117 protein-coding genes and 1 tRNA gene (2 of these 118 running past the window's edge) are annotated in these 111,705 nt (G+C 70.9%); 37 read left to right on the top strand and 81 right to left on the bottom strand.

The window, feature by feature from the left end:
• Positions 1-116, top strand: the 3' end of a protein-coding gene (locus EUA06_RS03355) for a COX15/CtaA family protein (protein WP_129473559.1). The gene continues 814 nt to the left of window position 1, outside the view; only the last 116 of its 930 coding nucleotides appear in the window; the start codon falls outside the window, past its left edge; its stop codon occupies positions 114-116.
• A 14-nt stretch (positions 117-130) separates the two neighbouring features.
• Here the strand turns inward: EUA06_RS03355 and EUA06_RS03350 are convergent, their stop codons facing one another.
• The 3 genes from EUA06_RS03350 to EUA06_RS03340 form a co-directional block, all read right to left on the bottom strand.
• The gene (locus tag EUA06_RS03350) at positions 131-616 is read right to left on the bottom strand and encodes a class F sortase (protein WP_129473558.1); all 486 of its coding nucleotides are present in this window, start codon (positions 614-616) and stop codon (positions 131-133) included.
• Positions 616-1,599, bottom strand: a complete 984-nt coding sequence (locus EUA06_RS03345) for a hypothetical protein (RefSeq protein ID WP_129473557.1) — start codon at positions 1,597-1,599, stop codon at positions 616-618. Before EUA06_RS03345 ends, EUA06_RS03350 begins: the two co-directional genes overlap by 1 nt.
• 145 nt (positions 1,600-1,744) lie before the next feature.
• Entirely contained in the window at positions 1,745-2,758 is a 1,014-nt protein-coding gene (locus EUA06_RS03340) for a heme o synthase (protein ID WP_129473556.1), read from the bottom strand.
• A 141-nt stretch (positions 2,759-2,899) separates the two neighbouring features.
• Here EUA06_RS03340 and tkt point away from each other — a divergent pair, with 141 nt between their 5' ends.
• The 7 genes from tkt to EUA06_RS03310 all read left to right on the top strand — a co-directional run bounded on the left by tkt (position 2,900) and on the right by EUA06_RS03310 (position 12,119).
• Positions 2,900-5,029 carry a transketolase gene (tkt, locus tag EUA06_RS03335; protein ID WP_129473555.1) on the top strand — a complete coding sequence of 710 codons (2,130 nt, stop codon included), beginning with the start codon at positions 2,900-2,902 and terminating at the stop codon, positions 5,027-5,029.
• A 28-nt stretch (positions 5,030-5,057) separates the two neighbouring features.
• A complete protein-coding gene (gene tal / locus EUA06_RS03330) occupies positions 5,058-6,173 on the top strand; it encodes a transaldolase (RefSeq protein WP_129473554.1) in 1,116 nt (371 codons plus the stop codon).
• On the top strand, positions 6,170-7,822 hold the full coding sequence (gene pgi, locus EUA06_RS03325) for a glucose-6-phosphate isomerase (protein WP_129473553.1): 1,653 nt from the start codon (positions 6,170-6,172) through the stop codon (positions 7,820-7,822). Before tal ends, pgi begins: the two co-directional genes overlap by 4 nt.
• A complete protein-coding gene (zwf, locus tag EUA06_RS03320; protein WP_129473552.1) occupies positions 7,822-9,345 on the top strand; it encodes a glucose-6-phosphate dehydrogenase in 1,524 nt (507 codons plus the stop codon). Before pgi ends, zwf begins: the two co-directional genes overlap by 1 nt.
• Positions 9,345-10,256 carry a glucose-6-phosphate dehydrogenase assembly protein OpcA gene (locus tag EUA06_RS22880; RefSeq protein WP_242497937.1) on the top strand — a complete coding sequence of 304 codons (912 nt, stop codon included), beginning with the start codon at positions 9,345-9,347 and terminating at the stop codon, positions 10,254-10,256. Before zwf ends, EUA06_RS22880 begins: the two co-directional genes overlap by 1 nt.
• On the top strand, positions 10,253-10,984 hold the full coding sequence (gene pgl / locus EUA06_RS03315; protein ID WP_242497936.1) for a 6-phosphogluconolactonase: 732 nt from the start codon (positions 10,253-10,255) through the stop codon (positions 10,982-10,984). Before EUA06_RS22880 ends, pgl begins: the two co-directional genes overlap by 4 nt.
• A 169-nt stretch (positions 10,985-11,153) precedes the next feature.
• Positions 11,154-12,119 (top strand): hypothetical protein, encoded by a 966-nt coding sequence (locus EUA06_RS03310; protein ID WP_129473550.1) that lies wholly within the window; start codon positions 11,154-11,156, stop codon positions 12,117-12,119.
• Between the two features lie 81 nt (positions 12,120-12,200).
• On the opposite strand, the gene EUA06_RS03305 is transcribed toward EUA06_RS03310, so the two are convergent.
• The 13 genes from EUA06_RS03305 to uvrA form a co-directional block, all read right to left on the bottom strand.
• Positions 12,201-12,560, bottom strand: coding sequence for an RNA polymerase-binding protein RbpA (locus tag EUA06_RS03305; protein WP_129424898.1), 360 nt, complete (start codon positions 12,558-12,560; stop codon positions 12,201-12,203).
• Between the two features lie 28 nt (positions 12,561-12,588).
• A complete protein-coding gene (gene secG, locus EUA06_RS03300; RefSeq protein ID WP_129473549.1) occupies positions 12,589-12,825 on the bottom strand; it encodes a preprotein translocase subunit SecG in 237 nt (78 codons plus the stop codon).
• Between the two features lie 43 nt (positions 12,826-12,868).
• The gene (gene tpiA / locus EUA06_RS03295; RefSeq protein ID WP_129473763.1) at positions 12,869-13,654 is read right to left on the bottom strand and encodes a triose-phosphate isomerase; all 786 of its coding nucleotides are present in this window, start codon (positions 13,652-13,654) and stop codon (positions 12,869-12,871) included.
• Between the two features lie 38 nt (positions 13,655-13,692).
• A complete protein-coding gene (locus tag EUA06_RS03290; RefSeq protein WP_129473548.1) occupies positions 13,693-14,895 on the bottom strand; it encodes a phosphoglycerate kinase in 1,203 nt (400 codons plus the stop codon).
• Between the two features lies 1 nt (position 14,896).
• The gene (gene gap / locus EUA06_RS03285) at positions 14,897-15,892 is read right to left on the bottom strand and encodes a type I glyceraldehyde-3-phosphate dehydrogenase (RefSeq protein WP_129473547.1); all 996 of its coding nucleotides are present in this window, start codon (positions 15,890-15,892) and stop codon (positions 14,897-14,899) included.
• 191 nt (positions 15,893-16,083) lie between these two features.
• Positions 16,084-17,070: a DNA-binding protein WhiA gene (whiA, locus tag EUA06_RS03280; protein WP_129473546.1), complete on the bottom strand. Its 987-nt coding sequence runs from the start codon at positions 17,068-17,070 to the stop codon at positions 16,084-16,086.
• A 54-nt stretch (positions 17,071-17,124) separates the two neighbouring features.
• Complete coding sequence (locus EUA06_RS03275; RefSeq protein ID WP_129473545.1) at positions 17,125-18,093, bottom strand: gluconeogenesis factor YvcK family protein; 969 nt, start codon at positions 18,091-18,093, stop codon at positions 17,125-17,127.
• Position 18,094: 1 nt separating this feature from the next.
• Entirely contained in the window at positions 18,095-18,964 is an 870-nt protein-coding gene (rapZ, locus tag EUA06_RS03270) for an RNase adapter RapZ (RefSeq protein WP_129473544.1), read from the bottom strand.
• A gap of 4 nt (positions 18,965-18,968) precedes the next feature.
• Positions 18,969-20,945, bottom strand: a complete 1,977-nt coding sequence (gene uvrC / locus EUA06_RS03265; RefSeq protein WP_129473543.1) for an excinuclease ABC subunit UvrC — start codon at positions 20,943-20,945, stop codon at positions 18,969-18,971.
• Positions 20,946-21,005: 60 nt separating this feature from the next.
• On the bottom strand, positions 21,006-22,505 hold the full coding sequence (locus tag EUA06_RS03260) for a hypothetical protein (protein ID WP_129473542.1): 1,500 nt from the start codon (positions 22,503-22,505) through the stop codon (positions 21,006-21,008).
• Entirely contained in the window at positions 22,424-23,221 is a 798-nt protein-coding gene (locus EUA06_RS03255; protein ID WP_129473541.1) for a hypothetical protein, read from the bottom strand. Before EUA06_RS03255 ends, EUA06_RS03260 begins: the two co-directional genes overlap by 82 nt.
• A gap of 102 nt (positions 23,222-23,323) precedes the next feature.
• Entirely contained in the window at positions 23,324-23,791 is a 468-nt protein-coding gene (locus EUA06_RS03250; protein WP_129473540.1) for a Rieske (2Fe-2S) protein, read from the bottom strand.
• A gap of 41 nt (positions 23,792-23,832) precedes the next feature.
• Complete coding sequence (gene uvrA / locus EUA06_RS03245; protein WP_129473539.1) at positions 23,833-26,871, bottom strand: excinuclease ABC subunit UvrA; 3,039 nt, start codon at positions 26,869-26,871, stop codon at positions 23,833-23,835.
• Between the two features lie 160 nt (positions 26,872-27,031).
• On the opposite strand from uvrA, the gene EUA06_RS03240 reads away from it, so the two are divergent.
• Genes EUA06_RS03240 through trxA form a run of 3 tightly spaced genes read left to right on the top strand, consistent with a single transcriptional unit; the run spans position 27,032 to position 29,139 of the window.
• Positions 27,032-27,724, top strand: a complete 693-nt coding sequence (locus EUA06_RS03240) for a maleylpyruvate isomerase family mycothiol-dependent enzyme (RefSeq protein ID WP_165354236.1) — start codon at positions 27,032-27,034, stop codon at positions 27,722-27,724.
• Entirely contained in the window at positions 27,718-28,407 is a 690-nt protein-coding gene (locus tag EUA06_RS03235) for an MBL fold metallo-hydrolase (RefSeq protein ID WP_129473537.1), read from the top strand. Before EUA06_RS03240 ends, EUA06_RS03235 begins: the two co-directional genes overlap by 7 nt.
• Before the next feature lie 51 nt (positions 28,408-28,458).
• Complete coding sequence (gene trxA / locus EUA06_RS23280) at positions 28,459-29,139, top strand: thioredoxin (protein ID WP_129473536.1); 681 nt, start codon at positions 28,459-28,461, stop codon at positions 29,137-29,139.
• Between the two features lie 14 nt (positions 29,140-29,153).
• On the opposite strand, the gene EUA06_RS03225 is transcribed toward trxA, so the two are convergent.
• On the bottom strand, positions 29,154-29,735 hold the full coding sequence (locus tag EUA06_RS03225; protein ID WP_129473535.1) for a cytochrome b/b6 domain-containing protein: 582 nt from the start codon (positions 29,733-29,735) through the stop codon (positions 29,154-29,156).
• A gap of 63 nt (positions 29,736-29,798) precedes the next feature.
• Here EUA06_RS03225 and EUA06_RS03220 point away from each other — a divergent pair, with 63 nt between their 5' ends.
• Entirely contained in the window at positions 29,799-30,440 is a 642-nt protein-coding gene (locus EUA06_RS03220) for a sulfotransferase family 2 domain-containing protein (protein ID WP_129473534.1), read from the top strand.
• Between the two features lie 22 nt (positions 30,441-30,462).
• Here EUA06_RS03220 and EUA06_RS03215 read toward each other — a convergent pair whose 3' ends face one another.
• Positions 30,463-31,122, bottom strand: coding sequence for a hypothetical protein (locus EUA06_RS03215; RefSeq protein WP_129473533.1), 660 nt, complete (start codon positions 31,120-31,122; stop codon positions 30,463-30,465).
• A 38-nt stretch (positions 31,123-31,160) separates the two neighbouring features.
• Here EUA06_RS03215 and EUA06_RS03210 point away from each other — a divergent pair, with 38 nt between their 5' ends.
• Positions 31,161-31,802 (top strand): sulfotransferase family 2 domain-containing protein, encoded by a 642-nt coding sequence (locus tag EUA06_RS03210; RefSeq protein ID WP_129473532.1) that lies wholly within the window; start codon positions 31,161-31,163, stop codon positions 31,800-31,802.
• Positions 31,803-31,886: 84 nt separating this feature from the next.
• On the opposite strand, the gene EUA06_RS03205 is transcribed toward EUA06_RS03210, so the two are convergent.
• Positions 31,887-32,846 carry a zinc metalloprotease gene (locus tag EUA06_RS03205; protein WP_129473531.1) on the bottom strand — a complete coding sequence of 320 codons (960 nt, stop codon included), beginning with the start codon at positions 32,844-32,846 and terminating at the stop codon, positions 31,887-31,889.
• A gap of 139 nt (positions 32,847-32,985) precedes the next feature.
• On the opposite strand from EUA06_RS03205, the gene EUA06_RS03200 reads away from it, so the two are divergent.
• Positions 32,986-33,729 carry a dienelactone hydrolase family protein gene (locus EUA06_RS03200; RefSeq protein ID WP_242497935.1) on the top strand — a complete coding sequence of 248 codons (744 nt, stop codon included), beginning with the start codon at positions 32,986-32,988 and terminating at the stop codon, positions 33,727-33,729.
• A gap of 133 nt (positions 33,730-33,862) precedes the next feature.
• Positions 33,863-34,336: a nucleotidyltransferase domain-containing protein gene (locus EUA06_RS03195; protein ID WP_207208173.1), complete on the top strand. Its 474-nt coding sequence runs from the start codon at positions 33,863-33,865 to the stop codon at positions 34,334-34,336.
• A gap of 64 nt (positions 34,337-34,400) precedes the next feature.
• Here the strand turns inward: EUA06_RS03195 and EUA06_RS03190 are convergent, their stop codons facing one another.
• On the bottom strand, positions 34,401-35,291 hold the full coding sequence (locus EUA06_RS03190) for an aminoglycoside phosphotransferase family protein (protein WP_207208172.1): 891 nt from the start codon (positions 35,289-35,291) through the stop codon (positions 34,401-34,403).
• Positions 35,292-35,329: 38 nt separating this feature from the next.
• Between EUA06_RS03190 and EUA06_RS03185 the strand changes: the two genes are divergently transcribed.
• Positions 35,330-36,613: an alpha/beta hydrolase gene (locus EUA06_RS03185; RefSeq protein WP_207208171.1), complete on the top strand. Its 1,284-nt coding sequence runs from the start codon at positions 35,330-35,332 to the stop codon at positions 36,611-36,613.
• A 4-nt stretch (positions 36,614-36,617) separates the two neighbouring features.
• Here the strand turns inward: EUA06_RS03185 and EUA06_RS03180 are convergent, their stop codons facing one another.
• A complete protein-coding gene (locus tag EUA06_RS03180) occupies positions 36,618-36,890 on the bottom strand; it encodes a hypothetical protein (protein WP_129473527.1) in 273 nt (90 codons plus the stop codon).
• 36 nt (positions 36,891-36,926) lie between these two features.
• Between EUA06_RS03180 and EUA06_RS03175 the strand changes: the two genes are divergently transcribed.
• Entirely contained in the window at positions 36,927-37,574 is a 648-nt protein-coding gene (locus tag EUA06_RS03175) for a class I SAM-dependent methyltransferase (protein WP_129473761.1), read from the top strand.
• On the opposite strand, the gene EUA06_RS03170 is transcribed toward EUA06_RS03175, so the two are convergent.
• From EUA06_RS03170 to EUA06_RS03160, 3 genes are read right to left on the bottom strand one after another with little or no spacing between them, the layout of a single operon-like run.
• On the bottom strand, positions 37,533-38,627 hold the full coding sequence (locus tag EUA06_RS03170; RefSeq protein ID WP_129473526.1) for a glucosidase family protein: 1,095 nt from the start codon (positions 38,625-38,627) through the stop codon (positions 37,533-37,535). The genes EUA06_RS03175 and EUA06_RS03170 overlap by 42 nt on opposite strands.
• Positions 38,624-39,373, bottom strand: coding sequence for a class I SAM-dependent methyltransferase (locus EUA06_RS03165; RefSeq protein WP_129473525.1), 750 nt, complete (start codon positions 39,371-39,373; stop codon positions 38,624-38,626). The genes EUA06_RS03170 and EUA06_RS03165 overlap by 4 nt, the downstream gene beginning before the upstream one ends.
• Positions 39,360-40,625, bottom strand: a complete 1,266-nt coding sequence (locus EUA06_RS03160) for a glycosyltransferase family 4 protein (RefSeq protein ID WP_242497934.1) — start codon at positions 40,623-40,625, stop codon at positions 39,360-39,362. Before EUA06_RS03160 ends, EUA06_RS03165 begins: the two co-directional genes overlap by 14 nt.
• Before the next feature lie 66 nt (positions 40,626-40,691).
• On the opposite strand from EUA06_RS03160, the gene EUA06_RS22290 reads away from it, so the two are divergent.
• Entirely contained in the window at positions 40,692-40,841 is a 150-nt protein-coding gene (locus tag EUA06_RS22290; protein ID WP_165354235.1) for a hypothetical protein, read from the top strand.
• 7 nt (positions 40,842-40,848) lie between these two features.
• On the opposite strand, the gene EUA06_RS03155 is transcribed toward EUA06_RS22290, so the two are convergent.
• From EUA06_RS03155 to EUA06_RS03145, 3 genes are read right to left on the bottom strand one after another with little or no spacing between them, the layout of a single operon-like run.
• Positions 40,849-41,820, bottom strand: a complete 972-nt coding sequence (locus EUA06_RS03155) for an NAD(P)/FAD-dependent oxidoreductase (protein ID WP_129473524.1) — start codon at positions 41,818-41,820, stop codon at positions 40,849-40,851.
• A 30-nt stretch (positions 41,821-41,850) separates the two neighbouring features.
• Positions 41,851-42,366: a hypothetical protein gene (locus tag EUA06_RS03150; protein WP_129473523.1), complete on the bottom strand. Its 516-nt coding sequence runs from the start codon at positions 42,364-42,366 to the stop codon at positions 41,851-41,853.
• A 4-nt stretch (positions 42,367-42,370) separates the two neighbouring features.
• On the bottom strand, positions 42,371-42,865 hold the full coding sequence (locus EUA06_RS03145; RefSeq protein WP_129473522.1) for a hypothetical protein: 495 nt from the start codon (positions 42,863-42,865) through the stop codon (positions 42,371-42,373).
• 64 nt (positions 42,866-42,929) lie between these two features.
• Here EUA06_RS03145 and EUA06_RS03140 point away from each other — a divergent pair, with 64 nt between their 5' ends.
• Positions 42,930-43,589: a potassium channel family protein gene (locus EUA06_RS03140; protein WP_242497933.1), complete on the top strand. Its 660-nt coding sequence runs from the start codon at positions 42,930-42,932 to the stop codon at positions 43,587-43,589.
• Between the two features lie 4 nt (positions 43,590-43,593).
• On the opposite strand, the gene EUA06_RS03135 is transcribed toward EUA06_RS03140, so the two are convergent.
• Both EUA06_RS03135 and EUA06_RS03130 read right to left on the bottom strand, forming a co-directional pair.
• Complete coding sequence (locus tag EUA06_RS03135) at positions 43,594-43,959, bottom strand: MmcQ/YjbR family DNA-binding protein (RefSeq protein ID WP_242497932.1); 366 nt, start codon at positions 43,957-43,959, stop codon at positions 43,594-43,596.
• 15 nt (positions 43,960-43,974) lie between these two features.
• Positions 43,975-44,538 carry a hemerythrin domain-containing protein gene (locus tag EUA06_RS03130; protein WP_129473521.1) on the bottom strand — a complete coding sequence of 188 codons (564 nt, stop codon included), beginning with the start codon at positions 44,536-44,538 and terminating at the stop codon, positions 43,975-43,977.
• 78 nt (positions 44,539-44,616) lie between these two features.
• Here EUA06_RS03130 and EUA06_RS03125 point away from each other — a divergent pair, with 78 nt between their 5' ends.
• On the top strand, positions 44,617-45,132 hold the full coding sequence (locus EUA06_RS03125) for a DUF1707 SHOCT-like domain-containing protein (protein WP_129473520.1): 516 nt from the start codon (positions 44,617-44,619) through the stop codon (positions 45,130-45,132).
• Here the strand turns inward: EUA06_RS03125 and uvrB are convergent, their stop codons facing one another.
• Complete coding sequence (gene uvrB / locus EUA06_RS03120) at positions 45,133-47,262, bottom strand: excinuclease ABC subunit UvrB (protein WP_129473519.1); 2,130 nt, start codon at positions 47,260-47,262, stop codon at positions 45,133-45,135.
• Positions 47,263-47,346: 84 nt separating this feature from the next.
• Here uvrB and EUA06_RS03115 point away from each other — a divergent pair, with 84 nt between their 5' ends.
• Together EUA06_RS03115 and EUA06_RS03110 are read left to right on the top strand one after the other, a co-directional pair.
• Positions 47,347-48,150 (top strand): META domain-containing protein, encoded by an 804-nt coding sequence (locus tag EUA06_RS03115; RefSeq protein ID WP_129473518.1) that lies wholly within the window; start codon positions 47,347-47,349, stop codon positions 48,148-48,150.
• A 19-nt stretch (positions 48,151-48,169) separates the two neighbouring features.
• Positions 48,170-48,991 (top strand): aminoglycoside phosphotransferase, encoded by an 822-nt coding sequence (locus tag EUA06_RS03110; RefSeq protein ID WP_129473517.1) that lies wholly within the window; start codon positions 48,170-48,172, stop codon positions 48,989-48,991.
• Here EUA06_RS03110 and EUA06_RS03105 read toward each other — a convergent pair whose 3' ends face one another.
• A complete protein-coding gene (locus EUA06_RS03105) occupies positions 48,992-49,576 on the bottom strand; it encodes a dihydrofolate reductase family protein (protein ID WP_129473516.1) in 585 nt (194 codons plus the stop codon).
• A 63-nt stretch (positions 49,577-49,639) separates the two neighbouring features.
• Here EUA06_RS03105 and EUA06_RS03100 point away from each other — a divergent pair, with 63 nt between their 5' ends.
• Positions 49,640-50,884, top strand: coding sequence for a phospholipase D-like domain-containing protein (locus tag EUA06_RS03100; protein WP_242497931.1), 1,245 nt, complete (start codon positions 49,640-49,642; stop codon positions 50,882-50,884).
• 14 nt (positions 50,885-50,898) lie between these two features.
• On the opposite strand, the gene EUA06_RS03095 is transcribed toward EUA06_RS03100, so the two are convergent.
• Positions 50,899-51,834 carry a DNA-3-methyladenine glycosylase family protein gene (locus EUA06_RS03095; RefSeq protein ID WP_129473514.1) on the bottom strand — a complete coding sequence of 312 codons (936 nt, stop codon included), beginning with the start codon at positions 51,832-51,834 and terminating at the stop codon, positions 50,899-50,901.
• Positions 51,835-51,874: 40 nt separating this feature from the next.
• Here EUA06_RS03095 and EUA06_RS03090 point away from each other — a divergent pair, with 40 nt between their 5' ends.
• Together EUA06_RS03090 and pepN are read left to right on the top strand one after the other, a co-directional pair.
• Positions 51,875-52,741, top strand: a complete 867-nt coding sequence (locus tag EUA06_RS03090) for a tryptophan 2,3-dioxygenase (protein ID WP_129473513.1) — start codon at positions 51,875-51,877, stop codon at positions 52,739-52,741.
• 84 nt (positions 52,742-52,825) lie between these two features.
• The gene (pepN, locus tag EUA06_RS03085; RefSeq protein WP_129473512.1) at positions 52,826-55,258 is read left to right on the top strand and encodes an aminopeptidase N; all 2,433 of its coding nucleotides are present in this window, start codon (positions 52,826-52,828) and stop codon (positions 55,256-55,258) included.
• 4 nt (positions 55,259-55,262) lie between these two features.
• On the opposite strand, the gene EUA06_RS03080 is transcribed toward pepN, so the two are convergent.
• Positions 55,263-55,336, bottom strand: a tRNA-Gly gene (locus tag EUA06_RS03080).
• Positions 55,337-55,419: 83 nt separating this feature from the next.
• Here EUA06_RS03080 and EUA06_RS03075 point away from each other — a divergent pair.
• Both EUA06_RS03075 and EUA06_RS03070 read left to right on the top strand, forming a co-directional pair.
• Complete coding sequence (locus EUA06_RS03075; protein ID WP_207208170.1) at positions 55,420-55,884, top strand: tRNA (cytidine(34)-2'-O)-methyltransferase; 465 nt, start codon at positions 55,420-55,422, stop codon at positions 55,882-55,884.
• Between the two features lie 44 nt (positions 55,885-55,928).
• Positions 55,929-56,663, top strand: coding sequence for a DinB family protein (locus EUA06_RS03070; protein WP_129473511.1), 735 nt, complete (start codon positions 55,929-55,931; stop codon positions 56,661-56,663).
• Between the two features lie 39 nt (positions 56,664-56,702).
• Here the strand turns inward: EUA06_RS03070 and EUA06_RS03065 are convergent, their stop codons facing one another.
• The 3 genes from EUA06_RS03065 to EUA06_RS22865 are packed head-to-tail and all read right to left on the bottom strand — an operon-like array spanning position 56,703 to position 59,152.
• Positions 56,703-57,467, bottom strand: a complete 765-nt coding sequence (locus EUA06_RS03065; protein WP_242497930.1) for an inositol monophosphatase family protein — start codon at positions 57,465-57,467, stop codon at positions 56,703-56,705.
• A 25-nt stretch (positions 57,468-57,492) separates the two neighbouring features.
• A complete protein-coding gene (locus EUA06_RS03060) occupies positions 57,493-58,311 on the bottom strand; it encodes a hypothetical protein (protein WP_129473510.1) in 819 nt (272 codons plus the stop codon).
• Between the two features lie 31 nt (positions 58,312-58,342).
• Positions 58,343-59,152, bottom strand: coding sequence for a resuscitation-promoting factor (locus EUA06_RS22865; protein WP_242497929.1), 810 nt, complete (start codon positions 59,150-59,152; stop codon positions 58,343-58,345).
• Between the two features lie 283 nt (positions 59,153-59,435).
• Between EUA06_RS22865 and EUA06_RS03050 the strand changes: the two genes are divergently transcribed.
• Together EUA06_RS03050 and EUA06_RS03045 are read left to right on the top strand one after the other, a co-directional pair.
• Positions 59,436-59,654, top strand: coding sequence for a hypothetical protein (locus EUA06_RS03050; protein ID WP_129473509.1), 219 nt, complete (start codon positions 59,436-59,438; stop codon positions 59,652-59,654).
• A gap of 145 nt (positions 59,655-59,799) precedes the next feature.
• Positions 59,800-60,639 carry an SCO6745 family protein gene (locus tag EUA06_RS03045; RefSeq protein ID WP_242497928.1) on the top strand — a complete coding sequence of 280 codons (840 nt, stop codon included), beginning with the start codon at positions 59,800-59,802 and terminating at the stop codon, positions 60,637-60,639.
• A 7-nt stretch (positions 60,640-60,646) separates the two neighbouring features.
• On the opposite strand, the gene EUA06_RS03040 is transcribed toward EUA06_RS03045, so the two are convergent.
• Both EUA06_RS03040 and EUA06_RS03035 read right to left on the bottom strand, forming a co-directional pair.
• Positions 60,647-62,377 carry a DEAD/DEAH box helicase gene (locus EUA06_RS03040; RefSeq protein ID WP_129473508.1) on the bottom strand — a complete coding sequence of 577 codons (1,731 nt, stop codon included), beginning with the start codon at positions 62,375-62,377 and terminating at the stop codon, positions 60,647-60,649.
• Positions 62,378-62,482: 105 nt separating this feature from the next.
• Positions 62,483-62,896, bottom strand: coding sequence for a hypothetical protein (locus EUA06_RS03035; protein WP_129473507.1), 414 nt, complete (start codon positions 62,894-62,896; stop codon positions 62,483-62,485).
• 61 nt (positions 62,897-62,957) lie between these two features.
• On the opposite strand from EUA06_RS03035, the gene EUA06_RS03030 reads away from it, so the two are divergent.
• Entirely contained in the window at positions 62,958-63,497 is a 540-nt protein-coding gene (locus EUA06_RS03030; RefSeq protein ID WP_129473506.1) for a TetR/AcrR family transcriptional regulator, read from the top strand.
• Between the two features lie 147 nt (positions 63,498-63,644).
• Here the strand turns inward: EUA06_RS03030 and EUA06_RS03025 are convergent, their stop codons facing one another.
• The 5 genes from EUA06_RS03025 to EUA06_RS03005 all read right to left on the bottom strand — a co-directional run bounded on the left by EUA06_RS03025 (position 63,645) and on the right by EUA06_RS03005 (position 68,366).
• Positions 63,645-64,679 (bottom strand): DnaB-like helicase C-terminal domain-containing protein, encoded by a 1,035-nt coding sequence (locus EUA06_RS03025; RefSeq protein WP_165354234.1) that lies wholly within the window; start codon positions 64,677-64,679, stop codon positions 63,645-63,647.
• Between the two features lie 175 nt (positions 64,680-64,854).
• Positions 64,855-66,123, bottom strand: a complete 1,269-nt coding sequence (locus EUA06_RS03020) for an HNH endonuclease signature motif containing protein (RefSeq protein ID WP_165354233.1) — start codon at positions 66,121-66,123, stop codon at positions 64,855-64,857.
• Positions 66,124-66,277: 154 nt separating this feature from the next.
• Complete coding sequence (locus tag EUA06_RS03015) at positions 66,278-66,769, bottom strand: SRPBCC family protein (RefSeq protein WP_129473503.1); 492 nt, start codon at positions 66,767-66,769, stop codon at positions 66,278-66,280.
• Complete coding sequence (locus EUA06_RS03010; protein ID WP_129473502.1) at positions 66,766-67,521, bottom strand: mycothiol-dependent nitroreductase Rv2466c family protein; 756 nt, start codon at positions 67,519-67,521, stop codon at positions 66,766-66,768. The genes EUA06_RS03015 and EUA06_RS03010 overlap by 4 nt, the downstream gene beginning before the upstream one ends.
• A complete protein-coding gene (locus EUA06_RS03005; protein WP_129473501.1) occupies positions 67,518-68,366 on the bottom strand; it encodes an SCO6745 family protein in 849 nt (282 codons plus the stop codon). The genes EUA06_RS03010 and EUA06_RS03005 overlap by 4 nt, the downstream gene beginning before the upstream one ends.
• 115 nt (positions 68,367-68,481) lie before the next feature.
• Here EUA06_RS03005 and EUA06_RS03000 point away from each other — a divergent pair, with 115 nt between their 5' ends.
• The gene (locus EUA06_RS03000; protein WP_129473500.1) at positions 68,482-69,432 is read left to right on the top strand and encodes a class II glutamine amidotransferase; all 951 of its coding nucleotides are present in this window, start codon (positions 68,482-68,484) and stop codon (positions 69,430-69,432) included.
• Here the strand turns inward: EUA06_RS03000 and EUA06_RS02995 are convergent.
• Positions 69,429-70,007 (bottom strand): TetR/AcrR family transcriptional regulator, encoded by a 579-nt coding sequence (locus EUA06_RS02995; RefSeq protein WP_129473499.1) that lies wholly within the window; start codon positions 70,005-70,007, stop codon positions 69,429-69,431. The genes EUA06_RS03000 and EUA06_RS02995 overlap by 4 nt on opposite strands.
• A gap of 65 nt (positions 70,008-70,072) precedes the next feature.
• Here EUA06_RS02995 and EUA06_RS02990 point away from each other — a divergent pair, with 65 nt between their 5' ends.
• Positions 70,073-71,119 (top strand): MFS transporter, encoded by a 1,047-nt coding sequence (locus tag EUA06_RS02990; protein WP_129473498.1) that lies wholly within the window; start codon positions 70,073-70,075, stop codon positions 71,117-71,119.
• 12 nt (positions 71,120-71,131) lie between these two features.
• On the opposite strand, the gene EUA06_RS02985 is transcribed toward EUA06_RS02990, so the two are convergent.
• Complete coding sequence (locus EUA06_RS02985) at positions 71,132-71,740, bottom strand: type 2 periplasmic-binding domain-containing protein (RefSeq protein WP_129473497.1); 609 nt, start codon at positions 71,738-71,740, stop codon at positions 71,132-71,134.
• Positions 71,737-72,351, bottom strand: coding sequence for an FMN-binding negative transcriptional regulator (locus EUA06_RS02980; RefSeq protein ID WP_165354232.1), 615 nt, complete (start codon positions 72,349-72,351; stop codon positions 71,737-71,739). Before EUA06_RS02980 ends, EUA06_RS02985 begins: the two co-directional genes overlap by 4 nt.
• A 58-nt stretch (positions 72,352-72,409) precedes the next feature.
• Between EUA06_RS02980 and EUA06_RS02975 the strand changes: the two genes are divergently transcribed.
• Entirely contained in the window at positions 72,410-73,945 is a 1,536-nt protein-coding gene (locus tag EUA06_RS02975; RefSeq protein WP_129473496.1) for an ATP-dependent DNA ligase, read from the top strand.
• Between the two features lie 140 nt (positions 73,946-74,085).
• On the opposite strand, the gene EUA06_RS02970 is transcribed toward EUA06_RS02975, so the two are convergent.
• Entirely contained in the window at positions 74,086-74,922 is an 837-nt protein-coding gene (locus EUA06_RS02970) for a S1 family peptidase (protein WP_165354231.1), read from the bottom strand.
• A gap of 64 nt (positions 74,923-74,986) precedes the next feature.
• Between EUA06_RS02970 and EUA06_RS02965 the strand changes: the two genes are divergently transcribed.
• A complete protein-coding gene (locus EUA06_RS02965; RefSeq protein WP_129473494.1) occupies positions 74,987-75,685 on the top strand; it encodes a TetR/AcrR family transcriptional regulator in 699 nt (232 codons plus the stop codon).
• A 3-nt stretch (positions 75,686-75,688) separates the two neighbouring features.
• Here EUA06_RS02965 and EUA06_RS02960 read toward each other — a convergent pair whose 3' ends face one another.
• The 4 genes from EUA06_RS02960 to EUA06_RS02945 form a co-directional block, all read right to left on the bottom strand.
• Positions 75,689-76,501 carry a DUF1206 domain-containing protein gene (locus tag EUA06_RS02960; RefSeq protein WP_129473493.1) on the bottom strand — a complete coding sequence of 271 codons (813 nt, stop codon included), beginning with the start codon at positions 76,499-76,501 and terminating at the stop codon, positions 75,689-75,691.
• A 65-nt stretch (positions 76,502-76,566) separates the two neighbouring features.
• A complete protein-coding gene (gene nusB / locus EUA06_RS02955; RefSeq protein ID WP_129473492.1) occupies positions 76,567-76,989 on the bottom strand; it encodes a transcription antitermination factor NusB in 423 nt (140 codons plus the stop codon).
• A 9-nt stretch (positions 76,990-76,998) separates the two neighbouring features.
• A complete protein-coding gene (gene efp, locus EUA06_RS02950) occupies positions 76,999-77,562 on the bottom strand; it encodes an elongation factor P (protein WP_129473491.1) in 564 nt (187 codons plus the stop codon).
• A gap of 75 nt (positions 77,563-77,637) precedes the next feature.
• A complete protein-coding gene (locus EUA06_RS02945; protein WP_165354230.1) occupies positions 77,638-78,453 on the bottom strand; it encodes an aminoglycoside phosphotransferase family protein in 816 nt (271 codons plus the stop codon).
• Between the two features lie 18 nt (positions 78,454-78,471).
• On the opposite strand from EUA06_RS02945, the gene EUA06_RS02940 reads away from it, so the two are divergent.
• Positions 78,472-79,122, top strand: a complete 651-nt coding sequence (locus tag EUA06_RS02940; protein ID WP_129473489.1) for an NAD(P)H-binding protein — start codon at positions 78,472-78,474, stop codon at positions 79,120-79,122.
• A gap of 3 nt (positions 79,123-79,125) precedes the next feature.
• Here the strand turns inward: EUA06_RS02940 and EUA06_RS02935 are convergent, their stop codons facing one another.
• Positions 79,126-79,473 carry a hypothetical protein gene (locus EUA06_RS02935; protein WP_129473488.1) on the bottom strand — a complete coding sequence of 116 codons (348 nt, stop codon included), beginning with the start codon at positions 79,471-79,473 and terminating at the stop codon, positions 79,126-79,128.
• A gap of 328 nt (positions 79,474-79,801) precedes the next feature.
• On the opposite strand from EUA06_RS02935, the gene EUA06_RS02930 reads away from it, so the two are divergent.
• On the top strand, positions 79,802-80,455 hold the full coding sequence (locus tag EUA06_RS02930) for a hypothetical protein (RefSeq protein ID WP_129473487.1): 654 nt from the start codon (positions 79,802-79,804) through the stop codon (positions 80,453-80,455).
• Here the strand turns inward: EUA06_RS02930 and EUA06_RS02925 are convergent.
• From EUA06_RS02925 to EUA06_RS02805, 25 genes are all read right to left on the bottom strand, one after another.
• Positions 80,452-81,291 carry a PhzF family phenazine biosynthesis protein gene (locus EUA06_RS02925; protein WP_129473486.1) on the bottom strand — a complete coding sequence of 280 codons (840 nt, stop codon included), beginning with the start codon at positions 81,289-81,291 and terminating at the stop codon, positions 80,452-80,454. The two genes, EUA06_RS02930 and EUA06_RS02925, sit on opposite strands and share 4 nt — an antisense overlap.
• Before the next feature lie 12 nt (positions 81,292-81,303).
• Entirely contained in the window at positions 81,304-81,582 is a 279-nt protein-coding gene (locus EUA06_RS02920; RefSeq protein ID WP_129473485.1) for a hypothetical protein, read from the bottom strand.
• Between the two features lie 77 nt (positions 81,583-81,659).
• A complete protein-coding gene (locus EUA06_RS02915; protein WP_129473484.1) occupies positions 81,660-82,085 on the bottom strand; it encodes a type II 3-dehydroquinate dehydratase in 426 nt (141 codons plus the stop codon).
• Positions 82,082-82,873 carry a ribonuclease FAU-1 family protein gene (locus EUA06_RS02910; RefSeq protein ID WP_129473483.1) on the bottom strand — a complete coding sequence of 264 codons (792 nt, stop codon included), beginning with the start codon at positions 82,871-82,873 and terminating at the stop codon, positions 82,082-82,084. The genes EUA06_RS02915 and EUA06_RS02910 overlap by 4 nt, the downstream gene beginning before the upstream one ends.
• On the bottom strand, positions 82,870-83,970 hold the full coding sequence (aroB, locus tag EUA06_RS02905) for a 3-dehydroquinate synthase (protein WP_129473482.1): 1,101 nt from the start codon (positions 83,968-83,970) through the stop codon (positions 82,870-82,872). The genes EUA06_RS02910 and aroB overlap by 4 nt, the downstream gene beginning before the upstream one ends.
• Positions 83,963-84,466, bottom strand: coding sequence for a shikimate kinase (locus tag EUA06_RS02900; protein ID WP_207208169.1), 504 nt, complete (start codon positions 84,464-84,466; stop codon positions 83,963-83,965). Before EUA06_RS02900 ends, aroB begins: the two co-directional genes overlap by 8 nt.
• Positions 84,466-85,644 carry a chorismate synthase gene (aroC, locus tag EUA06_RS02895; protein WP_129473481.1) on the bottom strand — a complete coding sequence of 393 codons (1,179 nt, stop codon included), beginning with the start codon at positions 85,642-85,644 and terminating at the stop codon, positions 84,466-84,468. The genes EUA06_RS02900 and aroC overlap by 1 nt, the downstream gene beginning before the upstream one ends.
• A gap of 12 nt (positions 85,645-85,656) precedes the next feature.
• Positions 85,657-86,421: a prepilin peptidase gene (locus EUA06_RS02890; RefSeq protein ID WP_129473480.1), complete on the bottom strand. Its 765-nt coding sequence runs from the start codon at positions 86,419-86,421 to the stop codon at positions 85,657-85,659.
• 8 nt (positions 86,422-86,429) lie between these two features.
• On the bottom strand, positions 86,430-87,272 hold the full coding sequence (locus tag EUA06_RS02885; RefSeq protein WP_129473479.1) for a shikimate dehydrogenase: 843 nt from the start codon (positions 87,270-87,272) through the stop codon (positions 86,430-86,432).
• Positions 87,272-88,414, bottom strand: a complete 1,143-nt coding sequence (gene mltG / locus EUA06_RS02880; RefSeq protein WP_129473478.1) for an endolytic transglycosylase MltG — start codon at positions 88,412-88,414, stop codon at positions 87,272-87,274. Before mltG ends, EUA06_RS02885 begins: the two co-directional genes overlap by 1 nt.
• A complete protein-coding gene (gene ruvX / locus EUA06_RS02875) occupies positions 88,407-88,868 on the bottom strand; it encodes a Holliday junction resolvase RuvX (RefSeq protein WP_129473477.1) in 462 nt (153 codons plus the stop codon). Before ruvX ends, mltG begins: the two co-directional genes overlap by 8 nt.
• 2 nt (positions 88,869-88,870) lie before the next feature.
• A complete protein-coding gene (gene alaS, locus EUA06_RS02870; RefSeq protein WP_129473476.1) occupies positions 88,871-91,567 on the bottom strand; it encodes an alanine--tRNA ligase in 2,697 nt (898 codons plus the stop codon).
• Positions 91,567-91,824 carry a DUF6167 family protein gene (locus EUA06_RS02865; protein ID WP_129473475.1) on the bottom strand — a complete coding sequence of 86 codons (258 nt, stop codon included), beginning with the start codon at positions 91,822-91,824 and terminating at the stop codon, positions 91,567-91,569. The genes alaS and EUA06_RS02865 overlap by 1 nt, the downstream gene beginning before the upstream one ends.
• Complete coding sequence (locus tag EUA06_RS02860; protein ID WP_129473474.1) at positions 91,824-92,327, bottom strand: hypothetical protein; 504 nt, start codon at positions 92,325-92,327, stop codon at positions 91,824-91,826. Before EUA06_RS02860 ends, EUA06_RS02865 begins: the two co-directional genes overlap by 1 nt.
• An 18-nt stretch (positions 92,328-92,345) precedes the next feature.
• Entirely contained in the window at positions 92,346-94,016 is a 1,671-nt protein-coding gene (locus EUA06_RS02855) for an alpha-amylase family protein (RefSeq protein ID WP_129473473.1), read from the bottom strand.
• Positions 94,017-94,048: 32 nt separating this feature from the next.
• On the bottom strand, positions 94,049-95,005 hold the full coding sequence (locus EUA06_RS02850) for a TIGR03885 family FMN-dependent LLM class oxidoreductase (protein ID WP_129473472.1): 957 nt from the start codon (positions 95,003-95,005) through the stop codon (positions 94,049-94,051).
• A 20-nt stretch (positions 95,006-95,025) separates the two neighbouring features.
• Positions 95,026-96,420, bottom strand: coding sequence for a replication-associated recombination protein A (locus tag EUA06_RS02845; protein ID WP_422879738.1), 1,395 nt, complete (start codon positions 96,418-96,420; stop codon positions 95,026-95,028).
• 35 nt (positions 96,421-96,455) lie between these two features.
• Complete coding sequence (locus EUA06_RS02840; protein WP_129473750.1) at positions 96,456-97,610, bottom strand: ABC transporter ATP-binding protein; 1,155 nt, start codon at positions 97,608-97,610, stop codon at positions 96,456-96,458.
• Positions 97,611-97,795: 185 nt separating this feature from the next.
• Entirely contained in the window at positions 97,796-98,884 is a 1,089-nt protein-coding gene (locus EUA06_RS02835; RefSeq protein WP_129473471.1) for an ABC transporter ATP-binding protein, read from the bottom strand.
• 11 nt (positions 98,885-98,895) lie between these two features.
• Positions 98,896-99,906, bottom strand: coding sequence for an ABC transporter permease (locus EUA06_RS02830; protein ID WP_129473470.1), 1,011 nt, complete (start codon positions 99,904-99,906; stop codon positions 98,896-98,898).
• Positions 99,907-100,078: 172 nt separating this feature from the next.
• On the bottom strand, positions 100,079-101,851 hold the full coding sequence (locus tag EUA06_RS02825) for an ABC transporter substrate-binding protein (RefSeq protein WP_129473469.1): 1,773 nt from the start codon (positions 101,849-101,851) through the stop codon (positions 100,079-100,081).
• 80 nt (positions 101,852-101,931) lie between these two features.
• Complete coding sequence (locus EUA06_RS02820; RefSeq protein ID WP_129473468.1) at positions 101,932-102,966, bottom strand: ABC transporter permease; 1,035 nt, start codon at positions 102,964-102,966, stop codon at positions 101,932-101,934.
• Positions 102,967-103,192: 226 nt separating this feature from the next.
• Positions 103,193-104,995 carry an aspartate--tRNA ligase gene (aspS, locus tag EUA06_RS02815; protein ID WP_129473467.1) on the bottom strand — a complete coding sequence of 601 codons (1,803 nt, stop codon included), beginning with the start codon at positions 104,993-104,995 and terminating at the stop codon, positions 103,193-103,195.
• Positions 104,992-106,344, bottom strand: coding sequence for a histidine--tRNA ligase (gene hisS, locus EUA06_RS02810; protein ID WP_129473466.1), 1,353 nt, complete (start codon positions 106,342-106,344; stop codon positions 104,992-104,994). The genes aspS and hisS overlap by 4 nt, the downstream gene beginning before the upstream one ends.
• Positions 106,341-107,033: an MBL fold metallo-hydrolase gene (locus EUA06_RS02805; RefSeq protein ID WP_129473465.1), complete on the bottom strand. Its 693-nt coding sequence runs from the start codon at positions 107,031-107,033 to the stop codon at positions 106,341-106,343. The genes hisS and EUA06_RS02805 overlap by 4 nt, the downstream gene beginning before the upstream one ends.
• A gap of 115 nt (positions 107,034-107,148) precedes the next feature.
• Between EUA06_RS02805 and EUA06_RS02800 the strand changes: the two genes are divergently transcribed.
• The gene (locus tag EUA06_RS02800; protein ID WP_129473464.1) at positions 107,149-108,399 is read left to right on the top strand and encodes a DUF349 domain-containing protein; all 1,251 of its coding nucleotides are present in this window, start codon (positions 107,149-107,151) and stop codon (positions 108,397-108,399) included.
• On the opposite strand, the gene EUA06_RS02795 is transcribed toward EUA06_RS02800, so the two are convergent.
• The 4 genes in view from EUA06_RS02795 to ruvB are tightly spaced (at most 54 nt apart) and all read right to left on the bottom strand, a layout consistent with a single transcriptional unit that may run on beyond the window.
• On the bottom strand, positions 108,400-110,682 hold the full coding sequence (locus tag EUA06_RS02795; RefSeq protein WP_422879737.1) for a RelA/SpoT family protein: 2,283 nt from the start codon (positions 110,680-110,682) through the stop codon (positions 108,400-108,402). It abuts the gene before it with no gap.
• A 29-nt stretch (positions 110,683-110,711) separates the two neighbouring features.
• Positions 110,712-111,260: an adenine phosphoribosyltransferase gene (locus EUA06_RS02790; RefSeq protein ID WP_129473463.1), complete on the bottom strand. Its 549-nt coding sequence runs from the start codon at positions 111,258-111,260 to the stop codon at positions 110,712-110,714.
• Positions 111,253-111,549 carry a preprotein translocase subunit YajC gene (gene yajC, locus EUA06_RS02785; RefSeq protein ID WP_129473462.1) on the bottom strand — a complete coding sequence of 99 codons (297 nt, stop codon included), beginning with the start codon at positions 111,547-111,549 and terminating at the stop codon, positions 111,253-111,255. Before yajC ends, EUA06_RS02790 begins: the two co-directional genes overlap by 8 nt.
• Before the next feature lie 54 nt (positions 111,550-111,603).
• On the bottom strand, positions 111,604-111,705 hold the end of the coding sequence (gene ruvB, locus EUA06_RS02780; protein WP_129473461.1) for a Holliday junction branch migration DNA helicase RuvB. Its footprint extends 993 nt past the window's final position; 102 of the gene's 1,095 nt are visible here — the last part of the coding sequence; its start codon lies off the right edge, out of view; the stop codon is at positions 111,604-111,606.

The raw sequence follows: 111,705 nt of genomic DNA, 5'->3' as shown, positions 1-111,705 counted from the left end.
CGCTGCTCGCGGCCGGACTGGCCCGCATCGCGCTGGCCGTCCTGCCCCACCGCGCGGGCCACGAGGCCCGCGCGGACGGGCAGGAGCAGCCCAGCGCCGCGACCGTGCTGCCCTGACCGGCAGGCCCGGACTAGCGGTGCTCGACCTTGCGGGCGAACACCACGGTGCGCTTGGAGTAGTCGTCGGCCTTGCACCCGACGAGCACGATCCGCGGCGGACCCGACACGGAGTAGAGCGAGCCCATCCTCCGCTTCGCCGACCAGAACTCGCGCCGGGTCACCTCGAACGCACAGCCGGCGACCTTGATCCGGTCCCCCGGCCGCAGCTGCGCCCACCGGTCGGCCACGCCGTTGCCGGCCCGCCAGGCGTGGCCGGCGTACACCGTGCTGCCGCTCGGGTCGCAGGGCGGGTCGCCCTTCGACCAGGTGTAGACGGCGCCGTTGAGGCGCGAGCCGACGGCCAGGGTGTTCCTGCGCGACGGCACCGCGATGACCGCGGCGTCGGTGCCGGTGCGGGCGATCGTGAGCCGGTCAGGGGCGGCGGCGGACGCCGCACCCTGACCGGCTGACAGGAACACCGACGCGCCCAGCGTGATCGCAGCGACGGTGCGTCGCATCACGACCCGGTGTTCGGTGCGACCTCGGGAGCCTTCGCGCACGCCTTGCGGGTGAACGACAGCTTCCAGACGGACTTGCCGCGCAGCTGGTAAGTCGCGTCGGCGGCACTCGCGCGGACGGTGACCGTGCGGGTGCGTGCCTTGAGCCAGACCCCCTGGCGCAGGACCTTGCCCTTGGCGGTGTAGACGACGCCCGACTTCTTGTTCACCTTGAACAGGTCGCCCTGGCGACCGCACTTGTCGAGGCGACGCGCGCCGGCCTTCACGACGAGCACCTGCGCGGGCAGGACCTCGGGCGGAACGACCACGGGCGGCGTGACCACCGGCGGGGTCACGACCGGTGGGGTGACGGGCGGCGTCGGGCAGGCGACGTTGCTGTCCACGGGCTTCGGGTAGCTGACGCTCTTCTGACCGTTGGGGAACGTGTAGCCCGAGCTGGCGGTGACCGTCAGGCTGCCGTCGGGGTTGAGCTTCGAGGTCCACGGGCCTGCGGGCACGTCGCCGAAGCGGGCGTTGCCCGGGCCGCAGTCGTCGACCACGGGCACGGTCGGCGCCGTCACGACGTTGCAGCCGTCGCTGAACTCGGCGACCTCGACCACGTCGGAGTTGGTCGAGTAGATGTTCTGGCCGTCACGGACCCACTTGCCCGTCACCGTCAGGTTGATCGCGGCCGTCGGCTTCGTGGTCACCGTCTCGGTGACGGTCTTCGTCTGGGAGCCGGTCAGCACGGTGCCGACCGGGAGGACGGACGTCCGGTTGGACGCGGTGATCGTCTCGGAGATGGTCTCGCTGTTGATCACCTTCCAGGTGACGGTCCAGCCGCCACCCTGCTTGCACGTCACCGTGCCGGTGACCGTGTTGTGGTGGGCGCTCGCGGCACCCGCCACGCCGACGACGGCGAAGCCCAGCGCGAGGACGAGTGTCACGATCCGCGACACCGCCCGACTCCCCTTGGTCCTGCGTCCTGCTCGTCCTGCAGACATGCACGTACTCCCCAGTTGTCGGGGACAGGCCTGATGCCCGCCCCACCCGACGATTGAACGAGATCCGGGCGACCGGAACACGGGGCAACGACTCAAGAAGATGTCTAGGGACTTCTCAGACCCGAGACAACGTGTCAAGGGTTTGTCAGCGTCCCAGCAGGGGATCCAGCGCGACCGCCACGAACAGCAGGGAGAGGTAGAGGTTCGAGGCATGGAAGAGGCGCATCGGGTTGATCTCCGAGAGCGCCTCCGACGTCTTCGTGCGCAGCCACATCCGGTGCGCCTCGACGAGGAACACGGCACCGAGCACCGCCGCCGCGACCGGGTAGACGAGGCTGGTGCCGGCGACCGGCCAGAGCACCAGCGAGGTCGCCACCATCACCCAGCTGTAGAGGACGATCTGTCGGCCGACCTCGGGGGCGGGCTTGACCACCGGGAGCATCGGGACGTCGACGTTGCGGTAGTCCTCGCGGTAGCGCAGCGCCAGCGCCCACGTGTGGGGCGGCGTCCAGAAGAACACGACGAGGAACAGCACGACCGGGGTCCACGCGAGCTCGCCGGTGACGGCCGTCCAGCCGATCAGCGCCGGGAAGCAGCCGGCCAGGCCGCCCCAGACGATGTTCTGGGTCGTGCGGCGCTTGAGCAGCATCGTGTAGACGAGGACGTAGAACGCGTTGGCCAGCACCGACAGTGCCGCCGACAGCCAGTTCACCCACAGCGCCAGCACGACGGTCGAGAGCACCGCCAGGACCGTGGCGAAGACGAGGGCCGAGACCGGCGAGACGATGTGGCGCGGCAGCGCCCGGCGCCGCGTACGACGCATCTGCTCGTCGATGTCGCGGTCGTAGACGCAGTTGTACGCCGACGCAGAGCCGGCCGACAGCGCGCCACCCACGACCGTGGCGGCGACGAGCGCCAGCGACGGGATGCCGCGCTCGGCGAAGAACATCACCGGGACGGTCGTCAGCAGGAGGAGCTCGATGACCCGCGGCTTCGTCAGGCCGACGTAGGCCCCGACGACGTCGCGCCAGGTCTTGGACTCGGGGCCGGTGGCGTCCGTGCCGTCAGTCGCCGACGGCCGCGCTGACGCATCGGCGTGCGGACCGGCTTGGGACACGGACGGGACCTCGTGGGACGAGTGCGGATGAGACGTGGACATCGGGGAACCGAAGGGTTTCAACGCCTGTCGAGCCGGCGTCCAGGGGCACCCTCGGGTGGGGTCGAGTCTACTCGGGCACGGCGCTAGGCTCGCAGTCGAGGGGCCTGTGCTCCCCGTTGCACTCCATCGAGAGGAACTGTGTTGACCAAGAAGTCCGCCCTCCCCGCCACCCTCGAGTGGGACGACACCGACGCACGGGGGGTCGACACGGCCCGGGTCCTGGCGATGGACGCGGTCCAGAAGGTCGGCAACGGTCACCCCGGGACGGCCATGAGCCTGGCCCCCGCGGCGTACCTGCTCTTCCAGAAGGTCATGCGCCACAACCCGGCCGACCCCGAGTGGCTCGCCCGCGACCGCTTCGTGCTGTCGTGCGGACACAGCTCGATCACCCTCTACACCCAGCTCTTCCTCGGCGGCTTCGGCCTCGAGCTCGACGACCTCAAGGCGCTCCGCACCTGGGGCTCGAAGACGCCCGGCCACCCCGAGCTCGGCCACACCGCCGGCGTCGAGGTGACCACGGGTCCGCTCGGCCAGGGCGTCGGCAACGCCGTCGGCATGGCCCTCTCGGGTCGCCGCGTCCACGGCCTGCTCGACCCCGACGCCGCCCCCGGCGAGAGCCTCTTCGACCACCAGGTCTACGTCCTCGCGTCCGACGGCGACCTCGAGGAGGGCGTCAGCTCCGAGGCCTCGTCCATCGCCGGCACCCAGCAGCTCGGCAACCTCACCATGATCTACGACCGCAACCGGATCTCGATCGAGGGCGACACCGACATCGCGTTCACCGAGGACGTCGCCGCGCGCTACGAGGCCTACGGCTGGCACGTGCAGACCGTCGACTGGACCAACGGCGGCAAGGAGTACGTCGAGGACGTCCCCGCGCTCTACGCCGCGATCCGCAAGGCCCACACCGTCGGCGACCAGCCGTCGCTGATCGTCCTCGACACCGTCATCGCCTGGCCCGCCCCCAACGCCCAGGGCACCGAGGCCGCGCACGGCAGCGCGCTCGGTGCCGACGAGGTCGCGGCGACCAAGGAGATCCTGGGCTTCGACCCCGGCCAGACCTTCGAGATCCCGACGGGCGTCCTCGAGCGCACGCGCGATCTCCGCGAGCGCGGCGCCGCGTGGGCTGCCGAGTGGGATGAGCAGTTCGACGCCTGGTCGTCCAAGCACAAGAAGTCGGCCGAGCTCCTGCACCGCCTCGAGCGGCGTGAGATGCCCACCGACCTCGCGGACGCGCTGCCGTCCTTCGACGCCGACGAGAAGGGCGTCGCCACCAGGTCCGCGTCGGGCAAGGTCATCAACGCCCTCGCCCCGGTGCTGCCGGAGCTCTGGGGCGGTTCGGCCGACCTGGCCGGCTCCAACAACACGACGATCACCAGCGCACCGTCGGTGGGTCCCGTGGTCGCCGAGGTCGGCGAGTGGAGCACCGACCCGCACGCCGGTCGCGTCCTGCACTTCGGCATCCGCGAGCACGGGATGGGCGCGATCATGAACGGCATCGCGGCCGACCGCCTCACCCGCGTCTTCGGCGGGACCTTCCTCACCTTCTCCGACTACATGCGCGGTTCCGTGCGGGTGGCGGCGCTCAGCAAGTTGCCGGTCACCTACGTGTGGACCCACGACTCCATCGGCCTCGGCGAGGACGGCCCGACCCACCAGCCGATCGAGCACCTCGCCGCGCTGCGCGCGATGCCCGGCCTCGACGTCGTACGCCCCGCGGACGCCAACGAGACCGTCGCCGCGTGGCAGACGATCCTCGGCCACACCGACCGGCCGGCCGCCCTCGCGCTGACCCGGCAGAACGTGCCGGTCTTCCCGCGAGGCACGGACGCCAAGACCGGACAGGACTGGGGCTCCACCGAGGGCGTGGCCCGCGGCGCCTACGTCCTCATCGACTCCGAGAAGGCCACGCCCGACGTGATCCTCATCGGCACCGGCTCCGAGGTCCAGCTCGCCGTCGAGGCGCGCACCCTCCTCGCCGCCGACGACATCGACGCCCGCGTCGTGTCCTTGCCCTGCCTCGAGTGGTTCGAGGACCAGGACGAGGCCTACCGCGACATGGTGCTCCCGCCCACCGTCAAGGCCCGCGTCTCCGTCGAGGCCGGCGTCAAGCAGGGGTGGCGCGAGCTCGTCGGCGACAACGGTCGCATCGTCTCGATCGACCACTACGGCGCGTCGGCCGACTACGCCCGGATCTACACCGAGTTCGGCATCACCGCCCAGGCAGTCGCCGACGCCGCGCGCGACAGCGTCGCCGTCGTCACTGCCTGACCCAATACACCCCTACGGGAGGAACACCATGAACGACCGCCTCAAGTCCCTGGCCGACGCCGGAGTGTCCATCTGGCTCGACGACCTGTCCCGCGAACGACTGGAGACGGGCAATCTCGCCGACCTGGTCGAGAACAGCCACGTGGTCGGGGTGACGTCCAACCCGGCGATCTTCCAGGCAGCGCTGGCCGACGGCGAGCGCTACGACCCGCAGGTCCGCGAGCTCGCGGCCGCCGGTGCCGACGTCGACAAGGCGACGCAGACCATCACCACCGACGACGTGCGCGAGGCCTGCAAGGTCATGCGTCCCGTCTTCGACGCCACCGACGGCGTGGACGGTCGCGTCTCGATCGAGGTCTCCCCCGGCTTCGCCCACGACACCGAGGAGACGGTCGCCGAGGCCGCCGAGCTCTGGAAGATCGTCGACCAGCCCAACCTGCTGATCAAGATCCCCGGGACGAAGGAGGGCTGGCCCGCGATCACCGAGACCATCGCCGCCGGCATCTCGGTCAACGTGACGCTGATCTTCGGCCTCGAGCAGTACCGGAACGTGATGGAGGCCTACGTCTCCGGGCTCGAGAAGGCCAAGGCCAACGGGCACGCGCTGGCCGACATCCACTCCGTCGCCTCGTTCTTCGTCTCCCGCGTCGACTCCGAGATCGACAAGCGGCTCGAGGCGACGACCGAGGGCCCCGGCACCGACCCGGAGCTGAAGGGCAAGGCCGGGGTGGCCAACGCGCGACTGGCCTTCCAGATGTTCGAGGAGTTCTTCAGCGGCCCCCGCTGGGAGGCGCTGGAGGCCGAGGGGGCACGCAAGCAGCGCCCGCTGTGGGCCTCGACCGGCGTCAAGAACCCCGACTACGACGACACGATGTACGTCGTCGACCTCGTCGTCGAGGACACCGTCAACACCATGCCGGAGAAGACCCTCGATGCCGTCGCCGACCACGGCGAGGTGCGCGGCGACCGGGTCCGCCCGTTCTACGACGACGCCCACGCGCACATGCACGCACTGGCCGAGGCGGGCATCGACTACGACGACGTGATCGAGGTCCTGATCAAGGAGGGCGTCGACAAGTTCGTCGTCGCCTGGGACGAGCTGCAGACCACGCTCGGCGCCTCGCTCGAGGCCGCACGGTCGTGACGTCCGGGGCGGTGGACCCCAGCACGACTGCAGCCTGGGCCGAGCTGGCCCGGCTCGCGGAGTCGTACTCCCCCGACCTTCGCGGTCAGCTCGCCGACGCCGGCTTCGTGGCGGACCGGACGCTCGCCGCGGCCGACCTCCACGTCGACCTGTCAAAGAACCTCGCGGGCCCCGAGGTGGAGGCCGCCCTGCTCGCCCTTGCCGACGAGGTCTCGCTGGTGTCACGTCGCGACGCGATGTTCGCCGGCGACCACATCAACGTCACCGAGGACCGGGCCGTGCTCCACACCGCGCTCCGGCTTCCCGCTTCGGCGTCGCTCACGGTCGACGGACAGGACGTCGTGGCGGACGTGCACGACGTGCTGGGGAGGGCCTACGCCTTCGCCGAGCGGGTCCGGTCCGGTGAGTGGACCGGTGTGACCGGTCGCCGCATCGAGACGGTCGTCAACATCGGCATCGGCGGGTCCGACCTCGGACCGGTCATGGCCTACGAGGCACTCGAGCCCTACCGGCAGGACGGGCTCGCCTGCCGCTTCATCAGCAACATCGACCCGACCGACGCCGGTCAGGAGCTGAAGGGGCTCGACCCCGAGACGACGCTGTTCATCGTGTCCAGCAAGACCTTCGGCACGCTCGAGACGCTGACCAACGCCCGACTGTGCAAGGCGTGGCTGCTCGACAACCTGCCGTCGGACGCCGACTCCGGTGCCGCCGTGGCCCAGCACTTCGTGGCCGTCTCGACCGCGCTCGACAAGGTCGCCGACTTCGGCATCGACACCGACAACGCCTTCGGCTTCTGGGACTGGGTCGGCGGCCGCTACTCGATGGACTCGGCCATCGGCCTGTCGCTGGTGATCGCCGTCGGGCCCGACCACTTCGCCGACCTGCTCGCCGGGTTCCACGCGATGGACGAGCACTTCCGCACCGCACCCGCCGAGGCCAACGTGCCGCTGCGGATGGGGCTGCTCAACGTCTGGTACACGAACTTCCTCGGCGCCCACACCCACGCCGTCCTCCCCTACGCGCAGCTGCTGCACCGTTTCCCGGCCTACCTCCAGCAGCTCACGATGGAGTCCAACGGCAAGGGCGTGCGGTGGGACGGCGAGGCCGTCGGCTATGACACCGGCGAGGTCTTCTGGGGCGAGCCGGGCACCAACGGCCAGCACGCGTTCTACCAGCTCATCCATCAGGGCACCCGGCTCGTGCCGGCGGACTTCATCGCCTTCGCGCGACCGGCGTACGAGCTGAGGGACGGGGACGCGGACGTCCACGAGCTGTTCCTGGCGAACTTCTTCGCGCAGACCAAGGCCCTCGCCTTCGGCAAGACCGCCGACGAGGTGCGGGCCGAGGGTGTCGCCGAGGAGCTGGTGTCGGCGCGCACCTTCCCGGGCAACCGGCCGACCACGTCGATCATGGCGCCGGCGCTCACGCCGTCCGTGCTGGGCCAGCTGATCGCGCTCTACGAGCACATCACCTTCGTCGAGGGCGCCGTCTGGGGCATCGACAGCTTCGACCAGTGGGGCGTCGAGCTCGGCAAGCAGCTGGCCCAGGAGCTGCGGCCAGCGGTCTCCGGCGACACCGACGTGCTCGCACAGCAGGACGCCTCCACCCAGTCACTGATCCGCTACTACCAGGAGCACCGCGGCTGATGACGTACACGAACCCCCTCCGGGATCCCCAGGACCGCCGGCTCCCGCGCATCGCCGGCCCGTGCGGGATGGTGCTGTTCGGCGTGACGGGCGACCTGTCGCGCAAGAAGGTCATGCCGGCGATCTACGACCTCGCCAACCGTGGCCTGCTGCCGCCCGGCTTCAGCCTCGTCGGCTTTGCCCGACGCGACTGGGAGGACCAGGACTTCGCGCAGATCGTGCACGACGCGGTCAAGGAGCACGCGCGTACGCCGTTCCGCGAGGAGGTGTGGAAGCAGCTGTCCGAGGGCTTCCGCTTCGTCCCCGGCAACTTCGACGACGACCACGCCTTCGAGCAGCTCCGCCGCACCGTCGAGGAGCTGGACGAGCTGCGCGGCACCGGCGGAAACATGGCGTTCTACCTGGCGATCCCGCCGGGCTTCTTCGGCGACGTGGTCGGTCAGCTCAAGGAGCACGGCCTCGCCGAGCAGGGCCCCGACCAGTGGCGACGCGTCGTGGTGGAGAAGCCGTTCGGCCACGACCTCGAGTCAGCACGCGAGCTCAACGAGACCCTCGCCGACGTCTTTCCATCCGGGTCGATCTTCCGCATCGACCACTACCTCGGCAAGGAGACGGTGCAGAACATCCTGGCGATGCGGTTCGCCAACAACATGTTCGAGCCGATTTGGAACTCCAACTACGTCGACCACGTGCAGATCACGATGGCCGAGGACATCGGCATCGGCGGCCGCGCCGGCTACTACGACGGCATCGGCGCCGCGCGCGACGTCATCCAGAACCACCTGCTCCAGCTGATGGCGCTCGTCGCGATGGAGGAGCCCGTCGCCTTCGACGCCGAGAGCCTGCGCATCGAGAAGCAGAAGGTGCTGCGATCCGCTCAGCTGCCGCCGCGGCTCGACACGACGACCGCGCGTGGGCAGTACGCCCCGGGCTGGGCCGGCGGCGAGAAGGTCATCGGGTTCACCGAGGAGGAGGGCATCAAGAAGACGTCCGCCACCGAGACCTTCGCTGCGATCACCGTCCACGTCGACACCCGACGCTGGGCGGGCGTTCCCTTCTACCTGCGCACCGGCAAGCGGCTCGGCCGCCGCGTCACCGAGGTGGCCGTCGTGTTCAAGCGGGCGCCGCACCTGCCGTTCACGCAGACCGCGACCGAGGACCTCACCAAGAACGCGCTCGTCATCCGCGTGCAGCCCGACGAGGGCATGACGATGCGGTTCGGGGCCAAGGTGCCCGGCACCGCGATGGAGATCCGCGACGTCAACATGGACTTCGCCTACGGCGGCTCGTTCACCGAGGCCAGCGCGGAGGCGTACGAACGCCTCATCCTCGACGTGCTGCTCGGCGACCCGCCTCTCTTCCCGCGCCACGAGGAGGTCGAGCTCTCGTGGAAGCTGCTCGACCCGGTGATCGCCCACTGGGCGAAGAAGGGGCGGCCCGAGCCCTACGAGTCGGGCACCTGGGGACCCGAGTCCGCCGACAAGATGCTCGCCCGCGACGGACGCGTCTGGAGGAGGCCCTGATGATCGAGCTCACCGACACCAACTCGTCGAAGATCGCCGCGGAGTTCGTGCAGGCCCGCACCCGCGCCGGCAGCCCGGCCATGGGCATGGTGATGACACTGATCATCGTCGCGCCCGAGGAGGACGCCGCCGAGGCGATGACCGCGGCCAAGCGGGCCTCGCGCGAGCACCCGTCGCGCGTGCTCGGCGTGATCCTGGGCGATGCGCGAGGCTCGGGCCACGTCAACGCCCAGGTCGGCAGCGGCGACGGGTGGGGCGGCGAGACCGCGCTGATCCGGCTCAAGGGCGAGGTGGTCAAGCACGCCGAGTCCGTCGTGCTGCCGCTGCTGCTCCCCGACTCCCCCGTCGCCATCTGGTGGCCGACGGCCGCGCCGGCGGACCCGGCGGCAGACCCGCTCGGCGCCCTCGCCCAGCGGCGGATCACCGACTCCGCGTCGGTGTCGCGCGGCAAGTCGACGGCGATGCTGACGCAGGCCCAGGTGTACGCCCCGGGCAACACCGACCTCAGCTGGACCCGCCTCACGCCCTGGCGCGCGCTCCTCGCGGCCGCGCTCGACCAGCACCCGTTGAAGGTCACCGGAGCCAAGGTGACGGCCGAACGGGTCAGCCCGAGTGCCGACCTGCTGGCCGCATGGCTGTGCGACCGGCTCAAGGTCGACGTGGCTCGCGGGAACTCCGAGGGACCGGGCATCACCGAGGTCAGCATGGACACCAAGGAGGGGCCGATCCGCATCTCGCGGGCCGACGGCCGCCTCGCCACCTTCACCTCGCCCCACCGGCCCGATCGGCCGGTCGCCCTCAAGCGACGCGAGGTCCCGGCCCTGCTCGCCGAGGAGCTGCGCCGGCTCGACGAGGACGACATCTACGCCGCGACGGCCGCGCGGCTGGTGAAGCTCAGGAGCGGCAAGTGACCACACCCGACGTACGCCGCCACGACGACGCCGACGTCCTCGTCGGCGACGTCGCCTCCGCCCTCCTCGACCGCCTCGAGACCGCGCAGGCGCGCGGCGAGGTGCCGCAGATCGGGCTCACCGGTGGATCCATCGCCGAGCAGCTCCACCGCGAGCTGGCCCGCCGGGCCGCCGACTCGTCCGTCGACTGGTCGCGGGTCGTCTTCTGGTGGGGCGACGAGCGGTTCGTGCCGCGCGACTCGCCCGACCGCAACGCCCTCCAGGCCCGCGAGGCGCTGCTGGACCACGTCGGCGTCGACGAGGCCAACGTCCACGAGGTGCCCGCGAGCGACGAGGTCGCGACCGCCGAGGAGTCCGCCGAGGCCTACAGCGCCAAGATGCGCTCCGAGGGCGCCGGCTTCTTCGAGGTGCTGATGCTCGGCATCGGCCCCGACGGGCACTGCGCCTCCCTCTTCCCCGGCCACCCGGCCCTCGACGCCCGCGACGCGATCGCCGTCGCTGTCCACGACTCCCCCAAGCCCCCGCCCGACCGCGTCACCCTGACCTTCGAGGCGATGGACCGCTGCCGCGCCGTCTGGTTCATCGCCAGCGGCGACGGCAAGGCCGACGCCGTCGCCCGCGCCCTCGCTCCCGAGGGAACGATCGCGGAGACCCCCGCCCGCGGTGTCAGCGGCGACGAGACCGTCTGGTGGCTCGACGACGCCGCCGCGTCGAGGTTGCCGAGCTGACGCTTGTGCGCACGCGCGGGGTGGCGAGCTGACGCTTGTGCGCACGCGCAGGGTGCCGAGCTGACGCTTGTGCGCACGCGCAGGGTGGCGAGCTGACGCTTGTGCGCGGCCTGTCCACAGGCGCACGTCGCCGGGTTCGCGCAATCCGATCGACGGGAACAGACCGGTCATGGACCTCACCCGCGTGCTGCACCACCCGTTCCTGGACGACACCGTCCCGCTCCCGCTCGACGTCCCTTTCACCGCCCGGACAGCCGCGGAGAACGGAGTGGGACGTCGTGACCTCGCCGCGTTGGTGGCCGCCGGTCTGCTGCGGCACCCGATCCGGAACTGCTACGTCTCGGCCGCAATCCCGGACGACATCCTGACCCGCTGTGCGTGTCTCCGGCTCGTCGTCCCCCCGGATGCCATCGTGGTCGACCGACACGCTGGATGGTTGCTGGGCGCCGAGATGTTGCTCCTGCCCAACGAGCACCTGAGCGCCCTTCCACTGGCCATGGATCTGCCGTTGGGACGCGGGCGGCTGCGCAACAAGCTCGTCGACGGCGGCCAGCGGCTCCTGCTCCCTCGGGACATCACCGAGGTTCACGGCGTCCGGGTCACGACACCACTCCGAACGGCACTCGACGTGGGGCGGCAACGATGGCCGGAGCCGGCGATCACTGCGCTCGATGCGCTGCACCGGCTCGACGCGTTCAGTGTTGCCGAGCTCCTCCACGAGGTCGACAGGTTCAAGAAGATGCGATGGGTGACCACGCTCCGCGAGGTCGCGCCGCACACGGACGGGCGATCGCAGTCCGGCGGCGAGAGCGTCATCCGGTGGAAGTGGCAGCAGCTACCCGTGGCCCCACCCGAACCCCAGGTCGAGGTGCGGTCCTACGGTCGCTTGGCGTTCATCGACGTCGGCAACGGCGACGTGCGAGCCGGCGTCGAGTACGACGGTGCCGAGTGGCACAGCGCGCAGATCGACCGCGACCACGACGAGACCCGGCGCACGTGGCTGGACGAGGATGCCGACTGGGTCATCGAGCCGCTGGTGTGCGCAGACGTGTACGGACCTCAGCAGCGCGTCGAGGACGCGATCTTCGCAGTCATGGCCGAGGCGGTTCGACGTACTAGGAAGCGTGGCGCGTGAGCACAAGCGTCAACTCGGTACGCGCACCGCGCGCACAGGCGTCAACTCGGCACACGCACCGCGCGCACGAGCGTCAGCTCGTCAGAAGATGATCTCGCCGGCCTTGCGGCGGGAGCGGAGGAGGGCGACGGCCTCGTCGAGGATGTCGGCGGCCTCCGTCTCCGAGCGACGCTCCTTCACGTAGGCGAGGTGCGTCTTGTAGGGCTCGATCTTCGGGGCCGGGGGCGGGTTCTCGCTGTCCAGGCTCGCCGGGAGGCCGCACTTGGGGCAGTCCCACGACTCGGGCACGTTGGCCTCGATGGCGAAGGTCACGACCGAGCGGTGGTCGTGGCTGCAGAAGTAGGTGACGGTCTGCCGAGGCGCGGCATCACCGCGCTCGGCCTCACCCATGGGGCCCGCTCCGACCCGGCTACCCCGGATCGCGTTTCCAGCACCAGCCACGACGGCTCCTTCGAAAGAGTGGGGGGACTCAGCCCTGGTAGGCCTTGAGCAGGCCCAGGGCGACGATGCATGCGAACCAGATGACACCGACGCCGACCGTGAACCGATCGAGGTTGCGCTCGGCAACCGACGATCCCCCCAAGCTGCTGGAGACGCCGCCACCGAACATGTCGGAGAGGCCGCCACCGCGGCCCTTGTGCAGCAGTACCAGCAGGATCATGATCGCGCTCGTCAGGACGAGCAGGACGGTGAACAGCAGAATCACGAGCGGAAGCCTACGTCACGACGACGACGAACCGACCAGCGCCTCACCGCGCCGCCCCACCCAGATCAGGCATCGAGTAGAACCGGCAGATGCCGCCGAACTCGTCGACCTGCAGGCTCGCGCCACCGACGAGGCAGCCGTCGACGTCCGCCTTGTCCATGATGCCGCCGACGTTGGCGGCCTTGACCGACCCTCCGTAGAGGATCCGGAGCGCGTCGGCCGCGGCGTCGCCGTGCACCTCGCGCACCCGCTCGCGGATGGCCGAGCAGACCTCCTGCGCGTCGTCCGGCGTCGCGACCTCGCCCGTGCCGATGGCCCACACGGGCTCGTAGGCCACCACCAGACCGGCGACCTGCTCGGCGGTGAAGCCGTCGAGCGAGCCGTCGACCTGCGACAGCGTGTAGGACACGTGCTCGCCCGCCTGGCGTACGTCGAGGCCCTCGCCGACGCACACGATCGGCGTCATCCCCGCCGAGAGCGCCTTGTGGGCCTTGGCGTTGACCAGCTCGTCGCTCTCGTTGTGGTGCTGCCGGCGCTCGGAGTGCCCGACCACGACGTAGGAGCACCCCAGCTTGGCCAGCATCGCCGCAGAGATCTCACCGGTGTAGGCGCCGTTGTCGTGGACCGAGACGTCCTGCGCGCCGTAGCGGATCGCGAGCCGGTCGCCGTCGACGAGCGTCTGCACCGACCGGATGTCGGTGAACGGCGGCACCACGACGACGTCGACGAGGCCGTAGTCGTGCCGCTTGTCCGACAGCGTCCAGGCGAGCTTCTGGACCAGCACCACCGCTTCCTGGTGGTTGAGGTTCATCTTCCAGTTGCCCGCCATCAGCGGCGTCCTGGTGTTCGTCTGGCCAGCCACGTCGTTCAGCCCCTCTCGAGTACAGCGATGCCCGGGAGCTCCTTGCCCTCCAGGAACTCCAGCGACGCGCCACCGCCGGTGGAGATGTGCCCGAACGCGGCCTCGTCGAAGCCGAGCTGGCGCACGGCGGCGGCGGAGTCTCCGCCGCCCACCACCGACAGCCCGTCGACCTCGGTCAGCGCCTGCGCCACGGCACGCGTGCCGTCGGCGAAGGCGTCGACCTCGAAGACGCCCATCGGGCCGTTCCAGAACACGGTCTTCGCATCCGCGAGCGCCGCGGCGAAGGCCGCCGCCGACTCGGGCCCGATGTCGAGGCCCAGCGCGTCGGACGGGATCTCCGAGGCGGGTACGACGCGGGGCTCGGGCTCGCGGTCGCCCGACGGGAACGCCGTGTCGACCACGACGTCCGTCGGCAGCACGATCTCCACACCGCGGTCCTCGGCCTCGCTGAGGTAGCGGGTGCAGGTGTCGAGCTGGTCGTCCTCGAGCAGGCTCTTGCCGACCTCGTGGCCCTGGGCCTTGAGGAAGGTGAAGACCATCCCGCCGCCGATGAGGATCTTGTCGGCCTTGTCGATCAGGTTGTCGATCACGCCGAGCTTGTCGGACACCTTGGAGCCGCCGAGGACGACCACGTAGGGCCGCTCGGGGTGCTCGGTGAGCCGGCGCAGCACGTCGACCTCGGCCGCGACCAGCCCGCCCATGGCGGACGGCAGCCGCAGCGCGACGTCGTACACGCTCGCCTGCTTGCGGTGCACGACGCCGAACCCGTCGGAGACGAACGCGTCGGCGAGCTGGGCGAGCTGGTCGGCGAAGGACCCGCGCACGGCGTCGTCCTTGCTGGTCTCGCCGTCGTTGAAGCGGACGTTCTCCAGGACGGCGACCTCGCCGTCCTGGAGTGCCTCGACCGTCTCGGTGGCGCTGGTGCCCACCGTGTCGGTCGCGAACGCCACCGGCTTCCCGAGCAGCTCGGAGAGCCGCTCGGCCACCGGCTTCAACGTGTACTTCGGGTCCGGCGAGCCCTTCGGGCGGCCCAGGTGGGCGGTGACGACCACCCGGGCACCCGCGTCGGCGAGCTGCTTGATGGTCGGCACGCTCGCGCGGATCCGGCCGTCGTCGGTGATGGTGGTGCCGTCGAGGGGCACGTTGAGGTCCGAGCGGACCAGCACGCGCTTGCCTGCGAGGTCACCCAGCGAGTTGATGTCGGACACGTCAGAGGGTCTCGCCGACGAAACCGATCAGGTCGACGAGGCGGTTGGAGTAGCCCCACTCGTTGTCGTACCAGCCGACGACCTTGACCTGGTTGCCGATGACCTTGGTCAGCGGGGCGTCGAAGATGCAGGACGCGGGGTCGGTGACGATGTCGGAGGACACGATCGGGTCGGTGGAGTACTTGAGGAAGCGGCCGTCGGCGGCCTTCTCGATGATCGCGTTGACCTCCTCGACCGTCGTCTCGCGGCCGGCCTCGAAGGTGAGGTCGGTGGCGGAGCCGGTGGGCACGGGGACGCGGATGGCGTAGCCGTCGAGCTTGCCCTTGAGCTCGGGGAGGACGAGGCCGATCGCCTTGGCCGCACCGGTCGAGGTCGGGACCAGGTTGATCGCCGCGGCGCGGGCGCGACGCAGGTCCTTGTGGATGTTGTCCTGGAGGTTCTGGTCGGCGGTGTAGGCGTGGATGGTGGTCATCAGGCCCTTGACGATGCCGAGGTCGTCGTTGAGCGCCTTCGCCATGGGGCCGAGGCAGTTCGTGGTGCAGGACGCGTTGGAGATGACGTGGTGCGACGCGGCGTCGTAGTCGGTGTGGTTGACGCCCATCACGATCGTGATGTCCTCGTTGGAGGCGGGCGCCGAGATGATGACCTTCTTGGCGCCGGCGTCGATGTGGGCCTTGGCCTTGGTGGCGTCGGTGAAGAAGCCGGTGGACTCGACGACCACGTCGACGTCCAGGTCGCCCCAGCCGAGGTTTGCGGGGTCGCGCTCGGCGAAGGCGCGGATGGTCTGGTCGCCGACCTTGATCGAGGTCTCGTCGCTCGACACGTCGGCGTCGAGGCGGCCCAGGATCGAGTCGTACTTGAGCAGGTGCGCGAGCACCGCGTTGTCGGTGAGGTCGTTGACGCCGACGATCTCGATGTCGGCGCCTGAGGCGCGGACGGCGCGGAAGAAGTTGCGGCCGATGCGGCCGAAGCCGTTGATGCCTACGCGGACGGTCATGGGTGCATGTCTCCTTGGAGTGGGGCCTTCAGTGACCCCGTGGACGATCTGGCCTTCGGTGACCGCAACCGACCCTATCGGTTGCGTGAGGGGGCTTCGAGCGAAGTCTCCCGCGGTACGGACAGGTAACTTTGGATCGTTCCAAGACTCGGGACGAGCGTCACGTCAGGACGTACGCCGTCACGTCCGGGTCACGCATCCTCGGCGAGCATCTCCGGGGTCAGCGAGGCCTCGGTGTCGGGGATGCCGAGGTCCTCCGCGCGCTTGTCGGCCATCGCCAGCAGACGGCGGATGCGGCCGGCGATCGCGTCCTTGGTGAGCACCGGGTCGTGGAGCTGCCCGAGCTCCTCGAGGGAGGCCTGCTTGTGCTCGAGGCGCAGGTGACCCGCTTGGCGCAGGTGGTCGGGGATCTCCTCGCCGAGGATCTCCAGCGCGCGTTCGACGCGGGCGCCGGCGGCGACTGCTGCGCGGGCGGAGCGGCGCAGGTTGGCGTCGTCGAAGTTGGCCAGCCGGTTGGCGGTGGCGCGGACCTCGCGGCGCATCCGGCGCTCCTCCCACGCCATCAGCGACTCGTGGGCGCCGAGGCGGGTGAGCAGTGCGCCGATGGCGTCGCCGTCACGGATCACGACACGGTCGACGCCGCGCACCTCGCGCGCCTTGGCCGAGATGCCGAGCCGGCGGGCGACGCCGACGATCGCGAGGGCCGCCTCGGGACCGGGGCAGGTGATCTCGAGCGACGACGAGCGACCCGGCTCGGTCAGGGAGCCGTGGGCGAGGAAGGCACCCCGCCAGGCGGCCACCGCATCGCAGCCACCGCCGCTGACGACCGCGGGAGGCAGGCCGCGCACCGGTCGGCCGCGCTGGTCGAGCAGTCCGGTCTGGCGCGCGAGCGCCTCGCCGTCCTTGGTCACCCGGACGATGTAGCGGCTGCCCTTGCGGATGCCGTTGCCCTGCACCATCACGACGTCGGACGGGTGGCCGTAGACCTCGGAGATGTCCTTGCGGAGGCGACGCGCGGCCGCTCCGGTGTCGAGCTCGGCCTCGACGACGATCCGGCCACTGACGATGTGGAGCCCTCCGGCGAACCGGAGCATGGAGGCGACCTCGGCCTTGCGGCAGCAGGTCTTGGTGATCTGGGTGTTGGCGAGCTCCGCCTTCACCTGTGCCGTCATTGCCATGGTCGGAATCCTCGCATGCTGGTCAACGACCCTCGCCCGGCGAGGTGGCCCCGTTCAGCCCTCGTCGACGATCCGCCCGAACGCGGCTGCCAGCCGGTCGGGGTCGTGCCGCGGCTCACCGGGAACGGCGATGTCGGCGACGACGAGCCGGGCCCCCCGATCGGCCACCACCTTCTCGAGCCGCTCGCGCTGGCCCGCCATCGCCGACGGGTCCACCAGCACGGCGTGGACGGTGAGGTCGGGGGCGTGCTCGAAGAGCACGGCGAGGTGGTCGGCGGGACCGAAGCCGGTCGTCTCCCCCGCCTGGGCCTCGAGGTTGAGCACGACGATGAGGCGGCCCTCGGTCTCGGCCAGTGCCTGCCGCAGTCCGGGCACCATGAGGTGCGGGATCACTGACGAGAACCACGAGCCCGGGCCGAGCACGACCCACTCCGCCGCACGGATCGCGTCGACGGCCTCCTCGCACGCCTCCGGGTCCTCGGGCACGAGCGCGACGGACTCGATCTGGCCGTCGGTCGTGGCGACCTCGACCTGGCCGCGCACGACCGTGATGTCGTCGGGGCGGCCGGGACGCGCGCCGCGCACGCGGGCGGAGATGTCCATCGGCGTGGTGGCCATGGGCAGCACCCGACCGTGGGCGCCGAGGAGCCGGCCGACCCAGTCGAGCGCGCGGACGTGGTCGCCCATCAGCTCCCACAGCGACACGATCAGCAGGTTGCCGGTCACGTGGCCCTGCATCTCGCCCTCTCCGGCGAACCGGTGCTGGAGGACCTCGGCCCAGGTGCGGCCCCACTCGTCGTCGCCGCACAGGGCGGCGAGCGCCATCCGCAGGTCTCCCGGAGGCAGTACGCCGAACTCGCCCCGCAGCCGGCCCGACGACCCACCGTTGTCGGCCACCGTCACCACCGCGGTGAGGTCGTCGATAGTGAGGTCGTCGTGGAGCCGGCGCAGCGCCGACAGCGTCGCGAAGAGCCCGTGCCCGCCACCGAGGGCGACCGCGGCCTGCGCGGTCCCGCGAGCCACGTCACTCCCTGCCGAGGTCGCGGTGGGCGGTGCGGACGGAGTAGCCGGCCTCGCGCATCCGCGCGGCCACCACCTCCGTCATGGCGACGCTGCGGTGCTTGCCGCCCGTGCAGCCGACGGCGACCTGCATGAAGCGCTTGCCCTCGACGAGGTAGCCCTGCGCGACGGTGCCGAGCACCGGGAGGTACTGCTCGAGGAAGGTGGCGGCGCCGGGCTGGGAGAGCACGTAGTCCGCGACGGCCGCGTCGCGGCCGTTCTGCGGGCGCAGCTCGGGGACCCAGTGGGGGTTGGGCAGGAAGCGCATGTCGGCCACCCAGTCGGCGTCGACGGGGATGCCGTACTTGAAGCCGAAGCTGATCACCGTCACCTTGAGACGCGTCGACGCGTCGCTGCCGAAGAGCTCGGTGATCCGGTCCTGGAGCTGGTGCACGTTGAAGTTCGAGGTGTCGAGGAGGACGTCGGCGTCGCCACGGAGGTCGGCCATCACGTCGCGCTCGCGCTGGAGGCCGTGGAGCAGCCGGCCACCGCCCTGGAGCGGGTGCGGGCGGCGCGCGGCCTCCTGGCGGCGGACCAGCACCTCCTCGCTCGCCTCGAGGAACAGCAGCGTCGTCGGTCGGCCGGTCACCTGCTGGTGGCGGTTGGCCTGGAGCGAGTCGAAGAACGATCCCGAGCGCACGTCGACCACCACCGCTATCGGCTGCTCGACACCGCGGCTGTCGTCGACGAGGCGTACGACGTCACGCACCAGCGTCGGCGGGAGGTTGTCGACCACGAAGTAGCCGAGGTCCTCGAGCTCCTTGGCCGCCGTGCTGCGACCCGCGCCGGTCATGCCGGTGACGATCACGAGCTCGCCGGGCGTCGCCTCGACCATGTCCTCAGTCCTCCAGGATCTCGCCGGTGGCCGTGTTGACCCTCGGCTGGGATGCAGTCTTGCGGGTCGCGTCGGCCTTCGCGACCGCTTCCTTGATCGCGGTCGCGGTCCGCGGGCCGATGCCCGGCACGAGCGCGATCGCCTCCGGCTCGGCCTCGCGCAGCTTCTTGAGCGAGCCGAAGTGCTTGAGCAGCGTCTTGCGGCGCACCTCGCCGAGACCGGGGATGTCGTCGAGCATGCTCTCGACCATCGACTTCGACCGCCGGCCGCGGTGGTGGTTGATGGCGAACCGGTGGGCCTCGTCGCGGATCCGCTGGAGCAGGTAGAGGCCCTCGCTGGTGCGGGCCATGATCACCGGGTCCTCCTCCCCCGGCAGCCACACCTCCTCGAGCCGCTTCGCCAGCCCGCAGACCGGGATGTCGTTGACCCCCAGCTCGCTCAGCGCCTGCTGGGCGGCGGCCACCTGCGGCGGTCCGCCGTCGACGACGACCAGCGACGGGGCGTACGCGAACTTGCGGGGGCGACCCGTTTCAGGATCGACAAGCATCGGGCCCGAGTCGGTCGCGACGGTCTCGCTCCTGGCCTGCTCGTCCTGGAGCCGCTTGAACCTGCGGGTGATCACCTCGTGCATCGACGCGACGTCGTTCTGCCCGTCGACGCCGCGGATCACGAAGCGGCGGTACTCCGACTTGCGGGCCAGGCCGTCCTCGAAGACCACCATCGAGGCGACGACCTCGGTGCCCTGGAGGTTGGAGACGTCGTAGCACTCGATGCGCAGCGGGACCTCGTCGAGACCCAGCGAGGTCTGGATCTCCTCCAGCGCGCGGTTGCGGGTGGTGAGGTCGCTGGCCCGCTTGGTCTTGTGGAGCGCGAGCGCCTGGGCTGCGTTGCTCGCCACGGTCGCCTGGAGATCCTTCTTGTCCCCGCGCTGCGGCACCCGGATCGCCACCTTGCTCCCCCGTCGCTCGGTCAGCAGCTCCTCGAGCACGTCGGCGTCCGGGGGCAGCGCCGGCACCAGCACCTCGCGCGGGATGCTGTCCCCGCCTTCACCGCCGTAGAGCTGGAGGACGAAGTCCTGCACGAGCTCCGGGGTGCCACCCTCGTCGGTGCGGTCGGCGACCCAGCCGCGTTGACCGCGGATCCGGCCCCCGCGGACGTAGAAGATCTGGACCGCCACCTCGAGCGGGTCCTCGACCAGCGCGATCACGTCGGCGTCGGCACCGTCACCGAGGACGACGGCCTGCTTCTCCAGCGCCCGCTCCATCGCGCCGAGGTCGTCCCTCAGCCGGGCGGCCTTCTCGAAGTCGAGCGCCTCGCTGGCGGCGTACATCTCCTTGCGGATCCGCGCCATGAACGGCTTGGTCTGCCCGCCCATGAAGTCGCAGAAGTCGTCGACGATCCGGCGGTGCTCCTCCCCGGTGACGTTGCCGACGCACGGCGCCGCGCACTTGTCGATGTAGCCGAGGAGGCACGGGCGACCGATCTGGCTGGAGCGCTTGAAGACACCGTTGGAGCAGGAGCGCATCGGAAAGACGCGCAGCAGGATGTCGACGGTCTCCCGGATGGCCCACGCGTGGCTGTAGGGGCCGAAGTAGCGGGTGCCCTTGCGCTTGGCGCCGCGACCGACCATCACGCGGGGGAACTCGTCACCGACGGTGACGGCGAGCCAGGGGTAGGACTTGTCGTCGCGGTACTTCACGTTGAAGCGCGGGTCGAACTCCTTGATCCAGCTGTACTCCAGCTGAAGCGCCTCGACCTCGGTGTCGACGACCGTCCACTCGACGCTCGCGCCGGTGGTGACCATCGTGGCCGTGCGCGGGTGAAGGTTGCCGATGTCCTGGAAGTAGGACGACAGGCGCGACCGCAGGCTCTTGGCCTTGCCGACGTAGATCACGCGGCCCTTGGCGTCACGGAACCGGTAGACCCCCGGCTGCGTGGGGATCGACCCGGGGGCGGGTCGATAGGAGCTCGGCGTGGCCACGGTCAAACCCTACGGGCGGCCCCCGACAGCGGGGACCGCCCGGTCGGGCTCAACCTGCGGTCACTTCTTGACCTTCGTGGCCCGCGACTTCGCGCTGGCCTTCTTGAAGCCCTTCTTCGTGCCGGTGACCTTGACCGCGATCTTCTTGCCCTTGAGCGAGCGTGAGATCCGGAGCTTCTTGCCGTTGGCCCCGCGGATCGCCTTCTTGCCGACGAACCACTGGTAGCGGAACTTCGTGCCACGCGTCCACCCCGACGTGCGGGCCTTCACCGTCTTGCCGACCTTCGCCTTGCCGCCGATCTTCGGGCGGGGCGAGGCGAGCTTGCCGATCCGCACCTTCCGCGTCGTGTCGGACCGCGTGAAGCCGCCTGTCTCGAACCCCGGTGCCGAGGGGTACTCCTTCACCTGGATCCGCTTCTTGAGGTCGCGGAAGGTGAGGCGGTACGTCGACTTGCGGGCGCCCTTGATCAGCTTGCCGTTGCGGAGCCACTTGTAGGACAGGGAGAGCCCGGGCGGCGTGCTGCCCAGGTCGCTGACCCAGTCGAGGCCGGACGCCGTCAGCACCTGGCCGACCCGCGCCTTGCCGTCGATCGTCACCCGTGACTTCGTGCCGTTGCGGTAGTAGAAGGTCGCCGGAGCGACCACCTGCGAAGCGGTCGCCACCGGGCTGGGGTTGAAGCCGACCGCGTAGCCGGTTGCGGTCACGCCGAGCGTGCCGCCGACCATCCCCAACGACGGAGTGAAGGTCGGTTCGTCCGCCTGGGCGATCGGCTGGCCGTTGAAGGTCCACTGGTAGCGCACCGCGGTGGCCCCCGGGAGGCTGGCCCCGGCGCTCACCTCGGTCAGCGCGGTCGGCTTGCCGAAGGTCACCGAGCCGGCGCCGAGCGAGCCGTTGGGTGCGGGTGCGCGGCCGATGGTGATGGTCGACGTCCCGCTCACCGCGACGCTCAGCGTGCCGGAAGCGTTGGCCCACGGAGCGTCGCCCGGACGCATCGCGCCCGTGTCGGCGGCCGCCCCGTTGGTGTCCACGAGGAACGAGCCGGTGCGGGCGTCCTCGCGCTCGACCACGACACCGGTGCGGTACAGCTGGCCGCGGACGGGGAAGTCGGTGCGGTTGGCGGCGTACCACGAGCCGGCGTCGGCGCCACCCCCGTCGCGGTAGTCGACGAAGTAGCGCTTGCCGTCGTCGGGGTTGATGAAGTGCACGCCCCGCAGGCCCGAGCCGGACGATCGCGGTGCGAGGTTCCACGACCCTCCCGCGAGGCCGTCGACGGCCTCTCCGGCGCCGAGGATGCCCTGCTCCATCCGGTAGACGGTGCCGAGCGCCGGGTTGGTGTAGTTGGACGGGCCCGCGCCCATCACCTCGTAGTTGCCGCCGTACTCCTGGAACCGGTTGTTGCTGTGCTGCAGACCAACGTTGTGGCCGAACTCGTGCTCGAGGATCACGCGGAAGCCCGCTCCGGGCTCGGCCTCGATGATCACCGGGCCTCCGCTGGCCAGCGAGGTTCCGAGGCGGCCGCGCCCGGCCGCCTCGTTGGCACCGCAGTCGTCCGGCACCACGACCACGAGGTGGTTCGGCGAGCCGCCGGAGAAGTCGATGCCGGGGAATCCTGGGCGCCGACGTTGTCGGCGATGGCGCCGAAGCTGGCGCCGTTGTTGCTCAGCCCGCAGTCGGTCGCCGACCCGGCTCCGGCTGCGACAGGGACCACGGCCGAGGCCGTGCCCCATGCCGGGATGAGGCCGCTCGACTCGCGCACCCAGTACTGCTGGGCGCCGGCCAGGCCGTCGAGGATCTGCTGGTCCGTCAGGCCGATCGGGCCGAAGTTGGTCACCTTGGCGACATAGGTGTTGTGGGGCGCGGGCCCGGGCGACGGCGCCGACGGTGCCGAGACGCGCGCGTCCACGACGTCGAGCGGCGTGCCCGAGGCGGCCGCGCGGCCGAGCGTCCGCGTCCGCAGCGACCCGGTCAGGACCCGGCCGCTGCCGACGCCGGGCAACGCCACCGAGCCTCGGAAGTGTGAGAGCGGCTTGGCGGTGAAGCCCTTCGCCAGCGCGATCGAGCGCCCGGAGGGCAGCAGCAGCGAGTAGCGGTCCGGGTTGCCGTCCTCGCCAGCGAGCACGACCACCGTGCCGCTGACGTCGACGGTGTCCGGGGCCGCGCCTCTAGGTGCGCCGGGGGACGCGCTGGCGCCTCCCCCTGCCGGCACCAGGAGTGCGGCGGTGACGGCAGCGGCCGTCAGGCTGGTGATGCGTGAACGTGTTGATCGACGTGACATGTCGTGCTCCCCCGTGTGCCTGCGCCCGTCTGTCCGGGCATGTCGGGGAGCATCATGTCTCATCGGACCGACGCTCAAACCTCGGGACGCACCTCAGGTGCGTCAGGCCTGGGTGATCGAGTCCCCGTCGACGGTGATCTCGACGGCGGCGAGCGCCGAGCTGGCCGGGCCGGACTGCGGCGAACCGTCGTCGAGGGAGAACGTGCTGCCGTGGCAGGGGCACGGGATGTCGCCCTCGGTGATCGACTCGACGAGGCAGCCCTGGTGGGTGCAGACCGCGGTGAAGGCCTTGAAGTCGCCCTCCGTCGGCTGGGTCAGCACGATCTTGGAGGCGGCGACCACGAAGCACCCGCCGACGGGTACGTCGGAGGTGCTGGCGAGGGCAGCACCACCGGACGACCCCCCTGACTCTCCATCATCGCTCGGCGACGACTCGTCGCTCGGGCTGCTCGAGGAGCTGGGATCGGTGGCGGTCGAGGTGGAGTCGTCGCCGCACGCGGCCAGCAGCGGGACACCCACCGCCACTGCGGCGGATCCGGAGAGGGCACGTCGTCGGTTGATGGCGGTCATGCGGCCAGAGATTAGCCCCCGAACCTTGGAGGAACCTGTGACTACTTCGTGGACGTCCGCTTGGCGGCGGCCTTCTTGGCCGGCGCCTTCTTCGCGGTGGCCTTCGTGGCAACGGCCTTCTTGGCTGCCCGTTCGGCTGCCGCCACCTTCTTGGCCGCGGCCTTGGTGACCGGTCGGGTGACCTCGACAGGCTTGACCTTGCCACGGGGCTGCTTGGCCTCGCGGCCCTCGAGCATCGGCTTGAGGAAGGCGCCGGTGTGGCTCGCCTCGACCTGTGCGACGTGCTCGGGTGTGCCCTCGGCCACGACGTAGCCGCCGCGCGAGCCGCCCTCGGGACCCATGTCGATGAGCCAGTCGGCGGTCTTGATGACGTCGAGGTTGTGCTCGATCACCAGGACGCTGTTGCCCTTGTCGACCAGCCCGGAGAGGACGTGGAGCAGCTTGCGGATGTCCTCGAAGTGCAGGCCCGTGGTGGGCTCGTCGAGGACGTAGACCGTGCGACCGGTCGACCGCTTCTGGAGCTCGCTGGCGAGCTTGACGCGCTGCGCCTCGCCGCCGGACAGGGTCGTGGCGGGCTGCCCGAGCCGCACGTAGCCGAGGCCGACCTCGCCGAGCGTGTTCATGTGGCGCGCGATCGCGGGCACGGCAGCGAAGAACTCGGCGGCCTCCTCGATCGGCATGTCGAGGACCTCGGCGATGGTCTTGCCCTTGTAGTGGACCTCGAGCGTCTCGCGGTTGTAGCGCGCGCCGTGGCACACCTCGCACGGGACGTAGACGTCCGGCAGGAAGTTCATCTCGATCTTGATCGTGCCGTCGCCGGAGCAGGCCTCGCAGCGCCCACCCTTGACGTTGAACGAGAAGCGACCCTGGAGGTAGCCGCGCATCTTGGCCTCGGGGGTCGAGGCGAAGAGCCGGCGGATGTGGTCGAAGACGCCGGTGTAGGTCGCCGGGTTGGACCGCGGGGTGCGGCCGATCGGCGACTGGTCGACGTGGATCACCTTGTCGACGTGCTCAAGGCCGGTGATCTTGGTGTGCCGCCCCGGCACCGTGCGGGCGTTGTAGATCTGCTTGGCGAGCGAGGTGTAGAGAATGTCGTTGACCAGCGTGGACTTGCCGGAGCCCGAGACGCCGGTGACGGCGGTGAAGACGCCGAGCGGGAAGCTGACGTCGACGTTCTGCAGGTTGTGCTCGCGGGCGCCGTGGACGGTCAGCTCGCGGCCGACGGTGCGCGGACGGCGTACGGCCGGGACGGGGATCTCGCGGCGACCGGAGAGGTATTGCCCGGTCATCGAGTCGGGGTGGGTGAGCAGGTCCTCGACCGAGCCCGAGTGGACCACCTGGCCGCCGTGCTCGCCGGCGCCCGGACCGATGTCGACGACCCAGTCGGCGACCCGCACGGTGTCCTCGTCGTGCTCGACGACGATGAGCGTGTTGCCGAGGTCCTTGAGCCGGAGCAGCGTCTCGATGAGGCGCTTGTTGTCGCGCTGGTGGAGACCGATGGACGGCTCGTCGAGGACGTAGAGCACGCCGACGAGGCCGGCGCCGATCTGTGTCGCGAGCCGGATGCGCTGGGCCTCGCCGCCGGACAGCGACCCGCTGGGCCGGTCGAGGGAGAGGTAGTCGAGGCCGACGTCGAGCAGGAATCGCAGGCGCTCCTGGATCTCCTTGAGCACCCGCTCACCGATCTGGCGCTCACGTGCGGAGAGCTCGACGGCGCGGAGGTATTCCGCCGTCTCGTCGATCGACATCGCGCAGACCTCGGCGATGTTCTTGCCACCCCGGTCGCGGGCGCCGAGCGTCACGGACACCGACACCGGCTTGAGCCGGGTGCCCTGGCACGCGGGGCACGGGACCTCGCGCATGAAGCCCTCGAAGCGCTCCCGGCTGGTGTCGGACTCGGCCTCGCGGTGGCGCCGCTCGACATAGGGGCGGACACCCTCGAACGCGGCGTAGTAGGCCCGCTGGCGGCCGTAGCGGTTCTTCGTGACGACGTGGACCTTGGTCTTGTGGCCCTCGAGCAGGGACGTGCGCGCGTGGGGTGAGAGCTGGTCCCACGGGGTGTTGAGGTCGAAGCCGAGCTCCTCGCCGAGCGCGTTGACGAGGCGGAGGAAGTAGTCGGCGACGTGGGCGCCGCTCCACGGGGCGATCGCGCCCTCGCCGAGCGTGGCACCCGTGTCGGGGACGACCAGCTCGGGGTCGACCTCCATCTTGGTGCCGAGGCCCGAGCACACGGTGCAGGCACCGAAGGGCGAGTTGAAGGAGAACGACCGGGGCTCGAGGTCGTCGGTGTCGATGGTGTGGTCGTTGGGGCACGCCATCTTCTCCGAGAACTTCATCTCCCGGCCGGGGTCCTTGGCGTCGAGGTCGACGAAGTCGAACACGACCAGGCCACCGGCGAGCCCGAGGGCGGTCTCGACGGAGTCGGTGAGGCGGCGCTTCGAGGACTCCTTGACCGCGAGGCGGTCGACGACGACCTCGATCGTGTGCTTGAGCTTCTTGTCGAGCGTGGGCGGCTCGTCGAGGCCGTGCGTCTGGCCGTCGACGCGCGCCCGGCTGAAGCCCTGCTGCTGGAGCTGGCGGAACAGCTCGACGTACTCCCCCTTGCGGCCCCGGATGACCGGCGCGAGGACCTGGAAGCGACGGCCCTCCTCGAGCCCGAGGATGCGGTCGACGATCTGCTGCGGCGTCTGCCGCTCGATCGGGGCGCCACAGGTCGGGCAGTGGGCGCGGCCGGCGCGCGCGTAGAGCAGGCGGAGGTAGTCGTAGACCTCGGTGATCGTGCCGACGGTGGAGCGCGGGTTCTTCGAGGTCGACTTCTGGTCGATGCTGACCGCGGGGCTCAGGCCCTCGATGAAGTCGACGTCGGGCTTGTCCATCTGGCCGAGGAACTGGCGCGCGTAGGCCGAGAGCGACTCGACGTAGCGGCGCTGGCCCTCGGCGAAGATCGTGTCGAACGCGAGGCTGGACTTGCCCGACCCGGAGAGACCGGTGAACACGATCAGGGAGTCGCGCGGGAGGTCGAGCGAGACGTCCTTCAGGTTGTGCTCACGGGCGCCCCGGATGATGAGCTGGTCGGCCACTGTGGTCCTCTGCTTGGCGGCTTGGCGGAGTCGAACACATGTTCGTCTCGATGGCGCGCCGAGGTCAAGCCGACGCACCGCTCCACACTATGACCCACCACCGACAACGGGCCCATCGTCCACCCAGCGGGGTGGTGGTCGGAGGTGGCACGATGGTCGCGTGACCGACCTCGCTGGGCTGCTCGCGGACGCCGACCAGGCGCTCGTCCGCACCGTCGACCGTCTCGACGACGCGGCGTACGCCCAGCCCTCCCTGCTGCCCGGCTGGTCACGGTCACACGTCGTCGCGCACCTCGCGCTCAACGCCGAGGGCCTGGCGGGCGTCCTGCACGGCGCCCACGTCCGGCAGCCGCAGCCGATGTACGCCTCGCCGGAGGGCCGCGACACCGACATCGCCGACCTCGCGACGGCAGCGCCCGCCGACCTGCGGGAGCGGTTCCTGGCCGGGACAGCCCTCTTCTCCGAGGCGCTCGCCGCGATGCACGACGCCGACTGGGACGGACGCTTCGAGCGCACGCCCGGCAGCCCCGACTTCGCCCTGCCCAACGTGCCGCTCATGCGGCTGCGCGAGGTGGAGATCCACCACGCCGACCTCGACGCGGGCTACGCCGCCGCAGACTGGCCCGAGGGGTTCCGCGAGGTGCTGCTGGAGTCGATGACCAAGCGCCCCTACGCCGTGCCCTTCGCCGCCCGGCCCTCCGACCTCGACCGCACCTGGCGCTACGGGGACGGTGACGGCGGACCCGTCGTGACCGGTACGTCCGCCGCGATCGGCTGGTGGCTCACGGGCCGCGGCACCAGCGAGGGCGTCACGACCGACAACGGCACTCTCCCGGAGGTGGAGTCATGGTGAACGAGAGCTACACCGGCGAGGTCTCCCCCGGCGGCGACCCGGACGTGCGCGTCCTGGGCGACCTGACCGTCACGAAGCTCGCCGTGGATCCCGAGATGTCCAACAACTGCTACCTGCTGCACTGCGCGGTGACAGACGAGGCGGTGCTGATCGACGCGGCCGCCGAGCCCGAGCGGCTCCTCGAGCTGATCGGCGGCACGTCGCTGCTGTCGATCGTGACCACGCACCAGCACTGGGACCACCACCGCGCGCTGGCCGCGGTCAAGGCCGCCCACCCGGGGGCGATCGTCGTCGCCGGGGCCCCCGATGCCGACGCCATCGAGGAGCAGACCGGCGTCACCGTCGACCGACGCGTCGACGCGGGCGACAAGGTGGCGGTCGGTCCGTGCGACCTGAAGGTGATCCCGGTGGCCGGCCACACGCCCGGCTCCATATGCCTCCTCCTCGACGACCCCGCGATCGCGCCCAGCCCGCACCTCTTCACGGGCGACTGCCTCTTCCCCGGTGGCGTGGGCGCGACGTTCGGCGACGCCGCGGCCTTCGCCCAGCTGGTCGGCGAGGTGGAGACGAAGATCTTCGGCCGGCTGCCCGACGACACGTGGTTCTACCCCGGCCACGGCAACGACGGCCGGCTCGGTGACGAGCGCCCTCACCTCGCGGAGTGGCGCGAGCGCGGTTGGTGATCTCGATACTCGATCACCGGAATTCACATGCTCCGTGGCACGCTTGACGACATGAGCACGCGTGAGCTGACCCTGGCCGACTTCGAGCAGACCGTGAGCGGCGAGGGCATCGTGCTCGTCGACTTCTGGGCTGCCTGGTGCGGGCCGTGCCGCCAGTTCGCCCCCGTCTTCGAGAAGGCGTCGGAGGACAACCCCGACATCGTCTTCGGCAAGGTCGACACCGAGTCCGAGCAGCAGCTCGCCCAGATGGCGGCGATCACGTCGATCCCGACCCTCATGCTCTTCCGCGACGGCGTGCTCCTCTTCAACCAGGCCGGCGCGCTGCCGCCCCAGGCCCTCAGCGGCGTCATCGCCCAGGCCCGCGAGCTCGACATGGACGCCGTACGCCAGGAGGTCGCTGCCGCGCAGGAGGCCGCCGGGAACGCACCGCAGGACGAGGTCGGCCTCGACGACTTCGCCGCGGCGCACAGCCAGGGTGCGTACGTCGTCGACGTCCGCGAGGCCGACGAGGTGGCGGGCGGGCGCGTGCCCGGCGCGGTGCACATCCCGATGAACGACATCCCGGCCCGCGCGACCGAGCTGCCGCAGGACCAGCCCGTCTTCGTCATCTGCGCGGTCGGAGGTCGCAGCCGTCAGGTCGTCGACCACCTGCGGGCGCAGGGGCTGGACGCCTTCAACGTCGCCGGCGGCACCAACGGCTGGGCGCAGCGCGGCTGGCCGCTCGACCGCTGAGCCGACTGGCAGGGTCAGAGCATCCGGCGCAGGATCGCCGGCCTGAGGTTGGTGACGAGGTGCGCCGCCAGCGCGGCGAAGAAGGCGACGTGCGCGCCGATGTGCAGCGGCAGCCACGAGTCGTCGCCGGTGCCGATCAGCAGGATCCCCGAGAGCGGGACCACCACGAGGAGCAGCATCAGCGACTTCTCGGTGAGGCCGGCGAGCCGCCGCTGACCGGCCGAGAGGTGCTCCGACCAAGGCGGCAGCCCGGCGACCTTGCGGAGCAGGGGTCGCAGCACGCCGAGGACCAGCACCGCCAGCCCGAGCGCCAGGTGCAGCTCGGCGAGGTCGAAGCTGCCACCGACCAGGTCGTAGTCGCCGGCCCGGGCCTCGCACGCGTCCTCGAGCCGGTCCAGCCGGTCCTCGAAGGCGTCGCTGGTGTCACCGCCGCTGCGCTCCTCGCCGGGCGGGTCGCAGTCCGGCCCGTCCAGGTCGAGGTTGTAGCCGACCGCGAGCTGCGCGGCCACCGCGGCGACCGTCAGCCAGTGCATCGCCTTCTGCGACCAGCGGTAGCCGCGAACGGTCTCCTCAGCGCTCGCCGTCGTGTCCGACATGGGCGCGATCGTGTCAGGGGCGGCGGTCCAGGAGCGACCCCGGGGCTGGGATAGCCTCGGCGCGTGCTCATCTCCGACGCCCAGAAGGTCCTCTTCGTCCACGTCCCCAAGACCGGTGGCGTGTCGGTCGAGGACACGGTCAAGGAGGCCTGCCCGGACGCCCGGAAGGCGAGCAAGAAGATCGGCCGCCACGCCACGCTCGGCAAGATCCTGCGCAACGAGCCGCAGGTCGTCGACTACTGGACCTTCGGGTTCGTGCGGAACCCGTGGGCCCGGATGGTGTCGTGGTACTCGATGATCTCGGCCTGGGACCGGCGCCACGGCCCCGCCAGCGGCAAGCCGCAGGACGTCAAGCACGGCTCGATGCGAGACGGCAACGAGATGTGGCGCGCGGCCGCGGCGTACTCCGGCTTCGATGAGTTCGTGATGCGCGGCACCGAGGAGCTCCCCCGCGTCGGCACGCCGCAGATCAGCTACCTGCGCGCCCCGAAGTTCAACCGCGAGGTCGACTTCATCGGCCGCACGGAGAACTTCGTCGCCGACCTCCAGCGCGTGCAGGTGCAGCTCGGCCTCGAGCCGAGCACCCCGCCGCACAAGAACAAGTCCAAGCACGGCACCTACCACGACTACTACACCGACGAGACGCGCCAGCGGGTCGCCGAGGTCTACGCCGAGGACATCGACCTCTTCGGCTACACCTACTGAGCCCTCGTCCGATCTCTGCGGATCACTGGGCCCGTGGGCGCTTCGCCAGCCTCGTCCCGCGCGCGCCCGACCACTCGCCCGTGTCGGCGAGCCGGTGCCAGACGTCGTACTCCGGGGCGAACCACGCCTCCAGCCGCGCCCGCGTCGCGTCGCTGAGCTCGCCGCGCTCGGTCGAGGAGACGTTGCGCCGGTCGAACTCGAGCGGCCCACCGACGCGCTCACCGAACCACGCCGACCACACGTCGGGGCGGTCGACGCTGAAGATCCGGTCGACCGCGACCGAGCCCTCCGCGCGGACGAACTTCGCCGGCGACCCCGCGGGGATCGGCGCCCCGTCGTCTCCGGAGAGATAGCTCAGCGCGAACTCCTCGAAGCCCATGCCCGCCGTCGAGAGCCGGGCGTGCTCGCGGGCGCGGTAGCGCCACCACGACTCCAGCCACTCGACCGGCTCGCGGAACATCGTGACCAGCTCGTAGGACTCGCGCGGGTGGCCGTCGGCGGCGAGCTGCTCCATCCGCGTGTGCACGAAACCACGTGCCGGGAGGTGCTTCTGCGCCGGCGGCGAGCCGACGACCTCGGTGGCGTACGGCGTCAGCGTCCGCTCCAGCGCGGTGCTCGCCGTCTTCGGCAGGGCCAGGAGCACGAAGTCCCTGCCGGGCCCGAGACCGAGGAACGTCATCACCCGGCGATCATCCCACCCGCGTGGGCTAGCCTCGCGCCGTGCTGATCTCCGACGCCCGGCGCGCGCTCTTCGTGCACGTGCCCAAGACCGGTGGGGTGTCGGTCGGTGTCACCTTCGAGCGCTGCTGCCCCGACGCGCGCAGCAAGACGCCGGGCGTGAAGCCGCCGCTCGGCCGGCACGCGCCGTACGAGCGGATCCTCCGCGCGGAGCCGGAGGTGGCCGACTACTGGTCGTTCGCGTTCGTGCGCAACCCGTGGGCGCGGATGGTGTCGTGGTGGTCGATGATCGAGGACTGGGACCGTGAGTGGGGACCGTCGAGCGGTCGGCCCCCTGGCGAGAAGATGCAGGGCAACGACATGTGGCGCGCGGCGGCGGCGTACTCCGGCTTCGAGGAGTTCGTGCTGCGGGGCACCGAGGAGCTGCCCCGAGTGGGCCGCCCGCAGGTGGACTACCTGCGGGCGCCGGACCGCGAGGTCGACTTCGTCGGCCGGACCGAGAGCTTCGCCGAGGACCTGCAGGAGGTGGAGCGGCGCCTCGGCGCCGAGCCGACCCGGGTGCCCCACCGCAACAAGTCGCCCCACGGCGGCATGGACTATCGCGACTACTACTCCCCCGCAGCCCGCGACCGGGTGGGTGAGGTGTACGCCGCCGACCTCGAGGCGTTCGGCTACACGTTCTAGCTCCGCCCTCGATCACCCTGGACGTGCGAACACCGGGCCAGGCGGCTGCCTGACCCGGTGTCCGGTGTCGCTGGGGTGGCTGGTTCAGCTCGCGCGGTACTGCACCCAGGCGTCGCTCATGCGGGCGACCTGGCCGGTGGTGAACTGGTACATGCAGGAGTCCTGCGTGTAGTCCATGAAGTTGTGGATCGGGTCGGTGCCGGGCGACTTCGGGCACGAGTCAGTCGAGTCGGCGGGGCAGTTGAACTGCGGACCGGCCTCGGCCGGCGTGTCGGCGACCTGGTCGCCCTTGCCGTTACAGCCGCCCTGGAACGTGTGGTAGAGCGCGAGCCAGTGGCCGACCTCGTGGGTGCCGGTGTCGCCCTCGGAGTAGATGCCGGTGTTGCCGCCGGGCATCGACTCGTCGAGGAGCACGACGCCGTCGTTGGGGCTGAGCCGCTTCGTCGGGAACGTCGCCCAGCCGAGGAGGTCGTCACCGATGTTGGCGGTCCAGATGTTGAGGGTGTTCTTGCCACCCACGCGAGTGGCCGCCTTCATCTCCGACTCGACCGGACCGGGGACCACGCCGTACCAGGCGTCGTTGTACTCGAAGTCGATGTCCGCCAGGGAGAACGTGAACGGGCTGGCCGTCGATCCCTGCGTCTTGGGTCCGGCGCCGAAGGCGTCGTTCAGCACCGCGACCTGGGCGTTGACCATCGTGGTCAGCTTGTCCTCGCGCGTCGAGCCGTTGTTCTGCTCGCTGACCGGGAGCACGACGTGGAAGTAGGTCGGGATGTTGACCGACCCCGCCGGGAGGAGTGCGGTGTCGTCGAGCTTCTTGTACTCGTCGCCGGTGCCCTTGAACGGCTTCGGCTCGGCCTGCTTGGAGCCCTTGCGGACGCGCGCGTTGGCCGCGTGGTCGGAGTGGTCGTCGACGCAGGCGGCGGCCTGGGGTGACAGGCCGAGCGCGGTGGCGGGCACCGCAGCCGTGGCGGAGAGGGTCGTGCCGGCCAGCGCGAGCGAGCCGGCGACGACGAGGGAGCGCAGAGCGCGGGAGTGAGGCATCCGAGTTCACCTGTTCTGTGAGCGAGGGGGACCGGGGCAACCTAACCGCTCGGTAGGTAAAAGGGATAGACCCTCGCTGTTACGGCTCCATGACGGACAAGCCCTTCCCCTGTGCGGCCGCGACTGCAAGATTTCCGTGGTGGACCCACTCCAGACCTGGACCCGATCCGAGCACACGGCCGACGTCGGCGGGAAGCCGACCACCCACCCCGTGTGGCGCAAGGGCAGCGGTCCGGGGGTGGTCGTCGTCCACGAGATCCCGGGCATCACGCCGTCGGTCGCGGGCTTCGGCCAGGAGCTCGTCGACGCGGGCTACACCGTCGTGATGCCGAGCCTGTTCGGCACGGACGGCGCATCGATGACGGCCGGTTCCACCGCGCGGGCGATGCGCCAGGTGTGCGTCAGCCGCGAGTTCACCAAGCTCCGCACGGGCGAGACCACACCTGTCGCCGGCTGGCTGCGCTCGCTGGCGCGCGAGCTGCACGAGGAGCTCGGCGGGCCGGGCGTGGGTGCGCTGGGCATGTGCTTCACGGGTGGCTTCGCGCTCGCGATGATGGTCGACGACTCGGTCGTCGCGCCGGTGCTGTGCCAGCCGAGCGCCCCCTTCGCGGTGTCGCCCGGCCGGTCGCGCGACCTGAACCTCTCCGCCGCCGACCTCGACGTCGTCAGGGGCCGGTGCGCCGCCGGCCAGCAGGTGCTCGGCGTGCGCTACCTCAAGGACCCGGCCGTCGGGAAGCGCTTCGAGACGCTGACCACCGAGCTCGGCGACGCCTTCATCCGCATCGAGCTCGAGGGCCGCGGCCACTCGACGGTGACCGAGCACCGCTCCCAGCGGGCCGTCGACGCCGTGCTGGAGTTCTTCGGCGCGCGGCTCTCGGCCTAGCCGCCGTCAGGCCCGGCTGGTCGAGGAGCGACGAAGTCGCGTCACGAGACCCGGTCGATCGTGGAAGATCTGTGCCGGTGGTTGACTCGGACCTTCCACGATGAGACGAACCCGGGACGCTAGCGTCGATTCCGTGCAGCTAAGCGAGGTCGTCCGCGTGCTCGACGCCCTCGACGGTGCTGGGGTGCGTTGGTGGGTGCTCGGGGGATGGGGCGTGGCCGCGCTCGTCGGCGAGCAGACCCGCGAGCACCGCGACCTCGACCTCGCCATCGACGTCGAGGACTGGGAGGCGACGATGGCGACGTGCACGGGCCTGGGGTACGTCACCGAGACGGACTGGTGGCCGGTCCGCGTCGAGCTGACATCCCTCGCTGGCTGGATCGACCTGCACCCGGTGCGCTTCGACGAGGCGGGCGACGGGGTGCAGGCCGGCCTCGACGGTGAGACGTACGGCTATCCGAGGGAGCACCTGACGACGGCGACGCTCGGCGGCCGCGCGGTGAGATGCGTGTCAGCCGAGTGGAAGGTCCGGGTGCACCAGGGCTACGAGTCGCGACCGCAGGACCTCCACGACCTCGCGCTGCTGGCCGGTCTATCCAGTCACTGAGCCTCGTCGGTAACAACGGGCCGTGCTCGACCAGGCCGACAGACGGGTAGGAGATGTCCATGCGTCAGTCCATCGAGGCGAGCAGCCGGCGGAGCGTGTCGAGCGAGCCCTCCGCGATCCACGGCGCCGTGTCGCGGTAGTAGGTCAGCGCGCTGATCGAGGGGGCGAGGGCAAAGCCACGGGCACGGCGGTACGCCGCCTCGTCGAGGTCGATCTCGGAGCGGTAGAGGTCGGCGACGGACGCGGGCAGGTAGCCCCACATCGCGTTGAGCTCGATCGCCGGGTCACCGCGGCCGGCGGCGCCCCAGTCGATCACCGCGGCCAGCCGGCCGCCGCGCACGAGCAGGTTGCCCTCGTGGAGGTCGCCGTGGAACCAGCGCGGCTCGCCGTCGTACGCCGGTGCGGCCAGCGCGTCCTCCCAGAGGGCCATCACGGCGTCGTACGACACCAGCGCCGGGTCGGCCCGAGGGGCCCACTCGCGCACCCAGTCGTCGTGGGCGGCCAGCGGCGACCCGCGCCCGTGGGTCTTCACGGGCCCGTCCATCCCCGGGACGGCGCGGCAGGCGCGCACGAAGGACGCCAGCGACACCGCCCACTCCTCGGGGTCGAAGGTCTCCGGCGTGGGCGTCTCGCCCTCGATCCACGGCACGACCGTCCACTGCCACGGGTAGCCGTGGCCCGGTTCCCCCAGCGCCACGGGTGCCGGGATGGGCAACGGCAGGTGCTCGGCCAGGCGCGGCAGCCAGGTGTGCTCGAAGGCCACCGTCTCGGCAGGTCCGGGGACCCGCGGCATCCGCACGAGCAGGTCGTCGCCGAGGCGGAACAGCTGGTTGTCCGTGCCCGCCGGAGGCAGCCGGACGAGCGGCAGGGACCCCCACTGCGGCAGCTGGTCGGCGAGCAGGCGGCGTACGGTCTCGTCGTCGACGGTGATCTCGTCTGCATGCATCCTGGTCATCGGCAGCGACAGTAGTACCGGTCAGTAGCATGGGTCAGGTGAGTTTTCTGCGCCGACAGACAGTCCTCGCCGCTCTCGTCGCCAACGCCGTGCGACCGCCCCGGGGACGACGGGCCGGACTTCCAGCGTTCTTCGCCGGCATGCTCGTCAGCGAGACCGCGCCCCAGGTGCTCGCGCTGACCGCGCTCGACGTCGCCACCCACGTGACGCGCGGACGACGCGCGGGCGTCCGCGCGAAGGCCGGGCTCGCGCTGGCGGGCGCCAGCGCCCTCGGCCTGGCCAGGATGGTGCAGCAGAGCCGGAAGGTGGCCGACGAGCTCGAGGAGGCGCTCGTCGAGGGACTCGGCGTGGACTACGTCGAGCAGCTCGACCAGGTGCCGGACCCCGCCGACCTCGCGACGCCGTGGCGACGCCTGGCGCGGCCCTTCGACTTCGCCGACGAGGGCGTCCGGGTGATCCGCAACGTGGCCTACAGCGACGCTGGCCGACGTGGGGCGCTCGACATCTACCTCCCCGCCGGCGAGGACGCGATCAAGGACGCGCCGGTCCTGCTCCAGGTGCACGGCGGCGCGTGGACCGTCGGCGACAAGGAGCACCAGGGACGCCCGCTGATGAACCAGATGGCCGCCAAGGGCTGGGTGTGCGTCGCGATCAACTACCGGCTCTCGCCGCGCGACCCCTGGCCCGCGCACATCGTCGACGTGAAGCGCGCCATCGCGTGGATCAAGGCCAACATCGCCGAGCTCGGCGGCGACCCCGACTACCTCGCGATCACCGGTGGTTCCGCCGGTGGGCACCTCACCGCACTGGCCGCCCTCACCCCGGGTGATCCCGAGTTCCAGCCCGGCTTCGAGGACGCCGACACCAGCGTCCAGGCGGCCGTGCCGTTCTACGGCATCTACGACTTCGCCGGTTCGACCGGGCTGACCAACGCGATCGGGATGCGCGACGCCTTCCTCGGTCCACGCGTCATGCAGACCACCTGGCAGGACGCGCCCGACGTCTACGAGGCGGCGTCGCCGATCCTGCGCATCACGGCCGACGCCCCGGACTTCTTCGTCATTCACGGCGAGCTCGACACGCTCGTCGCGGTCGACCAGGCTCGGCTGTTCGCCGCGGAGCTGCGACGTACGTCGAAGAAGTCCGTGGTCCTCGCCGAGCTGCCCGGCACCCAGCACGCCTTCGACGTCTTCCACTCGATCCGCAGCGGCCACACGGTCCGCGCCGTCGATCGCTACCTCACCTGGCACTGGAACACGTGGCGTCACGGGCTCGAGGCCGACAGCGGCGTCGAGCCCGAGGAGATGTCGGACGCGGGCTGACCCGTCACCCGATCTCCCACCCGCCGGCCTCCGCCTGGGCGCGCAGGTCGTCACGGACGGGCGCGAGCTCGGCCGCGAGCCGACGCAGCTCCGGACCGTCCGCGCTGCCCCACGCGCCCGACAGGCGCCGGCCCAGAGGTTGGTCGTCGCGGAGCAGGTGGTCACCGCCGAACGTGCGGATGTCCCTCACCAGGGAGTCCACGGGCTCGCCGAACGCCGGACGCTTCCACGAGAAGAGGTCGGTGTACCAGTGGTCGGCGGGTCCACCCATGTTCATGCGGGCGAGTGTTCCACCCCTAGGCTCGCGCCCGTGATGCCGGACGACCTGCTCGAGCACGCCCGTGCGGCGAAGGGCTTCATGCCCGAGGACGAGGGCGCGTTGCTCCACCGCTGGGCGCGCGAGCGCCTTCCCCACGGCCCGGCGCTCGAGGTCGGCACCTACTGCGGCAAGTCGGCGATCTGGCTCGGCGCGGCCGCGCGCGAGGTCGGCGGGACCGTGTTCACCGTCGACCACCACCGCGGCTCCGAGGAGAACCAGGCAGGCTGGGAGCACCACGACGACTCCCTCGTCGACCACGAGCTCGGCGTGATGGACACCCTGCCCACCTTCCGCCGCACGATCCGCGCCGCCGGGCTCGAGGAGCAGGTCGTCGCCGTCGTCGGCCGGTCCGAGACCGTGGGCGGATGGTGGCGTACGCCGCTGTCGCTGCTGTTCATCGACGGCGGGCACGGCGTCGAGCCCGCGCGCGCCGACTTCCGCACCTGGCCGCGGTGGGTCATGCCGGGCGGCGTGCTGCTCGTCCACGACGTCTTCCCGGACCCGGCGGACGGCGGGCGACCGCCGTACGAGGACATCTACCTCCCGGCACTCGCGAGCGGCGCGTTCAGCGAGGTGGACGTGGTCGGGTCGATGCGGGTGCTACGCCGTACGACGGGCGGGGCCGGCGACCGACTCCCCTGAGTCGACCGAGCGACAGCCGCACTCCAGCCCGATCTCGGCGAAGTCGGGCGCGAACGTCGTGCCGCGCATGATGTCCGCGCCGGCGGTCCCGTCGGTCAGCGCGTCCACGGCGAGGATGACCGCGGCGGCGGTGTAGGTCGTCTGCTCTCCGGGCCAGTTGACGTCGTCGGGCCAGACGTAGCCGGTCCAGTAGGAACCCTCGGCGGTGCGCAGGTGCTGCATGTCCGCGAGCAGCCGCGCTGCACGGTCGCGGTCGCCGATCGCCTCGAGCGCCAGCACCAGCTCGCAGGTCTCGGCGCCGGTCACCCACGGGTTCGTCGAGACGCACCGGATGCCGAGGCCGGGCACGACGAAGGTGTCCCACCGCTCGTCGAGCAGCGCGCGGGCCGCGTCGCCGCGGACGGCGCCCCCGAGGACCGGGTAGTACCAGTCCATCGAGAAGGTCGACTTGTCCAGGAAGAGGTCGCGGTGCTCGCGCAGCGCGTGACCCAACCGGCCACCGGCGAGCTCCCACTCGACCTGCGGCTCCCCCACCAGCTCGGCCAGCGCGACGCCGGCGCGCAGCGAGTGGTGGATGCTCGACGAGCCAGCGAGCAGCGCGTCGGCGTTGACTGCGGCGGGCGCCCCGTCGTGCCACTCCTGCGACCACGCGACGCCGCCGAACGGCAGCTGCAGCGACACGACCCAGTCGAGCGCGCGGCGCACGGTCGGCCACATGAGGCGGACGAAGTCCTCGTCACGCGCGACCAGCCAGTGGTGCCACGTGGCGACGGCGACGTACGCCGACATGTTGGACTCGCCGGAGTGGTCCTCGATCTCTCCGGCGACGATCTTCATCGGCCAGGAGCCGTCGGCCCGCTGGGTCGCGCGCGCCCACGCGAAGGCGCGCCCCGCTGCCTCGCGGCGGCCGCCGACCATCAGTCCCATCGCCGACTCGAGGTGGTTCCAGACGTCGGTGTGCTCGCCGACCGACCACGGGATCGCTCCCGACGGCTCCTGCACCGCCTCGATCGATGCAGCGGTCTGCTCGACCTGCGCGCGGCTGAGCGTCATGCAGGCCCGGGCTTCCGGAAGTAGAGCACCATGCTCTTCCCGATGAGCGGGTCGAGCACCTTGCCCGCCGCACGCAGCGAGCGCGGGTTCTTCATGATCTCCCAGACCAGTAGCTTGTGGTACGCCCGGGCGAGCGGGTGGTCGTCGTTGGTGACGCCGACCGCGCACTTGATCCACCAGTAGGGCGCGTGGAGGCCGTGGGCGTGGTCCTTGCCGGTGAAGACCATCGCGTCACCGGGGGTGCCGTCGTTGGGGCGACCCGACTTGGTGACCTTGTCGACGAGCTCCTCGGTGGTGTAGATCCGGATGTGGCCGCCCTCGGCGTTGTGGTAGTCGTCGGAGAGCTTCCAGTTGACGATCTCCGGCAGCCAGCGCGGCACCGAGATCGCGAGCGTGCCGCCCGGACGCAGCACCCGGACGAGCTCCTTGATCGCCTCGACGTCGGCGTGGATGTGCTCTAGCACCTCGGCCGCGACGATGCGGTCGAACTCGCCGTCAGCGAAGGGCAGCGCGAGCGCGTCGCCCTCCTTGACGTCGGCCTCGGCCCCCTCGGGCACCTCGCCGGCCTCACGCATCGCGGCGAACCACTCCCGCACGGTCGCGAGCTCGTCGGCGTCCTGGTCGAAGGCGATGACGTCGGCACCGCGCTTGTACATCTCGAACGCGTGCCGGCCGGCGCCGCAGCCCATGTCGAGCACACGGTCGCCCGGGCGCAGCCCGAGCCGGTCGAAGTCAACGGTCAGCACGGCGCTGCTCCTCGCTGTGGAAGTCGGCAATCGTCGCCTCGTAGGCGGCAGCGGTGGCCTCGGCCACGGCCCGCCAGCTGAAGAGCTCCTCGACGCGCGCCCGTCCCGCCGCGCCCATCGTCGTACGCCGCTCGGGGTCGTCGAGCAGCGCGGCGATCGCCGACGTCAGCTCGCCGACGTCGCCCGGGGTCACCAGGTCGGCGCAGACGCCGTCCTCCCCGACGACCTCGGGGATGGCGCCCGCCCGCGACACCACGAGCGGGGTGGCGCAGGCCATCAGCTCGGCGGTGGGCAGCGAGAAGCCCTCGTAGAGCGAGGGCACGCAGGCGAGCTCGGCGGAGCCCATCACCTCGACGAGCTCCTGGTCGCTGACACCACTCACGAAGCTCACCTTGTCGACGATCCCGAGGTCGTCGATGAGCCGCTCGGTGCGACCGCCGGGCTCGGGCCGGGTGACGAGGACGAGCGAGACGTCGCGCTCGACGCTCAGCTTGGCGAAGGCCTCGAGCAGGGTGGCAATGCCCTTCATCGGGGCGTCGGCGCTCGCCATCGCGAGGATCCGGCCGGGCACGCGCGGGGCGGTCGGCGGCACGAAGACGTCGTCGACGCCGAGCAGGATCGTCTGCATCCGGGCGGGGTCGACCCCGAAGTCGCGCGCGATGTCGCGCCGCGAGGAGTCGGACGGGGTGAGCACCTTGCGCAGCCGCTTGGCGACCTTGGTCTGCATCCTGAGGAAGCCGTACCACCGCCGCAGCGACAGCCGCTTGCGCCAGGTGGGCGCGGTCTGGAGGTCGATCTGGCGGTCCATGGTGATCGGGTGGTGGATCGTGGCGATGACCGGCAGGCCGAGCTCCTCGAGCTCCATCACCCCGGGGGCCAGCACCTGGTTGTCGTGCGCGATGTCGAAGTCACCGGCGCGGTCCTTCATCAGCCGCGCGATGCGCGAGCCGAAGGTCTTCGGCTCGGGGAACCCGGCCGTGCACATGGTCAGGAACTCCTCGACGTCGATCCGGTCGCGGAACTCGCGCAGGTGCGGCACCCGGAACGGGTCGGGCTCGCGGTAGAGGTCGAGGCTCGGCACCTTCGTCAGCACCACACCCTCGTCGAGCTCGGGGTAGGGCTGGCCGGAGAACACCTCGACCTCGTGGCCGAGGCGTACGAGCTCACGACTGAGGTGGCGGACGTACACGCCCTGGCCACCGCAGTGCGGCTTGCTCCGGTAGGACAGCAGGGCGATGCGCACGAGGGACATTATGCCTACCCGTCGGTAGGCCCCGGGCGCCGCATGGACCGACGGTCCACGGGTACGGGCGCTGGCATGGACGACCGCGACCGCCCGACCATCAACCAGCCCCTCAACGCGCCGGGGCCGCGGCCCAAGGTGACTCCGTTGCTCGCGGTGCTGGGAGTCGTGGTGTTCATCGCGCTGCTGTTCGCGGCGATCACCCTGCTGCGCTACAACACCTGACGGACGCCTACGCCTCGCTGGAGTGCCCCGGGAAGACGTGGGCCGACGGGTCGATCGTCACGGCGGCGTTGTTGACCGCGGTCGCGGCCTCGCCGAAGCCGACCGCGATCAGTCGCACCTTGCCGGGGTAGTCGGTGATGTCGCCGGCCGCGAAGACGCGCGGGAGGTTGGTGCGCATCGCCGAGTCGACGACCACGTGCCGCTTCGAGGTGACCAGGCCCCACTGCTGGATCGCGCCGAGGTCGGCGATGAAGCCGAGCGCCGCGACGAGCGCCTGCGCCTTGACCACGCGCGGCTCCTGGCCGTCCACGCTGATCTCCACCTCCTCGAGGTGGGGGTCGCCCCGCAGCTCGGTCACCTGCGCGTTGGTGACGATCTCGACGCTCGAGTCCCTCACCGCGGCGACCGTGCGCTCGTGGGCGCGGAACGCGTCGCGACGGTGCACCAGCATCACCGACGCGGCGACCGGCTCGAGGTGCTGCGCCCAGTCGAAGGCGCTGTCCCCTCCCCCGACGATGACCACGTCCTTGCCGGCATAGGGGGCGAAGCTCGGCACGAAGAACTCCATTCCGCGACCGACCCAGCCGTCGCCGGCCGGCAGCGGCCGCGGGCTGAACTTCCCGATGCCCGACGTGATCAGGACGGCACCGGCGGTCACCCGCGTGCCGTCGTCGAGCGTGACCAGGACGGAGTCGTCACCGTGCTCGAGCGTCGTGGCGGTGCGGTCGAGGAGGTACGTCGGATGGGCCGTGGCGGCCTGCTCGACGAGACCCTCGACGAGGTCACGACCCTTGATGCTGGGGAAGCCGGCGACGTCGAGGATCGCCTTCTCGGGGTACATCGCGGTGATCTGGCCGCCGAGCTCCGGGAGCGAGTCCACCACCGCCACGCTCATCCCGCGGAAGCCGGCGTAGTAGGCGGAGTAGAGCCCGGTCGGGCCCGCTCCGATGATGAGCAGGTCCGTCGTCACGTCGTCCACGCCGCGATCCTTCCGTCTGGGCAGAGGTGGTTACAAGGCATCGAGCTCGTCGAGCCGCCACTCGCCGTCGTCGCGCACGAGGGTGACCAGCACCCGGTCGAGGTCGAGCAGGGGCTCCTCGAGAGTGTCGCCCTCGGTGGTCTGGTTCACGAACAGCAGCACCCGGGCGTACGACGACGTGGTCGTCACCAGGGCCGACTCGACCACCTCGGCCGAGACGACGGTGCGGTCGGTCTGGCTCGACGTGCCGACCCCCGCCATCGTGCGGTCGTAGCGCCGCTGCATGTCCCGGGTCATCAGCGCCCGGGCCGCGGCGCGGTCCTCGCCGAGGGTCTCCCACGAGTAGCTGTAGGCCCGCGTGGTCGCGTCCGACGCCACGTCGAGCACGGTGGCCTTGGTGTCTGCCGACGCGACGGTCGCGTCCGACGACTCGGCGCTGGTGGTGAGCCCGTCGGTCCCGCCGGCGCCCAGGACCAGCCAACCGAGGACGGCCGCCGCGACGACCACCAGCACGGCCAGGACGCCAGCCACCCGCTGCGCTGTCACGCCGTCACCTCACGAACCGCACGTCGCTGGTGAGCCACCGGCCGCCCTCGCGGACCAGGTCGAGCCGGAGGCGGTAGTAGCGCACCTGCCCCTCGCTGTCCGTCTTCTTGTTGGCGACCGTGCTGTTGGCCGCGAGCAGGACGACCGCCGAGTCGTCGTCGAGGTCGCCGACGCCGAGGGCCACGACCTCCGCGGTCGAGGTCGCCTCGGTGCGGATCGCCTCCCTGGTCAGCTTCTCGCGCTGCGAGTCGTACTGTTCCTTGAACTCACCGGTGGCGCCGGCCAGCACGGCCTCGATCAGCGGCTCCATGTCGGTGTGGTCGACGGTCAGGAAGGCCAACGCCTCGGTGCGGGCGGCGCGAGCCACCTCCTGCTGCGCGTCGGTCAGCTCTTGGTCGGTCGACCCTCGCCCGGAGACGACCAGTCCGATCCCGACCAGCAGGCCGACGAGCACGAGCGCGAGAGCTCCCGCCAGCCACCTGCCCCCTCGTCCTCCCACGACGCGAACCTAGCGGAGCGGAGTGCCGTGGCGCCGCTGATCCTGCTCCCTAGACTGCGTTGTCGTGACCTCACCGATGCGGAACATCACCGCGCACCCGTCGGCGATGCTGCTGATCGCCCAGCTCGTGCAGGTGCTGGCGTACCCCTTCCTGGGCGGGTCGCGGGTCGGCGGTGCGGTGATCGGCGTCATCGGGATGCTCGCGGTGGGGTCCGCGGTGCTCGCCGTCCGGCGGACGCCGAACGTCAGCCGCGTCGTGTTCTTCCTCGGTGCACCGACGATCGTCTTCACCCTGCTCGAGGCGATCTTCTACGAGACCGACTCCATCGTCCTGGTGTCCGGCCTGCTGCACGCGCCGTTCTACTTCTACGTCTCCTACGCGATGCTGCGCTACCTCTTCCACGACGACGAGGTCACCACCGACGAGTACTACGCCACCGGCGCCGCGTTCACCGTGGTCGCGTGGGGCTTCGCCTACCTCTACGCCGCGGTGCAGGTGGTGTGGCCCGACTCCTACGTCAACGCCGACGGCTTCGACCGGTCGTGGTTCGAGCTGCTCTACCTGTCGTTCTCCACGCTCACGAGCGTCGGGCTGTCCGACATCGTCGCCGTGGGCGAGCAGGCCCGGGCGCTGCTGATGGTGGAGATGATGGTCGGCGTCTTCTACGTCGCGATGGTCGTCTCGCGCATGGTCGGGCTGACGATGATGCGACACCGCCGCTGACGACTCAGCCCTCCCAGCCCTCGGGACGGTCCTTCATCGGCAACCGGGAGACCACCAGACGGTAGGACTCCTCGACGGCCTCGACCAGCTCGTCGTCGGGGATCGCGCCAGCGAGGGCCAGGTCGTTCCAGCCGGAGCGGCCGATGTAGGCCATCACGCTCGCGTCGTCGGGGTAGCGGTGCAGCCACTCGTCGGCCACCTCGCGGGTAGCGCCGGCCTTCACGCCGATGGTCTCAGCGCCGAGGAACGCGAAGATCTTGCCGCGCTCCCCCGGCCCGACCTTGAAGACCGGGTGCTCGTGGTCCCACGGGTTGTCCGGCCAGGCACCAGCGAACGCCGCGCACACCTCGTGCATCTGCGCGACGTCCACGCGGTCCCCCTCGGGTCAGTCCTCGGACTCCTCGTCGTCCTCGTCGAGGAGACCCTTCTTCTCGGCAGCCTCCACGATCCGGCGTACGTTGTCGATGGCGCCGCAGTCGTCGTCAAGCTGCTTGTTGCGCTCGGTCGCGAACGCCACCCCGAGCTCGGCACGGACCTGCTCGCCGACCTCCTCGCGGGCCGGGTTGAGGATGGTGAGCTCCTCCTCGGTGAGGTGGTGGTTGAGGGCTGTGGCCAGCTCCTCGACGGCGTCGTCGAACGCCTGGGTGTCGGTGCCCTTGAGCTCGAGCACCTTGAGCATCGCCTCGTGTCCCTCGGCGTGCTCCTCCTCGCCGTGCTCGGCCTCGTGCTCGGTGATCGCGTCCTTGCGCCGGAGCTTGGGGTAGACGTGCTTCTCCTCCGCCTCCGCGTGTGCCACGTGCAGCGCAGCGAGGGCCTTGCGCACCGCGTCGCGGTCCGAGGAGCTGTCGCGGAGCTGGCGCATCAGGGACTCGAAGCGGCGGTGGTCCTCGAGGATCAGGTCGATGACGTCGCCGGAGATCGGGCGACCCAGGTCGATGGGAGTGCTCATGCTCCGACGCTAGCGACTGCCGATCACCGTGACACTCCTCATCCATCCCGATGGGTGGGTCGTGCCTACGATGGTGCGGTGCCAGGCATCGAGGTGTGGAGCCAGTTCGACCACGACCCGCGCATCCCCGCGAACACGACGATGCGCGCGTCGGACCGCGACCGCGCCGTCATCGAGACCGTGCTGGCGGATGCCTTCGCCGAGGGACGCCTCACCCGCGGCGAGTACGACGAGCGCGCGGAGGCCGCGATGACCAGCCGGACCCTCGGCGAGCTGCTCCCGCTCGTCGACGACCTCCCGGTCGCCCGGGAGCCCCAGTCGAGCCCCGCCTCGCTGCACGAGCAGGCCGTGCGGAAGTGGGCGAGCGACCGCCGCGAGGCGCTCACCGGCCTGGTCGGGCTCTCGGTGCTGCTGTGGACGATCTGGGCAGTGACGATGTTCGGCGGGTTCCCGTGGCCGCTCTTCCCGATGGGCTTCGCCTTCATGAACCTCGTGCGGATCCAGGTGAACAAGCGCGACATCATCGAGGAGCACGTGAAGCGGATCGAGAAGAAGGAGCGCAAGGAGCTCAAGCGGCGCGAGGACGGTCTCTAGCTACTTGGTGGCTTCCATCATCTGCCTCAATTCCTTCTTGAGGTCACTGATCTCGTCGCGGAGGCGGGCGGCGACCTCGAACTGGAGGTCGGCGGCAGCCTGCTTCATCTGGTCGGTGAGGCCCTGGATGAGCTCGGCGAGGTCGGCGGACGGGATGCCGGCGGTGTCGGGCTGGTCGTGATGGATCCGCGACAGGGCGGGCGTCGGGGACTTGCCGGCCTTCACGCCCCCGGCGCGACCCTTCTGACCGACGTCGGCCCAGGTGCGCAGCAACTCCTCGGTGTTCTCGTCCTCGCGGGCGAGCATCTCGGTGATGTCGGCGATCTTCTTGCGCAGCGGCTGGGGGTCGATCCCCCGCTCGGTGTTGTAGGCGACCTGGATGGCCCGGCGACGGTTGGTCTCGCCGATCGCCATCTCCATCGACGGCGTGATCTTGTCGGCGTACATGTGGACCTGGCCCGACACGTTGCGCGCCGCGCGGCCGATCGTCTGGATGAGCGACTTGTCGGAGCGCAGGAAGCCCTCCTTGTCGGCGTCGAGGATCGCGACCAGCGACACCTCCGGCAGGTCGAGGCCCTCGCGGAGGAGGTTGATGCCGACGAGGACGTCGTACTCCCCCATCCGGAGCTCGCGCAACAGCTCGATGCGCCGCAGCGTGTCGACCTCGGAGTGGAGGTAGCGGGTGCGGATGCCGGCGTCGAGGAGGTAGTCGGTGAGGTCCTCCGACATCTTCTTGGTGAGGGTGGTGACCAGCACGCGCTCGTTCTTGTCGGCGCGGGTGCGGATCTCGTGGATCAGGTCGTCGATCTGGCCCTTCGTCGGCTTCACCACGACCTCGGGGTCGATCAGGCCGGTCGGGCGGATGATCTGCTGGACGGTGCCGTCGATGCCGCCGACCTTGTCGAGCTCGTAGTTGCCGGGCGTCGCCGAGAGGTAGATCGTCTGCCCGATCCGGTCGAGGAACTCCTCCCACCGCAGCGGCCGGTTGTCCATCGCGCTCGGCAGCCTGAAGCCGTGGTCGACGAGGTTGCGCTTGCGCGACATGTCGCCCTCGTACATCCCGCCGATCTGCGGCACCGCCACGTGGGACTCGTCGACGACCAGCACGAAGTCCTCGGGGAAGTAGTCGAGCAGGGTGTTGGGCGCACTGCCCGGCTTGCGACCGTCCATGTGCATCGAGTAGTTCTCGATGCCGGAGCACGAGCCGACCTGGCGCATCATCTCGACGTCGTAGGTCGTGCGCATCCGCAGCCGCTGGGCCTCGAGCAGCTTGCCCTGCTTCTCGAAGGTGGCGAGCTGGTCGGCGAGCTCGAGCTCGATGCCCGTGATCGCCTTCTCCATCCGCTCGGGGCCGGCGACGTAGTGGGTGGCGGGGAAGACATGGAGCTCGGTGTCCTCCGAGATGACCTCGCCGCTGATCGGGTGGAGCGTCATCAGCCGCTCGATCTCGTCGCCGAAGAACTCGACCCGCACGGCGAGCTCCTCGTAGACCGGGAAGATCTCGAGGGTGTCGCCGCGGACCCGGAAGGTTCCGCGGGTGAACGACATGTCGTTGCGGGTGTACTGGATCTCGACGAGCCGGCGCAGCACGGAGTCGCGGTCGTGCTCCTCGCCGACCTTGAGCCGCAGCATCCGGTCGACGTACTCCTGCGGGGTGCCGAGGCCGTAGATGCAGGACACCGTCGAGACCACGATCGTGTCGCGGCGGGTGAGCAGGCTGTTGGTCGCGCTGTGGCGCAGCCGCTCGACCTCCTCGTTGATCGAGGAGTCCTTCTCGATGTAGGTGTCGGTCTGGGGGACGTAGGCCTCGGGCTGGTAGTAGTCGTAGTAGGAGACGAAGTACTCCACCGCATTGCTCGGGAAGAGCTGGCGCAGCTCGTTGGCGAACTGGGCGGCGAGCGTCTTGTTGGGCTGCAGCACCAGCACGGGGCGCTGCACCTGCTCGGCCACCCACGCCACCGTCGCGGTCTTGCCGGTGCCGGTCGCGCCGAGCAGCACGACGTCCTGCACACCGCCGTTGATCCGCTCGACGATCTCCGCGATCGCGGCCGGCTGGTCGCCGGACGGTGAGTAGTCGGACTCCACCTTGAAGGGGGCCACCCGGCGCTGGAGATCGGTGACTGGACGCATGCGTCGAGCCTACGACCCGCCACCGACAGCGGGTCGTGCGCCGTTCGTGACCCCGTCGTGACCCGGGTCGTCCACACTCCCGACATGGGGGTACGACGAACGCTTGCCGCGGCCGCGGTCACGCTCGGCCTGGCGGCCGGTGGGTGCTCAGCGGTCGGCGGAGAGCCGGACGTCGACCTCGAGGGCACCTGGGTGCTCGTCTCCGGGTCGACGGCCGACGGGCCGCTCGTGGTGACACCCGGCGCCCACGTCTCGCTGACCTTCGACGACGACGGCCTGGGCGGGAAGGGGCCGTGCAACGACTACGGCGCCGACTACGACCTCGACGGTGCCTCGTTCGGCGTGTCCGGACCGGGGATCGAGCAGACCCTTGCGGGCTGCGTCGACGAGGCGCTCGGTGCGCTGGAGTCGGCGTACCTCTCCGCACTGAACGAGGTCGACACCGTCGCGCGCGACGGAGACCTCCTCACCATGACCGGCGAGGACGTCGAGCTCGGGCTCCGGCTCGAGGGACCGTGGCCGCGCGCCGACGTCGTGGAGCACCGGTGGCGGCTCGTGTCGTGGACCGACGAGTCGGGCGCCGAGCGCCGCCCCGCGTGGGAGCCCGGGCAGCGACCCTTCGTCCAGCTCGGCGACAGAGGCCGCGTGGACGCCAGCACCGGTTGCCGGGTCCTGCGCGGTCGCTGGCAGGAGTGGCGCGGGGTACCGGCGATCACCGAGGCCGAGTGGAGCGGCGAGTGCCCCGACCGGTTGATGCCCCAGGAGATGGTGATCGGCAACGCGCTGTCCGAGCCCGTGCTCGAGCTCCGTGGCAGTGGGGCCGGGGCCGAGCTGGTCCTGCGCCATGCCCACGCCAACTCGCCGGCACAGGCCGTCTACCGCCGCTGATACGTCCTACGCTCGCGAGGTGCCCCATCCGACCCAGCCGCCGGACCACGTCCTCGACCTGTTCGCCGCCGAGGGCGTGCTCGAGCCGCTCGCGGGCGGACAGGGCACGAGCTGGCGGGCGGGCGACCTCGTGCTGAAACCCGGCCACGACGAGTCCGGGGCGTGGCTCGCGCCGATCCAGGCCCGGCTCGCCGTGCGGCTCGACGAGGAGGTGCCCCGGTCCGTGCGCCTGGCGCTGCCCGTCCCCGCGCGTGACGGCAGTCTGGGCGTCGACGGGTGGGCGGCGACCCGCTTCGAGGGCGGTACGACGCCGTGCCGCGACCTGGCGACTCTCCGGGCCACGGCGCACCTCCTCCATGCCCGGCTGGCGAGCGCCGTGCCGGAGCGGCCCGCCGGCCTCGACGACCGGACCGGCCAGTGGGCGGACGCGGAGCGGGCGGCGTACGACCCGGAGCTGGCGCTGCGAGCCGCAGCCGACCGCCCCGAGCCGGGCCTGGCCGACCTGGTGGGCGAGCTGGTGGCCGGCCTCGACGCCGGCACCCTCGACCACGGCGACCTCGGCCGCGAGCAGCTCGTGCACGCCGACCTGTCCGGCAACGTCCTCCTGGACGCGACCGGCGTGCCGTTCGTGATCGACTTCTCGCCCAGCTGGCGCTCGCCGCTGTGGGCAGAGGCGATCTGCGTGCTGGACGCCGTGCTGTGGCTGGGTGCGGACGACGGCGTCCTCGACGAGTGGCGGACGGGCACACAGCGGCAGGCGATGCTGCGCGCCGCGCTCTTCCGGGTGTTCTCCGACATCCCGTGCGACGTCGGGCGCTACGCCGCCCTCGGCATCACCTGATCAGCGGACCCGGTCGAGGGTCACGACGCGGACGCCGCCGAGCAGGTCGACCTGGTCCACGTGCTCGAAGCGGGCGTGGGTGAACGGACCGGCGAAGAGGCGTACGCCGTCCCCGATGACCGACGGGTTCACCTTGAGCACGAGCCGGTCGATCTCGGGCAGCAGCGCGTGGGCGAGCGTCCCGCCACCGACGAGCCAGATGTCGCTCCCCTCCTCGGCCTTGAGCTCGCGCACCCGCTCGACCGGGTCGCCGTCGACGACCTCGACCGGCAGGTCATCGCGACCCGCGAGCGAGCGGGAGACGACGAGGTGGCGCAGGTGCGGGTAGGCGTCGGTGAGGCCCGCGGCCAGCCCGAGGTCGTAGGACCCGCGACCCTCGACCACCGTGTCGAAGCGAGAGCCGGGCCCGCTGATGCCCATCGCGTCGCGGGCCGGCCCCGGAAGGGTCTCGGGCCACGAGGCGACGAGGTGCTCCACGAGGTCCGGCGTGACGGGCAGGAACTCCGACCCGCTGGGGTCGCCCCCGTCCGGTCCGGCGATGAACCCGTCGAGCGTGACGGCCACGAAGTAGACGAGACGACGCATGGCACCACCCTGCCAAACCGGTCGGGTCACCTCGCTGCTGGGCCTCGTCGCTAGATTGAGCGCGTGACCGTCGCTCGCACGCTGACCGCCGTCCGGCGCAGCCTGCTCACGCTGCTCGGCCTCCAGCTCGCGGTCGCCATCGCACTGTCGCTCGTCGACTCCTACCGCCGCCGCGGCAAGAAGCCCAAGGAGTTCCCCGTCACGAGCCCCCAGACGGTTCCGGTCGGCGCTGGACTCATCACGACCTACACCTTCGGGCGCGACCTCTACGACGACATGCTGGCCGCGATCGACGGCGCCAAGAAGCAGATCCTCTTCGAGACCTACATCTGGAAGGGCGACGAGATCGGCTGGAAGTTCAAGTCGGCCCTGGCCGCGGCCGCCGCCCGCGGTGTCGACGTGCACTGCATCTACGACGGGTTCGCCAACGTCGTCGTCTCGCCGGCGTTCAAGCGGTTCCCGGCGTCCATGAAGGTGATGCGCTACCCGATCTGGAACGCCGGCCTCCGCTTCTGGGACCTGCGCCGCTACGGCCGCAACCACCGCAAGCTGCTGGTCGTCGACGAGGAGGTCGCCTTCCTCGGCGGCTACAACATCGGCTCGGCGTACGCCACCGAGTGGCGCGACACGCACGTGCGGATCACCGGACCGGGCGTCTGGGACCTCAAGCGCGCGTTCGCCGACTTCTGGAACCTCAACCGTCGCCGGCGCCTCACCCGCAGCGAGCGCCCGCTGCTGCTCGAGACGGCGTCCGACTGGGACCCGCAGATCCGGATCCACCGCAACATCCCGCGGCAGTGGAACTTCCCGATCCGCAGCATGTACCTCGAGGCCATCAACCGCTCGAGCCGCAACATCTGGCTGACGACGGCCTACTTCCTGCCCGACCAGGACTTCGTCGACTCGCTGGCCGACGCCGCGCGTCGCGGGGTCGACGTACGCATCCTGCTGCCGTTGAAGTCCAACCACATCGTGGCCGACTGGATCTCGCGCGGCTACTACGGCCAGCTGCTCGCGGCGGGCGTGCGGATCCTGCGCTTCAAGGACGCGATGGTGCACGCCAAGACCGCGACCATCGACGGCAACTGGGCGACCGTCGGCACGGCGAACATCGACCGGCTCAGCCTCCAGGGCAACTACGAGATCAACCTCGAGGTCATCGACCCCGACTTCGCGGCGGTGATGGAGAAGGTCTTCCGCACCGACGAGACCAACTGCCTCGAGCTGACCTTCGACGAGTGGCAGGCCCGCGACCTGAACCGGAAGTTCACCGAGAGCTTCCTCGCTCCGCTGCGCCCGCTGCTCTGAGGTTCGCCCGCGACCTATCGAGTCGGCAGGTGCGTCGGGATGCTCATCCGCGGTCCGCGCCGCGGCCGGGTCTGCCCGCCGGCCATCGCCATCGCGACCGCACGGCCGCGCTGCGGCCTGTAGGGCTCGAGCAGGGCGGCCATCTCGTCGTCGGTGATGTCGTGCCCGACGAGCGCCCAGCCCACCCAGTTGGCGAGGTGGTAGTCGCCGAAGCTCACGGCGTCAGCGTCGCCGAGCGCACGCATCCGCACCTCGGCGCTGGTCCACACGCCGACGCCGCGGACCGAACGGAGCCGCTGGTCGGCCTCGTCGGTCGAGACCTGGGTGATCCGCTCCAGCGACGACGCCAGCCGACAGGCGGTGACGAGGGTGCGCGACTGCGCCGGTTGTACGCCGAGCCGCAGCCACTCCCAGGACGGGATCGCGGCGATCGTGGCCGGGGTGGGCTGCAGCATCAGCCGCAGCGGCGCGACCGGGCCCGGCGCGGGCTCGCCGTGACGGCGTACGAGCTCGCGGAACGAGCCGAACGCCTGCTTGCCGGTCACCTTCTGCTCGAGGATCGAGGGGACGAGCGACTCCATCACCAGCCCGGTCGCTCCCACCCGCCAGTGCTGGTGGGTGCGCCACCCGGCGGCGACCTCGGGGTGGTGGTGCGGCTCGAAGCCGGTGGGGTCGTCATCGGCGCCGAGCAGCGCCGGCATCCGGTCGAGCGCCCACTCCGCCCCCGGACCCCACGCGCGGCCGAGCACGTCGCCGGTCGACGGCCGGGGCAGCACGGCCAGCGTTGCGGGCCCCACGGGCGTACGCATCGCGCGCCAGACCCGGCCCGACTCCTCGTGGCGCTGCGTCGGGTCCCCGGCGCCGCGCCGCTGCGGACGCAGCACCTGGCCGACCGCGCACGGCCAGTCGGGCACCCAGGTGCGGGTGCGCTCGCCGTCGGTCTGGGCCATGCGTGCGACGGTAGACGAAGCCACCGACTACCTTTCACCCATGTCAGAAGGAACGGGCGACAACGCGATCAAGCGTGACCTCGAGGACGGCATCCAGCGCGACTTCTCCCGGTCGATGTCCTACGGCGACTACCTCCGCCTCGACACCCTGCTCGCGGCGCAGGTGCCGCTGTCGGACCCGCCCCAGCACGACGAGCTGCTCTTCATCGTGCAGCACCAGACGAGCGAGCTGTGGCTCAAGCTGATGATCCACGAGCTCCGCTCGGCCCGCGCGCTGCTGCGATCCGATGACCTCTCCCCCGCCCTCAAGCGGACCGCGCGGATCAAGCACATCCTCCACACGCTCACCGACCAGTGGTCCGTGCTCGCGACGCTGACGCCGTCGGAGTACGCCGAGATCCGGCCGTTCCTGGCGACCAGCTCGGGCTTCCAGTCCGCGCAGTACCGCGAGGTCGAGTTCCTCCTCGGCAACAAGAACGCCGACATGGTCGCGGTCTTCTCCCACGACTCCGTCGCGCACGACGCGCTCGACGAGCTCCTCCACGAGCCGTCGCTCTACGACGAGTTCCTCGCCTACCTCGCGCGCCAGGGGTACGCCATCCCGGCCCGCCTGCTCGACCGCGACTGGTCGCAGCCCTACACGACCGACGCCGAGCTGGTCGACGTCTTCGCCGGGGTGTACGCCGCACCGGCCGAGCACTGGGGCGTCTACGAGACCTGCGAGGAGCTCGTCGACGTCGAGGACGCCTTCCAGCAGTGGCGCTTCCGCCACCTCCAGGTCGTCCAGCGGGTGATCGGCCACAAGGTCGGCACCGGCGGCTCGTCGGGCGTCGACTTCCTTCGCCGCGCCCTCTCCCTCACGTTCTTCCCTGAGCTGTACGAGGTGCGGACGCGGATCGGGCAGTAGCCCTCGCTCCCGCGAACGCCCCCGCTCTAGGCTGCGAGAGGCGCCCCACCCCGGCGTCACCCGACCGCGAGTGAGGACCCGCCCGTGCCCGTGAAGAGCCTGCGACAGGAGGAGGCGGTCGAGCGCGCGGCGCTGCTCTCGGTCACCTCCTACGACATCGCCATCGACCTGACCGACCTGGTCGACGGCCCCGCCTTCCGGGCGGTCAGCACCATCCGCTTCACCGCCACACCCGGGGCGTCGACGTTCGTCGACTGCTGCGCGGGGGTCGAGTCGGCGACGCTCAACGGCGAGCCGCTGCCTGCCGCCGAGGAGGGGCGCATCGCGCTCACCGGCCTCGAGCAGGACAACGAGCTCGTGGTGGCGAGCGTCCAGGCCGACACCGTCCACGGCCGCGGAGTCCACCGCGCTGTCGACCCGGCGGACAAGAACGTCTACCTCTGGACCACCTTCGAGCCCGACGAGGCGCGCTACGCGTGGGCGTGCTTCGACCAGCCCGACCTCAAGGCACCCCACGCCTTCACCGTCACTGCGCCGGAGGCGTGGACCGTCGTCAGCAACTCCGGGGACCCGGTCGTCGAGAAGACGGAGCAGGGCCGTCGGTGGACCTTCGAGCCGACGCCGCCGCTGTCGACGTACAACCCCGTCGTCGTGGCCGGCCCCTTCTTCGAGATCCGCAAGGAGGCCGGCGGCTACGACCTCGGCCTCTACGCACGCCAGACCCTGGCGTCCGCGCTCGAGCGCGACTCCGAGCAGCTCTTCACGATCACCGCACAGGGTCTGGAGTTCTTCGGCGACCGCTTCGGGATGCCCTTCCCGCAGCGGAAGTACGACCAGGTGTTCCTGCCCGAGTTCGGCGGGGCGATGGAGAACTACGGCTGCGTCACGTGGGCCGACGCCGTCATCCGGCGCCACGAGCCGACCACCGCGGAGTGGCAGCTCTTCACCAACGTGACGCTGCACGAGATGGCACACATGTGGTTCGGCAACATCGTGACGATGCGCTGGTGGGACGACCTCTGGCTCAACGAGGCCTTCGCCGAGTTCGCCTGCATGTGGGCGGCCGAGAACGCGACGGCCTACGGCGACACTGCCGCGAACAACCTGGTGGGCGACAAGCTCGCCGCCTACCTCGCCGACCAGGGTCCGAGCTCGCACCCGATCCGCCAGCCCGTGCCGTCGGTGGCCGACGCCGAGTCGATCTTCGACTCGATCACCTACCCCAAGGGCGCGGCGGTGCTCAAGCAGCTCATGCACTTCGTGGGCGAGCAGACCTTCTGCGTGGGCATGAGCGCCTACTTCGCCGAGCACGCGTGGACCAACACGACGCTCGACGACCTCGTCGGCTCGCTCGAGAAGGCCAGCGGCCGTGACCTGCAGCCGTGGCGTACGGCATGGCTGGAGACCGCCGGCGTCGACCGTCTCGGCATCGAGGCGACCGACGACGGCCTGGTGCTGACCGCCGCCGGCGCGCACGGTGCGCCGCACCCGCAGGTGGTCGGGGTCGGTGCCTACCGCCGCAGCGGCGACGCGCTCGAAGAGATCGGCTCGGTCCGCGTCGAGGTCGACGGCGAGCGCACGGCCGTCGAGGGCCTGCCCGAGGCCGACCTCTACCTCGTGAACCACGACGACACGACGTTCGCCACGACCCGGCCGGACGCCGCCGGGCGCGAGGTGCTGATCAAGCACCCGTCGGGCCTGCCGACCACCCTGACCCGCGCCGTGGCGATGGCCACCGTGTGGGACATGCTCTCCAGCTCCGAGGCCACGGCAACGGAGGCAGTGGGGGCGCTGACCGACGCGTTGACCACCGAGTCGGTGGAGACGGTCGCCGAGCCGTTCCTCCAGCTCGCCCTGACCGCAGCCCAGCTCTGGGCACCCGAGTCGGCGCGACCCGGCCTCGAGTCGCAGGTGGCCGACGCGGCGCGCCGGATGGTCGACGCGGGGGTGTCGCGGCACTCGGCGATGCGCGTGCTGGCTCGTACGGCGACGGGCGAGGACGACCTCGCGAGGTTGGGCGAGGAGGCCGGCGACGACGTCGACCTCCAGTGGTACGTCCTCCAGCGGCGCGCCGAGCTCGGGGACGTGGACGCTGGCGACGTGCAGGCGCTCGAGGACCGCGACCCGGACCCCGACGCGTGGATCCGCGCACTGACCGTGCGGGCGAGCTCGCCCTCCGCGGAGGCGAAGGAGGAGGTGTGGACCGCGCTGGTGCAGCGCACCGTGCCCGTCCAGTCGGCACGCGTCGTGGGCCCGGCCTTCTGGCGGCCCGGCCAGGACGAGGTGCTCGCTCCCTACGCCGAGCGCTTCATCGAGGCGCTCCCGACCCTGCACGAGGGCGGGATGATCCCCGGCCTGGCGCTCACCGCGAGCCTGTTCCCCGTGTTCGCGATCGACGAGGACTGGATCACCCGCGCACGCGAGGTCGCGGCCGCCGAGTCCGCACCCGTGGTGATCAGCGCGCTCACCGAGTGCTCCGAAGAGGTGCTGCGGATGGTGCGCACCCGCAGTCTGTGAGGTCTGGAGCGGACGCGAGGATTTGAACCTCGACCATCTCCCTGGAAGGGAGCCGTGCTGCAACTACACCACGTCCGCGCGGCCAGGCCCTGACGAGCCTGACTGGTGACAAGTGTGGACCATTCGCGGAGCGCATCGGGCATCGGGGCTACGTTGACGCCGTGTTCCACGTGATGTTCCTCGAGCCGCGGATCCCGCCCAACACGGGGAACGCGATCCGGATGGTGGCGGCGACCGGTGCAACCCTGCACCTCGTCGAGCCGCTGGGCTTCGACCTGTCCGAGCCGAAGCTGAAGCGGGCCGGGCTGGACTACCACGACCTCGCGTCGGTGGTGGTCCACCCGGACCTCGGCACGGCGCTCGGCACGCTCGTGGGCATGCGCGTGTTCGCGTTCACCGCGCACGCGACGCGGTGGCACACCGACGTGGCGTTCGAGCCCGGCGACGTGCTCCTGTTCGGGCCGGAGCCCACCGGCCTGTCCGACGAGGTGCTCGGCCACGACCGCGTCACCGACCGGCTGCGGATCCCGATGCTCCCCGGCCGCCGCTCGCTCAACCTCGCGAACTCCGCTGCCGTGGTGTCCTACGAAGCCTGGCGCCAGCACGGTTTCCCCGGCGCTCGTTGAGGTTGTGACCCCAGAACGTCCGCAACCGTCGCGATGATGGACGCATGACCACCTACTCAGACACGAAAGAGTTCGAGGGCGCGTCCTTCGTCCAGGCCAGCTTCACGGGCGCGAAGCTGCGGTTCTCCGACGTCAGCGGCGTGACGATGCGCGGCGTCGACGTGGACGGCCTCGACATCGACAGCCACGACCTCTTCTTCGGCAGCCTCATCGTCAACGGTGTCGACGTCGTGCCCTACGTCGACGCCGAGCTCAACCGGCAGTTCCCCGGCCGCGAGCTCCAGAAGGCGGAGACGCCCGAGGGACTCCGCGAGGGCTGGGAGGCCGTACGCGCCGCATGGCAGGAGACGGTCGACGGCACGCCCCGCGAGAAGTGGGACGCCCACGTCGAGGACGAGTGGTCGCTCGCGCAGACCCTGCGCCACCTCGTCCTCGCGACCGACGCCTGGCTGGGCCGCGGGATCCACCGGATCGAGCAGCCGTGGCACCCGATCGGCCAGCAGTTCACCGGCGCGGCGGAGATGGGCTTCGACATGTCGGTCCTCCGCGAGCCCGAGTCGCACGACGAGATCGTGGAGGTGCGGGCCGAGCGCCAGCAGCAGGTCACCGACTTCCTGGCCACAGTCACGCCCGAGGAGCTCGCGGAGGAACGCCCCGGGCCGTGGGGCGGCTCGTGGAAGCCGACCGTCGGCGACTGCATCCGGGTGATCCTCGAGGAGGAGTGGGCGCACCTGCGCTACATCCGTCGCGACCTCGCGCTGCTGGACGCACGCGACTAGCTCGAAGTCTGCTCGCGGGAGGCGCGAGCAGATCTCGACCTAGCGGTGATTCGCGACCAGCTCCAGGAGCGTGGCGTGCGACTCGGCGTCCCGCGCAGCGATGACGCCGGGCCCGGTGTGCACCGGCGCTCCGTCGAAGTCGGTGATGACGACGCCCGCCGCCCGGCACAGCGCGATGCCTGCCGTGAAGTGCACGCTGCGTTCGCACCTGCCGTCGGTGACGTACGCCAGTCTCCGGCCCGCCGCGACCCACGCGAGCGCCAGCGTCGTCGACTCGACGCGTGGGTTGAACGTCGCGCGGAGGGCCGGGTCGGCCGCGAGCTGCGCACCCACGAAGTCGCGGTCGAGCGGGCCGTCGGCGTTGATGTTCACGAGACGGTTCGGTGCCGGCGGCGTGCCGATCCCGATCACGCCGAACCGGTCGCCGTCCGACCAGTAGGTCTCCCCCGTCGGCGGATGGGCGACGACGGCCGTCGTGGTCACGTCTCCGTCGACCAGCGCGACGTTGACGCAGAACGACGGCGACCCGGCCGCGAAGTTGACCGTGCCGCACAACGGGTCGACGAGCCACGTACGACGTCCGCCGGCCACGGCCCCGAGCTCCTCACCCTCGAACCCGTCGTCCGGGCGAGCCCGCTGGATCACGTCGAGGATCGCCTGCTCCGCCGCACTGTCGGCCGCGGTCGCGAAGTCGGTCGCCGACTTGTGCTCGCGGGCGAGGTCGGTCCCGAACATCGCGTCCAGCACCGCGGATCCCGCCCGCGCGGCGGCCAGCGCGACGTCCAGGTCGCTCGGTGTCGTCACGCCGGCACCAGCGAACGGCCGAGGCTCACGACGCCTTGCGCCGTGTGTCGAGGAGCGACATCGACTCTCCCAGGGCGAGATCGGAGAGCTGGACCGCCTGCTCGAGGGTGAGCAGGCCACGGTCACGCAACGTGGAGATCGCGCGACCTCGGGCCTGGGCCAAGTGGTCCCGCTCCCCGGGGGCGAGCCGGGCCAGGAGCTCTCGGGCCCGCACGAGGTCCGGATCCCCGGAACGCCGGAAGTGGTCGGGAGCTGCCGGCCCCTGTCGGGAGGTGGCCACCGTGATCGCGCCGAGTGTCGTGGCGGTGAGCACCAGCGAGGCCCACACCGGGACCGACGGCAGTGCCAGGCGCAGCACGTCCACGTCCCAGTTCGACGACATTCCCGCCAGGGTGGCCGCCGAGGCGAACAGTGTCACGCAGAAGCCGGCGATCTCGATGTAGGTCACCCTGCCCCGGTGCAGGACGCACCGCCTCAGCTCCAGCAGGGGCCCCGGCAAGGAGAGTGTGAAGACGATCGCGACCAGGGGGACGCCCACTCCGGCGTCGAGCCCCGCGAACTCGGTGTGCGTCGCCAGGTCGGAGCCCCCGAGCGTCCCGGTCACTGCGATCACGGGCAGCAGGAACAGGAAGAAGAAGATCGCGGCGACGTGGCGGTCCATGGTGCGGAGACGGTCCTCGGTCCGAGCGCTCGTGCGGAACGTGCTCCGCCACCCCAGGGCACTCAACACGGGGTCGTACTGCTGGAGCGTGTAGAGGTCGATCCACGCTGGATCGAAGGCGCGGGCGGACACCGTGTCGGCCCACTCCCGGAGGTTGGGCACCTTGGTCTGCTTCCCCGTCATGGACACGGAGTATTCCGTGAGTGCCGACGGCTCAGAGCAGGCGGCCGCAGGTGGGCCACGGCGAGCGGCCGCGCTGCTGGTAGAGCAGCTTGGCGCGGTAGGTCTGCTCGGCGGCCGACGCCGAGGTCGGGAGGCCCGAGCCGCCCACGCTGCGCCACGTGCCGGTGTCGAACTGGTAGAGGCCGTAGTAGCCGGCCGGGTTGACCGCGTTGGGGTTGCCGCCGGACTCGCAGTTGGCGAGCGCACCCCAGTTGAGGCCGTCGGTGCCGGGCACCGAGTAGGCCTCGCGACCGACCAGCACGCGCCGCGGACGCGGCTCGCGCACCAGCTTCTTCGTGACCACGCGCCACGTCACCGGCTCACCGTTGTGCAGTGTCTGCAGCGCGACGGTCTTGCGGACGCCCGCGCGGCCGGTGCTGACGACCTTGCGCTCACCCGGCTCCAGCTCCGTCGTGAACTTCTCGACGGTGCCCTTGCGCACCTTGGCGCGCTTGACCTTCCGCTCCTTGACGACGTCGGTCATCTTCACGACGTCGCCCTCGCGCAGGCGCTTGCGGTCACCCGAGACCTCGTCGCCGTCACGGACGACCTCGACGATGTCGTTGCCGTCCACCGGGACGCCGTACGCCTCGAGCACCTCGCCGGGCCACTCGAGCGGTGCCGTCTCGACCTCGACGGGGGCAGCGTCCGCCACCTTGAGTCGTACGTCGACCGCGTCCTGCGCGGAGGCGGGCGCGACGGCGCTGCCGGGTGCGAGCGTCAGGGCGAGCGCCGCGGCGGCAACGGCCGCACCGACGGATCGCGGACGGATGAACAGGGACGGTGTGGTGGTGGCACGCACGTGCTTCGGACCTCACGGGGGGATCGGGGACGCGCCTGGCGGCGCTCGGACGAGACGCCGGGAAGGGCGTCGAGCCGCGGCGCGCATCACCTCGCGATGGGAGGTGCCTCGGACACGAGGACGCTGCCTGCGACTCGTCCACCAGAACATGTTGCGCGCGGCACTGTCGAATCGAGCGGTCCAGAAAGTTCGGACAAACCTTGGACACAGTGCATCCGGTGTGACGTGTCACACGGAGTCATGGGTGAAGGGTGACCCGCACCCACCGACGAAGGGACCCGACATGAAGCGCATGCTCGTTGCGACCTCGATCGCCGCACTCGCACTCCTCAGCTCCGCTGGCGCCGCCCAGGCAGCCCCCAACGACGCGGCCTGCTTCGGAGGGATCCACAAGGCCATCAACACCCAGAGCCTCCTGGGCCTGGACAACGTCGGACAGGCCGTCAAGGCCCTCGGTGGCCCGGGCAAGAACGCGACCGCCACGGCGGCCTGCGGGGGCTGACCGCTCGGCTCCCCCTGATCGACGAAGGGCGTCCTTGGTCCCCCGTGCCGGGGCGCCCTTCGTCCTGGGTGTCGTCGTGCCGCAGACTCGTTCGTAGTAGGTGTGGGGGCCACACGTGGTGGCCGGACACCGAGGAGACGAAGCGATGCCGCGCACCGAGCCCATGGCCCGCAGGATGTTCGACCTCATCGAACCGATCGCGCTGGTCAACTTCTTCGCAGACGAGCCCCACGAGGCCATGGCTGCGCTCGGCTTCAGCACCTACTGGGACGGCTACTTCGCCGGACGTTCGGCACCGCTCGGACGAGTCCCGGCCGAGGTCGTCGACGCCGCGTTCTACAACTTCGGCCCCGGCGAGGCGGCCCGCCACATCCCCCAGGTCTGGGAGACGACCACACCGGAAGCGGCGCACGCTGCTCGGCAGCAGGGGTGCGTGGCTGCGCTCGTCCGCATCCTCGGCGACCTCGTTCCTTCCCCTGGGCTGTCCCGCGCCGCCGATCTCCTGACCCGGGCCGCGGTGAGCGCACCGGTCGAGGGACGCGTGATGTACGCCGCCCTCCGCGCGCTGCCGGTCCCCGATGAACCGGTCGCCAAGCTCTGGCACGCCGCCAACATGCTCCGCGAGCACCGCGGCGACGGCCACATCGTCGCGCTGATGGCCGAGCAGATCGACCGCACCGAGTGCCACGTCCTCCTCGCCCTGGACTCAGGCATCCATCCACCCGAGACCTTCGGCCGGATCCACCACCCGCCCGAGCCCTACCTCGCGTCGGTGATGGCCGGACTGCGGGAGCGCGGGCTGGTCGACGCGTCCGGCCACTTCACCGACGCGGGTCGGGCGACGAAGGATCGGATCGAGGCGATGACCGATGCGCTTGCCGAGGCGCCGTACGCGCGGCTGGAGTCGGTCGTGGTCGACGAGCTCGTCACCGTGCTCGGGCCGATCACTTCCCGCCTGAAGACCGGCCTGGACACTCCTGGGTGAGCGCGGGTCAGTCGTCACCCTCCACGAGGGCGGTCCCCGTCAGCCAGTCGGCGCCGAGGAGCTGAGCGACGTCGGCGAGGCCGCCGGTGTCGCCGCCCACGGTGTCGGAGGCGGCAGCGATCCGCTCCACCATCACCCGGCCGACCTGCTCCTCCACCGTGCCCTCGGCGTAGGCGATGTGCCACGGCGAGACCTGGTGGTCGCGGTGGGTGCGCCCGGTCACCTGGCGCCCGGCTATGCCGGATAACCGTGCCTGGTGGAAGACGCCGACGCGTGGCTCCGTGCTCGCCTGCCTCCCGTCGGCGAGGGTCTCGCCGGCGTGCAGGCTGATCGAGGCCACGGTGGTGAACACGCAGACCTTCGCCTCCCCGGTCTGGAACCGGAGCCGCTCGGCCTCCGGGTCGAACCGGCCGCGGCCGTAGATCGACGCGACCTCGATGCCCGCGTCACGGAGCCGGTCGGCGATCGGGTCGGCCGCCGTGGCGACGAACTCGACCGAGCACGCGACCTGCCGCTCGGCCTCGACCTGCTGGGCGATCCAGGCGACCGTCGAGTCGACGCGGATCAGCCCGGCCTTCTGCCGGAAGCGCAGCAGCGCGGCCCGACCCTTGGCGATGCTGCGGCCGCGCCGGGCGATGTCCATCTCGCGGCAGAACTCGCCCCACTCGGCGTCGTACGCCGCCCGCTCCGCCGGCGTCAGCGCAACCGGCATGCCGGAGATCGGCACCGGCCCCCACGGCGCGGCGCGGTGCAGCATCGCCGGCGGCCGCTCCTCGTCGAGCCAGCCGCGGACGAGCTTGAGGTCCGCCGCGCGCCGGGCGGGGTCGGTGGTCCACGTCGCGCCGTAGCGTCCGCGCTCCACGCCGACTCCGTGCCGCTCGAGGGCGGTGGCGAAGACCTCCGCGGCCTTCGTTGCCGACGTCCACTCCTTCATCGGCTCGCCCAGCACTTGGGCGTAGGCCGGGGCGAGGTAGGGCAGCTCCAGCGGCGTGTGCCCGGGCGTCGCGGTGGTCGCGATGACGAACGGTGCCCGGTCATGGGGCTTGCCGTGCCCGGAGATCCGCGCCCACAGCTTCCACCGCTTGGTCGTCGTACGTCGCAGGGCGTGGGCCTCGTCCGCGATGATCACGTCCCAGTCGTGGTCCGTCACCTTGTCGAGTCGGTCCCACGTGATCACGACCCACTCCAGGCCACCGTTGCCGAGCGCCTCGATCGTGCGGCACCAGTGGCCGATCGTGATCGCCGCGGGACGGTCGGCGACGACCAGCACCCGCCGCGCACCGCGGAGGTCACCCACCGCGGTGGCGCCGAGCACGGCAGAGATCGTCTTGCCCACCCCCGGCTCGTCGGCCAGCAGGAACTGTCGCCCGCCTGCCTCGGCGCGCGCCGCGATCGCGTCGGCCGCCTCGAACTGGATCCGCCGCGGCTCGAGCGCCTCCGTCGGCTCGGGGTCGGGCGTCGGGTCGTCGGGGTTCAGGGTGTTCTCGAGGAACCGCCCCAGCGTGAAGGGCCCCGGCGCGTACGGCTCGAGGTGTGCGGGCAGCCTGCGCCCGACGTGCAGGTGCATCTTGGGGACCGGGTGCCAGGCCGCGCCCTCGACCTGCGTTCCGTACGGGACGTCGAGCACCCACAGCCGCTCCCCCGGGCCTACGACCGGGAGGGGCCTGGGCTGCTTCGTGTTGCCCCGGCGCCTGGTGGTGCCGCGCTTGCGAGCACTCGGGCGTCGGGAGCTGGGCACCTCCGGACGGTATCTGCGCGTGAGCGTCGTACGTCGTTGGCTCGCGGGGGTGCAGTGGGTCAGGGCAAGGGCGGCGGAAGGACGCGGGTCCGGTAAGGCGCCGGGTCAGGTTGCTGCGACAGTCGATGCGATGCACACGCCGAGACAGCTGAAGTAGACAACGCCCGCGAAGAGCGCATGAAACGCCACGCGCCGGGGCATCCGGCCTCGGAAGATCGCCGCGACGGCGACGGGATAGTTGCGACGCTTCGAGGTGCTCCCGGTCTGGCGGTGCACGCGCGCCAACAGCATCTTGTCGCCGTAGGTGTTGCCCACGGTGATGGCCGCGAACGCCGACCACGCGGGGACCAGGTTCCCGGTGACCACGAACGCGATCCACAGCCCGAGTCCGAGGGTCGATGCGGCCATGTGGGTAGAGACGGTTGGCACACCGCGGCGGCCGCCGTGCCACCAGGTGACCGCGAGCGAGGCACCCACGGAGGCCTGGACCACGAAGGCCACGAGGATGACGTACGTCATCATCCGAACCTACTACGAACATAGTGACTTGTCACTACGAACGTAGTGTTACGGTGCCCAGATGGCAACCACCAAGGACCGGGCGCTGCGCGCTGCAGTCGAGGAGGTGGGCGAGCACGGGATCCGTGCCCTGACGCACGCGCGTGTCGACGCCCGGGCCGGCCTGCCGAAGGGCTCCACCTCCAACTGGTTCCGCACCAGGGCTGCCCTGGTTGCCGGAGTCGTCGGCCATCTCGCTGACGAAGAGCGTGCCATGGCGCCCGTCAAGGAGGTCGCAACCGCGGAGGAGCTGATCGAGCTCATCTGCGCCATGGTCGAACGCGCCTCGGGTCCAGAGGCAGCTCGGACCCGCGTCCGGCTCGCGCTCTCCCTGGAAGCGGCCTACAGCCCCCATCTCCGCACCCCACTGCGGGAGCAGCGCGGCGCCTTCGTCGCGTGGGCCGCAGACCTGCTGGCGCAGGTCGGCGCCAGTCGGCCTGAGGAAGCCGCCCGGACGCTGCTTGCGTGTGCCAACGGACTTCTGTTCCACCGCCTCACGGTGGAGCCCGACGCCGAGATTCGCCCAGTGATCAAGCGCTGCGTCCGCGCGTGCCTCGAATGACGTCACTTGCCCGTCAGTCCGCCGACGCCCACTCCCAGAAGACGGCGAGCCCAAGACGCGGGCATGCGCGAAAGCCCCGTGGAATCAGACGCAGGGGGTCGACGCACTCACGACGGCAGATCCGCATGTCCCCAGGCGGCGAAGTGCCTACTCGGTGTAGACCCGTTCGTCGACCAGCTTCTCCGTGACGATCTGGCCGTTGGCGTCGAAGCGTCCGCAGTCGAGGTGCTTGCGAAACTCCACCTCGCCGCCGCTGTAGCCGGAGCGGTTCTTCTCAATGGTCACGACCGACCAGTCCTTGAAGTGTTCACCGTTGTTGGCGCCGTACATGAGGTGATGGCGCGCGACCACGTCGGCCTTGTTGCTCATGATCATCACCACGTCGGCCTCGTAGGCCAGAGCGGTGGAGCCGCGCATGTTGCGGGCCCGCATTCTGGTGCCTGGCTCGAGGCCGGCGCGGTCGGATGCGGAGATTGCGAGCACGGGGCACTCGAACTCGATGCTGAGGTCCTTGAGGCCCTCGGTGATTCGTGTGACTTTTTCCTCCTCGCCCAGGTGGTCGGGCGTGCAGACCTTCTGCAGGTAGTCGATGACCACGAGGGGCGCGACGCCGTGCTCGACCAGCACGTCCTTCACAGCGCCTGCGATCACGTCGAGCGTGGTCGCGGTGGCTGTGGACCGGTAGATGTACAGCCAGCCCGCGTAGCGGCTCACGGCGGTCAGCGCGTCGATGCCGCCGTCGTGCACGGCGAGACGCTCGGGCAGGCCGCCCGCAAGGGTGTCGGACTCCTCGAACGCGGCCCTCACCTGCCGCACGCTGACAGGCGTCGAGAGACTCGAGAACTCGGCGGTCTCCGCGGCCTTGGCGGCCTCGGCGGCCTCGGCGGCCTCGGCGGAGATGCACTTCTGCAACAGTGTCTCGGCCTCGAGCTCGAAGGACACGAAGACGACCGGCCGTCCCGAACGTGCCGAGCACCGAGCTATCTGCAGCACCAAGGTCGTCTTGCCCTCGCCTTGGGCACCGGCCAGCAGGTTGAGCGTGCCGGCGCGCAGTCCACCGTCGAGAGCCTCGTCGAGCAACGGAAACCCCGTCGGCCACAGTGGCGCCGCTGACTCGGGGTCGAGCAGACGACGGTCGACGCGCTCGAGGACGTCACTCGCGAGAGTCAGCTTCGGATCCACTATGGGATTTCAGCACGGCGCGAGCCACTGCGACGCGAAACTCAAGTTTTCGTCAAGAGAACGCCCTTGTGGCTACCGAGCGATGAACACGTGCGCCCGCCCATCCGCAGATCCGGATGTCCCCGACAGGCGACGGATGAAATGTTCACCCCACAGAACAAGACGCTCGCCCCTCCTACGTCCGCATCACGAAGCTCACCTTGTTGTCGGCATGGACGGTCATCGCATAGCGCGAGTCGTGGGCGAGGCGATGGTGACGTGGGCACAGGAGCCGGCCGTTGGTCAGGTCGGTCAGACCGCCACGGGACCAGGGATCGTCGTGGTGGGCGTGGCACCCGGACGCGGTGGTCTCGCAGCCCTTCGCGGTGCAGCCGCCGTCGCGCAGGCCGAGGGCGATGCGCTGAGCCTGGGTGAACAGCCGCCGGACGCGGCCGAGGTCGAGAGGCCGGGACTTCGCGCCCAGGACGACCGGGATGATCCCGGCCTCGCACGCCAGCCTGCGCGCCTGACCGGCCGACATCCGCGACCCGTCGTCGAGCAGTGCCGTCGCGTGCTCGCCCAGCAGGTCCTGCAAGGTCATCGTGACCACGACGGTGGCGTTCACCCCAGCGGTCTGCGGCGTCGCGTCGGACGGGTAACGCTCGACGTACTCGACAAAGGCCTCGCCGAGACGCCGGCGCAGCGGCTTCCAGTCGCCGGACTCGTCGCGGAGCTCGTCCTCGGTGTGGCGGGCGGGGTTGGCCAGCGCGAGCAGGTGGCGCTTGAACATCGCGCCCACGTGCGACGGCACCGTGAACTGGCCGCGGCAGCGCCCCTCGCCGTCGTCGGAGAGGACCAGGTCGACGCCGGCCATGGCACGGCGCTCCTCGTCCTCCAGCACCTTCGCCTCGTGCGACTCCCCCACCTCGGGTGCCACGGTGTCGAGGATCCGCTTGCCCAGCTGCTTGAGGTCGCGGGCGTCGTGCTGACGAGCGAGCTCCAACAAAGCGGCTCGAGCTCGGTCGCGGACCTCGTCATCCACGTGCGACGGAAGCGCATCGACCGCCTCCACGACCACCCGCGCCTGATCCACCCGCAGGGTGCCGTCAGCCAGCTGACGCGCCACCTCGCCGTGCCCCGGTGCGTCGAGGGCGACGCCCAACCTGGTGAGCCTGCCTGCCTCGGCCCGGGTCAATTGGCTGCGCCGGGCCCACCACTGGTGGGTGTGGCGCGCACCGACCGCATCTCCCAACCGGCGTCGGTCGGCCTCGGCGACTGCCCGGCACTCCAGGGAAGCGACCCGGCCAGCAGCCGAGGTCACCGCATCCAGCAGCCGGGCCACGTCGTCGTCCGTCAGTCCGCCGAACGCGAAGTCGGACAGGTCGCCCAGCACCGCGTCGAGACGACCGAGCAGCGCATCGACCACCGGCGACGAGCCGGCGCCCGGCACCGGCCATGCACTCACGCTCTCCGCCGGAACCGCACTCACGGGACAGACCTCCCCACGCCACCAAGGCGCGTCGACAACAGGTGGAGCGGCCTATGTCATGAGGTGTGTGCAGCCGGTGATCGGCTAGTCCGAAGGGCCCGAGCTCGCTGGCTCGAATCTGTTCCTCAACCTAGACGGACCCACCGACAGTGCCCTCCGCGATCCGCTTGATCGCCGCAAGCGTCTGTGGAATCCCCTCGTGCGCCAGCCGGGTGCGCTCGTCGATCTCGGCGCCGGCGCGGTCGCCGTACTTCTCCGCGAACATCGCCAGTCCGTCGGGCGTGAACTCCCACGTCTCGGTGAGCCGGGTGCCGTCGTCGTGCGGCTCCATGACGAAGCCCCACCGCACGAACGAGCCCCCGACGATCCAGGCGAACTCATGCCCGCGATCGGCCGCGACCACCTGCGAGCGGGTCTCCCAGGTGCGGTCCGGCAGCTCGTTGCGACCGGTGAACCACGCGCCGACGCGACCCGCCTCTGCGTCGTCCTCCCACCAGCACGCGGTGCAGACCGGGCTCCACTCACCGGTGCGGGCGATGTCGCTGACGAGGTCGTAGACCTCTTCCGGAGTGGCCGCGACGACCACCGAGCCCTGGTGGGTCCGTGCCTCGAGCTCCGTCATCCGCGCTCACTCCTCTGTCGTCGGCTGCCGCCGTGCCAGTCCTCCTGCTGCCCGACGCTGTCCGGATCCACGCCGAACCCGATCAGCTGCGGCCGCTCGCGCAGGCTGCGCTTCAGCTCCGCGAAGCCGGGGAAGCGCGCCAGGCCCACCACGTGGTCCCACAGCTCGACGGCCCGGTCCGGCTCGGGCAGCCGGCTGATCACCGGGCCGAAGAACGCCACCCCGTCCGGAGGCTCGAAGTGGATGATCGGCGTGCCCACGTCCTTGCCGGTCAGCGCCAGCGCCTCGTCCCCGTCCGCTCGGATCACGTCGTCCCACGACGGGTCGTCGAGCGCCTCGGCGAGGTCGATCGGCAGACCAGCCTCGCGCAGGATCGGCTCCACGAACCCTGCTGTGCCGCGCTGCTCGCGGTCGGCCTCCTCGTCGGCGGTGTCGGCGGGAGGCGAGTCGAAGATGTGGGCTCCGAGCGCTGCCTGCAGGGCGTCGACCGCATCGGCACCGTGCTCCTCGCGCGCCCGGGCGGCGACGCGGAGCAGGCGCAGGCCGGCGGTGTGCCCGGCCTCGTACTCCGGTGGGAAGTGGGCGTCGTAGTCGATGTGCTCGTTGATCAGGCGCAGCGAGATGAAGCGCCAGTCCACGGTGAGGCCGCGCTCGGCCTGCACCATCCGGATCCACTTGCTGGTCAGCCAGCAGAACGGGCAGACGGGGTCGAAGTAGAAGCGGATGTCGGCGGCGGTGTCGGCGGACTTCATGCGAACACCCCGGCCGGGAACGCGCCGTTGGTCAACGCCGTGGTGACCAGCGGCCGGCACAGCTCGGTCAGTCGCGAGGTGCCTGCCTCACCGAGGTGCTCCCACGGCCCGAACGCGCTCTCCTCCGTACGGCGCTCGATCGCCTTCCTGAGCGCCACCCCGCCCTCGGTGAGCAGTCCGTCCGACGTCATCACGCCGCGCTCCGCGAGCCCTGCCACGGTCGCCGACCACTCCTCGTCCGACCAGGCGCGGGTCGCCTGGGCGGCGGGCTGGGTGAAGCCCCTCCCGGTCGCCGTGTGGGTGACCAGGGCCTCGATGCCGCTCAGGTCGGCGCCGATCAGCGCGGCGACGTGCCCGTCCCCGCGGTGCTCGCGGAGCAGGGTGAGCGCGTGGAAGAGCACCATGTGCGGCTCGTCCGGCCACGGCAGGTCGGCGTGCGCCGCGTAGAGCGGCCGACCGGCGACGGTGCACCCGTCGGAGGCCGTACGGGCGAGGTCGGCGGCCTCCGCGACCTCGCCGGAGACCAGCGCGTCCTCGCCGAGGAGGCGGGCCAACGCCGCCGAGACGCCGCGGTAGCGGGCGGCCACCACGTCCTCCGGACTCGCCGCCTCCCACGCCGCGGGGATGAAGTGCGCGACCAGGGACGGGTTGAACACGTAGAAGGTCGCAGCCACCGGCCCCGCGCCGACGCGACCCATTGCCGCCGCACGCGAGGCGAAGTAGGTGGCGCGCCCCTTGCGCACACCGACACCGGTCACCTCCGTCTCGACCTCGGGGGCGAAGTAGCCCAGGGCGTGCAGGGGCTCGAGCAGGCGGGCAGTACGTCCGGCGAGGCGAGGGTCCATGCCCTCCTTCCTACCGTGTCGGCCTGAGCGGGGCACGGCAGGGCGGACCGGGCGGGGCCCCTAGGGTGGCGGCCGTGGTCGCCCGTCGCCACACCCCTATCCGTTGGAGGAACCCATGTGCCGCGTGCTCGCCTACATCGGACCGGAGACCCCCCTCGAGGGTCTGCTGCTCACGCCGTCGAACAGCCTCATCAACCAGGCGCTCGACCCCGAGCACTACCCGGACCTCCACCTGGCGGGATGGGGGTTCGCCGCCTGGAGCGAGCACCTGCTCAAGCCGGAGGACCCCTTCCTCTACCGCCGGCCCATGGCTGCGTTCTACGACGACAACGCCGCTCGGATCATCCCGAGCCTGCAGGCGAGCACGGTGCTCGGCCACGTGCGGGCAGCGGCGTACGACTCGCAGGTGGTGCTGGCCGACGAGAACTGCCACCCGTTCTCCTTCGACGAGACGCCGTGGGTCCTTGCCCAGAACGGCAACCTGCCGAGCTGGGTGTTGCTCCAGAGAGAGCTCCTGCAGCACTGCGAGGACCGCTACCTCACGCAGATGCGCGGGACCACGGACACGGAGTTCCTCTACGTGCTCCTGCTCTCGCTGCTCGAGGGCGACAGCGACGAGGACGTGCAGTGCGCGGTCGAGACGATGGTGCGGCTCATCGCGCAGGCGATGCAGGACCTGGAGCTGCAGGCGCTGACCAAGATCAAGATGGCCCTGGTGTCGCCGAACCGGATCATCGGGGTCAACACCGGGCTCGGGCACCACGGCGAGACGGACCCGGCCGGTGACTGGAGGAAGCTGCGCGAGGCCGGCCCGGGGACGGACGACTACGCCCTGTCGATGCTCCTGGAGCCGATGTACGTGCTCATGGGTCGCGACTTCGAGAAGGACGCGACGTCCTACGCCTTCGAGGAGTGCAGCGAGGAGGAGGCGACGGCTGCCATCTTCGCCTCGGAGGCACTGACGGACGACGAGGACGGCTGGTCGCACCTCGAGTTCGGCGAGATCGTGTTCCTGGCGAGGTCGGGAGACCGCGTCAGCCGGACCGTCAGGCGTCTGGAGGTCTAGGCGCTGGCGCCGGTGTCCGACCAGCCGAGGGCCGCGGCGGCGACGCGGCGACCCAGCGGCGCGGGGTCATCAGGAGCGCCGCGCAGGAGGCTGGTGAGGACCCCGTTGTAGACCATCGTCACGACGGCGACGATCTCGTCTGCCCGACCGGAGTCTGCGTCCTCGGCACACCTGTGGAGCCGCTCGTGCAGCAACGTGGTGTCGCGCGAGACGAGTCGTGCGGGCTCGTCGTCCGCGCCCGGTCGCTCGGAGGCCGTGGCCAGGAAGGTGCACCACTGGGTCGGGCCGGCCGCTGACCGGAAGGCGGTCACGGCGTCGAAGACGGCCAGCACGGCCTCTCGTGGAGTCTCCGCGGAGTCCACGTGGGCCTGCCAGACCTCGTCCCAGGCCTCGAGCCGCCGCGAGAGGACCGCGCCGACCAGGCCGTCCTTGCTCCCGAAGTGGGAGTACAGCGTCACGACCGAGACGCCGGCCTCGCGTGCCACGGCATCGATGCCCGTGACGGCGATGCCGTCACCGAAGAACAGTCGCTCGGCTGCATCGAGGGCCTTGGTTCGGGTGTCCGGGCGAGCCATGACGCTAGTGTAACGTGCGTTTCATGTTGGTGAAACGTACGTTTCAGCCTGAGGCGACGCGCGGAGTGGCCCTCACCGCAGCCGGCGTCCTGCTGGTCGCCTCGACCTACGGCATGGCGCGGTTCGGGGTCGGTCTGCTGCACCCGGCCATGGCCGTCGAGCGCCCCGGTGTCGCACGAGCGCTGCCGTCGGCGGGCGCGGCGCAGTTCGCGTCCTACTGCGTGGCCGCCGGCCTGGCGGGCTTCCTGGTCCCTGCCAGGTCCCGAGCAGTGGCGGGAGCCGCAGGAGTGGTGGCCGGACTCGGATGCCTGGGGCTCGCGCTCAGCACCTCGGCAGGGTGGTTCGTCGCCAGTGCGTACGTCAGTGGTGCTGGTGCCGGTCTCGCATCCCCGGCGCTGGTGGGGCTGCTCGACGCGGTGGTCCCCGAGCGGATGGCCGGCGCCGCGCAGGCGGTGGTGAACTCCGGCACCTCCGTGGGTGTCGTGATGACCGGCATGCTCGCCACTGCCGTCACGGCGCCCGGTCCCGCGTGGCTGCTGATGGCGGTCGCGTGCCTGGCCACCTGCGGCGCAGTCGTGGTCCTGAGCTCCGGTGCGACGGTCGTCGATGCCGCGACGGGCCCGGTCCGGCCGTCACGACGCAGCCCGGGTCGTACGGCCTCATGGGCGCTGCCGCTCACGCTGGCCGTCGGAGCCGGCGTCACCTCGGCGGCCGTGTGGACCTTCGGCCCCACCGTGGTCGTGGGACGCGGAGCACTCCAGCCGGAGCAGGTCGGGCTCCTGTGGACCGCACTCGGGGTGGGCGGGCTCGCCGGCGCGTTCGTCGCCGGGCCAGTGGCGCGTCACGGACCCACGAAGGCGTTCGTGCTGTGCACCGTCGCGCTGCTGGTCGGCTCGGTCGCGGTGCTGGCCCCGCGCGGCGACGAGGGGACGTGGCCCCTGGTCGGTGCGGCGTGCTTCGGTGCCGGCTACATGTCCATGAGCGGGGTGCTCATCCTCTGGGGTCGCCTCCTCGATCCGCGAGGTGGCGCTGCCGCCACCGCGTGGCTCTTCATCGCGCTGGCCGTCGGCCAGGCCGTCGGTTCGCACGCACTGGGAGCGGTGTTCGCCTGAGCCGGGCCCTCGTCAGGAGCGCTCGATCGTCGTCACCACGCTCGTCACCGACGGCCGCGCGGGGGTCGAGGAGAAGCCGAAGCGGCAGGGCGGGTCCACCGGCGCGAGCGAGCCCAGGTCGGTCCCCCGCCACGCGCCGGAGACGGACGTGACGGCGACGACGGAGGTCGCGCCGTACCACTCCCTGCGGTCGTTGCCCGCGGTCCCGCGCGTCCGCACGCCGCGCATCACGACGCGCGCGACCGGGTCGACCAGCCCGCACCAGACGGGCGCGGTCGCGACGCGAGACGGCACGAGGCCCAGAGCGACGCCCAGCGGCGTACGCCCTCCGACGACGAGACGCAGGGACAGCGAGGGCGTGGTCACCTGCCACCCGTCGGGGGTGTCCAGGACCGACACCGGCTCGATGACCTCCTCGTCGAACGAGTAGGTGGAGGCGACGAAGTCGCGCACCCGTTCCGACGGCGCGAGCAGGACGCGGTGGCCCGAGGCGTCCTCGAGCATCACGTCGGCGAACGACCCCCACGGCCCGTCGTCCCAGCGGCCAACGACGACGCGGATGCCGGACGTGCTGCCGATGCCGGCGATCCGGCCGGTGAAGCGCTCGCGGACGCGAGTCACTCGACCACCAGGCCAGCAGGGTCGCGCCCGTCGGCGGCGAGTCCGGACGCCACTCCGGCCCGGTCGGAGTCCGAGCGGTTCTGGCTGAGCTTCGCCTTCGCCTCCACGGACGAGATGACGACCTCGACGCCGACGATGGGGCGCAGGTTCTTCTCGATGTAGTCGTCAGGCGCGTCGCTGACGGCCCACGGCTCGTCGCGCGGGGACTCGTGACGGTCGGTGAGCCGGGTGACGAGCGCGTGCACCCACTCGGCGTCGTCGTGGACGACCACCGACCCGCGGAGGTGCACGACGGAGTAGTTCCAGGTCGGCACGACCTTGCCGTGCTCGGCCTTGGCTGCATACCAGCTCGGCGAGACGTACGCGTCCGGTCCGGTGACGATCGCCAGCGCCGGCGAATCGTCGACGATCCGCCGCCAGTGGGCGTTCGCGCGGGCGAGGTGCCCGACGAGCCGGTCGCCCTCCCACAGCACGGGCAGGAAGGTCGCGTCGGGCACGCCGTCCTCCCCCACCGTCACCAGCTGCGCGGTCGCGACCGCCTCGACGAACGGGCGTACGTCCTCGGCCTCCATCACGTTGAAGCGCGGGGTGTAGAGCGAGGCGTCGGGCATGCCCCCATCCTGCCCGTTGGGTCAGGCGGCTGTCGGTGGCAGGCGGCAGGATGGACGCATGCTGCTCGCCGAGCTCGTCGCCACCTCCGAGGAGGTCGCCGCCACCAGGTCCCGCAAGGCCAAGGTCGTCCTGCTCGCCGAGCTGCTCGGCCGCGTGGAGCCGGGCGAGCTCGAGGTCGTCGTGTCCTACCTCGGCGGCGCCCTGCGGCAGCGGCGTACGGGCCTGGGCTGGCGCGGCGTCTCCGACCTGCCCGACCCCGCCGAAGCCCCGTCGCTGGGGGTGCTCGAGGTCCACGAGTCGTTCGAGGCGATGTCTCAGCTGTCCGGCTCGGGGTCACAGCTCGCGCGCAAGCGGGCGGTCGACGACCTCTTCGGTCGCGCGACCGCGGCGGAGCAGTCGTGGTTGCGCGCCGTCGTCACCGGCAACCTCCGCCAGGGCGCGCTCGACGCCGTCACGCAGGAGGCCGTCGCGCAGGTGGCCGAGGTGCCACTGGCAGCCGTACGCCGTGCCGCGATGCTCGCGGGATCGACGGTCGCAGCCGCCGGGGCCGCGTTCGAGGGCGAGGAGGCCCTGGCAGCGATCGGGCTCGAGGTCGGTCGGCCGATCATGCCGATGCTGGCCTCCAGCGCGCCCGACGTCGCCGCGGCGATGGCGGGCCTCTCCCCCGACGGCGAGACCGAGGTCGCGATCGACGCCAAGCTCGACGGCATCCGGATCCAGGTCCACCGCGACGGCGACGACGTGCTGGTCGTGACCCGCAGCCTCGACGACATCACCGGCCGCCTGCCCGAGGTGGTCGAGGTCGCCCGCTCGCTGCCCGCCCGGCGCTTCGTGCTCGACGGCGAGGCGCTCGCCCTGTCCGAGGACGGTCGGCCGATGGCGTTCCAGGACACCGCGAGCCGCACCGCGCAGGACACCGCCAGAGAAGGGCAGAGGGCGGTGACGCCGCACTTCTTCGACCTGCTCCATGTCGACGGTCGCGACCTCCTCGACTCCCCCGGCCACGAACGCCTCGCCGCCCTCGACGCGCTCGTGCCCGAGCAGCACCGCGTCCGCCGCCTCGTGACCCGCGATGCCGCTGCCGCCGACGCCTTCGCCACCGAGACCGTCGCGGCGGGCCACGAGGGCGTCGTGCTGAAGGACCTGTCGGCTCCCTACGCCGCCGGCCGCCGCGGCTCGGCATGGGTGAAGGTCAAGCCCGTCCACACCCTCGACCTCGTCGTGCTGGCCGTCGAGTGGGGCTCCGGCCGGCGCGAGGGCTGGCTCTCCAACATCCACCTCGGCGCCCGCGACGAGTCGTCGGAGTCCGGGTTCGTGATGCTGGGCAAGACCTTCAAGGGGATGACCGACGAGATGCTCGCGTGGCAGACCGAGCGCTTCACCGAGCTCTCCACCTCTCCGGTCGACCGCAGCTCCTACGTCGTCCACGTCCGCCCCGAGCAGGTCGTCGAGATCGCCTTCGACGGCCTCCAGCGGTCCACCCGCTACCCCGGTGGTGTCGCGCTCAGGTTCGCCCGGGTGCTGCGCTACCGCGACGACAAGGGACCGGCCGAGGCGGACACGATCGAGACGGTCAGGTCCTACGTCACCTGAGGCCGCGGGTCCTACCCGCGACGTGCTGCAAGAAGGTATGCACGGTCCACACCGGGGTCACGGCTCTGCGCGAGAACTTTCGCGCGCACGCGTGACCACCTTCGCGCTCGTGCACCAGGAGTTGCACGATCGTCGGATCGTCACGACCGTGGCCGGGGCAGCCGGCAGCCCGCCACCGACAGGTCGAACCGCCGGTCGGCACCGACGCAGGTCGTGAGCAGCCAGGTCTGCTGGCCGTAGTTCATGTCCCGCTTCATGACGACCCGGCCACGCTTGCTCTCCTCGCAGGCCGAGTCGATGCACCGCCGTCCGCCGACGTAGCCGGTGTTCGCGATCCCGACGACCTCGCCGGTGTCGCGGGAGACGATCGGCGACCCGGAGTAGCCGCCGCGGATGCGGCACCCGTCGCGGGCGGGCAGCCGGATCGAGCGCTGCCAGTCCCAGGCGCGCTCGTGGAGCCGGTGGGCCGTCCCGGTGGTCGTGCAGGCACGCTGCTCGACCCAGTAGCCGGACGGGATCCGGATGCGGTCGCCCCGGGCCGGCCCGCGCGTGGCGAGGGTGAGCGGGATGACGCCTGCCGCCGCGAGGTCGGCGTACGACTCGCGGAGCTCGTAGACGGCGAGGTCGGTGCGATACATCGTGGCGTACGCCAACCGCGTGCCGCGGACCGTCGTCGCGACCTTGCCCGCTCCGTCGAGCAGCTCGATCCTCTTGAACTGCTTGACGTCCACGAGCGTCTCGCGCGCGCCGAGGAACGGGGACCGCACGCAGTGGCCGTTGGTGATCACCACGGCCGGGTCGGAGTCGATTGCCGACGCCCAGCGGACCACGGCGCCTGAGCAGCCGGGGAGGCGGGCCGTCCCCGTGAAGCGGCTGTCGGGGGCGGCGGCGCTTGCCGAACTGAGCGGCACGAGCAGCGCGCCCAGCAGCGCGGGAAGGAGGGCGAGCAGCAGGCGTCGGAGTCCGAGGGCGGCCATGCGGGCATCACACCACACCGGATCGCCGCCGGCCACGAGCGCGTCGCTCCCTAGACTGGCCGCCATGAGCACCGACCCGACGCGCGGGACGACCGCGGCCAGCGGCACCGCGGCCCGCCGGCGAGTCCGCGAGGCCGAGATCATCACGGCCACCCGTCGGCTCTTCGACGAGCGAGGTGTCCGCGACGCCCAGATCGAGGACATCGCGCGGTCGGTCGGCATCAACCGGGCGATCATCTACCGGCACTTCACCGGCAAGGAGGAGCTCTTCAGCCTCACGCTCGTGCAGTACCTCGACGAGCTCCGCGTCGCGCTCGAGGACGCCGCCGAGACCACCGACCAGCCCCGCGCACAGCTCGTCCGACTGGTCGAGGCCTTCGTCCACTACGGCCTGGCGCACCCCGCCTTCGTCGACTGCGCGCAGTCGATCATGCGCCGTCAGGGAGGCGACCTGCTCGAGGAGGTCAGCGAGAGCGCGATGTACCGACTCGGGCAGGCCATCAGCGGCTGCCTGTCCGTCCTCACCCGCACCATCGAGGCCGGCGCGACGAGCGGCGTCTTCCACGTCGACGACCCGGCACTGCTGGCCAACATGCTCTACGCCAGCGGGCTGGGCACCCTCCAGCTCGGCCGGGTGGCCATGCTCGTCAGTGAAGAGGCACCCGGCGTACCCCGGATCAGCCGGGTCACCGCCGAGCAGGTGCGCGACCACATGGTCGCGACCGCTCTCGCCGTGACCGCCGGAGCGCCCGCCGACGCCTGAGGATCAGCGCGACAGGTGCTTGGCGCGCGCGAAGCAGAACAGGCCGTAGGCCGCGATGCCCAGCGCGATCGCGGTGAGCAGGACCGGACCGAAGGGCTGCTCGAGCACGGTCTGCAGTGCCTGGTCGAGCCCGCCGGACTTCTTCGCCTCGTGGGTGATCGCGGCGTAGCCGAAGAGGCTGCCGACGATCGCGATGGAGACACCCTTCGCGATGTAGCCGACCTTGCCGAGGGTGACGTAGGCCGACCCGTCCTGGCCGGACTGGCCCTGGGCGTCGAGGTTCTCGCGGAACTTCTCGGTCCAGCCACGGATGATCAGCGAGATGCCGTAGCCGATTATCGCGAGCGCGGCCGCACCGACGAGCAGCTGGCCCCCGGACCAGTTCATGACCTGCGCCGTCATCGAGTCGGTGCCGCCCTTGCCGCCACCGTTGCCCGTGGCGGTCTTGAACGCGCTGTAGGAGATGACTCCGTAGATGACGGCCTTGCCGAGCGAGGTCGCGCGCTTGCGCCACCGCTTCTTCTCGTCCGACTCCTCCGGGTAGCCGAAGGCGAACTCCAGCACGCGCCAGACGACCAGGAAGAGCATCCCGATCGCGATCACCCAGACCAGGAACCCACCGAGCGGCTGCTGCGAGAGGTAGTGGAGGGCGCCGGAGTTGGAGGCCTGGTCCTCCTTCTCACCGAAGGCGAGCTGGAGGGCGAGCCACCCGACCAGCAGGTGCACGACGCCGTAGGTCACCAGCCCGATCCGGATGGCGTAGTCCATCCACTTGCTCTGGTGGACGGACTCGGCGGTGTCGGCGGGGGTGCTCATGCAGGTCAACCTAGGACGTACGACTGTTCACCCGCGAGGAGAGGTCACCCCTGCGAGTGACCGGATCAGACCGGGGGCTGGACGAGCGACGCGCGGTCGCGCATCACCGAGCCGAGCAGACCGTTGACGAAGGCCGGTGAGTCGTCGGTCGAGAGGTCCTGCACCAGGTGCAGCGCCTCGCTGACCGCGACCGAGTCCGGCACGTCCGCGTCGCCCCACAGCAGCTCGTAGACGCCGATGCGCAGGACGTTGCGGTCGACCGCGGGCATCCGCGCGAGCGTCCAGCTCCGGCTGTAGGTCGTCAGCACCTCGTCGATGCGGGACTGGTGCTCCACCACACCGCGCACGAGCGTGGCGGTGTAGTCGTTGGTCGGTCCCTCACCGGCCTCGATGGCGCGGTCGAGCGCCACGACGGGGTCCTCCGAGCGGAGCTCGGAGGCGAACAGGATGTCCAGCGCGCGCTTGCGGGCCTTGGAACGGGCAGCCACGTGGGGCGCTCAGGCCTTGACGCGGCCGAGGTAGGACGAGTCGCGCGTGTCGACCTTGACCTTCTCGCCGGTGGTGATGAAGAGCGGCACGGCGATGGTGTGACCGGTCTCGAGCGTCGCGGGCTTGGTGCCGCCGGTGGAGCGGTCGCCCTGCAGGCCCGGCTCGGTCTCGGCGATCAGCAGCTCGACGGAGGCGGGCAGCTCGATGAAGAGAACGCGGCCGTCGTTGGTGGCGACGATCGCCTCCTGGTTCTCCAGCATGAAGTTCTTGGCGTCGCCGACGACCTCCGGCGGGACCTCGAGCTGCTCGTAGGTGCTGTTGTCCATGAACACGTAGGACGAGCCGTCGTTGTAGAGGTACTGCATGGTGCGCTTGTCGACGTTGGCCGTCTCGACCTTGGTGCCGGCGTTGAAGGTCTTGTCGACGTTCTTGCCCGACTCGACGTTGCGGAGCTTGGTGCGCACGAACGCCGGACCCTTGCCGGGCTTGACGTGCTGGAACTCGACCACGGCCCAGAGCTGTCCCTCGATCCGGAGGACCATGCCGTTCTTGAGGTCGTTGGTGCTTGCCACGTGTCTGTCCGCCTTCGTCGCGAGTGTCTAGATGTCAACGGTGGCACCGGGGCTGGCCCGTGCCGACAGCAAAGTCTAGTGGTGGCCCACGAGAGCCATGAAATGCGCGGCCTGTGCCTCGGCGGTGCCCGGCGGGTTGCGGTGCCAGCTGCCGCTGCCGGGCACCAGCATGGCGAGCCAGAACGCCGCCCACAGCGGGCGGTAGGCAGCCATCCGCACCCGGTCCTCGGCGTCGAGCCCGACGGCGTCGGTCAGCGCGCGGTCGTCGTACACCCCGTGCAGGCGGCTGCCGAGGTGCTCGACGTGGTCGGCCAGCTCGTACGCCGGGTCGGTGAGGCCGCCGTCCTCGAAGTCGACGAGCCGGACCAACTGCCCGTCCCACAGCACGTTGGCGGGGTTGAGGTCGGCGATGCCGAGGACGGTCTGGCGCGGCTCGGGGAGAGGTGGGTCGCCCAGCCACTCGCGTGCGACCTCCCGCGCCGTCCGCACCAGCTCCGGGTCCTGGCAGTCGGACAGGTCGTGATGGTCGGCCAGCCGCGCGTGGATGATCGCCGGCGGATCGGCCGCCCCGCCGTTGCGCGGCCCGATGCCCGCGTCGGACACCGCCGCCAGCGGTACGTCGTACAACCGGCGCAGCGACGCTCCGAGGGCCTGCACCTGGCTGGCCGACAGCGGCCGCGGGGCGAGCGGCTCGCCGGGGAGCCGCTCCATGACGATGACCGGCGTCCGGCCGTCGTCGCGGCGGACCGGGCGGGGGGCGAGGCCCGGGGCGTGCTCGGCGAGGAGCGTCAGGATCGCCCACTCCCGCTCGGCCTCCGCCTCGTGGTCGGCGACGAACTCCTTGCGGACCTCGTGCTCCCCGATGGTCAGCCCGTGGGTCGACGTCTGCACCCGGCTACCGTGGCACACATGCGCATCACCATCTTCGGCGGTCACGGCAAGATCGCCCTCCTCCTCGCCCCCCTGCTCGTCGAGGCCGGACACGAGGTCACGTCGATCATCCGCAACCCCGACCACACCGCCGACGTCGAGGCGACTGGCGCGAGGGCCGTCGTGTCCTCGGTGGAGGACGCCGACGCCGACACCCTCGTCAGCCTGCTCACCGGCCAGGACGCAGTCATCTGGTCCGCCGGCGCCGGCGGCGGCAGCCCCGAGCGGACGTACGCCGTCGACCGTGACGCGGCGATCCGCTCGATGGACGCCGCGGTCGCCGCAGGCGTCGAGCGCTACGTCATGGTGTCGTTCTCCGGCTCGACCCGCGACGCGCTCGTGCCGGAGGACAACCCGTTCCGGCACTACCAGGACGCCAAGATCGCCGCCGACGAGCACCTGCGCGGCACCGAGATCGCCTGGACCGTCCTCGGCCCCGGCACGCTCACCCTCGAGCCCAGCACCGGCTCGGTCAACCCGGACGCGACCTTCAACGACGGCGACGTCACGTCGCGCGAGCTCGTGGCCCAGGTCGCGGCCGCGGTGCTCGCCGACGACCGCGCCTCCCGGAAGACCCTCGTCTTCGGCGACGGAGACGTGGCGATCGACGCGTGGCTCGGCGCGCTCTGAAGGTCAGGCGCGCTCCTTCAGCCGCGACCGCACCTCGTCTGCCGCGAGCCGCAGGTCCCGCCAGTCGATGACGGCGAGCCGCGCGGCTGACGCGAGCCTGCCCAGCTGACCGTCGGCGACGACCCACACGTCCTCGACGACCTCGGCCGGCGGCGTGATGTCACCGAAGCAGTCGTGCCACGACAGCTCCAGCAGGTCGAACAGGTCGAGCGCCGCAACGGCGTCCGCGCCGAACTCGAGAGCGGCACGACCGCGGTCGGCATCGCGGCGCTCGCGCCGGCTGATGCCGATCAGGGACGGCGGGACCCGACCCCCGCTGCCGGCACCCGCCGCCCCGTCCCGGACCATCATCGCGCTGGCCTTCGCGGCCGGACCATGCTGATCGTGTGCAGCAGCGCGTCCCGTCGCGCTGCACGGATCTCCCCCAGCTTGATCTCGCAGGCCCCGCACCGGCAGCTCGCGGCGCAGCACCTCGCGTCGCGGACCTCCGCCTCGAGCTGGTCCGCGTGCGCGCTCCTGCTCAGCACCGTACGCATGGTTCCCTCCCCGACCCCGCTCAGGATGCGGTGCCTGCGATCGAGTCTGCCGCCGCGCGGGGCCGTCCGGCATCGGCAGTACTACGGATATCCGGGCCTATCGGGGCGCACCGACAGCCCCGCGAGCCTGAGACACTCGGGCGATGGACCGCGGCCACCCACCACTGGACTTCCCGTTCTACGGCCTTCCGCCCACCTGGGTGGGACCACGCTGGGTGGAGAGCATCACCGGTCCGCTGGGACACCCGGCCGACGGCATCTGGCTGCGTCACGGATCGGCCCTGGTGCACGACGCCCGTTCGCCGTGGCTCCGGGTGGGCACGCTCCGGGGTGACCGCTTCCCCGGGGCCTCCCGCGAGTCCCGCACCGCCTTCAGCGCCCTGCTCGCCCTGGTCGACGCGACGATGCCGAGCCCGGCCGACCGACCGCCGGACTACACCGAGAGGGTCGGTGACGTCGTGGCCGAGCACGCCGACCGGCACGCCTCGTGGCGCACGGTGACCTGGTCCGTTGACGGCGCACCGGTGACCGCCTCGATGACCACGTGGGCGGGCGGCTGGGCGGCTTTCGCGACCCTGCCGTCGGTCGACGTCGCGGTCGTCGGCCACCTGGTCGACCCCGCCGGCCTCCACCTGGCGGAGGTCGCCGACTCCGCCGCCTACCACTTCGACCTGCACGCGGGGCCGGTGTTCCCCATCACGGTCGAGGAGTCCCGACGGGCCGCCGGCGTCGATCCGGGCGCCGGCGACGACGTCTGGTGGCCCGCCCACGAGGACCACACCCACGCGATGACCTAGAGGTCGACCTCGCCGACGATCCGGGTGACGGCGTCACCGGACACCCACACACGGTCGCCGTCCGCCTCGATCCGCACCCGGCCCTCCCGGCCGATCACGCTCCCCTGCCGCGACGTGTACGACGTGGGCAGCGCGCCGGTCCCGATCAGCCACTGGGCGAGGCCGGCGTTGGCCGAACCCGTCACCGGGTCCTCGGCGAAGTCCCGGCCGTCGGCGAAGAACGCCCGCACCTCGACGTCCGCACCCAGCTCGGCTGAGTGCACGTCACCCCAGCGGCCGAGCACAGTGACCTTGAGGTCGGTGAAAGCGGCGATGTCGGGGACCACGGCGAGGACGGCCTCCGCGGAGCCGAGGTCGACGCCGACCCAGCCGGGTCCGTTGTCGATCCACGCCATGTCCTGGACCGCGGCGTCGTCGATGCCGAGCCCCGTGACGATCCGCGTGCGCAGGTCGCCCTCGACCGGGCCCGAACGCACCAGGGGCGGTGCCGTGAAGCCGAGCCGCGGGGAGCGGCGTACGTCGACCAGGCCGGCGCCGCACTCCTGCACGATCGTGTCCCCCCGGGGCACGCCCCCGGCCTCGAGCCAGGCGTGAGCGCTGCCGATCGTCGGGTGGCCGGCGAAGGGCAGCTCACCGGCCGTGGTCCAGATCCGCACGCGGTAGTCAGCACCGGAGTCCGTCGGCGTGCACAGGAAGGTGGTCTCGGAGAGGTTGGTCCAGCGCGCGAAGCGCCGCATCTGCGCGTCCGTCAGCCGGTCGGCGTCGTGGACGACCGCGAGCGGGTTGCCGAGCCACGGCTCGGCGCTGAAGACATCGACCTGGCGGAAGGGCAGCACCCGCCCATCAGATCAGACGTGCGCAGCCCATCGCCTGGACGCCTCGTCGGCAGCGGCCGAGACGAGGGCGGCGAGCTCCGGGCGGTCGGGCACCGGGAAGGAGACGTACGCCCCTCGTCCCCCGGCGACCGGACGCCCGTAGGCCTTCGCCGCCAGCGACCCGTCGGGGAGCATCCGGATGGTCAGGGACTGGAGCTCGAACTCCTCGTCCCGGCGGGTGTCGCGCCACCGCAGGTCCTCCGGGACGGCCACGTTGATCGCCATCGCGCTGATCTCGACTGGTGCCTCCATGCCCCGATCGTCCCACCCGCGGACGTCATACGGACGGGGCAGGCGTATGCCCCCTCCGTATGACGTCCGAGGGAGGCTCAGTCGGCGAGGTGGGCGAGCGCCTGCCGGTAGCCGTCGATGCCCTGCCCGGCGATCGTCAGGACGGCGTGCGGCTCGACGACGGAGGTGTGGCGGAACTCCTCCGGCCGCTGCTTGGGGTCGGAGATATGCACCTCCACGAGCGGTGCGGTGAGCTGGGCGCAGGCGTCCCACAGGGCCAGCGAGTAGTGCGTCCAGGCGCCTGCGTTGAGCACCACGCTGTCACCGTCGTCGGCGGCGGTGTTGAGCCAGTCGAGGAGCTCACCCTCGTGGTTGGTCTGGCGCACCTCGACGTCGAGCCCGAGGTCGCTGCCCCACTCGACGCACTGGTGCGCGAGCTCGGCGTGGGTGGTCGAGCCGTAGATCTCCGGCTGACGGCGGCCCAGCCGGCCGAGGTTGGGGCCGTTGAGGACGAGGACCTTCATCGGGGCAGCGTAGTTCCTCGCGCGCTCCGCACGACGTCGGTGTCCGGGAGGGTGACGGGGGCCCAGTCCGTGGGCGGGCGCCAGACGATCCACTCCTCGTCGAGCGGCCAGTCCCGTCCCGCGACCAGGTCGGCACGCGCCCACGAGGCGGCCGCATGGATCTCGTCAGCCTGGGCCTGTGTGTAGCGCCCGGCTCGGACCGCAGCCTCCACCTCGTCGGCGTCCTTGAGCCACAGCTCGCCGTCGGGGTCCAGCCAGAGGTCGAGCGTCAGGTCACGCGTGGCGGTCTCACTGCCACGTCGCGTGTGCGGCAGCTCGAGGTTCACGTAGTGGCCGGCGAAGCTCCCGTCGTCCTCCCAGAACAGCCACACCGACCACGGCCTTCCGGTGGGCGCGATCCGCAGCACCCCGCCGCCGCGCCAGCGCTGGACGACCGGCGCACGCTCGACAGCGAAGCGGTCGGCGAGCGGCACGTCACGGACCGACCGGCCGTCCGCAGGGTGCCACGCGACGGTCTCTGCGTCCTCGGCCAGCCAGGCCACGAGGCCGCGCTCGTCGTCGCGCACGACCCGCATCGGGTCGATGCCGCGACCGTAGAGCCACATCACCGGGTCTCCGGGTGCCAGGAACGGCGCACTGCCTGCCGGCGTCCAGCCCATCCCCACGTTGCGCTCCGGCTCGAGCAGGGTGAGGTCCACGGGCCGCGCTGTCGCGGCTCCGACGAGCCGCTGCATGGTGCCACCGGACTCGGAGACCTGGACGTCGTCGCTCGGATCGGGTTCGGTCACCCGGCGGAGGCTAGCGCGGCGTAGGCCGCCCGCAGGTCCGCCTCGCTCGGCCCGGCGAGGATCCGCGGCGACGCGAGGTCGTCCAGCACGACGAAGCGCAGCTGCGAGCCGCGCGCCTTCTTGTCGATCTTCATCGCTGCGTGCAGGTCGTCGAAGGAGGCAGCGTCGTACGACGTCGGCAGCCCGACGCGGCCCAGCGCGGCGCGGTGCCGCTCGACCAGGGCCGGGGCGAGCGACCCGGCGCGCGCGGCCAGCTCGGCGACGTACACGCAGCCGATGGCCACCGCCTCGCCGTGGCGGACCGTGTAGTCGCTGGTGCGCTCGATCGCGTGGGCGAGGGTGTGGCCGTAGTTGAGCACCTCGCGACCCGGGTGCCCGTCCCGGCCGCCGGTCTCCTTGAGGTCGCCGACCACGACGTCGACCTTCACGCGGATGGCGCGCTCGACGAGCTCGCGCAGCTCGGCGGAGTCGTGCGTGAGGGCGGCCGGGTCGGAGCGCTCGACGAGGTCGAGGATCGCCGGGTCGGCGATGAAGCCGCACTTGACGACCTCACCGAGCCCGGCGACGAGCTCCTCGCGCGGCAGGGAGGCCAGCACGGAGAGGTCGCACAGCACGCCGGCGGGCTCGTGGAAGGCGCCGACGAGGTTCTTGCCCGCGCCGGTGTTGATGCCGGTCTTGCCACCGACCGCGGCATCGACCATCGCGAGCAGGGTCGTGGGCACGTGGACGACGCGGACGCCGCGCAGCCAGGACGCGGCGACGAAGCCGCCGAGGTCGGTGGTCGCTCCCCCGCCGATCGTGACGACCGCGTCGGACCGGGTGAACCCCGCCTCGCCGAGCGCCTCCCAGCAGTCCGACGCCACCGGCGCGGTCTTGGCGCGCTCCCCCGCGGGCAGGCCGAGGGCGAGGACGTCGTAGTGCTCGACGAGCTCGTCGACGACCGGGTCGGCCAGCGCGCCCAGCGAACCGGCGTACAGCACGGCCACCCGCTCCACCGACTCGCCCAGGATCCCGGGCAGCCGGCCGGAGAGGCCGTGGCCGACGACGACGTCGTAGGGCGAGGCGCCGCCGACGTGAAGGACGGTGTCGTCAGTCACCGATCAGCTCTCGGATCTCCGCGGCCACCTCGTCGGGCGTGCGGTCGTCGGTCTCGACGACGTGGGTCGCCACCGACTCGTAGACGGGGGTGCGCTCGTCGAGCAGCGCCTTGATCCGCGAGCGCACATTGCCGAGCAGCAGCGGCCGGCCGACACCCAGCCCGACCCGCTTGACGGCGTCGGTCAGACCGACGCGCAGGAACACCACAGGCAGGTCGGCCAGCAGGGCGCGGCTCTCGGGCCGCAGCACGGCGCCGCCACCGAGGGCCAGGACGCCCTCGTGCTCGGCGACCGCGGCCGCCACGGCGGCCGCCTCGAGCTCGCGGAAGGCGTCCTCGCCCGACTCGACGAAGATGTCGGAGATCTCGCGACCGGTGGTCGCCTCGATGTCGGCGTCGGTGTCGCGCACCGGGACGCCCCAGGCCTCGGCGAGGAGCCCGGCCACGGTCGTCTTGCCGGCGCCCATCGGCCCGACCAGCACCACGCGAGGGGGCATCAGCGGTACCGCAGCGTGTCGAGGTAGGACTCGACGTTGCGCCGGGTCTCCTGCACCGAGTCGCCGCCGAACTTCTCGACGACGGCGTCCGCGAGCACCAGCGCGACCATCGCCTCGGCGACGATCCCGGCGGCGGGGACGGCACACACGTCGGAGCGCTGGTGGTGGGCGACGGTGGCCTCACCCGTCGACACGTCGACCGTGCGCAGCGCCTTGGGCACGGTCGCGATCGGCTTCATCGCCGCCCGGACCCGCAGGATCTCGCCCGTCGACATGCCGCCCTCGGTGCCGCCGGATCGACCCGACGTCCGCCTGAGGCCCTCGTCGGTCGGAACGATCTCGTCGTGGGCGAGCGAGCCGGGGGTGTCGGCGAGCTCGAAGCCGTCACCGACCTCGACCCCCTTGATCGCCTGGATGCCCATCAGCGCCTCCGCCAGCTTGGCGTCGAGGCGACGGTCCCAGTGGACGTGCGAGCCGAGGCCCGGCGGCAGTCCGTGGACGACGACCTCGACGACGCCACCGAGGGTGTCACCGTCCTTGTGGGCCTGGTCGATGCGCGCCACCATCGCCGCGCTCGCCTCGGGGTCGAGGCAGCGGACCTCGTCGGCGTCGAGGCGCGCGACGTCGTCGGGAGCCGGTACGACGCCCGCGGGCGCCTTGACGCCGCCGAGGGAGACGACGTGCGAGACGATCCGCGCGCCGACGACCTGCTCGAGGAAGTTGGAGGCCACCCGGCCCAGCGCCACCCGCGCCGCGGTCTCCCGGGCCGAGGCGCGCTCGAGGATCGGGCGCGCCTCGTCGAAGGCGTACTTCTGCATGCCGACGAGGTCGGCGTGGCCGGGTCGGGGCCGCGTGAGCGGGGCATTGCGAGCCAGCGCCTCGAGCTCCACCGGGTCGACGGGATCGGCCGACATGACCTTCTCCCACTTCGGCCACTCGGTGTTGCCGATCTCGATCGCGACCGGGCCGCCCTGGGTCTCACCGTGGCGGACGCCGCCGAGCACGCGGATCGCGTCCTGCTCGAACTTCATCCGCGCACCGCGGCCGTAGCCGAGCCGGCGCCGCGCGAGCGAGTCGGCGAGGTCGTCGGTCGTGACGCGGACGTGGGCGGGAAGCCCCTCGAGGATCGCCACCAGGGAGGGACCGTGGGACTCGCCTGCCGTGAGCCATCGGAGCATGGCTGCAGTCTCTCAGCCCCACATGCGCTCAGCGACCGCAGTCCCCCAGACGAGACCCACCAGCGCGCCGAACACCATGAACGGCCCGAACGGGAACGACCTCTTCAGGAGGGACCGGTCGCGGCGTGCCACCACCACGACGAGGGCCGGGAGCGCGAACGCCAGGAACGACGTCCACAGCCCGATCGCCAGCGCTCCCCACCCGAGCCAGCCGAGCACCAGGCCGACCGGGGCCGCCAGGCGCACGTCGCCGAACCCCATCCCGGCCGAGCGGACGAACCACAGCACCCAGAAGAACGACCGGGCGACGAGCATCGCCACGAGTGCCCGCACCAGTGCGTCGCGCTGGTCCGTCGTCAGGCCGACGACCACCATCAGCACGATCACGGCGAGGGTCGCCGGGACCACGATGCGGCGCGGCAGCAGCATGGTGTGCCAGTCGATGACCGAGAGCGCGACGCCGATCGGGACCAGCGGCAACAACCAGATCAGTGGCCAGTCCAGCCCCGTCGCCGCACCGACCAGGCCGCCACTCACCGCGGAGACGAGCGCACTGCGCCAGCGCAGTCCCGGTCGGGCGGCGATCTCCGCGTAGAGCATCTTCGGCGGCTCGTCGGCCGCGGGCTCCGCGAGGGGCGCATCTTCCTCCGGAGCCTCCGGTTCCTTGGGCTCCTTGGGAGCGGGCTCCGGCACGCTCGCGATCAGCGCAGGCACGAGCAGGCCGCCGAGCCCTGCGACGAGGAGGCTGAGCAGCGCCGCGAGCACCGTGTCGTTCACGACGACATTCAAGCGGGATTGCGGGCCGCCAGGGCGTGTTCGCCGGAATCGCGCATCGTGTCGAGAGGTGCCGGGAGCCCGGTGAACAGCTCGAGCTGCAGCGCCGCCTGGTGCACCAGGAGGTCGAGCCCACCGACGAGCGTCCGCCCGGACGCCTGCGCGGCAGCGGCCAGCGGCGTGGGCCACGGGTCGTAGAGCGCCTCGAAGACGACCGGCACGTCCGCCGTGCGCGCGACCAGGTCGTCCGTCTGGGCCGCGGCCGGGATGGTGGACACCACGACGTCGGCGTCGAGCGCGGCTGTCGCCTCCAGCGCCCCGGTGCGTACGTCGATGCCCGCCGGGTGCGACCGCAGCGCGTCCACGGTCTCCTGAGCGCGGGACGCGTCGCGCACCAGGAGCTCGATCGAGGTCACGCCCAGCTCGACCAGCGCGAGGCCGATCGAGGTCGCGGTCGCCCCACCGCCGAGGACGACGGCGGACGCGAGCGGCAGCGTCGTACGCTCCCGGATCGCGGCGACCGCGCCGGGGAGGTCGGTGTTGTCCCCGACCCGTGAGCCGCCGTCGAGGACGAGGGTGTTCACCGCGCCGGCGAGCCGGGCGCGGTCGGTGACCTGGTCGGCCACTGCCAGCGCCTCCCGCTTGAGCGGCATCGTCAGCGACAGCCCGCGCCACTCCGGGCCGAGCCCGGCGAGGAAGGACGCCAAGCCGCCCGCCGGCACGCGGTGGGCGTCGTAGGTCCACTCCAGCCCGAGCGCGGCGTACGCCGCCCGGTGCAGCACCGGCGACAGCGAGTGCGCGACGGGGTCGCCGACGACCCCGCAGCGCCGGCCCGAGACCTCCACGCCCGACATCAGCAGGCGTCGGAGGTGGTGCAGTACTCGGTGTACTCGTCCTTGTACTCGAGGAACTCGTCGTAGGTCTCCGCGAACTTGGTCTCGCCCGTCGCGAGGTCGACCGTCACGTAGTAGTACCAGTCGCCGTCGGCCGGATTGGCGGCCGCCTCGATCGCTTCGCTTCCGGGCGCCTCGATCGGCGTCGGAGGGAGCCCCGGTCGCGTGTAGGTGTTGTAGGGCGTGTCCTGCTGGAGCTGCTCGGTGGTCAACGCGACCCCGAGGTCCTGGTTGAGACCGTAGTTGACGCTCGCATCGATCTGGAGCAGGCCGTTGGTGCCGCCCTTGTCGCCGGGTCCGTCGAGGCGGTTGTAGATGACCCGGGAGATCCTGGGCATGTCGTCACCGCGGCCCTCCGCCTCGATGAGCGAGGCGATGATCATCAGCTCGCCGGGGGTCTTGCCCAGCTCTGCCGCCTTCTCCTCCAGACCGGCGGCCTCCGCGGCCTCGGCCCAGCGCGCGACCATCATCTTGAGGATGGCGACGGGCTTCATGGTGGGCTTGATCTCGTAGGTCGCCGGGAAGAGGTAGCCCTCGGCGTTGCCCTCGGCGTAGTCGGGGAGGCCGATCCTCCCGGACTCGAGCGCCCTGTTCCAGGCGCCCTCGGGGAAGTCGGTGTTCTCGGCGAGCGTCGAGACGATCTCGGTGAGGCGCAGACCCTCGGGGATGGTCACGGTCGGGAAGCCGATGAGGTTGGCCGGGTCGGCGAGGACCTCGCAGGCGTCGGCGGCCTTCATCTCCTTCTGGAGCTCGTAGTCGCCGACCTGGATGCCGGTGCCGTCCTCGGTGCACGCGTCGATGAAGGCCTGCACGGACGCGGTCACGCCCTCGGCCTTCAGGTTGCGGCCGATCTGGGCGACGACGTCGCCCTCGTCGACGGCGAACTCGACCTTGCCGGTGCCGGGCCCGGGGAAGTCCTCGGGCCCCTGGAACTGGTCGGCGAGCAAGGAGACGCCCTTGGTCAGGCCGAAGTAGAAGCCGCCGGCGAGCACGACCAGCGCGACGATGACTGCCAGGCAGCCCTTGGCGCCGCGGCTCTTGCGCCGCTTCCCCCCGGGCTCGTAGTCGTAGGACTCGTCCTCGACCAGGTCCTGCTCAGTCATGCGTCACCTCGACGATCTCTCCCGGTGCCTCTCCACGCAGGCGCTCCGTGTCGAGCGCAGTCTGCAGGATCAGCACCGCGGCTGCTTGGTCCACCACGGCGCGTCGCTTGGCGCCGTTCCGCCCCTGCTCGCGCAGGATCGACTCGGCCGACACCGTGGTCAGTCGTTCATCACACAGCCTGACAGGGACGGGTGCAACTCGGCGAGCGAGCCGCGCGGCGAACGCGCGCACCTTCTCCGCAGCCGGGCCCTCGCTCCCGCTGAGCGAGCGCGGGAGCCCGACGACCACCTCCACGACCTCGCGCTCGACGACGAGCTCGGCGAGGCGGCGTACGTCGCCACCACCGCGGCGCACCGTCTCGACCGGGGTCGCCAGAAAGCCCGAGGGATCGCTGCTCGCGACGCCGATCCGGGCGTCACCCGGGTCGATCCCCAGCCGGACTCCGACGCGCACGGTCAGCCCGCCGCCCTCGCGACCTCGGTGGACACCAGCGCGAGGGCCTCGTCGATCCGCGAGGCGTCGCTGCCGCCACCCTGGGCCACGTCGTCCTTGCCGCCGCCCTTGCCGCCGAGCAGCGGACCTACGGCGCGCACCAGCTCGCCGGCAGACAGGCCCCGCGCGCGAGCCTCGTCGTTGGTCGCGGCGACGACCGACACCTTGCCGTCGGCGCTGCCGATGATCACGACGACGCCTGGCTCGCCCTGTGGCAGCCTTCCACGCACGTCGATCGCGAGGTTGCGTACGTCGCCCCCGCCGGCGCCGTCGGCGCGGTGGGCCACGACCTTGACCTGGCCGACCTGCGTCGCGCCGGCCGCCAGCTCGGCGCTGGCGCCCAGCAGCTGGGCCAGGCGGGCCTTCTCGAGCTCCTTCTCGGCGTTCTTCAGACGCTCGGTGAGCCCCTGCACGCGACCGACGAGGTCATCGGGCTGGGTCTTGAGGAGGCCGGTCAGCTGGGCGACCACGTCGCGCTCGCGGGCGAGGTAGGCGAAGCCCTCGACGCCCGTGAGCGCCTCGATGCGGCGGTTGCCCGAGCCCACGCTCGTCTCACCGGTCACCACGACGGTGCCGATCTGCGAGGAGTGGTCGACGTGCGTGCCTCCGCACAGCTCGCGCGACCAGGGGCCGCCGATCTCGACGACGCGCACCTGGGTGTTGTCGTAGGTCTCGCCGAAGAGCGCGATCGCGCCCCACTCCCTGGCCTGCTCGAGCGTCATGTAGTCCCAGCCGACGGCCAGGTCGGCGCGCAGCGCCTGCTGCGAGACCTGCTCGATGTCGCGGACCTGCTCGGCCGAGAGGCCCTGCGTCCAGCCGAAGTCGAGGCGGAGGTAGCCGGGCCGGTTGTAGGAGCCGGACTGGAGCGCCGTCGGGCCGAGCACCTCGCGCAGCGCGGCGTGGACGACGTGCGTGCCGGAGTGGGCCTGGCGCGCGCCGATGCGCCACTCGGGGTCGACCCGGGCGTGCACCTCGCGGCCGGCGTCGAGCTCACCCTCGAGCACGCGCACCTGGTGGACGACGAGGCCCTTGATCGGGCGCTGCACGTCGATCACCTCGAGACGACCGCCGTCGAAGACGATCGTGCCGGCGTCGGCGACCTGTCCGCCCGACTCGGCGTAGAACGGCGTGCGGTCGAGCACGAGCTCGCCGATCTCACCCTCGGCGAGGCGCGAGGTCGCCGCTCCCCCGCTGAGCAGGGCGAGCGGGCGCGACTCGGTCTCGAGCGTCTCGTAGGCCAGCCACTCGGTCGGGCCGTGCTCGTCGAGGATCCCGCGGTAGACGACCGTGTCGCCGTGCGACCCCTTCTTGGCGCGGGCATCGGCCTTGGCGCGCTCGCGCTGCTCGGCCATGAGGCCGCGGAAGCCCTGCTCGTCGACGGTCAGCCCCTGCTCGGCCGCCATCTCGAGGGTGAGGTCGATCGGGAAGCCGTAGGTGTCGTGGAGCGCGAAGGCGCGCTCGCTCGACAACGTCGCGCCACCCGTCCGCTTCACCTCGTCGGCGGCCTGGTCGAAGATCTGGGTGCCGGCCTGGAGCGTCTTGCGGAACGCGTCCTCCTCGGCGTACGCCACCTGCGCGATGCGCTCCCAGTCGGTGACGAGGTTGCCGTAGACCGGCCCCATCACGTCACGGGAGATCGGCATCAGCTCGGGCAGCACCCGGTCCTCGCAGCCGAGCAGGCGCATCGAGCGCACGGCGCGGCGCAGCAGCCGGCGCAGGACGTAGCCGCGACCGTCGTTGCCGGGGGTGACGCCGTCGCCGATGAGCATCATCGACGAGCGCACGTGGTCGGCGACGACGCAGAACCGGACGTCGTCCTCGCGGTCGACGCCGTAGGTCTTGCCGCTGAGCTGCTCGGCGCGGGCGATGACCGGGTACAGCAGGTCGATCTCGTAGACGTTCTTCTTGCCCTGCAGGAGCAGCGCCACACGATCCAGGCCCATGCCGGTGTCGATGTTCTTCTTCGGCAGCGAGCCGGCGATGTCGAAGTCCGACTTGGACCGGACGGCGCTGAGGTCGTCCTGCATGAAGACGAGGTTCCAGATCTCCAGCAACCGGTCCTCGAGGTCGACAGGCATGTCGGGCCCGAGCGTGGTGGCGTCGAAGTCGGGGCCGAAGTCCGGGCCGCGGTCGAAGAGGATCTCGGAGCACGGTCCACCCGGCCCGGGCACGCCCATCGACCAGTAGTTCTCCTTGGGGCCGAGCTGGACGATCCGCTCGCGCGGGAGCCCGGTGACCTTCATCCAGAGCTCGATGGCCTCGTCGTCACCGACGAGCACGGAGGGGTAGAGCCGGTCCTTGTCGAGGCCGTAGCCGCCCTCGTCGACCGGGTTGGTGACCAAGCTCCAGGCCAGCTCGATGGCGCCTGCCTTGAAGTAGTCGCCGAAGGAGAAGTTGCCGCACATCTCGAAGAACGTCGCGTGCCGCGTCGTCTTGCCGACGTCCTCGATGTCGGGCGTGCGGATGCACTTCTGCACGCTCGTGGCGCGGTCGAACGGCGGCGTCTCCTGGCCGAGGAAGTAGGGCTTGAACGGCACCATGCCGGCGTTGACGAAGAGCAGGTTCGGGTCGTTGGCCAGCGTCGAGGCGGAGTCCACCACTGCGTGTCCGGCAGCCTCGAAGTGCGCGAGGAAGCGGCGGCGGATCTCGGCGGTGTCCATCAGTGGGGGTCCTTCATCTCGGGGGAGGTCAGCTCGGGTAGTCCATGAGGCCGGAGTCCCAGCTGCTCGCGCAACTCGGTTTCGCGCTCGGTGCGGCCCTGGTTCACCTCGTCGACGAACATCCGGGCACCCACCTGCCACCCGCGCAGGCGGTCCCGCAGGCCGTCGGCGGTGAGGGCATCGGCGGCACGGCGGGCGCGGGCAGCGGCGTACACCCCGACCCCCGCCCCGGCCACGAACCAGAGTGGGCGACCCATCAGGCGACGTCCTCCCCTGCCCCGGAGCGGGGGGAGCTCGCGGCGCGCTCACGGGCGCGGAACTCGCGCAGCGCCTGCTTGGTCTCGGCGCGCCGCTCACGCCCGGCCCGCCTCGTCTCCTGGCGCACGTGGAAACGGATGCGGTTGCGGGTCTCGGGCGCGAGCGCCCTCCTCAGCCCGGCCGTCCACGACGCGGCCCTGACCACGGTCTCGCGCGCGACGATGTCGGCGAACAGCCGGCCGTCGATCGGCACGGCCACCTGCACACGGTCCAGCTCGTCACGGTCCACCACGTGCGGCTCGAGGCCCGTGATGACGTGCGCTTCGTCGACCACCGGCGGCGGCGCGTCGGTGGCGGGCGCCTCGAGGAGGGCCACCCGCTCGGCCAGCTCCTCGGCGAGCGCTCCGGCGCGGCGGGCACGGCGCACAGCCAGGAGCGCGAGCAGCAGCGCGGCGAGAGCCACGGCACCCGCGACAGCCAGCCACACCTGGTCCGAAGTCACGGCGCGAGCCTACAAGGATCAGGGGATGGCGAGATCACCCGCGGGCCGCACGCGCAGCCAGCGGTAGCCGTAGCCGTCGAGCGCCACCGTCGTGGTGGCGCCACCGGTCAGCACCTCGTCCGACATGAGGTCCACCGCCTCGAGGTCGTCGCCGCGCGGGTCGATCGGCACCTCGACGGTGACGGGGTCCGCGGCGAGGTTGTGCACGATGACGACCGCCGAACCGTCGAGCTGGCAGCGCTGCACGAGCACGCTGCGCTCCGGCTGGTCCACGACGCTCCAGGTGCCCCAGCCGAGCTCGGGGCACGTGCGCCGGATGCTGATGAGCTTGCGCATGAAGCTCCACAGCGAGTCCGGGTCGTGCATCTGCGCGACGACGTTGACGTGCTCGGGGCCGCGGGCACCGGTGACGACCGGCTGGATCAACCTGCCGGGGGTGGCGCTCGAGAACCCGCCGTTGCGCCCGCCGCTCCACTGCATCGGGGTGCGGACCGCCATCCGGCCGTCGACGGCCAGGTCCTCCCCCATGCCGATCTCCTCGCCGTAGTAGAGGGTCGGCGTGCCGGGCTGGGAGAACATCAGGCTGTACGCCATCCGGATCCGCCGCGGGTCACCGCCCAGCATGCCGGGCAACCGGCGCTTGAGGCCGCGGTCGAAGACCTGCATCTCGGGATCCGGCCCGAACGCGGCGAACACCTCCTGGCGCTCCGCGTCGCTGAGCTTGTCGAGGGTCAGCTCGTCGTGGTTGCGCAGGAACGTCGCCCACTGGCAGGTCTCGTCGATCGTCGGACGTTGCTTCAACGCCCTGACCAGAGGACGGGCGTCCTCCCGGGCCATCGAGAGGTAGGTGGCCTGCATGCCGATGAAGTCGAACTGCATCTGCAGCTCGTTGGCGGCCTTGCCGCCGAAGAACGCCCGCTGCTGGGGGTGCGGGAGGTTGACCTCGCCGAGCATCATCGACCAGCCGGTGCGCCGGTTGAGGAACGCGCGGATGGTCCGCATGAGCTCGTGGGGGTCGACCGTGCCTGCGGCATCACCCGCGTTCTCCGCGTGCTGCTCCAAGAACGGGATGCCGTCGACCCGGAAGCCGTCGAAGCCGAGCTCCAGCCAGAAGCCGACCACGCGGAGGATCTCGTCCACCACGGCCGGGTTGGCGAGGTTGAGGTCGGGCTGGTGCTTGTAGAAGTTGTGGAGGTACCACTCGCCGGTGCGGGCGTCGCGCTCCCAGATCGAGTCCTCCTGGTCCGGGAAGACGACCAGCTTCGAGGTGTCCGGGGGCTCGGTGTCGCGCCACACGTAGTAGTCGCGGTAGCGGTTGGTCGTGCTGCGGCGCGAGGCCTGGAACCACGGGTGCTTGTCGGAGGTGTGGTTGACGACCAGGTCGGCGATGACGTTGATGCCCCGGTCGTGGGCGGTGCGGATCACCTCGACGAGCTGGCCGTGGTTGCCCAGCCGGGAGTCGACGCCGTAGAAGTCGGTGATGTCGTAGCCGTCGTCGCGGTCGGGGCTCGGGTAGAACGGCATCAGCCACAAGCAGGTGATGCCCAGCTCGGCGAGGTAGTCGATGCGGTCGGCCAGCCCGCCGAGGTCCCCCACCCCGTCACCGTCGGCGTCGTAGAAGGTCTCGATGTCGAGGCAGTAGATGACCGCGCTCTTCCACCACAGGTCGCTCGTGTCAGTGACTCTCACCCAGCCACACAAGCAGATACGACGCTCCCGCGTCAGCCCCGCAGGGCGGGAAGCACCTCGGAGCCGAAGGTGTCGAGGAAGGCTGTCTGCTCCTGGCCGACGTGGTGCAGGTAGAGGTCGTCGAAGCCGACGGCCGCGAGCTCCGCGAGCCGGTCGCGGTGCCACGACAGGTCGTGCGACACCTCCACCGCACCGCGGACGGCCTTCAGGTCGACGTGCTCGGCCATCACGTCGAATCCCTGCTGGGTCTCGGTGTCCCAGTTGACCGGCTCGGTGAAGACGTTGCTGCGCCACTGGTCGAAGGCGATGGCGTCCGCCTCCTCGGCCGTCGGTGCCCACGACAGGTGCACCTGCAGCGACAGCGGTCCGCGGCCCCCGGCGTCGCGGTAGGCCGACACGATGTCGCGGAGCACCTCGACCGGTTGGTTGATCGTGACGAGCCCGTCCGCCCACGCGGCGACGCGCGCGGCCGAGGCCACGGACACGGCCGGACCGATCAGGCGGGGAGGTACGGCGGGCCGCTCCCACAGGCGCGCGCGGTCCACGGTCACCAGCCCGTCGTGGCTGACCTCCTCGCCGTCGAGGAGCCGGCGGATCACCGACACGCACTCCTCGAGACGTCGGGTCCGGACCTCCTTGCGCGGCCACCGGTCGCCGGTGATGTGCTCGTTGCTGGCCTCGCCACTGCCGAGTGCGACCCAGAAGCGTCCGGGGAACATCTCCGCCAGCGTGGCGATCTTCTGGGCGGCCACCGCAGGGTGATAGCGCTGGCCGGGTGCGCTGACGCAACCCAGCTCGAGGTCCGTGCGGGCGAGGGCCGCTCCGAGCCAGGACCACGCGTAGCCCGAGTGGCCCTGCCGCTCGCTCCACGGGCCGAAGTGGTCGGAGCACATCGCCATCTCGAAGCCCGCCCGTTCGGCGTGCTCGACGTCGGCCAGCAGGCGGGACGGGGCGATCTGCTCGTGGGACGCGTGGAATCCGAGGCGCATCCCTTCACCGTAGACGCCGGTCACGAACCCCGCACGATGCGGCGGACCCGCTCCCAGCGCTCCTTGACCGCCGCCTCGGCACCGAGCGCGGTGGGCCGGTAGTAGGTGGCGTCGGTGAGCTCGTCGGGGGCGTACTGCTGCTCAGCGATCCCGTAGGGCGCGTCATGGCTGTAGACGTAGGGCTTCGGCGCACCCGAGTTGTGGCCCAGCTGGGCGGCGCCGGCGTAGTGCCCGTCGCGCAGGTGGGGCGGGACGTTGCCGATCTTGCCGGCACGTACGTCGGCCTGGGCAGCGTCGATGGCCGTGATCACCGCGTTGGACTTGGCGGCGACGGCCAGCGCGATCGTCGCCTGGGCGAGGTTGAGCCGTGCCTCGGGCATGCCGATCAGCTGGACGGCCTGCGCCGCGGCGACCGCGGTCGGCAGGGCCGTGGGGTCGGCGAGCCCGATGTCCTCGCTCGCGCTGATGACGAGCCGGCGGGCGATGAAGCGCGGGTCCTCTCCGGCCTCGATCATCCGGGCGAGGTAGTGCAGGGCGGCGTCGACGTCGGAGCCCCGGATCGACTTGATGAAGGCGCTGATCACGTCGTAGTGCTGGTCGCCCTGGCGGTCGTAGCGCACGGCCGCCTGGTCGACGGCCGTCTCGGCCGTCGTGAGGTCGATGGCGTCGAGACCGGTGCTGGCGGCCGCCCCGGAGGCGGCCTCGAGGTAGGTGAGCGCGCGCCGTGCGTCGCCCCCGGCCAGGCGTACGAGGTGGGCGCGGGCGTCGTCGTCGAGCCCGATCTCGCCGGCCAGGCCGCGCTCGTCGGCGAGCGCCTGGTCGATCACCTCGGCGACGTCGTCGTCGGTCAGCGACTGCAGCCGCAGCAGCAGGCTGCGGGACAGCAGCGGCGAGATCACCGAGAAGAAGGGGTTCTCCGTGGTGGCGGCGATGAGGGTGACCCAGCGGTTCTCCACGCCTGGCAGCAGGGCGTCCTGCTGGGCCTTGCTGAAGCGGTGCACCTCGTCGACGAAGAGCACCGTCTCCTGCCCGCTGCGCACGAGCTCCGCACGAGCGCCGTCGATCGCGGCGCGGACCTCCTTGACGCCGGCGGAGACGGCCGACACCTCCACGAAGCGGCGGCTGGTCTGCTGGCTGACGATCGCGGCGATCGTGGTCTTGCCGGTGCCCGGCGGCCCCCAGAGCAGGAGCGACATCGACTGGTCGCCCTCGATCAGGCGGCGCAGGGGCGACCCGGCAGCGCGCAGCTGCTGCTGACCGACGAGCTCGTCGATCGTGCGCGGCCGCATGCGTACGGCCAGCGGAGCCGATGCATGGGTGTTGGCGCCGAGCGAACCGCTCCCGGGAACGCCAGGACCCGTCGAGAGAGCGGGCGCGGGTTGTCCCGCGCCCGGGATCTCGAACAGGCTGTCCACGTGGGTGAGTATCCCCCGCGGGTCGGACGAGTGGGTCAGGCCCCCGTGGTCTGCTTCGTCCTGAGGTCGTACCAGGTGTCCTCGTAGCCCGGGATGGTGAGCTGGGTGTTGCTCGGCGTCGCTCCCGCGACCGGGCTGCCCTGGTCGTCGACACCGAGGAGCTCCGTCGTGACCGGCGTCGCAGGGTGCGAGCCCAGCTCGCCGGCGAAGTGGCAGGCGACCTTGTGCCGCTGGCCGATCTGGAGCAACGGCGGCTCGACCTTGGCGCAGATCTCCTGGGCGAACTGGCACCGGGTGCGGAACCGGCAGCCCGAGGGCGGGTTGATCGGGGACGGCACGTCGCCCTCGAGGCGGATGCGCTCGCGCCGACCACCGACGGCGGCCTGCTTGACGTCGGGCACCGCGGAGAGCAGGGCCTGGGTGTAGGGGTGGTGCGGCCTGCCGTAGATGGTCTCGCGGTCGCCGATCTCCACGATCTTGCCGAGGTACATCACCGCGACCTCGGGACAGAAGTGGCGCACGATCGCGAGGTCGTGGGCGATGAAGAGGAACGAGACGTCGAACTCGGTCTGGATGTCCTGGAGCAGGTTCACGACCTGCGCCTGGATCGACACGTCGAGCGCGGACACCGGCTCGTCGGCCACCAGCACCTTCGGGTTGAGCGTGAGGGCACGGGCGATGCCGATGCGCTGGCGCTGGCCGCCGGAGAACTCGTTGGGGTAGCGGTTGTAGTGCTCGGGGTTGAGGCCCACGATCTCGAGGAGCTCCTGCACTCGCGGGAGCACCTTGTTCTTGGGCACGATCTTGTGCACCTCGAGGGGGGCACCGACGATCGCACCGACCGTGTGACGCGGGTTGAGCGAGGTGTAGGGGTCCTGGAAGATCATCTGCACGTCGCGGCGCAGCGGCTTCATCTCCCGGGCCGACAGCTTCGCGAGGTCGTGCCCGTCGAACATCATCGACCCACCGGTGGGCTTGTAGAGCCGGGTGATCAGCCGACCCGTGGTCGACTTGCCACAACCGGACTCGCCCACCAGGCCGAGCGAACCGCCCTTGGGGACCTCGAACGAGATGCCGTCCACGGCCTGCACGTGCCCGATGGTCCGGCGGACGACGCCCGACGACTTCACGGGGAAGTACATCTTCAGGTTGTCGACCGAGAGCACCGCGGGTGCCAGCGGGTCGAGCATCGTGGCGGTGTGGCCCTGCTCGGCCAGCGTGGCGAAGTCGAGGCCCTCGACGCCGATCTCGTGCGAGCCGTAGGCGTCGGGGGTCTCCGGGCTCCTCTCCGCGGTGAGCTGGCGATCACCGGCCTCGGCGGCGTTGGCGCCCACCTCCGTCGGCTCGATCTGGGCGCGGGCGTTGGGGTCCTGCGTCATCGGGTCTCCTCGACGAGCTCGGGGGCGATCTCGGGCAGCACTTCGGTCCGGTAGACACCGACCGGGTCCGCGAGATGGCATCGCTTGAGGTGGGCCGTGCCGCTGCTGGCGGGCAGCAGCTCCGGAAGGTCCGTGCGGCACAGCTCACCGGGGACCTTGTCCATGTGCACGCACCGCGGGTGGAACGAGCAGCCCGACGGCGGCCGGAGCAGGCTGGGCGGGTTGCCCGGGATCGGGATCAGGCGGGCATCGGTCGATGCCGTGACGTCGGGGATGCTCGACAGCAGGCCCCAGGTGTACGGCATCTCGGGCGAGGTCAGGATCTGCCGGGTGGTGCCGTACTCCACACAGCGACCGGCGTACATCACGAGGACGTCGTCCGCCATCTCGGCGATGACGCCGAGGTCGTGGGTGATGATGATGACCGCCGAGTTGAACTCGCGCTGCAGGTCCTGGAGCAGGTCCAGGATCTGCGCCTGCACGGTCACGTCCAGTGCGGTCGTCGGCTCGTCGGCGATGAGCAGCGACGGGTCGTTGATCAGGCCCATCGCGATCATGGCGCGCTGCCGCATGCCACCGGAGAACTGGTGCGGGAAGTCGTCCACCCGTCGATCGGGCTGCGGGATGCCCACGCGGTCGAGCATCTCGATCGCCTTGCGACGCGCGTCGCGCTTCGAGGCGCTCGAGTGGTGGACCAGGTAGGCCTCCTCGAGCTGCCCGCCGATCTTGTAGAAAGGGTGCAGCGCCGCGAGTGCGTCTTGGAAGATCATGGCCATCGAGTTGCCGCGCAGGCCGCGCATCTTGGACTCGCTGAGCCCGACGACCTCGGTGCCGCCGACCCGGATGGAACCGGAGATCTGCGCGGACTTGGTGTCGTGCAGGCCCATCACGGCCATGCTCGAGACGGACTTGCCCGAACCGGACTCCCCCACGATGCCGAGGGTCTTGCCCTTCTCGACCGAGTACGTCAGACCGCTGACGGCGGTCACGGGACCGTCCTGCGTCGGGAAGGTGACCTTCAGGTCCTCGACCTGGAGGTAGGGCCCGTCCGTCATGTCGCGCTCGGCGGCGGACGACTGGGTCATGGGAACGCTGGTCACGAAAGCCTCACCCTCGGGTCGAGGACGCTGTAGACGACGTCCACGAGCAGGTTGGAACAGATCAGGATGACGGCGCTGAAGAGCGCGGTCGCTTGCACGACGGGCAGGTCGCGGCCCTGCACGGCCTCGAGGGCCCACCAACCGATCCCCTGGATCTCGAAGATCCGCTCGGTGAAGATCGTGCCGGCGAGCAGGGTGCCGAAGTCGATGCCGAAGATCGTGACGACCGGCACCAGGGCGGCGCGGAGCCCGTGCTTGTAGACGATGGTCCGCGTCGGCAGGCCCTTGGCCTTGGCCGTGCGGATGTAGTCCTCGCTGAGGGCCTCGACCATCGCACCGCGGGTGAATCGCGTGTACTGGGTGCAGCCGAAGATGCCGAGCGCGACCCACGCCAGGAACATCCCGCTGAACCACTTGAACGGTCCGTCCTGGGTGATCGGGAAGTAGCCCGTGTCGCTGAACAGTGGCACCTCGAACGTGATCGTGAGGTAGAGCCAGGTCAGCAGCGCGAAGAGGTAGTAGGGGATCGAGCTGATGAACAGGAAGCTCGAGACCAGGGCCTTGTCGGCCACACTGCCGCGTCTCTTCGCGGCGGCGACCCCGATGGGCACGCCGAAGAGGAGGTAGAGGAACGCACCACCGATGGCGATGGAGAAGGTCGCGGGGATCCGCGAGACGAGCTCCTCCTTGACCGGCTGCTTGGTGCGGAAGCTGACGCCGAGGCATGGCGCGCCGCACTCGTACTCGCTGGAGGCGATCGTGATGGTGCGTCCGACGAAGATGCCCTCGACAAACTTGCCGTACTCCACGTAGACGGGGTTGTCGTAGCCGAGCGTGCGCTCGTAGGTGTCGAGCCGCGCAGGGGTGCACCTGTTACTGGTCTCGCGGTCACAGATGGGCTGTGCGGGACTCGACGGGCCGTACCAGAACAGCAGGAAGATCGCCATCGAGACCAGCGTCACGACGAGGACTCCCGAGATCAGCCGCTTCACGACATAAGCGAACATCGCAGGTCACTCTCCGGGGATGGTGGATGAGTCGGACCCCCGAGGCGGGACAGCCTACCGGGTCCGGGCTGGCGAGTGGGGGCTCCCGGTCCGGGAGCCCCCACCCGTCAGTGGTTGCTACTTGTACTACAGGAACTACGCGGTGCTCTCCGATCCTGCAAGAGCACCAGGATCACTGCATGACGTAGAGGTCCTTGTAGTTCGGCGCACCGATCGAGCCATCGCCCGTGGGGTTGCCGATCTTCGAGCCGAAGACGAACAGGTCGTTGAGGAACGCGGTCGGGATGATCGGGAAGTACTCCGTCATGATCTTCTCGTCCAGCGCACCCCAGGCGTCGGCCTGCTCCTCGAGCGGAAGGGTGGCGATGTTGTCCATCTCATCGTTGACCGACGCCTCGTCGAAGAGGGCGGTGTTGTAGACAGCGCCACCCTTCAGCAGCGGCGGCAGCATGGTCGAACCGGCCGGCCAGTCCGAGCACCACGAGACGCCACGGAGGTTCAGCTTCTTGTTGACCTTGTTGTCCGGGTCGAGCCAGACGTTGTAGGGCGAGTCCTGGACCGGGATGGCCTTGACCGAGAAGCCTCCGGCCTCGAAGCCCTTGGTGATCTGGTCCTGAGCGGCGACGGCCAGCGGGTCGACCTCGTAGAACACCATGGTGATCGGGTACGGCTCGTCGCCGTAGCCAGCCTCCGCGAGGAGCTCCTTCGACTTCTCCGGGTCGTAGGTGATCTGCTCACCGTCGACCTGGAAGTCCTTCTTGCCCGCCATGCCGGGAGGCATGACCGAGTTGGCCGGAATGCGGGTCACGCCCGGAACCTGACCGCCGGCGATCCACACGTCCTCGTAGGGGTACGCGTAGGCGAGCGCCTTGCGGACGTTGACGTCGGTGATCTTGGTGTAGTCCGGCGTCAGCGTCGCCACGCACTGCGACGTCTGCTGCACGAGCCGGTCGCCGAGCTGGCTGTTGGCGTCGTTGTACTTGTCCGAACCGAGGCCGGTGGAGACAGCGGTCTGGCTGTCGGAGTTGTCCGAGAGCATGATCTCGTCGACCTTGGCCTGGTCCTGGTTGAACTTGAACACGAACTCGTCGGCGTACTGGTGACGGCCCGGGTCGGAGTCAGCGGACCACTGGTCGTTCTTGACCAGGACCAGCTCCTCGTTGGGCTTGTAGCTGTCGACCTTGTAGGGGCCGTTCGAGAGCGGCTTGGTGCCGTAGTTCGGCGGCTTGGAGGCGTTGCCGAGCGGAGCCGGGCCCATCGCCATGAAGGCGCCCCAGTAGTCCATGTCGGGGAACGGGGTGGCCATCGAGATGGTGATGTCCTGGCCCTCGACCGAGATGCCGGACCAGTTCTCGCACTTCGGGTCCTTGCCGGTGTAGGGACCCTCGTAGTCCGCAGCACCCTCGAAGTACGTCTTGGAGTACTCGGTGCCGGCACCGGACGGGAACGCGTCGGAGTCGAGCGAGCGGCAGATGCCGAACGCGACCTCTTCGGCGGTGACGGGCTGGCCGTCCTCCCACGTGGCGTCGTCACGGATCGTGAACGTCCACTCGGTGTAGTCCTCGTTGGCCGTGCCCAGGTCGGTGGCGAGGTCGGGGACCAGCACGGGCTGGCCCTCCTCGTCGCGGACGTACTGGGTCAGCGAGCGGCTCGTGAGCGCCTGCTGGATCGAGTTGCCCGTGACCGACCAACCGGCGGTCGGGTCGAGCGTGTCGGGACCCGGGTCACCCGGCAGGTAGACCGTGATGGTGCCGCCAGCGGCAGCTCCCTCGATCTCTGCTGCGGGGCCCTGACGCTCAGCGTCCTTGGTGCCCCCTTCTTGGTCGCCGAAGGTCCTGTCCGTGCCTCCGCCGTTGTCGCCATCGTCCGACGACCCGCCACCACAGGCAGCGAGGGTCAGAAGAGCGGCGCCAGCGACGAGCGCGAGCGGCTTGTTCCGCTTCATGCTGTCCAGCCTTTCCTTTTTTTTCTCACCGAGGACGGCGTCTTCGGCGCGTGCAGGGACCCTGGTCGGAGCCGGTTGGCTCAGCGTCGGGTCTTGGGGTCGAGGGCGTCGCGGACCGCGTCGCCCAGCAAGTTGAGTGAGAGCACCAGCGCGACGATGCCCAGCAGGGGCTGCCACAGGTACTGCGGGTACTCACGGAAGAACGTCAGGTTGGTCGCCTTGAGGATCGTCTGTCCCCACGAGACGCCGTCGGTGACGCCGATGCCGAGGAACGCGAGGCCGGCCTCGAGCGCGACGAACGTCGGGAGCATCAGCGAGATGCTGATGATGATCGGGGCCGCGAGGTTGGGCAGCAGCTCCTTGAAGAGGATGCGACGGGTGGGCATGCCCATCACCCGGGCCGCCTGCACGAACTCGCGCTCGCGGAGGGCGAGGACCTCACCGCGGATCAGGCGGGCGGTGCCCATCCAGCCGAAGATCGACAGCACCACGATCAGCGCCGTCTTCTGGATGGTGCCGTAGTTGTCCGAGAGGTTGAACCGGTCGTTGATGATCGGCGCGATCGTCAGCGCGGCGAGGAGGAACGGGATCGTGAGGAACATGTCGATGAAGAACGACAGCATCTTGTCGACCGCTCCCCCGAGGAACCCGGCGAGGAGTCCGACGATCACACCCACGACGCTGGCGAACAGCGTTGCAGTGGCCGCGATGAGCAGCGACACACGGCAGCCGTAGAGCCAGTAGGCGAGGTTGTCCTCACCCGTGCGCGGCGCGACACCCATGGGGTGCTCCATGGTGAACGGGCCGTTGGGCGGGCCCATCTCGGGCTTCGGGAGGCCCTGGTTGAGGCCGTCGACACGCTCGCTCGCGAGCGGGGTCTCGAGGCTCACGCCGAAGGCGGCGCTGATCGGACCCGCGAAGACGGCGCAGATGATGAAGAAGAGGACGACCACGGCGCAGACGACGGCGATCTTGTCCTTGGCGAGACGGCCCAGCGCGATCCGCATCGGGGACTTGCCGGCGATCTCCTTGGCCTGCTGGCTGTTGGGATCCTGGTGCTCCGGCTCGGTGCTCAACGAGCCCAGCGTCTCCGGTCCTGCGGTGTCTGCCGACATGCTCTCCCCATCTGGTTCGGGACTGTCCCGGCCCTGATCCGGGGATCACCCGGGGCCAGCGCCGAGACAGGACTGTATGTGACCCGCGCCGCACGGACGATCACTGACGCGTAACGATCCAGTTACGACGCATTAACCAGTTGACGTCCCCGGGACGGGCAAACCTTCGTCGGATCGTGGGCGCGACGGAACTTCCTTGACGCACCCACGCGTGCGACAAGACTGCTTACGACGCGGGCTCGTCGTCCTTCGTCGGAGTGGCGTCCACCCCGGCTTCCTTGCGCTGCTCGGGCGTGATCGGCGACGGCGCCGCGGTCAGCGGGTCGTACCCGCCGCCGGACTTGGGGAACGCGATGACGTCGCGGATCGAGTCGCTGCCCGCGAGCAGCGCGACGATCCGGTCCATCCCCACGGCGATGCCGCCGTGCGGGGGCGCGCCGAACTTGAAGGCGTCGAGGAGGAAGCCGAACTTCTCCTGCGCCTCGTCCTCGGCGAGGCCCATGACCGAGAAGACGCGCTTCTGCACGTCGCCGCGGTGGATACGGATGGACCCGCCACCGAGCTCGTTGCCGTTGCAGACGATGTCGTAGGCGTAGGCCAGCGCGCTGCCCGGATCGGTGTCGAAGGAGTCCATGAACTCCTCCTTCGGGCTGGTGAACGCGTGGTGCACGGCCGTCCAGGCGCCGGCCCCCACGGCGACGTCGCCACTGGCGACCGCCTCGGAGCTCGGCTCGAACAGCGGCGCGTCAACGACCCACGTGAAGGCGAAGGTCGAGTCGTCGAGCAGGTCGCCGCGGCGCCCGATCTCGAGGCGGGCGGCACCGAGCAGCGCGCGGCTGCTCTTGACCGGCCCGGCTGCGAAGAAGATGCAGTCCCCCGGCGCTGCGCCGACGTGGGCGACGAGGCCCGCGCGCTCGGCGTCCGACAGGTTCTTGGCGACCGGGCCACCCAGCTCGCCGTCCTCGGCCACGGTGACATAGGCCAGGCCCTTGGCCCCGCGCTGCTTGGCCCAGTCCTGCCAGGCGTCGAACTGACGGCGCGGCTGGCTGCCACCACCGGGCATGACGACGGCACCGACGTAGGCGGCGTTGTCGGGCGAGAACACCCGGAACGGGGTGTCCTTGAAGTAGTCGGTGCAGTCGACGAGCTCGAGGCCCATGCGCAGGTCGGGCTTGTCGGAGCCGAACCGCGCCATCGCGTCGGCGTACGTCATCCGCGGGATCGGTCGCTCGATCGTGTGGCCGGCCTGCGCCCACATCGCCTCGAGCACGTCCTCCATCAGCGTCAGCACGTCCTCCTGGTCGACGAAGCTCATCTCGATGTCGAGCTGGGTGAACTCCGGCTGCCGGTCGGCACGGAAGTCCTCGTCGCGGTAGCAGCGCGCGATCTGGTAGTAGCGCTCCATGCCGCCGACCATCAGCAGCTGCTTGAACAGCTGGGGGCTCTGCGGCAGGGCGTACCAGCTGCCGGGGGCCAGGCGGGCCGGCACCAGGAAGTCGCGGGCACCCTCGGGGGTCGACCGGGTGAGGGTCGGCGTCTCGACCTCGACGAAGTCGCGTGCGTCGAGCACGTCGCGTGCGGCCTTGTTGATCTTCGAGCGCAGCCGCAGCGCGGCAGCGGGACCCGAGCGGCGCAGGTCGAGGTAGCGGTGCTTGAGGCGGGCCTCCTCGCCGACCTCACCACCCTTGTGCCCGGACGCGTCGTCGATCGGGAACGGCAGCGGGTCGGAGGTGGACAGCACGACCAGGTCGGTGGCGACCACCTCGATCTCGCCGGTCGCGAGGTTGGGGTTCTGGTTGCCGTCCTTGCGGGCCACGACCTCGCCGGTCACCTTCAGGCAGAACTCGCTGCGGAGGCTGTGCGCGACCTCCTCGTCGCGGACGACCACCTGCACCACGCCGCTGGCCTCCCGGAGGTCGAGGAACGCCACGCCGCCGTGATCGCGTCGGCGCGCCACCCATCCGGCGAGCGTGACGGTCTGGCCGACGTGCTCGGCGCGCAGGGCGCCGGCGTCATGGGTGCGGATCACTGGTTCTCCTCAGATGTGCTGGCTGTGCTGATGATGGTGGGCCGGAGGTCCTGCTCCGGGGGGGTCCAGGTGGCGGGGTCGGCGTCGACCTGCTCGCCGGACCGGATGTCCTTGACCTGGTTCGTTCCGTCGGCCTGGACGAACCAGACGTAGGGGATGCCGCGCCGCTCGGCGAAGCGGATCTGCTTGCCGAACTTCGCGGGCGAGGGAGCGACCTCGCACGCGATGTCCCGCTGCCTGAGCGCCGCTGCAACCTCCGTGCTGGCGGCGCGGTCGTCCTCGGTGTTGAGCGCGACGAGCACGGCACTGGGCACCGGCCGGCTCCCGGACAGGACGCCGTCGGAGATCAGCGGGACCAGCGTGCGGGAGACGCCGAAGGAGACGCCGACGCCGGGATAGGTCGTACGCCCGTCGCTGGCGAGCGCGTCGTAGCGCCCTCCCCCACCGACCGACTTGAGCCGCTCGTAGCCGGCCATGAAGACCTCGACGACGGTGCCCGTGTAGTAGTCGAGGCCGCGCGCGATGCGCAGGTTGGCCTCGACGTCGACCCGGTCGCCCGCGACGGCGCGGCAGCCCTCGACGACGGCCGCGAGCTCCTCGAGGCCCTGGTCGAGCAGCTCGTCGGTGACGCCGAGTGCGCGGACCTGCTCGACGAACGCGCTGTCGGACACGCGGATCGTGGCCAGCTCGAGGCAGCGCTGCGCCTGCTCCGGTGTGGTGCCGACGCGTTCGACCAGCATCCGCGCGACCTCGTCGGCCGGGAGCTTGTCGAGCTTGTCGATGACGCGGATCGCGTCGGTGACGTCGTCGATGCCCAGGCCCCGGTAGAAGCCCTGGATGAGCTTGCGGTTGTTGAACTGGAACGACAGGCGCGGGATGGGGAGCCGGCTCAGCGCGTCGACCATCACCGACATCACCTCGACGTCGTGGTGGAACGGCAGCTCGTCGCGACCGACGATGTCGACGTCGGCCTGGGTGAACTGGCGGAAGCGACCCTCCTGCGGCCGCTCGCCGCGCCAGGCCGGCTGGACCTGGAACCGGCGGAAGGGGAACTCGAGGTGTCCTGCGTGCTCGAGGACGTAGCGCGCGAACGGCACGGTGAGGTCGAAGTGCATGCCGAGCTCGGCCTTCGCGTCCGGCTCCGCGGCGAGCCGCTGGAGGACGTAGATCTCCTTGTCGACCTCACCGCCCTTGGCGAGCCGGTCGATCGGCTCGACGACGCGGGTCTCGATGTTGGCGAAGCCGTGCAGCTCGAAGGTCCGCGACAGCGACGCGATGACCTCGCGCTCGACGGCACGCTGGGCGGGCAGCAGCTCGGGGAACCCGCTGAGGGGGGCGATCTTGCTCATCGGTCCATCACGCCTGTCGACAGGTCCTGGAGGTAGGGGTTGGTGGCGCGCTCGCGCCCGATGGAGGTCTGCTCACCGTGACCGGGCAGGACGACGACGTCGTCGGCGAGCGGCAGCACCTTGTCGGTGAGGCTGCGCAGCATCGTCGCGTGGTCGCCGCCGGGCAGGTCGGTGCGACCGATCGAGCCTGCGAAGAGCAGGTCGCCGGAGAACATCACCTCGGAGACGTCCTGCTGCGCGTACGGCGTACGGAAGGTCACCGAGCCCTCGGTGTGCCCGGGTGTGTGGTCGACGACGAACCTCAGGCCGGCCAGCTCGAGCTCGGCGAGGTCGGAGAGCTCGCGCACGTCGTCGGGCTCGGCCCACGTGTAGTCGCCGCCGAGCAGCATCTGGGTGGTCTCGGGGCTCATCCCGGCCATCGGGTCGCTCAGCAGGTGGCGGTCGGCGGGGTGGATCCAGGCGGTGGCGTCGTAGGTGCCGGCGACGGGAGCCACGCACCACATGTGGTCGACGTGACCGTGGGTGACCAGCACGCTGACCGGCTTGAGGTGGTGCTCGCGGACGACCTGGGCGACGCCCTCGGCCGAGTCCTTGCCGGGATCGATGACGACGCACTCGGCCCCGGGACCCGTGGCGACGACGTAGCAGTTGGTCCCCCAGGGTCCGGCGGGGAAGCCAGCGATGAACACAGGCGTCAGTCCTTGCTAGATGCTCGAAGTGGTCGACGGGGGCGGACGATCGTCCCATCCGCTCAGGTGGGAAGCCTACCGAGGGCCGTCGGGGCCATGACTACGATGGGCGACCATGAGCGCCGACAAGCAGTCACAGGACGACGCAGCCCCGTGGGGCCGCGTCGCTGATGACGGCACAGTCTTTGTCCGAACGGCAGACGGGGAGCGATCCGTCGGGTCCTACGAGGCCGGCACGCCGGAGGAGGCCCTGGAGTTCTTCACCAAGCGCTACGACGAGCTGGAGGGCAAGGTCCACCTGCTCGAGCAGCGCGTCGCATCGGGGCGCCTGGCGCCCGAGGAGGCGACCTCCTCGACGAAGGCACTGCGCGAGCAGGTCGTCGACGCCCACGCGGTGGGCGACCTCGTGGCGCTGGCGGCCAGGCTCGACGCGCTCGGCCCCGTGATCGCGGTCCAGCGCAGCGCCCGCAAGGAGGAGCGCGCGCAGAAGACCGCGGAGTCGAAGGCGGAGAAGGAGAAGCTCGTCGCCGAGGCCGAGAAGCTGGCCGAGGGCACCGACTGGCGCAACGGCGCCAACCGCCTGCGCGACCTGCTCACGACGTGGAAGGAGCTGCCGCGCCTCGACCGGGCCACCGACGACGCGCTGTGGCGCCGCTTCTCCACCGCGCGGACGACGTACACCCGGCACCGCAAGGCGCACTTCGCCGAGGAGCACGAGCGCCGCGACGGCGCGCGGGTCGTCAAGGAGCGGCTGGCCAAGGAGGCCGAGGCGCTCTCCACGTCGACCGAGTGGGGTCCGACCGCCGGCAAGTACCGCGACCTGATGCGCGAGTGGAAGGCCGCGGGGCCAGCTCCCCGCGAGGTCGACGACCAGCTCTGGCAGCGCTTCCGCGGCGCGCAGGACACGTTCTTCGGCGCCCGCGACGCCGCCAACGCGGCCCTCGACGAGGAGTTCGCGGCCAACGCCGTCGTCAAGGACGAGATCCTGGTCGAGGCCGAGAAGCTGGTGCCGGTGACGGACGTCGACGCCGCCAAGAAGGCCTTCCGCGACCTCGCCGACCGCTGGGACGCCGCCGGCAAGGTGCCGCGCGACCGGATGAAGGACCTCGAGGCCCGGATGCGGAAGGTCGAGCAGGCCATCCGCGCGGTCGAGGACGAGCAGTGGAGCCGCAGCGACCCGGAGAAGTCGGCGCGCGCGGACGACATGATCGGCAAGCTCGAGGCCGGCATCGCCGAGACCCGGGCCAAGCTCGACAAGGCCACGGCCGCGGGCGACGCGAAGCGCACCAAGGACCTCGAGTCCGAGCTCGCCAACAAGCAGGCCTTCCTCGACATGGCGAAGAAGGCCGCGGCCGACTTCAGCTGATCAGCTGGTGACGCGGTAGGCGTCGAACACCCCGGGCACGGCGCGGACGGCGCGGAGCACGCCGTCGAGGTGGGCAGCGTCGGCCATCTCGAAGGAGAACCGGCTCTTGGCGACGCGGTCGCGCGTCGTGGAGAGCGTCGCACTGAGGATGTTCACGTGCGCGTCGGAGAGCGCCATCGTGATGTCGGAGAGCAGGCGCGCGCGGTCGAGGGCCTCGACCTGGATGTTGACGAGGAAGGTCGACTGCGAGGTCGGCGCCCACTCGACGTCGAGGACCCGCTCGGGCTGGCCGAGGAGGCTGGAGGCGTTGGTGCAGTCCTTGCGGTGCACCGAGACTCCCCCGCCCTTGGTGACGAAGCCGAGGATCGGGTCGGGCGGCACCGGCGTGCAGCACTTGGCGAGCTTGACCCAGAGGTCGTCCACACCCGGGACGATGACGCCCGAGTCGGTGGGGCTGCGCTTGGCGCGCGAGCGGCCGGTGATCGTGACGGCCTCGGACATGTCCTCCGCCGCACCGTCGTCGCCGCCGTGGAGGTCGATCACGCGGCGGACGACGGCCTGGGCGCTGAGGTTGCCCTCGCCGACCGCGGCATAGAGCGCGGAGACGTCGGCGTGGTGGAAGTGCTCGGCCACCAGGGCCAGGACGTCGTGGGTCATCAGGCGGGTGAGGGGCAGGCCCTCCTTGCGCATCAGCTTGGCGATCTGGTCCTTGCCGCGCTCGATGGCCTCCTCGCGCCGCTCCTTGGTGAACCACTGGCGGATCTTGTTGCGGGCGCGCGGCGACTGGACGAAGTTGAGCCAGTCGCGGGACGGACCCGAGGTGGGCGATTTGGAGGTGAAGACCTCGACCACGTCGCCGTTGTCGAGGGTCGACTCCAGCGGCACCAGGCGGCCGTTGACCCGCGACCCGATCGTGTGGTGGCCCACCTCGGTGTGGACGGCGTACGCGAAGTCGACGGGCGTCGCGCCCATCGGCAGCGGGATGACGTCGCCGCGGGGGGTGAAGACGTAGACCTGCTGCTGGTTCATCTCGAAGCGCAGCGACTCCAGGAACTCGCCCGGGTCGTCGACCTCGCTCTGCCAGTCGAGCAGCTGGCGCAACCAGGTGAGGTCGTCCTTGTCCCCGAGGCGGTCGGTGTCGACGCCGGCCTTGCTGTTCTCCTTGTACTTCCAGTGCGCCGCGACGCCGTACTCCGCGCGACGGTGCTGGGAGAACGTCCGGATCTGCACCTCCACGGGCTTGCCCGCCGGACCGATCACCGTCGTGTGAAGCGACTGGTACATGTTGAACTTCGGCATCGCGACGTAGTCCTTGAACCGCCCCAGGACCGGGTTCCACCGCGAGTGGATCACCCCGAGCGCGCTGTAGCAGTCGCGGTCCTCGTCGACGAGGATGCGGATGCCGACCAGGTCGTAGATGTCGGAGAAGTCGCGGCCGCCGACGATCATCTTCTGGTAGATCGAGTAGTAGTGCTTCGGGCGGCCCGTCACCTTGCCGTTGATCTTCGCCGCCTTGAGGTCCTGCTCGATCTCGGTGACGACCTCGGACAGGAACGAGTCGCGCGACGGCGCCCGCTCGGCGACCATCCGCACGATCTCGTCATAGATCTTGGGGTGGAGGGTCGCGAAGGCGAGGTCCTCGAGCTCCCACTTGAGGGTGTTCATGCCGAGCCGGTGCGCCAGCGGGGCGTAGATGTCGAGGGTCTCGCGCGACGACCGCTCCTGCGAGGCCGCCGGCACGTAGCGCAGGGTGCGCATGTTGTGGAGCCGGTCGGCGAGCTTGATCACCAGCACCCGGATGTCGCGCGACATCGCGACGATCATCTTGCGGATGGTCTCGGCCTGCGCCGAGTCGCCGTACTGCACCTTGTCGAGCTTGGTCACGCCGTCGACCAGGACGGCGACCTCGTCACCGAAGTCGGCGCGGAGCGCCTCGAGGGTGTACGGCGTGTCCTCGACCGTGTCGTGGAGCAGCGCGGCGACCAGCGTCGGCTCGGTCATGCCGATGTCGGCGAGGATCGTGGTCACCGCGAGCGGGTGGGTGATGTAGGGGTCGCCGCTCTTGCGCATCTGGCCGGTGTGCCACTTGTCGGCCTCGGCGTAGGCGCGCTCGAGGAGGGCGAGATCGGCCTTCGGGTGGTTGGCCCGCACGGCGCGGAAGAGCGGCTCGAGGACCGGGTTGGACGACGGCGGCTTGGTGCCGACGCGGGCGAGGCGCGCACGCATGCCGCGCGCGGTCAGCGGGGCCCTGACCTCCTGCGCCGGTGCCTGCTCCTCAGCCATGCACAGAGTCTAGTGAGTGGCGCGAGGGGTCAGATGGTCAGCAGGGTGCTGACGGGCAGGTCGCCGGTCCGCGAGCGCGGGTCGAGGAAGCCCAGCTCCATCAGCACGGCCACGCCGGTGGCGGTGCCGCCGCACGCCTCGATGAGCTCCTGGGTGGCGGCGACGGTGCCGCCGGTGGCCAGGACGTCGTCGACCATGAGCACCCGGTCGCCGGCGTCGATCGCGTCGCGGTGCACCTCGAGGGTCGCCTCGCCGTACTCCAGTGCGTACGACACCGCGTGGGTCTCGCGCGGGAGCTTGCCCGCCTTGCGGATCGGGACGAAGCCGATGCCGAGCGCCAGGGCGACGGGCGCGGCGAGGATGAAGCCGCGGGCCTCCATGCCGACGACCTTGTCGACCACGACGTTGCCGTGGTCGTCGCGACCGGCCGCCGCGAGGGCGGTGATGATCGCGGAGAAGGCGTGGTGGTCGGCGAGGACCGGCGTGATGTCCTTGAACGTCACGCCCTCCTGCGGCCAGTCGGGGACGTCGACGGTGAGGCGCTCGAGCGCCTCCTGGGCCGTACGCCGGTCAGGCATCGGTGGCCGGTCCGTCGACCACGCCGTGGTCGGGCTCGACCACTCGCGCGATCGCCGCGCGGGCGATCTGGATCTCGGTGCCGGGGGCGATCTCGAGGCGGGCCGTGTCGTCGGTGACCGACCGGACGGTGCCGTAGATGCCCGAGGACATCATGACCTGCTGGCCGACCTCGATGCTGTTCTGCAGCGCGATCACCTCCTGCTGGCGGCGCCGCTGGGGGCGGACCACCATGAACCAGAACAGGGCCAGGATGGCGACCAGGGGAAGAAGTGCGGCGAGGTCGTTCACGGCGGGGCTCCTCGAGGGGGTCGGGTGCGTGAGCGCCCGGAGTCTACTTCTCCCTCAGGCGTCGTCGAACAGGGTGGAGTCGACCGTCGGGATCGGCGGTGGGGTGAGGCCGAGGTGATGCCAGGCGGCGGGCGTCGCGACGCGGCCCCGCGGCGT

The organism is Nocardioides glacieisoli, assembly GCF_004137245.1.
GTDB classification, from domain to species: Bacteria; Actinomycetota; Actinomycetes; order Propionibacteriales; family Nocardioidaceae; genus Nocardioides; species Nocardioides glacieisoli.
Note: the sequence above shows the minus strand (reverse complement) of the source record. Positions and strands in the feature narration are given on the sequence as shown.

Coding starts and splice junctions, on each gene's coding strand:
- EUA06_RS03350 (WP_129473558.1), bottom strand. CDS start 616: ATGCGACGCACCGTCGCTGCGATCACGCTGGGCGCGTCGGTGTTCCTG.
- EUA06_RS03345 (WP_129473557.1), bottom strand. CDS start 1,599: ATGTCTGCAGGACGAGCAGGACGCAGGACCAAGGGGAGTCGGGCGGTG.
- EUA06_RS03340 (WP_129473556.1), bottom strand. CDS start 2,758: ATGTCCACGTCTCATCCGCACTCGTCCCACGAGGTCCCGTCCGTGTCC.
- tal (WP_129473554.1), top strand. CDS start 5,058: ATGAACGACCGCCTCAAGTCCCTGGCCGACGCCGGAGTGTCCATCTGG.
- zwf (WP_129473552.1), top strand. CDS start 7,822: ATGACGTACACGAACCCCCTCCGGGATCCCCAGGACCGCCGGCTCCCG.
- EUA06_RS22880 (WP_242497937.1), top strand. CDS start 9,345: ATGATCGAGCTCACCGACACCAACTCGTCGAAGATCGCCGCGGAGTTC.
- EUA06_RS03310 (WP_129473550.1), top strand. CDS start 11,154: ATGGACCTCACCCGCGTGCTGCACCACCCGTTCCTGGACGACACCGTC.
- tpiA (WP_129473763.1), bottom strand. CDS start 13,654: ATGGCGGGCAACTGGAAGATGAACCTCAACCACCAGGAAGCGGTGGTG.
- gap (WP_129473547.1), bottom strand. CDS start 15,892: ATGACCGTCCGCGTAGGCATCAACGGCTTCGGCCGCATCGGCCGCAAC.
- whiA (WP_129473546.1), bottom strand. CDS start 17,070: ATGGCAATGACGGCACAGGTGAAGGCGGAGCTCGCCAACACCCAGATC.
- rapZ (WP_129473544.1), bottom strand. CDS start 18,964: ATGGTCGAGGCGACGCCCGGCGAGCTCGTGATCGTCACCGGCATGACC.
- EUA06_RS03255 (WP_129473541.1), bottom strand. CDS start 23,221: ATGTCACGTCGATCAACACGTTCACGCATCACCAGCCTGACGGCCGCT.
- EUA06_RS03250 (WP_129473540.1), bottom strand. CDS start 23,791: ATGACCGCCATCAACCGACGACGTGCCCTCTCCGGATCCGCCGCAGTG.
- EUA06_RS03235 (WP_129473537.1), top strand. CDS start 27,718: ATGGTGAACGAGAGCTACACCGGCGAGGTCTCCCCCGGCGGCGACCCG.
- trxA (WP_129473536.1), top strand. CDS start 28,459: ATGAGCACGCGTGAGCTGACCCTGGCCGACTTCGAGCAGACCGTGAGC.
- EUA06_RS03225 (WP_129473535.1), bottom strand. CDS start 29,735: ATGTCGGACACGACGGCGAGCGCTGAGGAGACCGTTCGCGGCTACCGC.
- EUA06_RS03205 (WP_129473531.1), bottom strand. CDS start 32,846: ATGCCTCACTCCCGCGCTCTGCGCTCCCTCGTCGTCGCCGGCTCGCTC.
- EUA06_RS03190 (WP_207208172.1), bottom strand. CDS start 35,291: ATGACCAGGATGCATGCAGACGAGATCACCGTCGACGACGAGACCGTA.
- EUA06_RS03180 (WP_129473527.1), bottom strand. CDS start 36,890: ATGAACATGGGTGGACCCGCCGACCACTGGTACACCGACCTCTTCTCG.
- EUA06_RS03175 (WP_129473761.1), top strand. CDS start 36,927: ATGCCGGACGACCTGCTCGAGCACGCCCGTGCGGCGAAGGGCTTCATG.
- EUA06_RS03170 (WP_129473526.1), bottom strand. CDS start 38,627: ATGACGCTCAGCCGCGCGCAGGTCGAGCAGACCGCTGCATCGATCGAG.
- EUA06_RS03160 (WP_242497934.1), bottom strand. CDS start 40,625: ATGTCCCTCGTGCGCATCGCCCTGCTGTCCTACCGGAGCAAGCCGCAC.
- EUA06_RS22290 (WP_165354235.1), top strand. CDS start 40,692: ATGGACGACCGCGACCGCCCGACCATCAACCAGCCCCTCAACGCGCCG.
- EUA06_RS03130 (WP_129473521.1), bottom strand. CDS start 44,538: ATGAGCACTCCCATCGACCTGGGTCGCCCGATCTCCGGCGACGTCATC.
- uvrB (WP_129473519.1), bottom strand. CDS start 47,262: ATGCGTCCAGTCACCGATCTCCAGCGCCGGGTGGCCCCCTTCAAGGTG.
- EUA06_RS03115 (WP_129473518.1), top strand. CDS start 47,347: ATGGGGGTACGACGAACGCTTGCCGCGGCCGCGGTCACGCTCGGCCTG.
- EUA06_RS03105 (WP_129473516.1), bottom strand. CDS start 49,576: ATGCGTCGTCTCGTCTACTTCGTGGCCGTCACGCTCGACGGGTTCATC.
- EUA06_RS03095 (WP_129473514.1), bottom strand. CDS start 51,834: ATGGCCCAGACCGACGGCGAGCGCACCCGCACCTGGGTGCCCGACTGG.
- EUA06_RS03090 (WP_129473513.1), top strand. CDS start 51,875: ATGTCAGAAGGAACGGGCGACAACGCGATCAAGCGTGACCTCGAGGAC.
- EUA06_RS03070 (WP_129473511.1), top strand. CDS start 55,929: ATGACCACCTACTCAGACACGAAAGAGTTCGAGGGCGCGTCCTTCGTC.
- EUA06_RS03060 (WP_129473510.1), bottom strand. CDS start 58,311: ATGACGGGGAAGCAGACCAAGGTGCCCAACCTCCGGGAGTGGGCCGAC.
- EUA06_RS03050 (WP_129473509.1), top strand. CDS start 59,436: ATGAAGCGCATGCTCGTTGCGACCTCGATCGCCGCACTCGCACTCCTC.
- EUA06_RS03045 (WP_242497928.1), top strand. CDS start 59,800: ATGCCGCGCACCGAGCCCATGGCCCGCAGGATGTTCGACCTCATCGAA.
- EUA06_RS03035 (WP_129473507.1), bottom strand. CDS start 62,896: ATGACGTACGTCATCCTCGTGGCCTTCGTGGTCCAGGCCTCCGTGGGT.
- EUA06_RS03030 (WP_129473506.1), top strand. CDS start 62,958: ATGGCAACCACCAAGGACCGGGCGCTGCGCGCTGCAGTCGAGGAGGTG.
- EUA06_RS03015 (WP_129473503.1), bottom strand. CDS start 66,769: ATGACGGAGCTCGAGGCACGGACCCACCAGGGCTCGGTGGTCGTCGCG.
- EUA06_RS03010 (WP_129473502.1), bottom strand. CDS start 67,521: ATGAAGTCCGCCGACACCGCCGCCGACATCCGCTTCTACTTCGACCCC.
- EUA06_RS03005 (WP_129473501.1), bottom strand. CDS start 68,366: ATGGACCCTCGCCTCGCCGGACGTACTGCCCGCCTGCTCGAGCCCCTG.
- EUA06_RS03000 (WP_129473500.1), top strand. CDS start 68,482: ATGTGCCGCGTGCTCGCCTACATCGGACCGGAGACCCCCCTCGAGGGT.
- EUA06_RS02995 (WP_129473499.1), bottom strand. CDS start 70,007: ATGGCTCGCCCGGACACCCGAACCAAGGCCCTCGATGCAGCCGAGCGA.
- EUA06_RS02980 (WP_165354232.1), bottom strand. CDS start 72,351: ATGCCCGACGCCTCGCTCTACACCCCGCGCTTCAACGTGATGGAGGCC.
- EUA06_RS02975 (WP_129473496.1), top strand. CDS start 72,410: ATGCTGCTCGCCGAGCTCGTCGCCACCTCCGAGGAGGTCGCCGCCACC.
- EUA06_RS02970 (WP_165354231.1), bottom strand. CDS start 74,922: ATGGCCGCCCTCGGACTCCGACGCCTGCTGCTCGCCCTCCTTCCCGCG.
- EUA06_RS02965 (WP_129473494.1), top strand. CDS start 74,987: ATGAGCACCGACCCGACGCGCGGGACGACCGCGGCCAGCGGCACCGCG.
- EUA06_RS02960 (WP_129473493.1), bottom strand. CDS start 76,501: ATGAGCACCCCCGCCGACACCGCCGAGTCCGTCCACCAGAGCAAGTGG.
- EUA06_RS02940 (WP_129473489.1), top strand. CDS start 78,472: ATGCGCATCACCATCTTCGGCGGTCACGGCAAGATCGCCCTCCTCCTC.
- EUA06_RS02935 (WP_129473488.1), bottom strand. CDS start 79,473: ATGATGGTCCGGGACGGGGCGGCGGGTGCCGGCAGCGGGGGTCGGGTC.
- EUA06_RS02930 (WP_129473487.1), top strand. CDS start 79,802: ATGGACCGCGGCCACCCACCACTGGACTTCCCGTTCTACGGCCTTCCG.
- EUA06_RS02920 (WP_129473485.1), bottom strand. CDS start 81,582: ATGGAGGCACCAGTCGAGATCAGCGCGATGGCGATCAACGTGGCCGTC.
- EUA06_RS02915 (WP_129473484.1), bottom strand. CDS start 82,085: ATGAAGGTCCTCGTCCTCAACGGCCCCAACCTCGGCCGGCTGGGCCGC.
- EUA06_RS02900 (WP_207208169.1), bottom strand. CDS start 84,466: ATGCCCCCTCGCGTGGTGCTGGTCGGGCCGATGGGCGCCGGCAAGACG.
- aroC (WP_129473481.1), bottom strand. CDS start 85,644: ATGCTCCGATGGCTCACGGCAGGCGAGTCCCACGGTCCCTCCCTGGTG.
- EUA06_RS02885 (WP_129473479.1), bottom strand. CDS start 87,272: ATGTCGGGCGTGGAGGTCTCGGGCCGGCGCTGCGGGGTCGTCGGCGAC.
- mltG (WP_129473478.1), bottom strand. CDS start 88,414: ATGACTGAGCAGGACCTGGTCGAGGACGAGTCCTACGACTACGAGCCC.
- alaS (WP_129473476.1), bottom strand. CDS start 91,567: ATGGACACCGCCGAGATCCGCCGCCGCTTCCTCGCGCACTTCGAGGCT.
- EUA06_RS02865 (WP_129473475.1), bottom strand. CDS start 91,824: ATGGGTCGCCCACTCTGGTTCGTGGCCGGGGCGGGGGTCGGGGTGTAC.
- EUA06_RS02850 (WP_129473472.1), bottom strand. CDS start 95,005: ATGCGCCTCGGATTCCACGCGTCCCACGAGCAGATCGCCCCGTCCCGC.
- EUA06_RS02840 (WP_129473750.1), bottom strand. CDS start 97,610: ATGCTCGACCCGCTGGCACCCGCGGTGCTCTCGGTCGACAACCTGAAG.
- EUA06_RS02835 (WP_129473471.1), bottom strand. CDS start 98,884: ATGACCCAGTCGTCCGCCGCCGAGCGCGACATGACGGACGGGCCCTAC.
- EUA06_RS02830 (WP_129473470.1), bottom strand. CDS start 99,906: ATGTTCGCTTATGTCGTGAAGCGGCTGATCTCGGGAGTCCTCGTCGTG.
- EUA06_RS02825 (WP_129473469.1), bottom strand. CDS start 101,851: ATGAAGCGGAACAAGCCGCTCGCGCTCGTCGCTGGCGCCGCTCTTCTG.
- EUA06_RS02820 (WP_129473468.1), bottom strand. CDS start 102,966: ATGTCGGCAGACACCGCAGGACCGGAGACGCTGGGCTCGTTGAGCACC.
- hisS (WP_129473466.1), bottom strand. CDS start 106,344: ATGAGCAAGATCGCCCCCCTCAGCGGGTTCCCCGAGCTGCTGCCCGCC.
- EUA06_RS02800 (WP_129473464.1), top strand. CDS start 107,149: ATGAGCGCCGACAAGCAGTCACAGGACGACGCAGCCCCGTGGGGCCGC.
- EUA06_RS02795 (WP_422879737.1), bottom strand. CDS start 110,682: ATGGCTGAGGAGCAGGCACCGGCGCAGGAGGTCAGGGCCCCGCTGACC.
- EUA06_RS02790 (WP_129473463.1), bottom strand. CDS start 111,260: ATGCCTGACCGGCGTACGGCCCAGGAGGCGCTCGAGCGCCTCACCGTC.